The following is a 114,381-nucleotide window of genomic DNA, read 5'->3' on the forward strand; positions in this document are numbered from 1 at the left end:
GAGTTCGGAGCCGACGGCCGGTTCTCAGCGATCGCCCTACCGGATGAGTTGTTCACCATGGACTGGCAAGACTGGCGAGATGGTGGGGTGACAAGTACCTCCGGCACTTGGACGCTCAGCGCCGACAGGGGCTACGTGCGGCTAACGCCCGATCACCCGACGGTCGGCATGGCGGATGACGCCGGTCTGGGAGTTGTCGAAACTGGCCACGCCACTCGTCTGTGCGTGCTCTCAGGCGACCCGGGCGTGCTCTGTGACTCACTTCTGCAGCGGGTCGAGTCCAGCTGAAGGCGCGGTCGGCTGAGCGGAACCCCCACATGCCGCTCCGGATGGAGCGGTCGGCGTAGCGGTTTTGGGGTGCTACCCAATGGCGGTGAAGCTTTACGAGTGGTGAGAGGGGAGAGGGGTTTAGTCGAGGATGGTCAGACTTCCCAATCTAGGAGGCTCACTTGTATGCGTCCCCAATCACTTTTTCCCAGCGATCTACTATACCCTGCGCGTCTTCCAGGACGGAAGACTCGAGACGTCCGGCCCTAATTGCTTCGAGTAGGAGTAGCGAGGCTTCGCTTGCACGTTTCATTCCACTAACGAAAACCAGCGCTGCTCCAGTAATGATTGATGTCCCTACCGAGGGATCAACTTGCATGTAACAGGCGATTCCGGTGGCTAGCAGCGGGAGTGCTGATCCCGTTCGAAATTCCGCCTCCGCGTTTAGGCGATCGTAAGCGCCATAGAGCTCTTGGTCTCGCCCCAGTAGACGTGCGGGCATGAGATGCATGTCTTCTTGAAGTTCATGCAAGAAATAGAGAATAGCCCGAGTGCGCGGAGAACTCGAAGATGACAAAAACGCTTTTGCGGTGTAGAAGACGCGCGTGGGGAGGGTGCCGATAAGACCTAAGTCAATCGCATCTTTTGGTTTAAGAATATCTTTTCTACTTATGGCCTGCCGGAGAGCTGTGCGGGTTTTCATCTGAAAGAGCGGCGATTGGAAAACGTTGCGTATCCGCTTCGAGATGGATATGGATAGGATGCCGATCATGTATGCTGCAAAGCTAATTGCTATGCCGACGGCTGTCGGCCCAGCGGCGGACGCCAATTTATAGCTATCTGCGAGCAAACCCGAAGATTGACTGGGCTCTGGGAGATGGCGGGCCCAAACTAGCCATCCGAAGGCTATCCAGATATAGCCCGCCGCAAGTGGCGCCCTAATCTCACGAATACCTGGCAGGAGATTGGCTAGCATGCCAGCTTATCGCAGTTATCTGTGCCATTCGTTACGGCCCGAGTGTCTCGGACACCGCCGAGGAGGTCAGAGGCGATGACGCCATTGGCCTGGGCCGGGGGAAGACGGAACACGCAGGAGCGCGTGACATGAGCCGCGGGCACGTGCCCTGGGGGTTGGGGAAGGCGTAGGCCGGGCCAGTAAGGAAGGCCGACTGAGCGTAGGCAGCGTGCCCGTCGCGTGCCCGTCAGAGCGGTGACTCACGGCTAGTCACGGAGGCCGTGAGCGAGGCGATTAGGCGCGCGACCAGCATCGCAGCAGGCTACGGGATCATGTACGTGCTCCCATGTACTTCGGCCTGGTTGATCGCGTGTGTGAGGATCAGATTGTGGAGTGCGACGTGTGTGGACGTGCGATGCGGCAGTGGCCGATTCAACCGAACCAATTCCAAGAGCAAATCTGGTCCTGCACCTGGTGCTATGCGGCTACGCACGTGGGTGGCGAGTGGTTCGAAGTCTCGCGACCGCCATATATGCCCGTGGACATGCGATGGGAGAGGGCCGTCTCGGATTACCTGCCGCCCGACATTGCCCATGCCTTTGGCTTCTTCGATCGCACACTGTGCGGCATCGAGTCGGCAGGCATGTCTCCGTCTGATTACCTGTGGTTCCCGGAACGACCCAACGCCTGTCACGCCTGCCGAGAGGCAGCAGACCTTATCGATCAGCGCTGGCCGCAAAGTATGCGAGACATTGACGCAAGAGTCAGCGTGAGAAGGCGGCCTGCTGTCGGGTGAGCCCGACGCTTGCGTGCCACGAGCGTGCCAGACAGGGCGGTCATGGAGGGGGACTCGCGGGGACTTACGGGATAGCTCTCAGACCTCCGGAGCTGCACAGCAGCAGGTCACGCGAGGATGGACCGAAGTCTTCCAAACTGGTGCTCCCGTGAGGGATGCCAGCGACGACAGTGAGTGATTCCTGGCAGCGACCAGTCGGTTCACTCGATCCACTCCGGTTCGACGTCGTCGGGTATCCAGGGGAACGGGAGCCACGGGTGCCGTGCGGGACGGTGAGTGCGCGGGTCGAAGGCGAGTACAGCGTCGATGAAGACCTTGGGCGGCAAGTAGCCGTGATCAGCCACGTAGTGTCCGATGAGAGTCGGGGCGGCGAAGGCGTTTCCGGGGGTGCCGGGGACGCGGATCTCGCCCGTGCCCGAGCTAGCGCAGCGGTTACCGGGCCGCGGCGTGTACCACGGGTGCTTGTCGTCGAAGGGGTTCGCGCAGAAGTCGCAATCATGCAAGCCCAGCATCTGATTGACTGCCTGCGCCTCGATGACGGCGAGCAGCTTGTCGACGAAGCCCGCGGGGGCCGGTCCCGATGTCCAGGGTTCGGAGCCGCTCAACCAGCCGATGTTGAGGCGCTCGTATGGCGGCTGAAAGCAGACAAAGCGCAGGCTGTTGGGCTCGGAAAACGTGTCGCCGTCGTCGGTGTAGCCGTAGCGGCTGAGATCCTCGTAGAACACGGGTGCATCACACCACCGTAAGAGCCGCTGTGGCCAGGGAGGTCTCCACTGGCACCGGGGGCGTGCGGCAGCCCCAAGCCCCGGAGGAACGAGCTCAACGATCCGGAGGGCACAGCGAGGGCACATGAGACTGTGAGCAGCCGCGAAATAGTGAGAACCACCAAGACGACCAACGCCAGGTCATCCCGGTGGCTCGAGAGTTGTTCCAGGGGCTAATCAGAACTACGACATGTGATCGGTTACCGCGCAGGATGATCGCGGGGCGGTGAACGTCGGCACGCATATCCCGACAGCGGTGCTGAAGTCTTCTTTCCGCCATGATTGCGCCAGTCCACGAAAGGCATGCAATGCTGCATCGCTTAGGCCGACGCATCAAGGATTTCATGGTGGAGTTCATCGCGGAGCTCGTCTTCTGGGGGGTCTTGGCGATCATCGGAGCGGGTGTTGTCCTCGCGGTATCTGCACTAGTGCACCGCCCATGGCTAACCAGAGCGCTTGTGACGGGCGAGAACTCCAGTATCGACATTCTGGCGATCATCGGTCTGGTTGCCGTGGCTGGAGCAGTGGTCGCTATCACATGGCTAGTACGGAGGATCAGAAAGAAGGCTCCACCGTCAGACGCCCGGCATGCGGGTCAAGGTAAGGAAGTTACGACTGCCCGGCATCGCAAGGAACCCCGCTGACACCCTGTTCCGTCTCTGTTCCGCCGGAGCGCGAGCGATACCCAAAACTGTTGGCAACTGCTGGAACATGAAATCCCAGCTCAGGGCTGGTTTCGGAGATCTGCCGCAGTCAGAGACACGCTGCGAGCAGAACCCGGCCTACAGGCCGACTCGTCCGCTATCACTCCTCTGACCTGCCGCTATGCGGCTACATGGTGCTGCTGTTCCGCCAGCGTGGCGGCGATCATGGCTTCGACCGCGCCCCGACCGAGATCTTCGTCATCGGGGAACAGGTGCCCGTAAGTGTCCATCGTCGCGGCGATCGTGGCGTGCCCAAGGCGCGTCTGAATCACCTTCGGGTTCAGATTCGCCCGGATGAGGCTAGACGCGTAGAAGTGCCTCAGGTCGTGGAATCGGGTGCCTCTTGGCAGACCGGCTCCGGCAATTGCCGCGCGCCAGCATCTGCCAAATGGTGATCGCTGCACTGGTCGACCAGACCGGTTGGTGATCAGCACTTCGTCGGCACCTGTGCCGTACCGCTGCCGTCGCCTGGGTGGGCAGGGGTCAAACAGGGACGCTGAGAGGTCCTAGGAGGCCGCCCGACGCTATACAGACCGCTTGGACACCAGAATGCTCCACCTGGCGCCCTGCGGAGCGCTGACCTTAATGCGGTATGACCGTTCAGTCTCCGGAATGGGCTTGTGGAGGTAACCATCCGGCCCGTTCGAACGCAGCAGCCCGATTGGACACGCGAAGCTGACACCGGACGTCTGGCCCACGCGCTCACTGACCTCGATGGTTAAGTTGTCGGGGGATCCGACGCAGGCGACGACAACTTGGAAGGCTCCCCCGACTTTGAATTCCCCGCTCCAGGATTGCGCCGTTTCGCTGGCGTGCTGCAGAAGGATCGCGCCCTCGACATTCTTGGTGAGATCAGTAAGCGACGGTGTCTCGTCGGGAACGCCTGCTGTGGCGGGGATGTCTGGCGCGTTCATCGGCGCTGTGGAAGCCGGCGGCCTCGGGTTGTCGTTGAGATGTGACGAACATCCGGTAACGAACGCAGCGAACAGCGCGATTGTGCGCATGCCACCCCCCACGACGAGAAGCAACCAAGGCCCGAGGACGATTTACGACGAAGAATGGCATATTTCGGCGGACCGACAGCCTAACGTCGCGTGCGGCACTTGCGGATCGCTACTCCTGCGGCGACGCACTCAGAGCCCGCCAGCCTGAGGGCACTTAACTGGCGTCCGGGCGTGCAGGCCTGTTCCGTTTCTGTTCCGGCGCAGAGCGAGAGATTCCCGAAACTGTTGGCAACTGCTGGAACATGAAATCCCAGCTCAAGACCGTTTTCAGAGGCTGGCCGCAGGTCAGAGTAACGCTGGGACCAGAACCCGGCCTACAGGCCGACTCGTCCGCTCTTCCCCCGGCCTGAGCTGGGGCGGTTTCCCGCCTCATTCATGCTCGGGGTATATCGAACGCGAAACGGGACGCGTTGTTTAATGCCGTGTGCGCCCGCTCGGAGGCTTCCGGGACCAGGTGTCCGTAGAGATCAACCGTGGTGGTGATCGACTCGTGGCCGAGATCATTCAGGACGCATGGCCAAACGTTGTGCCTGCCGGTTCGCGTCTCCGCGGACATCATCATGAGTCGCCGGGCGGCTTGAGTCTCCGTCCGCGCCTGGGATCGCCACGAGAGCTCGGGGCCCGACCCGGATCGGGGGCACTTTCAGGGCGCATGGCGCCGGAAAGCATCTTGGTGCCCGCGGCTGCCCGGCTGATCGATCGTGCTGGCGGCCTGGACCCGCGCCGTCGTCCTTTCAGCCGAGTTGAGGACGTTGGCATGGGGTGCGCTATTTCGATTGACACCGGGGAGGGGTGGTCTGGAGGGTGGAGCGGTGTTCGACGATCTGCCGGCGGGTGTGCGCGCGGCCTTCGGGGTTTCGTCCGGGCCGACGCGGCGGATACCCGGAGGAGGTGGCGACTGCTGGCAGGCGGGTGGTCTGATCCTCAAGCCCGTCCAGCAGCCGGCGGTGGCGTCGTGGCTGGCGGAGGTGTTCGCCGACCTGCACGGTCCGGGTTTCCGGGTACCGCGGCCGGTGCGCGCGGCTGACTGCTCATGGGTCGTCGGCGGGTGGGCGGCATGGACCGCGGTCGAGGGAGCACAGGCTCCGGTGGCGCGGTGGCCGGAACTCGTCGCGGCCAGCCGGGCTTTCCACGCGGCCCTGGCCGGTGTCCCAGCGCCCGACTGGCTGGGACGCGGCCGAACCCGCTGGGAGGTCGCCGAGCGGGTGGCGTGGGATCAGGCCGAGGTCGAGCTGGCACCGGAGCTGTCGGATCTGGTGGACGGGTTGCGGGCCGCCATCCGGCCGGTGCGGTTGCCCAACCAGCTCGTGCACGGTGATATCGCGGGCAATGTGTTGTTCGCGGCTGGGCAGCCGCCGTCGGTCATTGACTTCTCACCGAGCTGGCGGCCCGCGGGGTACGCGTTGGCGGTCGCTGCTGTGGACCTGCTGGCCTGGTCCGGCGCACCGCCCAGCATCCTCGACGAACTCGCCTGCGAGGACGACATCGATCAACTGCTGCTGCGCGCCTTGATATGGCGCCTGGTCACCGAGTCGCTCGGGCGGCCCGACCCGGACAGCAGGCAGGCGGTCCGTCACGCCAACCTATCGGTGGTCGAACTGCTGCTGTCGCGCGTGTCCGGTCGGCCCGCGACCACCGTGCCGTCGACCGACGCTGAGATCTCCGAGTTGGCCGGCCACGTACTCGGCTGCAAGATCATCGGGTTGCGGCCGGTCACGGGCGGACACAGCAGGTCCGTGGCGCGGATCGCCGACCGTGCTGAGGGCGGTTCGGTGTTCGTCAAGGCCGCCGAGATCGCCGATGGCGCCGAATTCGGCACGGAGTTGGCGGTGTACGAGGCGCTGGGTGACCGGCCGTTCCTGCCGCGGCTGCTGGCGAGCACACGCGAACCGCTGCCGATGGTCGTACTGGAAATGCTGGAGCCGGAGTACTGGCTCTGCGAGTGGACCCCCAGCCTCGTCGCAGCCACCCGCAAGCTCCTCCACGACGTGCACATGCTGCCCGTGCCGCCCGGCGTGCCCGTGTTGCGGGCGAGGCCCAACCCCTGGGAGGCCATCGCCGCCGACCCGGCACGCCTGCTGCGTATGCACGTATGCTCCCAGCGATGGCTGGCCGGCCACCTGGACACGCTGCACGACGCGGCCGCCGAGGCACCCACTGAAGGGGACAGCCTGATCCACCGCGATGTACGCGCCGCGAACCTGTGGTGCCACGACAGCCGCCTGGTGCTGGCCGACTGGGCGTCGGCGGCGATCGGCGATCCCTGGCTCGACCACCACCTGTGGCTCGTTGCCCTGCACGCCGAAGGCGGCCCCGCGCCGGACACCGACCAGGGACCGCACGCCACCGGCCATGCCGCCCTGATCGCCGGACAACAACCCCTGCTCACCCCGGCGCGCGACACAGTCCCGTCCCTGTTCGACCAACGCCGGCGCCGCCTCACCGTCGCCCTGTCTTGGGCCAGCCGCCTCCTGGACATTCCGCCCCCGCAGCCAACCACCTGACACGCTTGCACACGCTTCGCTAGCGCGCCGCTTCAAGCGACTGATCAACTATGGTGACCGGCCATGAGATTCCTCATCGTCGGTGGCAGTGGTTTTCTCGGCGGCGAACTCGCTCGGCAGTGTCTGGCGGCCAAGCATGAGGTGGCTGCCACCTACCTGACACGATCAGGAGGAGCGGCGGATGTTGAGTGGTTGCCGCTCGACGTGCGCCGACGGGAGGACGTCGACGCGCTGATCGGCGCGGTTCGGCCAGAGGTGGTCATCAACGCTGCGTACCGGCAGGCGGATTGGGCGACCACGGCGATCGGAACCGTGAACGTGGCTCTCGCTGCCTCTGCGGCAGGTGGACGCCTGGTCCATGTGTCCAGCGACGCGGTCTTCTCTGGTGCCGCGATTCGCTACGACGAGACGTGCCTCCCTGACCCGATCAGTCCGTACGGGGCGGCCAAGGCCGCTGCAGAGACAGCAGTGAACGCGATCGCGCCGACCGCGGTCATAGCCCGGACATCCCTGATCATCGGTGACGGTGGTTCTCCGCACGAGGCGCTGGTGCATTCACTGGCCACCGGGAGGCGGAGAGCGATGCTGTTCACCGACGATGTGCGATGCCCCGTGTATGTCGTCGATCTCGCTGCGGCGCTTATCGAGCTTGCCGTATCCGAGTATCGCGGCATCCACCATGTCGCTGGAAGCGATGCGGTAAGCCGGTACGAGTTGGGGCTGCTCATCGCCCGACGTGATGGCCTCGACGCGGACCAATTGCCTTCAGGCCGGAGAGCAGACACCAACCTGCCCGGCCCGTTAGATGTGCGCTTGGAGTGCGGCATGACTCAGCGGCGGCTTCGGACCAGGCTGCGTGGCGCGCGGCAGTTTCTGGGGTGAGGTTCACGGCCTTTTCCTAAATGAAATTGACCCGTACGCAGATTGCCTTCGCCGTTCTGATTGGGCTGATCCGCCCCGCGCGAGTCATGGGGACTGAGTGCACATGGAGAGGGCATTGGGGGTGGGCCCACCTCCGAAGGGCGCGCCCCATGCGGCATTGAGCGCGCGCGGTATGGGAGGCGTGCATGACGTCGCGTCATAGTCGCCCTGGTACACCCAGGGCCCGTTGCCTTGCTGCTTCCAGAAATACAGCCGATCGATAGACGCAAGAACGTAGTAGACGTCGGTGTCCGGGGTTTTTCCGTAGATCTCGCCGAAATAAATTACTCCGCCCGTGGCCACCTCCACGGCCCTCTTCGCAGGACCTGAGGGATCGACGACCGCGCGTGCTGCGGCACTGAGTTGGTCACGGGTCTCTTGATCGACCGTCAACGGGAGCGCGGTGCCCGGAGGGAAACGCACTTCCTCCACCTGCTCGAAGGTGGCCGGCTGAGAATCCGACGGCGATGGCGCCGCCGCGGTGCTGAGATCAGCCTGGTCGCGGCTGGGCATCAGCAATTGCAGCGTCAACAAGAGGAGAACGGCGAGGGCGATGACGCAGCCCATGGTCGCCAGGAGGACTGCCGGGGAACGGCGCATAGAAGATACGTATCACGATCTTCGTTTCCGGTGCCTCCAGCCGAAAGGGGTTCAGGCCGCGGACGGCTGACGTCATCCGTGTGCGACAACCTGTGCCGCTAGCTACGGAACACCGTGTCGGAAAGCAGGGCCGGTGGGCATTCGTCCGTGTTTGGATATGGATGAGGAACTTGGTCCCGTCAAAGGGCCGAGAAAAGTCGGCTGGAGACGGTGGTCATGGATTCGCCTGTCGAAGACCGGAGAGACCGGGCGATGGCTCGAGCCCGTACCGAACTCGCGGCGTCGTACGGACACATGGTAGACAGCGTGTTCTCGTATGGCGCCGTCACCATCGACCCTGTTCACCTTGTCGTCTGGGTGCTGCTGAAAGGAGATCCGGAAAGCATTCCAGAGTGGTTCTTTCCTGCTCATGAACCGCACGCGGACGAGGCAGGAAGCATCATGGCCGCGATTCACGAGATGCGGAACGTCGTCGTGGGATGCTTCGCCGAGGAAGCGTGGCCGAACGCCAAAAATCTCGACGTCGGATTCGATTCCGCGACGAGGGTCGCCGAGGGCGGCGGTTGGTACTACTTCAAGTGAGCGCGTCACCGGCCGACGTGCATCGCTCCCACCCCAGTCCGCCCTGGGCCGTACGACAGGCGCCGGTCGGGATTCCGGTTGCCCCACTTCCGGCGCCGATGAAAGGCTTTTCGCCATGCCTTATTTCTCCGCACATGACGGGACCGTCCTCGCATATCACGTGTTCGGTGACGGGGCCCCGGTGGTCTGCCTTCCCGGTGGCCCGATGCAGGACGCCGGATACCTCGGCGAGCTCGGCGGCCTGTCGGCGCAGCGGCAGTTGATCATGTTGGATCCGCGGGGCACCGGCCGGTCCGCGATACCGGATGACGCGGCCTCCTACCGCTGTGACCGGCTTGTCGACGACGTCGAGGCTCTACGCGAGCACCTTGGCCTCGACCGGCTCGACGTGCTCGCGCACTGCGCCGGTGCGAACATCGCGACCCTGTACGCGGCCCGTCATCCCGAACGCGTCGGCAAGCTCGCGCTGATCACTCCGAGCACCAGGGCCGTCGGCATCGAGGCCACGGGGGAGGTGCGGCTGGAGACCGCGCGGCTCCGCAAGGACGAGCCCTGGTTCGGACCTGCCTTCGCGGCTCTCGAATCGATCGTGGCCGGCAACGCCACCGGCGACAGCTGGAAGGCCATCGACCCGTTCTTCTACGGTCGATGGGATGAGGCGGCGCAAGCCCACCATGCGGCACAGGACGGTCGTCGAAACGACGAGGCCGCAGCCGCCTTCGGCGCCGAGGGCGCATTCGACCCCGACGCGACGCGTGCGGCACTCGCCGAATTCGATGCCCCGGTGCTGGTACTCGCCGGAGGGGTCGACCTGAACTCGCCTCCGGGCGCCGTGGCCGGATTCGCCGAGCTGTTCCCGAACGCCGAGTTCGTCGTTCAACGAGAAGCCGGCCACTTTCCGTGGGTTCACGATGCGGACCGGTTCGTCGCGACGACCGCGGCGTACCTCAAGTGAAGGTCCCAGCATCTCGGCAGTGAAGAAGCCGCCGTCAAGAGGAGACAGACCTGTACGGCCGGTAGCCGTACAGGTCGGCAGTCGTCACCGAGCGGCGTCCAGGCGGGCGCGGTGTTCGTCGTCGAGCTTGAGGTCCAAAGCACCCAGAGCTTCGTCCAGTTGAGCGATTGAGCTCACCCCGACGATGGGGATCGTCGGGATGTCACCGCCGATCAGCCACGCGAGCACCACCTGGTTGACGGTCGCGCCCAGCTCGCCCGCGATCTCCCGCAGTACGGCCACGCCGCGCACGGTGCCGGGGTGGTCGTAGGAGTCCGGGATCGGCCGGTCCTCGCGGGTGTAGGCGCCGAACATGAGCGTGTTGTAAGCCCAAAGGGTCAGGCCGGGTTCGGTGCGCAGGTAGTCGAGCATGTCGTCCTGCGCCAGGACATGGCCGGACTCGGGCAGCCGCACGCCGGGCCGGGGCCGCAGATAGGTGTGGCGGAGTTGCACGTGGGTGTACAACGGCAGGCCGCCCGCCCGTGAGGTGGCGCGGGCGCGCTCAAGGCGCCAGGCCGGGATGTTGCTCGCGCCGATCTCACGGACCTTGCCCGCCTGCGCCAGTTCGCCGAAGGCGCCGAGGGTCTCCTCCAGCGGTACGGACCGGTCCTCGATGTGGGCCCAGTACACGTCGATGTGGTCGGTGCCGAACCGCCTCAGGCTGCCCTCGGCCGCCGTGGCGATCGCCGCGGCGGACAGGCCCTCAGCGGAGCCCATGGTCCGGTCGCCGGCGACGGTCGGCCGGGCACCGCATTTGGTGCTCAACACGATCTGGTCGCGGTTGCCGCGGGCGGCCAGCCAGCGGCCGATGGCCAGTTCGCTTTCATCGCCGGTGGCGCCCTCACTCCAGAACGGGTAGTTGTTCGCGGTGTCCAGCAGGGCGCCGCCGGCTTCGGTGAATCGGTCGAGGATCGCGAACACGTCCCTGTCGTCGACGACGGTGCCGAACGGGATGGTGCCCAGGGCGAGAGGGATATGCGTCATGGAGCTGATCCTGATATCTGGAGTGCACTCCAGGTCAAGGTAATGCCCGGAACATCCCCCGATGCTCGATTATCCGTCCATATGCTGTCCACCATGTTGAGGCTGGAGCGGCTCCGGGCTGACCACGCATCCGCCCTGCTGGTCTTCGAGCGAGACAACCGCGAGTACTTCGCGCGGTCCGTGCCGGATCGTGGCGACGCGTACTTCGCCGAGTTCGCCCACCGTCACCGTGCCCTGCTCGCGGAACAAGACGACGGCCTGGTTCACCTGCACGTCGTCATCGACGACCAGGAAGACCTGGTCGGCCGGGTCAATCTCGTGGACGTCAAGGACGGTACCGCCGAACTCGGCTACCGGTTCGCCGAACGCACCGCGGGCCGGGGCCTGGCGACGGCCGCGGTCGGGGAGATGTGCCTCCTCGCCGCCGCCGAATATGGGCTCCGCGAACTCACCGCGATCGCCACTCTGGACAACGCGGCCTCCATGACCGTGCTCAGGCGCAACGGGTTCAGCGCGGTCGACGACATCTTCATCGGGGCCCGCCGCGGCAGGCGCTACCGGCGTCGGCTTGTCGCCCCACGTTGATCAGCGGTACGGCACGCAACCCCGTACGGTATGCGTCCGACCTTGACTAGACGGATGCGGCGGCGACGCCGTCCACGCGAATGAGCAGTGCGGTGATGTTGTCGTGACCGCCTGCGTCCAGGGCGTGCTCGACCAGTGCCCGCGAATCCCTGAGAACCTCCTCCGAGACTCCGTCCGGACGCCGGGGGAGTGCGGCCCGTAGCTCGTCGGCATGGGGCAGATACCGCCACAACCCGTCGGTGCACAGCAGCAGGCGGCCCGGCCCGCGTGGACGGTAGCTGCGGACCCGCGGGCTGGGTTCGTCCGCGTCCGCTCCGAGCCAGGCGGCGAGCGCACCGTGCTTATTGGTGTCGTCCTCGGTCAGCGCCATGCCGGGTCCGTCGTCCGGCAGCCAGTAAGCCCGGCTGTCGCCGATCCAACAGGCCCAGATGCCGTCCGGGCCCGCGACGCCCGCGACGTACGTGCAGGCAGGGGCCGAGCGCACCGACCCGGCCAGGGCGGCGACCGCCCGGCCGGCATGGGCGGCAGCGTCGCTGAGCGCGGTCTCCGGGATGACGTTCGAACGAAGAGCCGCGGCCGTCGTCGCCGCCCCGACTTCGGCGGCGACCCAGGCCGCTCGTTCCGCCCGGGGCGACATGGACACGCCGTCGCAGACGACGCCGAGCGTCCATTCGCCGCTCACGGCCAGCGCCATCGCGTCGGCGTTGACGCCTCGCCGCAGGCCGCGATCGCTGACTCCGGCGGCGCCGCCGCCTGCGGTGATCTCCAGATGTGAACGGAAGGCCGGCTGTGCCTCACCGCAATGCCAGCAGTGGCCGTCCGGGGCGACGGTTCCGTCGCAGCAGACGCAGCCAGTCATGTCGGTCATCGGCCTTGAATCATTGCAGACACCACGGATCGACGCATGAGCCGACTTCTGCACGCGCCGAGCAATTATTCACTCGTGTTAGCAGTTTTCCGCCGATACCTTCGGCGTATGACGTCCCCAGGAACCCAGGGCTATCGCTATGTGGGTCCTGCGGACCTGGCCGCCTTGATACGGCCGGGTGGTGAGGGCCGGATCATCCGCTCGGCGGCCGACCTGGACCGGTGGATGTCGGAGCAGTCGCCGGAGGAGGCGGCCGAGCCGTACACCTTCGTCATCGGCGCCGACGGCGTGCTGCGACTGGCGCCGCGCCGTAGCGAGCACGTCGCGTGCGACGGCGATCTCCCAGGGTCGTGGAACGTGGATCGCGGCTCTCATGGGGATCCAGAGCGTTCTGAGGCCCCATCGGCGCCGGTTCAACCAGGCAAATCACGCACCCCACGGGAATGAGGAGGAAAGTGCAGCGGTTGGCGCTTCATGGGGTTGGTGCGCCCGCGCCGGCCCCGACGCGATTCGTGCACGATCCACAAGGAGAAGTCCCCCAACGTGGCAACAACGATCTCTAAGGGCGTCGGTCTCAGGTCGGAACGTGGTCCGGTGCTCGCCGCGATCATGCTATCCACCGGCCTGGTCGCCCTCGACAGCACGATCATCGCGACGGCGGTGCCGTCCATCGTTCGCGACCTGGGCGGCTTCTCGCAGTTCCCGTGGCTGTTTTCGATCTATCTCCTCACGCAGGCGGTGACCGTACCGCTATACGGCAAGTTCGCCGACATCGTGGGCCGCAAGCCGGTGATCCTTCTGGGCATCTTCTTGTTCCTGCTCGGATCGGTGTTGTGCGGCTTCGCCTGGAGCATGCCCGCGCTCATCGCCTTCCGCGCGATCCAGGGCATCGGCGCCGGAGCCGTCCAGCCGATCAGCATGACGATGGTCGGCGACCTCTACACGGTGGAGGAGCGAGCCCGGGTGCAGGGGTACGTCGCGAGCGTCTGGGGCATCGCATCGGTGATCGGCCCCACCCTCGGCGGCGTCTTCTCCGAATATGTGTCCTGGCGCTGGATCTTCTTCATCAACCTGCCACTCGGCGCCGTGGCCGTCTGGATGATTGCCCGGCGTTTCAAGGAGCGCGTGACGACCGGCACCCACCGGATCGACTACGCGGGCGCCGCCCTGCTGACCGGCGGGTCATCCCTGATCATTCTGGGCCTGCTCGAAGGCGGTGTGGCATGGGACTGGAACTCGGCTCCCAGCCTGATCATCTTCGTGGTCGGCGTGCTCATGCTGGCGGGCTTCGTCCTGGTCGAACGGCGGGCGGCCGAGCCGGTTCTGCCGCTGTGGGTCTTCCGCCACCGCACGCTCCTGGGCGGCAACCTCGTCGCCGTCGCCGTCGGCGCTCTCATGATCGGGCTCAGCTCCTACGTCCCCACGTACGCCGAAGGAGTTCTCGGCACGGGAGCCCTGATGGCGGGCTTCACCCTGGCCGCGCTCACCATCGGCTGGCCCATCGCCGCGACCCTGTCGGGCCGGGTCTACATGCGCATCGGCTTTCGTGACACGGCTCTGATCGGCGCCGTGCTGGTGGTCGCCGGCGCGGTGTTGTGCGCCCTGCTCGCCGAGAACGCCGCCTTGTGGCAGGTCGCCGTCGCGTGTTTCGTCGTCGGCGCCGGGCTCGGCCTCTCGTCGAGCCCCACGGTGGTGGCCGTCCAGTCGGTCGTCGGCTGGGAACGCCGGGGCGTGGTCACGGCGACCAACATGTTCTGCCGTTCCATCGGCAGTGCGGTCGGCGCGGCCGTGCTCGGGGCCATCTCCAACGCGACGCTGGCGAACCGCTTCTCCCACCCGACGCCCGCGGTGGCCGGGCGTCTGCCCGACAGCGTCGACGCGACGAGCCTGGTGCTCGGGGGGCACGCCTCGGACGTCTCACCCGTCGCCGCCTTCGTCCGCGGGGCGCTCTACGACGCGGCGCACCACATCTTCATCGCGCTCGTCATCGTGGCCGTGCTCGGCGTGGCGGCGTTGCTGCTCATGCCCAGGCGGGCCGACGCGGCCGCCGTGCCCGCCGACTGAGCGGAGCCCGGCTCCACGTCAGTGCTCGGGGTGCAGCGCGCCGCCGATGAACATGGCGGCGAGCATCGTGAACAGGAACGCCTGCAGGAACTGGATGAAGATCTCCAGCCCGGTGAGCGCGACGGCCATCGCCACGCTCAGGACACCCACCACCGAGCCGGGCACGGTCGGGTGCACGATCAGGAACCAGAACCCGGCGGCACTGAAGAACGCCAGCAGGAGATGCCCGGCGAACATGTTCGCGAACAGCCGTACGGCATGCGTGAAAGGCGCCGTGACGAACGTGTAGAGCAGTTCGAGTGGCGCGAACAACGCGATGGCCAGGGGCTTCGGCAGGCCGGGTGGGAACATCATGTTCTTGAAATAGCCGCCGAGCCCCTGGTGCCGGATGCCCAGATAGATCTTCAGCACATACACGACAAGCGCGAAGATCACCGGAAACGCGATGTGCGAGTTGATCGGGAACTGGACGAGGGGTACGACGCCCAGGAGGTTCCACAGCAGGATCAGCACGAACATGCTCAGCAGCAGCGGCATCCACCGCTCCGCGTCCCTGCCGAGGAACGGCCGCGCGATCTGGTCGCGGACGAACTCGTAGGCGTACTCCCCGGCGTTCTGAAGGCCCCGGGGCACCAGTTTGGGGCGGGCGAAGGCGGCCCAGGCGAGCCCGCACACCAGCATCACCCCCACGACGGCGAAGAGCACCGGCTTGGTCAGCCAGTACGGCGCGCCGTCCCAGAGCGGGGGGAAGTCGAACAGGCCGACACCGGGGGCCTGGAACTCGTCTGCGACCGGCACGTTGACGTTCACCACGGGCGTCCCTCCGCGAATTGAAACCACGTACGACGTACCCAGTTTCTAATGCGGCTTACGCTGTACGCAATATGGCAGTGGTTCGCCTCGGGTCGCCGGCGTGTGGTAGCAGTTCAGACCAGGCCGGACGAACGATGGGACGAGAATGACGGGTCGCGAGAACCTCTGGATGCGGCCGGACCGGCCGGCCCGGGGGCCGCGTCCCGCCTTCAGCCGTGCCCGCCTGACCGAGGTGGCCATCCGGATCGCCGATGCGGAAGGCCTCGACGCGATCTCCATGCGCAGGCTCGCGACCGAGATCGGGGCGGGGACGATGTCCCTCTACCGGTACGTCTCCAGCAAGGACGACGTCATCGAGCTCATGATCGACGCCGTGGTCGCCGACTACCTGCCGCCGGACGCCGTCATGACCGGCGACTGGAGGGCCGACCTTCGCGGCTTCGCCGTAGGGGTCAGGCAGACGATGCTCCGCCATCCGTGGGTCGCGCCGCTGGTCGGCACCCGGCAGCAGCCGAGCCCCAACCGGGTGCGGATGCTCGACGCGGCGCTGCGCATGGTCGACGACCTCGGCATGAGCTTCAACGAGATGCTGACCGTCATCGGCACGGTCTTCGCCTACGTCAACGGGTTCGTGGAGGCCGAACTGGCCGAGGCCGAGGCGCTGCGGCGCACCGGCCTCGACCTGATGGAATGGATGACCCTGCAGGTTCCCTATCTGCAGTCGGTCGTCGCGAGCGGGAGCTATCCCATGGTGGCCCGCATGCTGACCGAAGGCGGCCAGGACTACGTCGACGTGGGGGACCGGTTCGACTTCGGGCTCGACCGGCTTCTCGACGGCATCGCGGCCCGCCTCCCGCACGCGAGCGGCTGACCCGGCGGGCATCCGGCCCTCGCCGTCACCCGCCGAGCCGTCCGTCCCGGTGAACCGCGGGACAGGCCGCGCGCCGTCACAACCCCCTCTGGATCAGGTACGGGCGTCCCAGGCGGCCAGAATGGCGGCCTCCTTCCCGGGGTCGATGCCATGCCGCAACATCTGGTTGCCGAAGCTGCGCTCCGCTTCCGGAACGCCTTGCAGCCAGGCCCACGTGTCCCTGACGGACTGCGTGATCGGACGGCACGTCAGCCCCTCCGCGAGGGCCTTGGCCGACGAGTGCGTCCAGACGCCCGCCGCGTCGGGCCTGTCGGGCATCCACAGGGGAAGCTCGGTCCACGGAGACACCTCGTGGTCGAGGAGGAACCGGTCGTCGGCCCACACCAGTTCCGCGTCGGAGCCGGTGACCTCGACGCAGTCGGCAAGCCAGCTCCCGAACGTGGCGTTCCCGGGAACGCCGCCGGTGAGATAGCGCCCCGTCGTGCCCTTGACCGCCTGGGTGACCGTGAATGCCGCGATGTCGCGGGCGTCGATGAGCTGAATCGACCGCTGCGGGTCGCCGGGCGCGAGCACCCTGCCGCCCTTGGAGATCCGCGTGAGCCACCACGGCAGGCGGCCCACATTCTCGTGCGGGCCGATGATCAGGCCAGGATCGATGATCAGGCTCGGCCCGTCGAAGAACCGCTCCACCGCCCGCTCGCACCCCGCCTTCCTGATGCCGTAATCGCCGAAATCGGCTCCGGCGTCCGGCTCACACGGGTGCCGGGGGAAGGTCTCGTCGACATGAAACCTGGACGGGAAGTCGGGATAGGCCGAGATGCTGGAGATGAAGGTGTAGTGCCGGGCGTGCCCGGAAAGCCGCCGCACCGTGTCGAGGACGTTGGCGGGCGTGTACCCGCAGACGTCGATGGCGACGTCCCACTCACGCCCGTCCACGAGCCGGTCGAGGTCCGCGGGGACCTGCCTGTCGCCGTGTACGGCCTGCACGCCCGGCGCGGGCGTGCCGCTCATGCCGCGGTTGAACGTCGTGACGTCGTGCCCCTGAGACAGCGCCTCCGCAACGATCGCGCGGCCCAGGAAAACGGAACCGCCGATGACAAGAACTCTCATGACGCCATCCTTGGCGCCGCACCCGGGCCTGTCGCCGGTGTTTCTCGATCAGCGGACGCGCTGCGCTCACAGCGCAGGCTCACGACGGAGGCTCACAGCGGAGGCGGCGCGCACCGGCCCGGCACGGCCGCCGTCCTCAGCTGGGCCGCAGCTCGGGCACCGGGCTGTAATGCTGCGGGTCGAGGACGTGCACGCGGGCCGCGGCGATGTCGAAGTACAACCCGGTGAGCTCCAGCTTCCCGGCCCGCACGAGTTCGGCGACCGCCGGGTGAGTGCCCAGGTTGTCCAGCTGCTGGATCACGTTCGCGCGGCACAGCCGGTCGAGCGGCCCCTCGTCCTCCTCGGTGCCGGGGAACGCCACATACCTGGCCAGGCTCTGCCGGCCGTGCCTCAGCCAGTTCCGCAGCGCCGGCAGTTCGGGCGTCTCGCCCAGCAGGGCGGCCATCGCGCCGCAGCCCGAGTGCCCGCACACGGTGATGGTTCGCACCTCCAGCACCTTCAGCGCGTATTCGATCGCCGCGCTCACCGAGTCGTCGGGAGGTGCGCTCGACGCGCGCGGCACGAGGTTGCCGATGTTGCGCACCGTGAACAGGTCGCCCGGGCCACTGGCGGTGATGATGTTGGGCACGACCCGCGAGTCGGCGCACGTGATGAACAGGTGAGACGGCGTCTGCTTGCGTGCCATCCGGTGGAGCAGCGGCCGGACGAAGGGTGCTGTCCGCCGGTGGAACTCCCGCGTGCCTTCCAGCAGGTCCGGCATGGCCTTGCCGGCCTGCTCCGCGTGCTCCTCGCCGTTCGTGGCGGCCGCAGGAGCCTCCGGGCCATCCGCGGCCTCGTCGTAGGCGCACAGGCCGTTCGCCGCCTGTGCGGGGCCGCCGACGGGGTGGCGGTAGGCCCAGGGCAGCCACCAGCGCTCGTGCTTGGGAGGAGTCCTGGCGGCGCGCAGGCGGGCACCGCTGACAGCGGGGGCGTACCACTCGCCGTGCAGTTCGTCGACGTCGACAGTGCCGCCCGTGCGCTCGTGGTCGAGGCGCCAGGTGTGGAGCGCCTCGAAAGCGGCGTTGTCCATGAAGTCGAGGTTCAGGTCGAGATCGACGCTCGCGCCGGGCGGGATGGCCGCCAGCGAGTCGGTCAGGCGGGGCACGCCGATGAACGTGAGCGAACCGGTGACGACGACCCGCCAGCGCTCGCCCGCCTGCCGTACGGAGACCGACACCCAGGCGAGACGGCGCAGTGCGAGCAGGGCGGCGAGCCCGAGGCCCAGCGCCACGCCCTCGGCCAGCCCGACGACGACCACACCCACCATCGTCACGAAGTAGATGGGCATCTCGCGGTGGTTCCGCAGGTTGCGCGCGTGGGCGAGATTGACCATCTGGACGCCGATGAACAGCAGCAGGGCGGCCAGCGCCTCCAGCGGGATCAGCGCGATCATCCACGCGAAGAACGCCGTGAACACCAGCACCCACACGCCGTGGAGCACCGTCGACCAGCGGCTGCGCGCCCCGGCCCGCACGTTGGCGGTGGTGCGCACGACCACTCCGGACACCGGGAGGCCGCCGAGCGCTCCCGACACCACGTTGGCCACTCCCTGGGCCGCCAGCTCCCTGTCGAGGTCGGCGCGCGGCCCGTTGTGCAGCCGGTTGGAGGCGACGCACGTGAGCAGGGACTCGACTCCGGCAAGGAGGGCGACGAGCAGAACCGCTCCGGCGATCGCGTGCCAGTCGCCCTGCGGCAGCAGGGGCCCTTCCAGAGAGGAGAACCCGGCGGACAGGTCGACCTCGGTCAGGTCCCAGCCCAGCACGGCGGCCGTCGCCGCGGCGATGATGAGCGCCGCCAGAGGCGCGGGTACGGCACGCACCCGGGGCAGCCGCGTCCACACGACCAGGACGGCGATCGTGAGCACGCCCACCAGGACGGCGTGGCTGTGATTGTTGATGATCTGCGACGGCAGTTCGAGGATGTTCTCCAGCGCCGACTGCTGGGGTTTGCCGCCGAGGACGATGTGAAGCTGCGAGAGGGCGATCACCACGCCAACGCCGGCCAGCATGCCGTGCACGACGGCGGGGGAGACGGCCAGCGCCGCCTTCGCCACCCGGAACGCGCCCAGGAGCAGCTGGAGCAGCCCGGCGAGCAGGGTGATCATGCAGGTGGCCCGCCACCCGTAGGTCTGCACGAGCTGGACGACGACGAGTGACAGGCCCGCGGCCGGTCCGCTGACCTGGACGACCGAACCGCCGAGAGCGCCGGCGAGCACGCCGCCCACGACGGCCGCCACCAATCCCGCGGCGATCGGTGCTCCGGACGCCACGGCGATGCCGAGCGACAGCGGCACCGCCACGAGGAACACGACGAGAGAGGCTGGTACGTCGTGTTGGAGCACCGACTTGAAATAGCCCTTTGGAATTGCTCGACTACTCTGCGTCATGTGGCGACCCTATGACAAGGGTCGCCTGACCCTCAGGCAAGCCGGCGGAAAATCACCGGTAATAGTCGGGATAGTCGGTCTCGGCGTCCGGCTGGCGGTGGCTGCCCCGGCGCGCGCCCGTCGACTCGGAGGGGGTGCTGCCGTAGAGCTCGTTGTAGGACGGCCAGCTTCCCCCAGCGTTCTGCTGCGGGCCGGCGTCCTGCTGTGCCTGCGGCTGGTCGTGGCCGTAGGAGCTCTGTCCGGACGGGATGTCGTAACCGGCAGACTCGTACGGTGAGACCGGGCGCGACGGGCCTGTGGGGACGCCGATCGCGGAGCCCGCGTCGTCGATCGTCGCCCAGCCCGTGCTCACCTCGTAGGACGAGGAGGACGGCGCCGGGGTGGACGGGTAGGCGGGATCGGGCGTGTACGACGAACCCGTGTCGGTCGTGTAAGACGGGTAGCCCTCGTAGGACGACTGCTGGGGCGGCGGAGGCCGATAGCCGTCCGTGTTCGACCAGTTCGTCACGGTCCGTGGTGGCTCGGGGTCGTCAAGCACGTCATGGGTACCGGACCACGCGGCGGGGGCCGGCGGCTCCGCGGGTGCGGACCACGAAGGCTCGGACGGCGACGTCGGGATCGGGACGACCTTCCCCAGAGGCGGCGGGACGGTGTACGACGGACCCGTGTTGGCCGTGTTGACCAGTCCTGCAGTGCCGTCGGGCAGGCCGTAACTCCTGCCGCGGTCGTAGGAGTCGCTCTGCGGAGCCGGCGGGGTCTGCGCGGCCTGGCCGGAGTCATGGGCCTGCGGACCCTGCGCCGCCTCGTAGGCCGCCCACGTCTCGAACGATCCGGTGACGGGAGCCTGCGCGACGGGCGGCAGTGGCTCGGCGACGGGAGCGGGAGGCGCCTCGAACAGGTCGCCGGCGTAGGACCCGGGCGCGGGCGACGGCGCCGCGTCGAACCCTCCGCTGTAGGAGTCGGCGCTCGCGGCGGGAGCCTCGTACGGCGTGTTCGCCCGGCCGCCCCTGCGGGGCGTCTCGAAGGAACCGCTCGTACGGCCGGCCCCGTTGTCGGCCGACGCGGCCGCGGAACGGCGCGCCGACCTGCCGGCCCTGCCCGCGCGGCCGGATCGCCCGGAGCCCTGGCCGGAAGGCCTTGCCGGGGGTGTGAAGGAGTCGGAGATCGGGGGGACTTCGAACATCCCGGTGGCCGGGGCGTTGTCGAGCGGATCGGCGGACGCCGCCGCCCCGGCGGCGCTCAGGGCCTCCGGCGTCGGAGCGGAGAACGCCACGGTCTTCTGCTCGGCCGCGGCCGAGGCGGGGGTGGCACGCGGCGGCTTGGCCGCATCGGATTGGCGTGCGCCCATGGACCGCTGCGGCAGGGGGGCCTGAACGGTCGCGGCGTCGGGGTTCACCGAGCGCGGAGAGGGGCCGGCCGGCTCCGCGAGGGGGAAGTCGTCGGCGGCGGCGTCCGACGGCCTGCCCGCGGGGCGCGGGGCGGCCGGACGGGCTCCCGGGCCGCCGGTGAAACCGCCGTCGTCGCTGCGTACGCGGCTCCAGTAGTCGTCGTCGTAGTCGTCGGACTCGCCCCACTCGTCGACCCCGCGGCGGCCGCGTGCCTGGGCGGCCTGCTTGCCACCCTTGGCACCGGCGTCGGGGTCGTTGCCGGCGCCGCCACGCTGCGCGGGCCGGCTCGCCTGGCGGCTTCCGGGGCGGGAGGACGGGCGTCCGGCGCCCGGCCGCTGCTTGGGCGCGCGCTCGGAGGGGTCTTCGAACGCGTCGAAGCCCTTGGGGAAGCTCTCGAAGAACGTTTCCTCGGCCGGCCGGCGCGGCTTGGGGCCCTTGTTCTCGGCCATCGCCTTTAACCGCTCGGAAGACAGGGCACTTTCCCTGCGATTCATCGACCGCATGCCCAGAGCCACGACCATCAGCACGAGGAGCACGACGGCGACGAGGCCCATAATGACCGCAGTCATAGCACCACCCTCAAGGCCATGGCCTTCCAGCGGCGCCGGTGAGATCGCGCGGCCATCGACGCGACCTGCCCCCTCTGACCACCTGCGCTCAGCAATTGGATCCGATTCTGCTCGACCACGATGACCGTTGTCACACCCTAGGCGAAGATTGGTGTAGCACGACTACCTCCGGCGTTCAGCACGTCACTCGATGTTGTCCGCCGTGAGGCGTCCGCGCGCGATGGTGTGGTCGGCGATGTCCTCCAGGGTCTCCGCCAAGGGCGCACCCTGCTTGAGGTCGAGTTCCGTGTTGAGGGCGTAGACAGTGAAACGGTAACTGCCGTCGGCCTGGCATGGAGCCGTATAGCCGACTTTCCCGTTCGACCCCTCGCCCTGCTTCGCGCCTCGGGGGACGCCGTTCTCGCCCAGCTCGGTGGTGTTCGGGTCGATGTTGAACACCACCCAGTGCACCGCGCTGCTCCTCGCGTTGTTGTCGTCGACCACGATGGCCACCGACTTGGCGCCCGTCGTGCCCGACCAGCGGAGGGGAGGATTGCCCAGGCCGCCCTTGCAGGAGTAGACGTGCGGCAGGGGTGTCCCGTCACGGAAGCGCGGACTCGAAACGCTGATCACGTCGAGATTTCCGGACGGACCCCCGCCCAGAATCCCACAGCCGGAAGCGGCGAGTGTGACCGCCGTCATGACGACGGCACCTCGTACGCCCAGCGACTTCGTCGGCGACCCCATGCCCGATGATGCTACGCGGATTGGATGGGTGCGCCGACCGAATCGCACTGATCCGTGCCTGTCTTCGACCAGGAGCACGCCTCTCACCTGCTGCGTCCTGTCTCTTGATTTGTCCTGTTTCTTAACCGCCCAGTAGGGCCGGGCAGTCGGACGCGCGTCGGGGGCCCGTTTCCGCCACAATCAAGACATGCAGGGGGTGCCGCCGGACGCGGACGTGAGCTTCGCCGTCCTCGGCCCCCTGGAGGTCCGCCAGGACGGCCGGCGGGTCGAAATCGGCGGCCGCCGACTCCGTGCGCTGCTCACACTCCTGCTCCTCGACGCGGGCCGCACCGTGCCCACCGGCGCCCTCGTCGCCGGGGTGTGGGACGACAGCCCGCCGGGCGGCGTGGGCAACGCGCTGCAGGCCCTGCGCAACACGATCGACCGCGGCCTCGTGGCGGCTGACCCGTCCGGCTACCGCCTGCTCGTCGCGCCCGAGCAGGTGGACGTGCACCGATTCCTCCGCATGTCGCGCGAGGGCGCCCGCGCGCTCGAAGCCCGCGACCCCGGCCTGGCCGCGCGCACCCTGGGGGAGGCGCTCGCGTTGTGGCGCGGAGCCCCGCTCGCCGACCTGCCCGGGGGAGCGCTCGAGGTGGTGCGGCTGGAAGGGGCGAGGGTCTCGGCCACCGAGGACAGGATCGAGGCCGAACTGGCTCTGGCGCAGGACGTCGTCTCCGAGCTCACCCGGCTCGTGGCCGCCCATCCGCTGCGCGAGCGGCTGCGCGGCCTGCTCATGCGCGCCCTGTACGGCTCCGGCCGCCAGGTCGAGGCGCTGGCCGCCTACGAGGACGCCCGCGCCGTCTTCGCCGAGCGGTTAGGCGCCGACCCCTCCCCGTCGCTGGCCGAGCTGCATCTCGCCCTGCTGCGCGGCGACCTTCCGCGCACCGGCCTGCCGTACGGCGCCGCCACGGCGGCACCAGACGCGGCAGCGCACGACGGCGCGCCCGCCACGCGCAAGGGAAACCTGCGGGCCCGGCTGACCAGCTTCGTCGGCAGGGACGACGAAGTGCTGCAGGCACGGTCGCTGCTCGGGGAGAACCGGCTCGTCACCCTGCTCGGCCCGGGAGGCGCGGGCAAGACCAGGCTCGCGGTGGAGTCGGCCGAGGAGTTCGCCGTCGAGGTCCGCGACGGCGTCTGGCTGGTGGAGCTCGCCCCGGTGCTCGATCCGGAGGAGGTGTCGCGCGCCGTGCTCGCCGCGCTCGGGATGCGCGACACGGGGCTGGTGCGGGTGCGCCCCGCGGGGCAGGGCGTGGAGGCCGATGCGACGGCCCGGCTGATGGCGGCGCTGTCGGGACGCTCCACGCTGATCGTCCTGGACAACTGCGAGCACCTCGTCGGTGCGGCTGCCGCGCTGGCCGACCGGCTGCTCGCCGAATGCCCGGGGGTGCGGATCCTGGTAACCAGCCGCCGCTCTGCAGGCCCCGCACGACCCCCCCAAAGCTCCGTGCGGCTGCGCGGGTCCAGCCCGGTCGTCGGCTCGTCCAGGAAGAGCACCTGGGGGCGCCCGACGAGGCTCGCAGCCAGGTCGAGGCGGCGGCGCATGCCCCCGGAGTAGGTCTTCGCCGCCCGCCCGCCGGCGTCGGTCAGGTCGAAGCGCTCGAGCAGCTCGGCCGCGCGCCGCCAGGCGTGCGACCTGGTCATGTCGAGCAGCCTGCCGATCATCACGAGGTTCTCCACGCCGGTCAGGGTCTCGTCGACCGCCGCGTACTGCCCCGTCAGCCCGATCAGCGACCGGACCTGGTGGGCCTGCCGTACGACGTCGAAACCGCCCACCTGCGCCCGACCCCCGTCCGGGCGCAGCAGGGTGGCGAGCACGCGCACCGCCGTGGTCTTGCCCGCCCCGTTGGGTCCCAGCACGCCGAGCAGGCGCCCCTGCGGCACTTCGAGATCGACCCCGTCGAGCGCCTTGGTCTCGCCGTAACGCTTGGCCGGGCCCTGCGCCTGGATCTCATATGTCATGAGCGCGCCTCCTTTTGGTCGCCCTCACCATGCGGCACGCCACTGACAGAACACTGAGCGTCGCCGTCAGCCGCTGACAGATCACTGACGGCGCTTAGGGTGGGACTGTGAGAGCACCCCTACGGGACCCGGCCCACCGGGTCTCCCGGCGCGCGATCGCGCTGTGGTTCGTGGAGGCGATCATCGGGTTCGCCTTCCTGATGGGCGCCGCCCTCCTGATCGCCTACCTGCTCGACCGGAGCGGCTGGTCGGCCCTTCCCGGATGGATGGGCGACCGCCTCTGGCTGCTGCCGGTCGCCGTCGGCGTGGTGATGCTTCCCCTCGTGGTCCTGGAGCCGTTGCTGCGCTATGCCGTGCACCGGTGGGAGCTGTCGGGCGACGTCGTCTACGCCAGGTCCGGGTGGCTGAGCAGGCAGTGGGTGTTCGTGCCCGTCAGCCGCATCCAGACGGTGGACAAGGCGCAGGGCTGGTTCGAGCGTGCCCTCAGCCTGGCCACCGTCGAGATCCGTACGGCCTCGCACGCGGGGTCGTCCACGATCCAGGGGCTCGACTACGAGGTGGCCGCCGCCTTCGCGGAGGAACTCGCCCGGCGGGCACAGGAGCTCAGGGACGACGCGACATGACCGATTCGCCGTTCCGCGCGGAAATGGCCGACGTCCCTCGGCGGGTGAGCCCGCGCGTGCTGCTGATCCATCCGCTTCGGATGTTGCCGTCGCTGTTGCTGCCGTTCGGCGGGTTGCTGCTGGCCAGCGGCTTTTCGCCCACGTCGGTCGCGGTGGCCGCGCTCGGCGTGGCCCTGTCGGTGGCCGTCGCCGTCGTCCGGTGGGCGACGTTCACCTACCGTGTCTCCGGTGACCGGCTGGAGCTCACCCGCGCGCTGGTCAGCCGTTCGGTGCGGACCATCCCGCTCGAACGGGTCCGCGGCGTGGACATCACCGCCCGGCCGCTCCATCGCCTGCTGGGCCTGGCCGTACTGAAGATCGACACGGGCGCGGGAGGGGACAGCCAGGAGGGCGAGCTCGACGCGCTGCCCCTGCGGGAGGCCGAGGAACTCCGCGGCGTGCTGCTCGCGCGCCGCGCGATGGCGGTCTCGGCCACGCAGCCGGTGGAGGCCCCCGCGGAGGGGCAGCCGCCCCACGGCGCCGTCCCGGCCGGCACGAGCGCGGGCGGCACGAGCGCGGGCGGCGGCGTCGCACAGGGCGCTCCCCGGGGCGTCGCCCCTGACGGCGGGCGGGTCATCGCGCGCGTGCCCCGCTCCTGGCTCAGGTACGGCCCGCTGTCCGGCGCCTACCTGCTGACCCCGTTCGCGCTGATCGCCGGTGCCGTGGGCGTGGTCTACCAGTGGGTGGGCGAGGTCAGGGTCACCGCCGAGACGGCGGCGAGCACGCTGGAATGGGCGCGGGACCACATGATCCTGCTGGTCGCCGCCGGGGTGCTGCTGGTGCTGGCCATGCCGGTGGCGGGCGGCATCACCTACGCCGTGTTCAACTGGGACTTCACCGTCCGCTCGCGGGACGGCTACCTCGTCGCGGAACGCGGCCTCCTCACCCGCCGTGTGGTGTCGCTCGAGCGACGCAGGATCCGCGGTTACGAGCTGGTCGACGGGCTGCTGGAACGAGCCGCAGGAGTCGTGCGGGCGTGGGCGGTGGTCACCGGACTCGGGGACTCCGAGACGCGCGGGCAGCTGCTGCCGGTGACGCCCCGGGAGTGGGCCGTCGGGGTGGTCTCCGAGGCCATCGAACCCTTCGATGCCCCGTTGCGCCCGCACCCGCCGCAGGCGCGCCGCCGCAGGCTCTTCCGGGCGGTCGCGCCCTGGCTGGTGGTCGCCGCGGCGGCGCTCGCGCTCGGCTGGGCCGTGGTCGCCGTCGCCGCCCTGGCCCTCGCCGTGGCCGGCATCGCCCTCGGCCTGGACCGCTATCGCTCGCTGGGTCACGCCTACGACGGCATGCGGGTGTCGGTGCGCCAGGGATCGCTGCGCCGTAGGCAGGCGGTGGTCGAGCGCCGCGCGATCGTCGGCTGGAGGTTGCGCCAGACGGTCTTCCAGCGCATGTCGGGTGTGCTCACCGTGATCGCCGGCGTCGGTGCGGGCAGCGGCGGCTACCACGCGATCGACACCGGCGAGTCGCAGGGCGTCGAGTTCGCCGCCGAGGTCACCCCCGACTGGCTCCGTCTGTTCCTCGCCTCGCCCCGCCCCTGACCGGTACGGCGGGGCGGGGGTCAGTCCTGCTTGCGCGCCCCGAACATGATCTCGTCCCAGGTCGGGACGGACGCGCGGCGGCCTCGCGACTTGCGGGGCCGAGCCGGAGTGGGCTTGGGCACGGGCGGCGCCGGCGTCTCCGGCTTGGCGTCCTTCGGCGTTTCCTTGACGGCGGCCTTCACGGGCTCCTTGGCGGGCTCCTTGACCGGCTCCTTCTGCGGGGCCTTGGCCGCCTGGGCGACCGCCGCGGCGGCCGTGCGCGGGTCGGGACGCTTGCCGTTGGTGCCTGCGGCGTCCTGGTCGCCGGTACGGCCGGCCTCCCTGGCGGCGGGCCGGGCGGGCTCCTCGCGTCGTGCGGGCGGCGCGGGAGTCACTTCTGGGGCCGGCGGGACCGGCTGCGTGACTGTTTCCGCGGCGGGCGCCTTCGGCGGGGCCGGGCTGGTGTTCGCCAGAGCCTCGGCCGCCGGAGCCTCGCTCGCGGGGATCTCGGTCGCCGGAGTCGCGGTCGTCTCCTCGGCCACCGGATCGGCGGGCGAGGAGGCCGGAGCCGCATCCGGCACAGCCGGCTTCTCCTCGGCCGTCACCGGCTCGGTCGTGGCGCGCTCCGCCCCAGAAGAGTCAGCCCCAGAAGAGTCAGACGCAGACGAGCCCGCCGCGGGCGCGCTCTCCTGCACGGAATCGGTTTCGGGACGGCTCGCCTCGCCGGGCGACGCGGATTCGGGAGCCGGCGTCTCGGACGCGGTCTGCCCGGAAGTGGTCTGCTCGGGACCGGTCTGCTCGGAAACGGTCTGCTGAGCGGCGGCAGGGCCGTCGGTGCCGCGCTCCGCCGTCGCCTGGTCTGCGGCGGCCTGGTCTGTGGCGGCCTGGTCTGCGGCGAGGTGGGCGGGTGCCCGGTCGGCGGGGACCGCCGATGCGTCGGTGCGCTGCGGCGTCGGGTCGTGCGCGGTCTGCGGTGAGGCGTCCTGCCGAGACGGAGCCGGCTCGGCGGGCTCGTGAACGGGCGGGGCGGCCGGGATGGCCTCCTGGACCGGTGCCACCCGGTCCTCCACGCCGGACATGCCGGTGATCACGTCGGGTTCCGGAGACCGGGTCTCCGCGACCGGACGCAGCGGCGTCGGAGCCGCAGGGCTGTGGGACGGCGGGTTCTGTCCGAGCAACGTCGACGGAGGCAGCTTGAACGCGGGAAGCTCCTCCGGCGCGTCCGCCTCGATCACCGGTTCCGGCAGCCGGAACGGCTTTGGTGCGGGCTCAGGCCGGGCCGGGGGCTCCTCATGACGAGGCTCAGGCCAGGGAGCGGGCTCTCGCCGCACGGTGTCGTGCCGGGCGGCGGGCTCGTTCCACGCGGGCGGCTCCTGGCGCAGCGGCGGGTCCAGCCGGGCGGGCGGCTCGTGCCGTACGGCAGGGCGGTCGTAGTCGGACTCGACGCGCCCGTGGGCGGCGCCGGGAAGCGGGGCCACGGGGGCGAGCTTGGACGCCAGTCGCGGCACGAACGGGCGCACGGTCGTGTCGTCCCGCTCGGGCTCGACGTATTCGGCCGCCGACAGGCGCATGGCCTCGTCGTCGTTGGGGGTGATGTTGCGGCGGCGCGGGTCGAAGAGCCACTCGGCGTGCCGGGTGTGCCCGTTCCAGACGAAGCCCAGCTTCACCCGCCACAGGTTGTCGTCGCGCTTGGCGGCGTCCCAGTCGATCTCATCGGCGGGCACGCCGCGCCGGGTGAGACGCTCGGCCACGAGGTCGCCCAGCGTCGGCCCCGGAGCGCTCTCTCCGGGCATGCGCACCGAGACGCGCTGCGCCTGCTGGGCCATGTACTCGCGCTCCTGGAGAACGGGTCCCTCGAACCAGCGGACTCGTTCCACCGGGATGCCGGCGGTGGCCGCGATCTCCTCAGCCGACTCACCGGCGCGGATTCGAGCCTGGATCTCCTTGGGGCGCAACGGACTCTCCACTTCGATCTCGTACTGGCCGAGACGGGAGAAGTTGCCGCGGACCGCGGCACGGAGCCGATCGTCGACGGGAAGCGTGAACCGCGTGCCCCGCCCGGCCGTGGCCAGGACGAGATAAGTGCCGTCCTCACTTACCGCGACGAGACGGAGCTCCTGCATGCGAGTCCCTTCGTCATCGTGCTGCGTCTTCCCCCGGACCCTTGAGTTTCTCGCTTGAGCCGGTTGCCTTCCAGCACCGTACCCGGCATGTCCGAACATCGCCTCGCCCAGGGGTGTGGCAGATGTTGTGACCCCGGTCACATTTGTCGGGTTCACCCTGCTACAGCCTGCCTGTGTACGGCAAGCGGCAGCGTGTCCTCGACGGATTGTCCCGTACGGCGTCGCCTTGTGTGGCGAAGTCGGCTCATGACGCGAGAGAACGGAGGGTCGTTCTTCCTGAGATGGCGCGTGCCTTCCGGCCGTCCTTGCGCCGCCGGTGTGGCGGACGCGCCGGTGGACGGCGTCGTGGCCGCCGCGACGGTCGCGACGGCCCGGGAGGGGTTGATGTGCACTGGGTGTCCCCCGGGTTCTGGTGGCACGCCGGGCTCAGGCTGCCCGTGTCTCGCAATCTCCTCCCTAGCCGGGCGGGTGAGGCAACCCGACACGCCGGGGACGTGTCACAAGGGGCCGGCTCTTTACATCGCTGTGGGTCCGGGGCTCTTTCCGGAGGCGCCCGCGTGTGCGTCGCGCCCGAGGACCTGGTCGAGATAGTCGTTGGCGAACAGGCCCCGGGGGTCGAGCGTGTCGCGCAGCGCGACGAAGTCGGCGAACCGCGGATATACCGTGCTCAGGTAGGCGGCGTCTCGGGTGTGCAGCTTGCCCCAGTGCGGGCGCCCCCCGAGCCTGGTCATGATCTCCTCTACGCCTTCGAAGTAGGCCGGGTTCGGCGTGGGCCTGTAGATGTGGCAGGCGATGTAGGCCGAGGGCCTGCCGTACGCGGTGGACAGCCAGGCGTCCGACGGCGGCGTCACCCTGACCTCCACAGGGAAGGTGATCTTCCAGCCGGACCGTTCCACGAGGTCGCGCGTCTCGCGCAGGGCGTGGGCGAGGTGGTGGCGGGGGATGGCGTACTCCATCTCCAGGAAGCGGACCTCGCGCACCGACGTGAAGATCTTGTAGGAGGTGTCCACGCATTCGGACGCGCCGAGCACGGCCGCGGAGACCCGGTTGATTCGGGGGATCAGGCCGGGGAAGCAGGCCCCGGCCGCGCACATGACGCCGAAGAGGGTGTTCTCGAGGAAGACGTTGTCGAGCCAGCGCTTGAAGTCGCTCGGCGGCTGGGCGGGCCCGGGGGAGCGGTTGTTCCGTTTGACGAGGCACGTGTCGGTGTGCGGCAGCCAGAAGAAGTCGAGGTGCTCGTCGCGGCCGATGAGCTCGTCGATGGTGTCCAGGATCCGGCTGAACGGCACAGGCTCGCGGCAGGCGTGGAGGAGGAACGACGGCTCCACCCGCAGCGTCACGGCGGTCAGGATGCCGAGCGCGCCGAGGCCGACCCTGGCCGCGTCGAAGAGGTCGCCCTCCCGCACCGTGGTGATGGAGCCGTCGGCCAGCACGATCTCCAGCTCGGTGACCTGGTCGGCCAGGCCGCCGATCTCGCGTCCCGTGCCGTGGGTGCCGGTCTGGATCGCGCCCGCGACCGTCTGCGCCGTGATGTCGCCCATGTTGGCCAGGGCCAGGCCGTGCGCCCGCAACTCCTCGTTGAGGGCGCGCAGCGGCGTGCCGGCCGCGACCGTCACCTCGCCGTCGCCGAGCTTGAGAATCCCCGTCAGGCCGTCCGGCCTCAGCAGGATGCCGTCGCTCAGCGCGACCCCGGTGAAGGAGTGGCCGGTGCCCAGCATGCGGACCCGGCGGCCGCCGGCGGCGGCGTCCCGTACGGCGCGGGCCACGTCGGCGGCCGAGGTCGGAGTCCGGAACTCCACGGGGGTGACCGACTGATTGCGTGCCCAGTTGACGAAGGCGTCCATGTTCCTCCTCGCGCAGCGAACCGCACGCCCCCGTCGTGGAACATGAACACTACTCATAAATTGGGCGGCTGCCTATGGTCCGCCCGGTGTTCAGAAGGTGTTGTGCTCCACCCGGACGAGTGTGCTGCCGGCCATTCCGACGATCATGGCCGCCAGCGCGCAGGCGAAGGTGAATCCGAAGGCGTTGGACGCCCCGAACGTGTCGATCAGGTGGCCTCCCGCCCAGGCGCCGATCGCCACGCCGAACCCGATCGCCGTGGACGTCCACGACATGCCCTCGGTGAGCTGCGAGACGGGGACGAGCCGCTCGATGAGGGAGAAGCCTGTGATCAGGGTGGGGGAGATGGCGAGGCCCGCGAAGAACAGCGCCACGGCCATGGCGCGGATGTCGTTCAACAGCAGCACTGGCGTGAGCCCGGCGGCGAACACCGCCAGCGCCCTGACGAACCTGCTGCGCAGGCTGATCTTCCAGTGGCGGGAGCCGTACCAGAAGCCGGAGACCAGGCTCCCGCCCGACAGGGACGCGAGCAGGAGGCCCGCCGCCACCTTGCTGCCGTGCTCGTCGGCGAAGGCGACGGTGATGACGTCGACCGAGCCGAACACCGCGCCCATGGCGAGGAAGACGGCCGACAGCAGGGCCACTCCGGGGATGGCGATGGGCGAGTGGGCGTGGTCCGTGCGCCGTACGGCCGGCGGTTGCGTGGCGCGGAGCGCGGAGAACGCGACGGTGCCGCCGACCGTGAGCACGAGGGCGACCACGAGGCCCGCGTAGACGCTGACCGTCGTGGCGAGCGCGGTCACGAACGCGGGGCCGCCGACGAAGATGACCTCGTCGGCCACCGACTCGAACGAGAACGCGATGTGCAGCTTGTCAGGGTCTTTCAGCACGTGGGTCCAGCGGGCCCGGACCATCGCTCCCAGGGAGGTGGCGCTGGCCCCGGCCGCGACTCCGGTGGCGAAAAGGGTCCAGGTCGGCTGGCCGGTGTGCGCGCACAACATGAGCCCGGAGAGGGAGACCCCGTGGAGGAGGGCGAACGGGACGAGCACCGTGGCCTGCCCGAACCTGTCGACGAGCCGGCCGGACAGCGGCGCGGAGACGGCGTAGGCCAGGGACACCACCGCCGACACTGCGCCCGCTGTGGCGTAGGACCCGGTCAGCGCGGAGATGAGCAGCACGACCCCGATGCCGAGCATCGACATCGGGATCCGCCCGATGAAGCCCGTGATGACGAAGCCCTTGACGCCAGGCGTGCCGAACAGGCCTCGGTATGGCCCAACCATGTCGCGGATCCCTTCGGCACAGTGACGTCACGTGATCACAGGGGGCGCTGAGATCACGGTGTGCGTCCGGGCACGCCGGTCGGGCGGCGGCGGCCCCGGGGCGTCTTATCCCGTGGCACGCGGACGGCGGTTTACGCTGCTCGACCCTAAACGCACAACCGTGCCGAATGGCAAGTGATTTTTACGTCTATGGGGCAAAGGGTTTAACCTGGGCCAGGTGCGGCTTCTTCCCCGGTTCTCGCATCTTCGTGCCTCCGTGGCCGGGCTGGCCGTGGTGATCACCCTTGTCATCGTCGGAGGGTTCGTGGCCCTCGGCTCGATGGACGGCTCATCCGACGCCTCATCCAGCGCCTCATCCAGCGCCTCATCGCCGCCGCCGGGCGGCGGGTCGGCGATCGCGGCCGAGCGGCCGGACACGCTGGACACCCCGGTCGCAGTCCCCGGCCCCGCGCTCCCGGAGGGCTCGCCCGCCACGAGCGGCCCCGGCGTCACGGCCACCCCGCCGACCCTGCTGGCCATCTCGCGGTCGCCCGTCTCGGCGGACACGCTCCGCGAGATCGGCGCGCTCAAACACGTGCAGAAGGTCGCCGGAGCCGACGGCGGCACGGTGCAGGTTTCCGGCAAGACCCTGCAGTTGCTGGGCGTCGACCCGGCGGGGTTCCGCTCGTGGACGCCGCAACCCGTGGCCGACCACCCCGAGGTGTGGAGCGCGCTGGCGAGGAACGAGGTCGTGGCCGACGGCGCGACCGTCGCCAAGTCGGGCATGGTCCTCGGGGACGACTACCAGGTCGAGGACGGCCCGTCGCTGCGGCTCGCCGCCTCCGCCACCCTCGGCCTGCCCGGGATCGACGGCCTGGTCAGCCGCGACCTCGGGCGGCGGCTGGGATTCGCCGCCGACGTCGTCGTCCTCATCCACGCAAAGGGCGGCACTCCCGACCGCGACGCGCTCACGCGCCTGCTCGGCCGCGACGCGCAGTTCGTGCCCGTCGGGACGACCCAGGAGAAGCCGGCCAAGCCCACGTCGGGCTCAGGGCCCGGGCTGGTCGGCCGGCCCGCCAGCTATCTGGACCTCTACCGGCGCTCCGCCGGCGTCTGCCCCGGCCTGTCCTGGACCGTGCTGGCCGCCATCGGGCAGGTCGAAAGCAGCCACGGCCGCAACAACGGGCCCTCGTCGGCGGGCGCGCTCGGGCCCATGCAGTTCATGCCGGCCACGTGGAAGGTCTACGGAGTGGACGGCGACGGCGACGGCGAGGCCGACATCTGGAGCCCCTACGACGCCGTCCCGTCGGCCGCCAAATACCTGTGCGCCAACGGCGCGGGACAGGGTGGCGACAAACTCAGGAAGGCCGTGTGGTTCTACAACCACTCGTGGGACTACGTTGACAAGGTCCTCGGGCTCGCCTCCGCCTACGCCCGCGCGTACGGCTGAGACGCCGCGGCGTCTATCTAGGAGGCGTCGGGGGTGGGCCTGCGCCGGGGAGCCGGGCAGCACAACGCCGCGCACCGCGCCGGGACGGGTTCGGCGAGCAGTTCACTCACCATCGAGACGAACCGGGGATGCGTGCCCGCGGTGGACGCCCGGGTGAAGGCCATCCCGAGCTTCTCGGCCATGGCCGCCGCCTCCACGTCGAGGTCGTAGATGACCTCCATGTGGTCGGACACGAACCCGATCGGCACCGTGACGACCGCCCGCACGCCGTCGTCGTGCAGCCGCTCCAGGTGGTCGCAGATGTCCGGCTCCAGCCACGGGACGCTCGGCGGGCCGCTGCGGCTCTGCCAGGCGAGGTCCCACGAGCGGGCGGGGTCCACCTGCTCGGTGACCAGCGCGGCGGCCTTCCTCAGCTGCGCCTCGTACGCGCCGCCCTGCGGGCCCGCGGTCTGCGCCATCGACACCGGGATGCTGTGCGCGGTGAAGACCAGGCGAGCCGCGCCCCGTTCGGAGGCGGGGAGCGCGTCGAGGGCGGCCCGCGTGTGGTCGGCCATCGCCGCGATGAACCCCGGGTGGTCGTAGTAGTGCCGCAGCTTGACGATCTCCGGCGCACCCGGGACGGCCGCGCGGGCCCGGTCGATGTCGTCGAGGTACTGCCGGCAGCTGGAATAGGAGCTGTAGGCGGCCGTGACGAACGCCGCGGCCCGGGTCACCCCGTCGGCGGCCATCTGGCGGACGGTGTCCTCCAGGAAGGGTTGCCAATTACGGTTGCCCCAATACACGGGCAGATCGACGTCGAGGGCGTCGATCAGGTCGCGGCACTGCTGGTTGATGGGACTGACGCCGCCGAAGCCCTGGTAGTGCGCCTCCACCGCGAGCAGCCGCTCCCGGGGCACCCCGCGCCCGCGGACCACGTTCTCCAGAAACGGCATGACGTCTTCGGGCTTTTCCGGTCCCCCGAACGAGACGATCAGCAAAGCGTCATAAGCCGATGTGCTCCCCATGACCATTCAGCCTACGCAGGTCTGGGGACAGTCGCTTCCGTAGGTGCGCATCCTCTCGATCGCGCGGTGTGTTCGGCGGGCGAAAGCCCTTGGGCTCACGCCAAGATCCCGGGTAGGTTCGAGCGGTGAGCCAATTTCCGGACATCCATGAATACGTAGCCGTGCCGCGCGTGGTGTCGTTGCGGCTCTCGCCCGACGGGACCCGGCTGGTCGCCGTGGTCCAGTCCCTGAACCCCGACCGCTCGTCGTACGGCACGGCCCTCTGGGAGATCCCTGTCGAGGCCGGCGACGCCGAGCCGTACCGGCTGACCCGGTCGGCGAAGGGGGAGGCGGGTGCCGAGTTCACCCCGGACGGCGAGGTGCTGTTTGTCTCCCGGCGCCCCGACGAGACCGTCAAGGACAACGACGAGAACGTGCCCGCCCTGTGGCTGCTGCCGGAGCGGGGCGAGCCGCGCAGGCTGGCGACCCGGCCCGGTGGGATCAGCGGGGTCCGGGCCGCCGGAGGGACGGTCGTCTACGCCGCCGGCGTGCTGCCCGGTCACGCCGCCACCGAGGAGGAGCGCCGCAAGGCCCGCAAGGATGCCGGAATCAGCGCGATCCTGCACGAGAGCTACCCCGTGCGTTTCTGGGACCACGATCTCGGCCCCGCGCAGACGCGCCTGCTGGCCGGTGCCGTACGGGGAGACGTGCTCGCGGGCCCGGCCGGTGCGGACGACGTGGCCGACCTGACGCCGGAGCCTGGGCGGGCGCTGGACAACGCCTCGTTCGCCGTCACACCGGACGGCGCCACGGTGATCACCACCTGGATGGTTCCCGCCGGCGACGGAGAGGTGCGCTTCGAGCTGGTCGCGTTCGACGTCGCGGCTGGGGCGGCGTCACGGCGCACGCTGGCCGCCTCCGACGGCCACGACTTCGGCGGCCCGGTGACGGTGTCGCCCGACGGTCGGTACGTCGCGTGCTCCCGGGAACGGCTCGGCGACCAGGAGTTGTCGACCGCCCTGGAGTTGTGGGTCGTCGACCTGGAGACGGGCGAGGGCAGGGCCCTCGGCGGGGAGCTGTTCCCGTCGGCGATCGCGTGGGCGCAGTCGTCGGACGCCCTGTACATCGCGGCCGACCACCAGGGCCGCAGGCCCGTGTTCCGCGTCTCCCTTGACGGCGACGTGGCCCGGCTGACCACGGACGACGGCGCCTACCAGGAGCTGTGCCCGGCTCCCGACGGCTCGCTCTACGCGCTGCGCAGCGCCGTCGACGCGGCGGCGCGGCCCGTGCGGATCGCCCCGGACGGCTCACTCACCCACCTGCCCTCGCCGGCGCCGACGCTGGACCTGCCGGGCACGCTGACCGAGGTCACCGCCCTCGCCGACGACGGAACGGAGATCAGGGGCTGGCTCGTGCTGCCCGCGGAGGCGTCGGCGGAGAACCCCGCGCCGTTCCTGCTGTGGATCCACGGCGGGCCGGTGGCCAGCTGGAACGACTGGTCCTGGCGATGGAACCCGTGGATCATGGCCAAGAACGGCTACGCCGTGCTGCTGCCGGACCCCTGCCTGTCCACAGGGTACGGCCAGGCCATGATCGACCGGGGCTGGGGCGACTGGGGGCCGGTCACGCACGCCGACCTCATGGCGATCACCGACGAGTGTCTCAAGCGGCCGGAGGTCGACGAGCAGCGGATCGCCGCCATGGGCGGATCGTTCGGCGGCTACATGGCCAACTGGGTCGCCGGTCACACCGACAGGTTCAAGGCCATCGTCACCCACGCGTCCCTCTGGAACCTCGACCAGTTCGCCGGGACCACGGATGCCTCGATGTACTGGCAGCGGGAGTTCGGGGTGCCTGGCTCGGCGCGGTACACGCGCCTGTCACCGCACCACTCGCTCGACAAGATCACCACGCCGATGCTGGTGATCCACGGGGACAAGGACTACCGGGTGCCGATCGGGGAGGGGCTGCGGCTCTGGTGGGACCTCCAGCGTTCGGGGGTCGAGTCCAAGTTCCTCTACTTCCCGGACGAGAACCACTGGGTCCTCAAGCCCGGCAACGCCGTCGTGTGGTACGAGACCGTGCTGGCCTTCCTGTCCCAGCACGTCCTCGGCACCCCCTGGACCCGCCCGTCATCCCTCGCCTGACCCCGCCAGGGGGATTTCTGGGGTGAGGGCTTGGTGGTGAGGGATGTGGTGGTGATCCTTGGAGGAACCCTGGGAGGAACCCTGGGCGTGATCATGCAGAAGTTCGCGGCCGTGCCGTACGACCTGCGCCTTTCGTAGTGGTGATCATGCAGAAGTTCGGAGGAGGCATGCGCGACCTGCGGATTCGCAGTTCGTGATCATGCACCTCTTCGGGCCCGCCTACGCCCGTCTGGGAAGATGGCGTTCGTGACCATGCAGTCCGGAAATTTCCGGACTGCATGATCGCGTTATGGATTTTCGCAGGCAGAAGGCCATGATCTCGAAGTTCTGCATGATCACCGGGGATGGGAAAGCAGGTCACAGTGGGTGCGAGCGAAGTTCTGCATGATCACGCCCAAGGTGGGGGGGATCTCCAGGGGGTGGTGGGGGAGTTGCTCGAGCTGGCCCTCGACATCGCCCGCGAGACGGGGGAGATGCTGCTCGCCGAACGGCCCGCGAGGCCCGAGGTCCTGGCCACCAAATCCAGCCCCACCGACATCGTGACCTCCCTCGACCGCGCCGCCGAGCAACTGATCCGCGCCCGCATCGGCGAGGCCCGTCCGGGCGACGCCATCCTGGGCGAGGAGGGCGGCGACACGCCCGGCGAGGGGCGGGTGCGCTGGGTGGTCGACCCGATCGACGGCACGGTCAACTTCCTGTACGGCCTGCCGGCCTGGGCGGTCAGCATCGCCGCCGAACTCGACGGGGAGATCGTCGCCGGGGTCGTGTACAACGTGCCCCTCGGTGAGCTGTTCAGCGCCTCGAAGGGCGGCGGAGCCTGGCTGGCGGGCGAGCGTCTGCACTGCACCACCGGCGTCCCCGTCGAGGCGGCACTGGTCGCCACCGGGTTCGCCTACGGCGCGGAACGCCGGCGCGTCCAGGCCGAGGTGCTCACCACGCTGCTGCCGACGGTCCGCGACATCCGGCGGTCCGGATCGTGCGCGATCGACCTGTGCTCGGTCGCCGCCGGGCGCGTCGACGCCTACTACGAGCGGGGCGTCAACTACTGGGACTACGCCGCCGGCGGCCTGGTCGCGACCGAGGCGGGCGCGCGGTTCGGCAGCCTGAACGGCAGGCCGAGCGACGCCGACGTGACCATCTGCGCAGATCCGGGCCTGTACGGCGAACTGCATGAGCTTCTGACGTCGATCGGCCTCGACCGAGCCTGATCAGGCCCAAAAAGGCGGGGGCCCGCCGTACAGGCGAGCCCCCAGGGGTTCGGTGCCGTCTTACTTATCGCTGGATCGAAATGCCGTGATCGTCGGCCAGGCGGCGGAGGTCTTCGATCTCGGCGGTGAGGGCGTCGGCGAGGAATGCGTCTCCGCTCGACCTGGCCTCCTCGAGACCCTTGTAGGCCTGGTCGAGCCGGGATTCGATCGTTGTCGTGAACTCGCCCATCTCACCTTCTTTCTCGGGGGCGAAAAGTTGTCATGCGCGGACCCCGCAGCGGATCCTGGGGAGGAAGCCCTTCCCCGGCACACGACAATTGGGGTGTAGCCCCCCATTACCCACTGGCGGGCTTGCCTCAAACCACCCAAATCCTGTGCTCTGCATCACGTGATCGCGGGAGACCGCTTACCACAGGCTTACGGCGGGTGTTGCGAGAATGTGAGCGTCATTCCAGCTGAGGAGGACCTTGATGCGCGTGCTTGTGGTGGAGGACGAGCGAGTGCTCGCGGACGCCATCGCGACCGGGCTCCGCCGCGAGGCGATGGCCGTGGACGTGGCCTACGACGGCGCGGCCGCGCTGGAGAAGACCGCCTACATCGACTACGACGTGATCGTGCTCGACCGTGACCTGCCCAAGGTGCACGGCGACCAGGTGGCGCGTCACCTCGTCACCCAGCGGTCGGCGTCGCGGATCATCATGCTGACGGCGTCCGGCGAGGTCGACGACAAGGTGGAGGGCCTGGAGCTCGGCGCCGACGACTATCTCGCCAAGCCGTTCGCGTTCATGGAGCTCGTCGCGCGGGTGCGGGCGCTGGGCCGCAGGTCGGCCCCGCCGTTGCCGCCCGTGCTCGAGCGCGCCGGAATCCGGCTCGACCCGGGCAAACGGCTGGTCACCCGGGACGACAAGGAGATCCCGCTGACCAAGAAGGAGTTCGCCGTCCTGGAGGAGCTGATGCGCGCAGAAGGCGCCGTCGTCAGCCAGGAGGATCTCCTCGACAAGGCGTGGGACGAGCACATCGACCCGTTCACCAACGTTGTCCGGGTGACCATGATGACCCTGCGCAAGAAGCTCGGTGAGCCGCAGGCCATCGAGACCGTGCCCGGTGTCGGATACCGCCTGTGACCGAGCCGGCCCAGGGGGGCGTCCAGGAGCGAGGTGACGTCGTGAGCGGACCGGATGCGCCGGAGAACCACGGCGGCGACTCGGCGCGCGCCCCGCAGATGCTTCCCGCTCCGGCCGCCGGAGCGGCGCAGGTGCACGGCCAGCATGGCCAGCACGGCCAGCACGGCCAGCACGGCCAGCACGGCCAGGTGCCGCCGCCTCCGAGCGGGCCGCCTGCCTGGGACGGCCCGCCGCCGGTGACCGCCAATCCCGCACGGCGGCGCCTGCTCGACGAGATCAAGGCGATGTCCAACCGCGTGAGCATCCGCTGGCGGCTGACATTGACCTATGCGGCGCTGGTGTTCGTCGCCGGCGTGTTCCTGCTCATGCTCATGTACGTCCTGGCGGGGCAGGCCATCGACGCGGCCTGGCCCGGCAACATCCTGGTGCCCAACATCAACCTGCCGCAGAGCACCGAGGACACGATCAAGGAGTACTACCTCCAGACCTTGGCCGACGCCATCGCCACCGCGCGGGGCGAGCTGCTGAGGAGGTCGCTGCCCGCCCTGCTGGGCGTGGCCATCCTCGCGCTCATGATCGGCTATCTCGTGGCCGACCGCGCGCTGCGGCCGATCAAGAAGATGACGGCGACGGCCCGCAAGCTGTCGGAGACCTCGCTCGCCCACGAGCGCATCGACCTGACCGGGCCCGACGACGAGCTGAAGGAGCTCGCCGACACTTTCGACGCGATGCTCACCCGCCTAAACGCGGCGTTCGACGCCCAGCGCAGGTTCGTCGACAACGCCTCGCACGAGCTGCGCACCCCGCTCGCGATCAACAGGACCGTCCTGGAGGTGGCCCTCGCCGATCCCGAGGCGTCCGAGGATCTCAAGGTGCTCGGCCGTACGCTGCTGGGCACGACCGCCCGCAACGAGCGCCTGATCGAGGGGCTGCTGCTTCTGGCCCGCAGCGACAGAGAGCTTTCCGTCCGCAAACCCGTGGACATTCAGGAGGTCGCCAAGACGGCGATCGAGCAGCTGACCGCGTTCGCGGCGGAGGAAGAGATCGCGGTCGAATATGACCTCCATCCGGCCCCGGTGACGGGAGATCCGGTTCTTCTCGAGCGGTGCGTTTCCAACCTGATCGAGAACGGCATCAAGCACAACATGGGCCCCACCGGAAAAGTCTGGGTCCGAACGGGAATTGTCGGCGGGGGTGCCGTTGTTCAGATCGCGAACACGGGGCCACATGTGCCCGCGTACGAGGTGGACAGCCTGTTCGAGCCTTTCAGGCGACTGAACGCCGATCGGGTGCAATCCGCCAAAGGCGCGGGTCTCGGCCTGTCCATCGTGCGTGCGATCGTCCGGGCGCATGACGGATCGGTGAGCGCCGTCCCTCGTGACGGCGGCGGCCTCGTGATGACGGTCCGTCTTTCGGTGACCGGGGGAACCACCGGCGCCACGCAGTCGGCGCGCTGAGGGAGCGAGCGCGCCGTACATGTGGTTGGATGTGCCGTCGAAACGCGGTGGGTCATACCGTCGATACTGTGGTTTTCGCCATATTTGGCTAACCACAGCCTAGTGCGGGATGCCCCTCTCGTGTCGGGAGGTTCAGTGTTCGTCCATCCGGGTACCGATTGCAAAATCTCCCGGCCGCGACGGGCACAATTTCCGCCTCCCGTGCGTTGAAGACGCGCGACGTAGGCGCAGACAGATAGATGAGGGGGATGGAGTACGCAAATGGCTACCGACTACGACAGCCCGCGCAAGACTGATGACGACCTGAATGAGGACAGCCTTCAGGAACTTCAGGCGCGGCGCAGCGACAAGTCGTCGGGCAGCATCGACATCGACGAGACCGACCTTGCCGAGTCGTTGGAGCTGCCGGGGGCTGATCTTTCCAACGAGGAGCTGTCTCTTCGGGTGATCCCACGCCAGGCTGACGAGTTCACCTGCTCGCGTTGCTTCCTGGTGCACCACCGCAGCCAGTTGGCCTCCGAGCGGAACGGTCAGCAGGTCTGCCGCGAGTGCGCAGCTTAGGAGACTCATGAGGAGGGTCCGTTGACTCCCGAAACGGATCGATCGCACGACGGCAACGACAAGCACGAAGAGCACGACGAGGTAGCCGATCTTGTCGGCAGGCTCGTGGCCCCTCAAGAGGCGGACGGGGCCGAGCGGCGAAGGCTGCTCGGCCGCCTCAGCAAGGCGCTCGCGGTGTCGGCCAAGGAGGCCCGGAGGTCGGGCACGGCCCGCGGCCGATGGCTGGCCGACGTTTTCGTCAACATCGCCCAGCGTCTGCCGGTCAGGGACTACGCGACGCTTCAGGAGCACCATTACGGCCTCACGGGAGAGGCCTTGGCCGACGACCTGGTCCGTACGGCGGCGAAGGCGACCATGGCCATCGGCGCGGTGGGAGGAGCCCTGGCCGCTGCAGAGTTCGCGGCCCCACCCCTGCTCCTTTCCGCCCCGGCGCAGCTGGTTGCGGAGACGCTGGTCGTCGCGGCGGTCGAGGTCAAACTCGTCGCCGAGCTGCACGAGGTGTACGGCGTGCATATCCCCGGCAACGGCTCCCAGCGCGCGGCCGCCTATGCCCTGGCCTGGTCGAAACAGCGCGGCGTGAACCCCCTCGCACCCGGCTCGGCCACCCTCGCCCTCGGGGCGGCGGCGAAGACGGCCCTGCGCAACCGGCTGATGCGCACTCTGGGCCGGCACCTCACGACCCTCGGACCCTTCCTCACCGGCGCGGTCGCCGGCGGGGCGCTCAACCGGGTGGCGACCAGGAGGCTGGCCGAGGCCGTGCGCGCCGATCTGCGCCGTCAGCAGACGCTGCCTCCCGGCCAGAGCGGCTGAATTACGGACCGTATCCAGGCCGGTCTCCGCCCGGCCCGTTGATCTCGGTAGCGAAACTGTGACCGATTGGTCTAAACCTCTTCCGTACGCCCAGTGAGCTGCGTGAGATCATCCTCACGTTCTCCTTCGCGAATTGTGCAAGTCGATACGGGTATGGGCGACTGGAGATGCCTCTCTTATGGTGGGCACAGACGACCCTGGAGGGGCTTCATGCGTAGTACCAGCTCGTTTCTGATCGTCGCGAACCGGCTTCCGGTGGACCGCGTGGGCGAGAAGGAATGGCGGCGCAGCCCCGGAGGACTCGTCACCGCGCTCGCCCCGGTCATGCAGCAGCGCGACGGCGCCTGGCTCGGATGGACGGGCGCCGCCGAGGAGGAGCTCAAACCCTTCGACGACGACGGCATGCACCTGATCCCCGTACCGCTGTCGGCCCTCGAGGTCGAGCTCTACTACGAGGGGTTCTCCAACGCGACCTTGTGGCCGCTCTACCACGACGTCGTCGCCACGCCCGTCTACTCACGTGTTCTGTGGGACGCCTACCGGGCCGTCAACGACCGGTTCGCCCGGGCCGCGGCCGACGCGGCGGCGCCCGGCGCGGTCGTGTGGGTGCAGGACTACCAGCTCCAGCTGGTGCCCGCCATGCTGCGCAAGCTCCGCCCCGACCTCAAGATCGGCTTCTTCCTGCACATCCCGTTCCCGCCCGCCGAGCTGTTCTGGCAGCTGCCCTGGCGCAACGAGATCGTGGAAGGCCTTCTCGGCGCCGACCTCGTCGGCTTCCAGCGGCCCGGCGGCGCCTCGAACTTCATCCGCCTCTGCCGGCGCCTGCTCGGCCTGCCCAACCACCGCAACGAGGTCCAGGTGGACGGCCGCACCGTCAGGGCCGAGGCGTTCCCGATCTCCGTCGACTTCGGCGAGCTCGACCAGATGGTCCGCGATCCCCGGATCCAGGTGAGGGCCAGGGAGATCCGCGCGGAGCTGGGCGACCCGGAGCACGTGCTGCTCGGCGTGGACCGCCTCGACTACACCAAGGGCATCGGCCAGCGGCTCAAGGCGTTCGGCGAGCTGCTCGACGACGGCACGCTCAAGCCCGGGGAGGCGGCGTTCGTCCAGGTCGCCACGCCCACGCGGGAACGGGTCGAGGAGTACATCCGGCTGCGCAACGACATCGAGCTGATGGTGGGCCGGATCAACGGCGAGCACGGCATGCTGGGCCGCCAGCCGATCAACTACCTCCACCAGTCGTACAGCAAGGCGGAGCTGGCGGCGCTCTACTGCGCGGCCGACGTCATGGTCGTCACCCCGTTGCGCGACGGCATGAACCTGGTCGCCAAGGAGTACGTCTCCTGCCGGCACGACCTGCGGGGCGCTCTGGTGCTCAGCGAGTTCGCCGGGGCCGCCGACGAACTCAGGCAGGCGTTCCTGGTCAATCCGTACGACATAGACGGAATGAAGCGGGCGATGCTGGCGGCGATGCGGGCGACGCCGCACGAGCTGGGCCGCAGGATGCGGTCGCTGCGCCGCCGGGTCGCCACGCACAACGTCGACAAGTGGGCCAGCGACTTCCTCACGGCGCTCGAGACCGGGTGACCGCACCCCCGCCGGCGCAGTTCGGAGGCGCTGGTCAGACGTCCTTGGCGGCGGCCTTCCACGACCGGTACCTCTTGGCGGCCGCGCGGGTGGCGATGATCCTCGCCACCTCCATGCCGAGCCCCATGACGACGGCGTAGGCGAGGGCCTCGCGCAGGCTGATCTCCGGTGAGTCGACGTTGGCCGGGGGCTTCTTGCCGGTGGACTTCTCCCAGGCGTACGAGAGCACCTTCCGGGAGGCGAACCCCACGGCGAGCCCCACGAGACCGCCAACGATCCGCCACTGGATGTCGGGTTTGTCTTCGTCGGCCCGTGAAATGTCTGGCATGGTTCCTCCTCGGTGACGACCTTAGTGTCTACCCGTGGCCGCCCCTGCCACGCCATGCCCTGCGCGCGATCACGCCGATCTCCGCTCGCAGCTGAAGTGTCCGTGCAGATGTGATGAGTACGGCAAAAGCGGGACGCGCGCAAAAGTCGTGCGCGTTTGCGTGGGGAACATGCCAGGCTGGACGGGTGATCTCGCATAACGAGCATGAAGAGCCCGCGGTCCCGCGCGTTCTCGTGACGCTTGCCGCATGGAGTTGGCGGGTCCTGTTGCTCGGCGCGATGATTTACGTCGTCGCGTTGGCCATCGGGCGGCTGAGTTTCGTCGTGCTGCCGGTGGCCATCGCCTTCCTGCTCGCCGCACTCCTTTACCCGCTCACCCGGCGGCTCCGCAACGCCGGCCTGCGGCCGATCTACGCCACGTGGATCACCATCCTGTTCGGCCTGGCGATCATCGTCGGCGTCGGTTTCATGATCGGATTCCGGGCGAACGAGGAGTTCCCCAAGCTGGTGGCACAGATCCAGCTCACTGCGCGCAATGTGCAGGACTGGCTGCTGCACGGACCGCTCCAGCTCAAGGAGTCGCAGCTGGCCGACATGGTCGACCAGCTCACCAGGCAGGTCAACGAACAGCGCAGCCAGATCACCGAGACCCTGCTGACCGGGGCCACCGCGGTCGTCGAGGTGCTCACGTCGATCGTGCTGATGCTGTTCGTGACCTTCTTCCTGCTCAAGGACGGCGACCGCATCTGGGCGTGGTTCCTGCGCGCCTTCGGCCGCAATGCGCCGCGTGTCGACCGCGCCGGGCGCGCCGCCTGGGTCACGATCTCCCACTACGTGCACGGCACCGTCGCCGTCGCCGCCATCCACGGCGTAGTGATCGGAGTGGTGCTCGCGGGCATGCAGGTGCCCCTGTGGGCGCCGCTGGCGGTGCTGGTGTTCCTGGCGAGCTTCATCCCGATCGTCGGCATCTTCATCGCGGGCACCATCGCCACGCTGGTGACGTTCGGCGCACAGGGCTGGGTCTACGCGCTGATCTTCGTCGGGGTGCTCGTCGTCGAGCAGCAGCTGGAGAACCACGTGCTCCAGCCGCTGATCGTCGGCCGCGCCCTCGCGTTCCACCCCCTCGCGATCATCCTGGTGCTCGCGGTGGGCGGCGTACTCGGGGGAATCGCAGGCGCCGCCGTCGCCGTACCGGTGACCGCGGTGATCTACCGGGCGCTGCCCGAATTGCGGCGCGACGGGCCCCGGCCGGACCCCGAAGCCGTCGAGGTGCCGCCGCAGGCGTCCGAGCCTCCGGCCCACGTCGAAACCCCGGTCCCCGAGCAGGACGGCGGGAAGCCCGCGTCCGGTGCGGGAGAGGCGGTGTCTCCGCAGCACAACGGGTAGGGTCTTGCCTCATGAGCGTTGAGGTGCTGATCCACCGGCTCGACACGGGGCTTCCGCTGCCGTCGTACGCCCATCCGGGAGACGCGGGCGCCGACCTGTACGCCGTGGAGGACGTCGAGTTGCTGCCCGGAGAGCGGGCCGTGGTCGGGACCGGGGTGGCCATCGCGCTCCCGGACGGCTACGCGGCATTCATCCATCCCCGGTCGGGGCTGGCGGCCAAGTTCGGCGTGACGCTGGTCAACGCGCCCGGCACCGTCGACGCCGGATATCGGGGCGAGATCAAGGTAACGTTGATCAACACCGACTCCAAGAACGCGGTACGGCTCAAGCGCGGCGACAGGGTCGCGCAGATGGTCGTCCAGCGTGTGGAGAAGGCGGCGTTCCATGAGGTGGACCGCCTGCCCGGCTCGGTGCGCGGCGCCGACGGATTCGGTTCCACCGGCAGTTGACGGCGATTTGCGAAGCCGCCCCCTGTGGTGCCTAGCCTTGAACTCTCGGACAGTGGAAAGAGGAGCGTGAAAGAAGTGTTCCGACGCAGGCGAAGCGCGGAGGTGGAGGCGGTGCCGGCCGTCTCGGAGGACCAGTCCGCCACTCCCGCGCGGACATCCGGTCCCTGGGACGCCGAGGACGGTTACCCGGAGGCCGAGCGGGTCGATCTCGGCGGGCTCCGCCTGCCCATCGGCCCGGGATTCGAGGTGCAGCTCAGCCTCGCGGGTGATCACATCGACGGGGCACTCGTCTTCGTGAACGAGAGCGCCCTGCAGGTGCACGCGTTCGCCGCGCCCAAGCGGAGCGGCGTCTGGGACGAGATCCGCGCCGAGTTGTCCCGCGAGGTGGAGGCGGTCGGCGGCACCGTCGAGGAGCGCGAGGGCCCGTTCGGCGTCGAGCTGGCGGCGAAGGTCCCCACGCAGGATCAGGGGCCGCAGCCCGCCCGCTACATCGGGATCGACGGCCCCCGGTGGTTCCTCCGCGCGGTCATCAGCGGCCGGGCGGCGATCGACGACGAGGCGGCCGAGACCCTCGAGAACGTCGTCCGCGACATCGTGGTGGTCAGGGGAGACGAACCCATGGCGCCCAAGGACGCGATCCACCTGCGGCTGCCGGCCGAGGCCAGGCAGGCGATGGAGGAGCAGGACCAGAAGCCGAAGCTCAACCCGTTCGCGCCGCGCGGCCCGGAGATCACCGAAACTCGCTGACCTGGATTCGCTGACCTGGGGCGCGGCATCGCGATGCGCTCGCGGTGGGACGACGCCGCGCCTCGGGGCATGAATGGAGTACGGACCGCCATTTTCTGGTCTTCAGGCGAAGGATGTCCTCAAGTAGTGTGCGATGAGAGCGTCCCCTACGCTTGAGAGTCACGAGGACCGGTCTGAACTGCGAGCGTGGAAACTGGTGAGCGACCGATGAGCACGCCGGAGCCTGCCAAACGAGGCGGACTGCGGGGCTTCTTCCAGCGGCTGGCCAGCAGTCAGGCCGACCTGGAGGCCGCTGAGCTGCAAGAGGACCTGGACAGGCAGGGCGCCACGCCCATCGCCGCGTGTGGTGAACGGCGCAGGTTCTGCGTGGCGGGTACGCTGCGTACCGTGACATTGCGTCCTCGAGGGGGCGCGCCCGCTCTCGAGGCCGAGCTGTACGACGGTTCGGACGTGATCGATCTTGTATGGCTAGGCCGCCGGAAGATCGTCGGCATTGAGCCGGGCCGGGCCGTACGGGCGGAGGGCCTGGTTAGCCTCCAGGACGGTCGCAAGGTCATGTTCAATCCCCGCTACGAGCTGCGTCCGGCTGGTGGCCCTTGATCTCCAGGAGACCGTATGAGCACAGCGGACACGACGGCCGCGCCGGAGGCGCACGCAACCGTTGAGTCGGCCGTTCGTGCCCAGCTGGCCAAGGCGCTGGGCGGGAAGCGGGGCATCGTCGAGGCGGCGGTCCCCACGATCGCCTTCACGGGGATGTGGCTGGCGACCAAGGACCTGAAGACGTCGCTGATCGTCAGCATCGCCTCGGCCGTGGTCCTCCTGATCATCCGGCTCGTCCAGCGGAGCACACCGCAGTTCGTGCTCAACAGCCTGGTCGGCATCGGCATCGGCGCGATCTTCGCCGCGCGCACCGGTGAGGCCAAAGACGTCTTCCTGCCGGGCATCTACTACAACGCCGCGTACGCCGCCGGGATGCTCCTGTCGGTCGTCGTGCGCTGGCCGATCGTCGGCTTCCTTGTCGGATCGGTGACGGGCGACCCGACGGCCTGGCACAAGGACCCCGGCCTGGTGCGCCTGTGCACGCGGCTGACCTGGTTCCTGTTGCTGCCCTGCCTGATCCGTGTGGTGGTGCAACTGCCGCTCTACTGGGCCGACCAGGTGGCCACCCTCGGCATCATGAAGATCGCTCTGGGCTGGCCGCTCCAGGTCGCGGGCCTGGGCGCCATGTTGTGGCTGCTCGCCCGGGGCCGCACGCCCATCCAGCCCGGTACGGCTCAGCCCGCCGGATGAGCACGGCCGCCGCCCGAAGGCGGCGGCCGCACAGAAAGAACCGTCAGTGTGACGACAGCAGGTGGGCGAGCTCGTGCTCGACCTCCTGGTTGGCGACGAAGAGCAACTCGTCGCCCGCCTCCAGCGGGTCGTCGGCCGACGGCACCAGCACCCGGCCCTCGCGCAGGATGGCCACCAGGGCGGCGTCCTCCGGCCACGGCACGGAACCGGCCCGCTGCCCGACGACGGGGGCGTCCTCGGCCAGGGTGAGCTCGACGAGGTTGGCCTGGCCCTGCCGGAAGGTCATCAGCCTGACCAGGTCGCCGACGCTGACGGCCTCCTCGACCAGGGCCGACAGCAGCCGCGGCGTCGAGACCGCGACGTCCACGCCCCACGACTCGTTGAACAGCCACTCGTTCTTCGGGTGGTTGATCCGCGCGACCACGCGGGGCACGCCGTACTCGGTCTTGGCGAGCAGCGAGACCACCAGGTTGACCTTGTCGTCGCCCGACGCCGCGATCACGACCTGGCAGCCGTTGAGCCCGGCCTCGTCGAGCGAGGAGATCTCGCAGGCGTCGGCCAGGAGCCATTCGGCCCGGGGCACGCTGTCGATCTTGATGGCTCTGGGGTCGATGTCGATGAGCAGGACCTCGTGGCCGTTCTCCAGGAGTTCGACCGCGATGGACCGGCCGACGGCGCCGGCGCCCGCGATGGTGACGCGCATCAGTGCTCCTCGTCGGACGGCGGGGCTGACAGCACCTTGTTGATCCGATCCATGTCGTTCTCCGCCGCCATCAGGTGGAGGATGTCCCCCTCCTGGATCACGGTGTCGTCCTTGGGTACCAGCGCCTCGCCCATGCGGTTGATGAACGCCAGGCGCACCCCGGCCGCGGTCTCGAGGCCCGTGCTCCGCACGCCGATCCAGCCGGGGTGGAAGGGCACCTCCGCCAGGATCACCGTGCCCGTGGGGTCACGCCAGAGTGGTTCCGCGCCCTCGGGGAGGACCCGGCGCAGGATCTGGTCGGCCGTCCAGCGGACGGTCGCGACGGTGGGGATGCCGAGCCGCTGGTAGACCTCGGCTCGGCGGGGATCGTAGATGCGGGCGACGACGTTGTCCACCCCGAACATCTCCCGCGCCACACGCGCGGAGATGATGTTGGAGTTGTCGCCGCTGCTGACGGCGACGAAGGCGGCGGCCGACTCGATGCCGGCCTCACCCAGCACATCTTGGTCGAAACCCATCCCGGTTATCCGGCGCCCGCGAAAGCCCGCGCGAAGCCTGCGGAAGGCCTGCGGGTCGCGGTCGATGATGGCGACCGAATGGCCGTTGTCCTCCAGAATATGAGCTAGGGTCGAGCCGACCCGCCCACATCCCATGATCACGATATGCATACTCTCCCGCCGTGGGTTTGTGGCGGACTCCTATTGAAATCAGTATGTCGCGCTTGGTCTGAACCATGTGCGCCGGGCGCGCCGCCGAGGACTAGGCTCAGCAGACGTGTCAAAGGTGACGGATCTTGTCAAACGGCTTGTCGTGGGGCGCGCTCTTCGAAGCACGCAGCTCCACGATCAGCTGCTGCCCAAGCGCGTAGCCCTCCCGGTCTTCGCGAGTGACGCCCTGTCGTCGGTGGCCTACGCGCCGCAGGAGATCCTGGTCATCCTGTCACTGGCCGGAGCCACCTTCTACAGCTACAGCCCCTGGGTGGCGGCCGCCGTCGTCCTCGTCATGCTGGTCGTCGTCGCGTCCTACCGGCAGAACGTGCACGCCTATCCCAGCGGCGGCGGCGACTACGAGGTCGCGACCACGAACCTCGGGCCCAACGCCGGGCTGACGGTCGCGAGCGCGCTGCTCGTCGACTACGTGCTCACCGTCGCCGTCTCCGTGGCCAACGGCGCCGACTACGTGGGGGCCACCATCCCGTTCGTGGCCCAGCACCGGCCGCTCATCGCGATCGGGATCGTCGTCCTGCTGACCGTGATCAACCTGAGGGGCATCCGCGAGTCGGGTGTGGCGTTCGCCATCCCCACCTACGCGTTCATGGCGGCGGTCATCGGCATGGTCCTGTGGGGCATGTTCCGCTTACTCGTGCTCCACGACGATCTGCGCGCCCCCACCGCCGACTACAAGATCGTCTCGGAGCAAGCCGACCTCGGCGGCTTCGCGCTGGCCTTCCTGGTGCTGCGCGCCTTCTCCTCCGGATGTGCGGCGCTGACCGGGGTCGAGGCGATCAGCAACGGCGTCCCCGCCTTTCGCAAGCCCAAGAGCCGCAACGCCGCGACCACGCTGCTGCTGATGGGCGGCATCGCCGTCACGATGTTCAGCGGCATCATCTTCCTCGGCCTGCGGGCGGGCGTGAAGGTGACCGACCCGACCAACGCGGCCAGGGACATCCTGATCAACGGCCATCCGGCAGGCCCCGGCTACTACCAGCAGCCGATCATCGCCCAGGTCGCCTCCGCCGTCTTCGGCGACGGCTCGGCGTTGTTCATCGTCATATCGGCGGTGACCGCACTCATCCTGTTCCTGGCCGCCAACACCGCGTTCAACGGCTTCCCCGTGCTCGGCTCGATCCTCGCCCAGGACCGGTACCTGCCGCGCCAGCTCCACACCCGCGGCGACCGGCTCGCGTTCAGCAACGGCATCATCCTCCTCGCCGGTGGGGCGGGCCTGCTGATCTGGGCCTTCAACGCCGACGTGAGCAAGCTGCTCAACCTCTACATCCTCGGCGTGTTCGTCTCCTTCACCCTCAGCCAGCTCGGCATGGTGCGCCACTGGACCCGTCATCTGAAGACCGAGCCCGATCCCCGGACCCGGTTCCGCATGATGCGCGCCCGGATCATCAACGGCTTCGGCGGCATCATGACCGGCGTCGTCCTGATCGTCGTGCTGCTCACCAAATTCACCCACGGCGCCTACATCGTCTGCATCGCGATGCCTGTGCTGTTCCTGATGATGAAGGGTATCCGCCACCACTACGACCGCGTCGCCGAGGAGCTGGCCGCCCCCGAGGAGGGCGAGACCGACGTGTCGATCCTTCCCGCGCGCAACCACGCGATCGTGCTCATATCCAAGATCCACAAGCCGACGTTGCGCGCCCTCGCGTACGCCAAGGCGACCCGGCCCTCCACCCTGGAGGCGGTCACGGTGAGCGTCGACGCCGACGAGGCGGCGAAGCTGCAGGGGGAATGGGACCGCCGCGGCATACCGGTGCCGCTGAAGATCCTCGACTCGCCCTACCGAGAGATCACCGGCCCCGTGCTCGAATACGTGAAGTCGCTGCGCCGTCGCTCGCCGCGCGACGTCGTCAGCGTCTACATCCCGGAGTACGTCGTCGGCCACTGGTGGGAGCACCTGCTCCACAACCAGAGCGCGCTGCGCCTCAAGGGGCGCCTGCTGTTCAAGCCCGGCGTGATGGTGATCAGCGTGCCGTGGCAGCTGGCCTCCTCCGACCGGCTCAAGGGACGCAGGGACGGCGTCGCGCCCGGCGCGGCCCGTCGCTCCTACCAGCCGCCCGTGCAGAAGGACGATCAGGTCAAGGCATGATTGACCTCATGACATACATCCCCGCGCCGTCCGCACGGACGGGAGACCACCGTGCCCGTTGAGCTGACCGTCACAGGCGTCGCCAACGGCGGCTGGTGCGTGGCCAGGCACGACGGCCGGGTCGTGTTCGTACGGCACGCCCTGCCGGGGGAGCGGGTGCTCGCCGAGATCACCGAGGAGACCTCGCGGTTCCTGCGGGCCGACGCCGTCGAAATCCTCGAGCCGTCCCCCGACCGGGTGACGCCCCCGTGCCCGTTCAGCGGCCCCGGCCGCTGCGGCGGCTGCGACTGGCAGCACGCCTCCCTCGACGCGCAGCGGCGGATGAAGGCCGACGTCGTCGCCGAGCAGCTCAGGCGGCTGGCGGGGATCGACTGGAAGGTCGTGGTCGAGGAGGTGCCGGGGGCGCCCGACGGCCTCGGATGGCGCACGCGCGTGCAGTTCGCCGTCGACCGGGACGGCTCGGCCGGGCTGCGCCGGCACCGGTCCCACGACGTCGAGCACATCGACCGCTGCCTGATCGCCCACCCCGCCGTCGAGGAGATCGGGGCCGAGACCCGCGACTGGCGTGGCGCCGCGGCCGTGGAGGTGGTGGCCGCGTCCGGCGGCGACCGCGCGGTCATCGTCGAACCGCTGCCCCACCGGCGCGCGGCCGTACCCGACGTGGACGCGTCGGTCCTGCTCGACGAGGGCAGGCGCGGGACGCGGGCGCTCAGCGGGCAGGCGTCGCTGGTGGAGCGGGTCGGCGGGCGTGACTTCCGGGTGACCGCGAGCGGGTTCTGGCAGGTCCACCCCGGCGCCGCGGAGACGCTGCTCGACGCCGTGCTCGGCTTCGGCGAGCCGAAGGAAGGGGAGTGGGCGCTCGACCTCTACTGCGGGGCCGGGCTGTTCGCCGCCGGCCTCGCCTCCGCCGTCGGCTCCAGCGGGGCCGTGCTCGGCATCGAGTCGGAGCCGCAGGCCGTGCAGGACGCCCGGCTGAACCTGCGTGACCTGCCGCAGGCCCAGGTCGAGCGGGGCAGGGTCGAAGAGGCGCTCGACCGGCTCGACATCCAGACCGCCGACCTCGTCGTGGCAGACCCGCCCCGGGCCGGGCTGGGCCGTCCCGTCGTCGACCGGGTCGCCGGCCTCGACGCGTCAAGGATCGTCTACGTCTCCTGCGACCCCGCGACGCTGGCACGGGACATCTCCTGGTTCGCCGGGCACGGCTACCGGATGACGGCGCTGCGCGCCTTCGACCAGTACCCCATGACCCACCACGTGGAGTGCGTGGCCCTGCTGGTCAAGGAGTAGCCCGGGGAGTCAGGACCCGTCTGAGGTGTTGAGCACGTGGATGACGGCGTCGGCGGGGGAGGCGCCGCGGGCCGACAGCCACGCCAGGTCGGTCTTCGCGCGGAAGGCCGCGAGCCGTTGCGCCTCGGACAGGCCGAGGTCGTCGGCGCTCGCCAGGATCGGGGTCAGGCCGATCCGATGCCACAGGGGCCGCCCGCCGACGCCGAGCGCCTCGGCGAGCTGCGTGTGCGCCGACCTGGCCCCGATCGACAACCTGCGCAGATTGTCAGGCGAGCCTGGAACGAACCGCATGAGCAGGTTGACCGTGTCGATCTCGGCTCCGGCGTCGTGGGCGGCGCGGAGCATGGTCACGTCGTCGGGATCGAGGCCGTCTTCCGCCACGGGAAGGGTGAAGGTGACGCCGAGCGGGCGCCCGGCGGTTCCGGCCTCATCCTGCAGCAGGGCGATCGCCGCGGCACGGCGCTCCACGGCCGCGGTGTCGCTCGAGTCGTTCACCTCGAAGTCGATCGAGGCGGGCTGAAAGGCGTCAAGCACCTCGCGGTAGGCCGCCAGGAGCCGCGCCGGGTCCTCACACGTGGCCGACAGCTCGGGACCGGAGGGTCCGCCGAACGACAACGCGGCGTCGCCGCCCTGCGCCCTGAGCTCGCCGAGGCGTTCGGCGACCATGTCGCCGCGCCGGGCCGTGCCGTCCCAGGTGGGCGAGCATCCGTCGGGCCCAGCCGTGAGATGGCCGATCGTGTACCACAACACGCCGGTGTTCCTGGCCCCGGCCGACAGGTCGAACCGGGGGTTGCGCGCCACGTCGGCGAATCCCATGTAACCGGAAGGGCGGGCGACTCGGACCCGCGCGGGGCTCACCGGGGGCGGCGGGCGCCGGGTCGCGACCGGGTCGGGAGCGGGCTGCGACGGCTTGGCCGTACCGGGTTCGGGGGTGGGGTGGGCGGCGGCCAGCGACCTGGTGGGCGGGGACGACGGCGAACCCCAGTCGGCCCGGGTCTGCGCCGGAAGCAGCCACAACGCGAAACCTGTGGCGATCACCAGGACGGTCCCCGCCAGCAGCACCACCGATCGAGGCGGGGTGCCCGCCTCGCGGTTGTGCCGTGCCGAGTCCACCGGTCGCCACCCTCAGTCGTCTTATGACTACGTTGCGCACAGGAGGCTTGAACTTTAGCAATCCCCACCGACAGTGGAGGGGATAATGAATAGATGAAATTGAGGATCTTCACTGAACCCCAGCAGGGCGCGACATACGATGACCTGCTCGCGGTGGCCCAGGCGGCTGAGCGGCTGGGATTCGACGCGTTCTTCCGGTCCGACCATTACCAGCGGATGGGGGCGGGCGACCCCGGGGCGGGGCCGACGGACGCGTGGGTGACTCTGGCGGGTCTTGCCAGGGAGACCTCGCGCATCCGGCTCGGCACGCTGGTGTCGGCCGCGACCTTCCGGCTGCCCGGCCCGCTGGCGATCACTGTCGCCGGTGTCGACCAGATGAGCGGCGGCAGGATCGAGCTCGGCCTCGGAACCGGGTGGTTCGACGACGAGCACCGCTCGTACGGCATCCCGTTCCCGCCGCTCGGGGAGCGGTTCGAGCGCCTGGAAGAGCAGCTGGAGATCATCACCGGCCTGTGGGAGGCGGTCAAGCCCTTCTCGTACGAGGGGCGTCACTACAGCGTGGTGGACTCGCCGGCGTTGCCGAAGCCGGTGCAGCGGCCCCGTCCGCCGATCATCCTCGGCGGAGGCGGCGCGAAGAGGACGCCGCGGCTCGCCGCCAGATTCGCCGACGAGTTCAACGTGCCGTTCCACATGCCCGCCGACACCGGTGCGGCCTACGACCGCGTGAGGGAGGCGTGTGAGAAAGCCGGACGTGCGCCCATGCTCCTGTCGGCCGCCCAGGTCGTCTGCGTCGGGTCCGACGAGGCCGAGATCGCGCGCCGCGCCCAGGCCATCGGCCGGGATGTCGACGAACTGCGGGAACACGGCCTGACCGGCACGCCGCAGGAGGTCGTGGACAAGATCGGTGTGTTCCGCGATTTGGGCGCCGAGCGGCTCTACCTTCAGGTCCTCGACCTCGCCGACCTCGACCACCTGGAGCTGATCGCGGCCGAGGTCCTCCCACACGTTTGATCGGGCTTCTTAATCGGGTCGCGGGAGAAATGGGGCATCCGGCACACTTTGCCGGGTGCTCCTCACTATTTCCACCACGCTTCACCCGGCCACGGATCTCGGGTTCCTGCTGCACAAACACCCGGATCGGGTCCAGGAGTTCGAGCAGTCCTTCGGCACGGCGCGCGTCCTCTACCCGGAGGCGAGTGAAGAGCGCTGCACGGCCGCGCTGCTCCTGGAGGTCGACCCCATCAGGCTCGTGCGCTCAAGCGGGAAGTCGTCGCCCGACTTCTCACTGGGCCAGTACGTCAACGACCGGCCCTACGCCGCCTCGTCTCTGCTGGCCGTCGCCATCGCGGACGTCTTCCGTACGGCCAGGGCGGGACGGTGCAAGGCGCGGCAGGATCTCGCCGACCGGCCTATCCCGCTCGAGCTCATGCTGCCCGCGCTGCCGTGCCGGGGCGGAGCCGAGCTCGCGCACCGGCTGTTCGAGCCGCTCGGCTGGCAGGTGGACGCCCAGGCCGTACAACTGGACGAGGGCTTTCCCGACTGGGGCGACTCGCGCTATGTGCGCCTGACGCTGCGGGGGGAGGTGCGCCTGTCCGACGCGCTCAACCACCTCTATGTGCTGCTCCCGGTGCTGGACGACGCCAAGCACTACTGGATCGCGGGAGACGAGGTCGACAAGCTGATCGGGGCCGGGAGCGGATGGCTGGCCGGTCACCCGGACCGGGCGCTGATCACCCGGCGTTATCTCGGCCGCCGCGGAGCGCTAACGCGTACGGCTTTCGCCCGCCTCGCCGAACTCGGGGACGACGTGGAGGAGTCGCTTGAGCCGCCGGCCGAGGAAGAGGTGACGGAGGCGGCAGGCCGTCCGGACTCGGCGTCGGACACGTCGGATGCCGGCGTGTCCGACGAGGGCCTGCGGAGGACGCCGCTGAACACCCTGCGCAGGGACGCGGTCGTGGCGGCGCTGGAGGAGGTGGGCGCAAGATCGGTGATCGACCTCGGATGCGGGTCCGGGCAGCTGCTGACCGCCCTTCTCGGCCGGCCGGCGTTCGCCAAGGTCGCGGGGACGGACGTGTCGGCGCGCACGCTCTCCATCGCCGCACGCAAGCTGCGGCTCGACCGCATGCCGGATGCCAAGCGGGCGCGGCTGGAGCTGTTTCAGGGTTCCCTGACGTACACCGATGCGCGTTTTGCCGGCTATGACGCCGCGGTGCTGATGGAGGTGGTCGAGCATGTCGACCCGCCGCGGCTTCCCGCGCTCGAACGGGTCGTCTTCGGCGTGGCCCGGCCTCGGCACGTGATCGTGACCACGCCCAACGTCGAGTACAACGTCAGATACGAGGGCCTGGCTGGGGAAGGGGGGCCTGTTCGGCGCCGGCATCCGGACCATCGGTTCGAGTGGACCCGGGCCGAGTTCGCCGCCTGGGCGGGCGGAGTGTGCCAGGCCTACGGCTACGAGGTGGCCGTCAGGCCCGTGGGTGAAGACGACCCCGAGGTCGGTCCCCCCACCCAGATGGCCGTCTTCACCCTCCCCGCCGCCCCACCCCCTTTGGCGTGATCATGCAGAAGTTCGTGCACATGCGTGCTGAGCTGGCTCTATGCATTTCGTGATCATGCAGAAGTTCGGAGAAAGCGCGTTCTAGCTGCGGCGATGGAGCTCGTGATCATGCAATAGAAGTTCGATTGCATGATCACGAGCGGGGTTTGCCCAGGTGGGACCGTACGGCAGCGAACTTCTGCATGATCACGAAAGGTATCGCCCCAGGTCAGGGCCAGGGGCTCCGAACTTCTGCATGATCACGTCCGGGGTTTGGGCAGGTGGGCACGGGTGTTGCCGAAGTTCTGCATGATCACCACCAAGGTGGGCGGTGTGATCACCGCCAAGGCGGCGCGATGGGTCAGGGGTTTTGGGTGACTTTGTTAGGGGTTGTCTGTGGTTGAAGTAAGAGTTCCCCGGATGGGGCTGGTCGTGCTGGTCGGGATCTCGGGCAGCGGCAAATCGACGTTCGCCGCCAAGCATTTCGCGCCGACCCAGGTCATCTCCTCCGACTACTGCCGCGGCCTGGTCGCCGACGACGAGAACGACCAGTCGGCCACGCCCGACGCGTTCGACGTGCTTCATTACATCGTCGGCACCCGGCTGCGGCGTGGCCTGTTCACGGTGGTCGACGCCACCAATGTTCAGTGGGATGCGCGCAAGCAGCTGATCGAGCTGGCCAAGAGCCATGACGTGATGGCGGACGCGATCGTGCTCGACGTCCCCGAAGAGGTGGCGCTCGCCCGTAACGCCGCCAGGCCCGACCGGACGTTCGGCCCCCACGTGATCACCCGCCAGCGCAAGGACCTGCGCCGCTCGCTCGGCAAGATCGCCAGGGACGGCTTCCGGCGCATCCACGTCCTGCGCGGCGACGACATCGACGAGGCCGTCATCACCTATGAGAAGTCGTGGTCGGACCGCACCGAGCTCACGGGGCCCTTCGACATCATCGGCGACGTCCACGGCTGCCGGTTGGAGCTGGAGACCCTGCTGCGGACCCTCGGCTGGACGGTCACGCCGACCGGCGCCACCCATCCCGAGGGCAGGACGGCGGTGTTCGTGGGTGACCTGGTCGACCGGGGCCCCGACACTCCGGGCGTGCTGCGCCTGGTCATGGGCATGGTCGCGGCCGGCACGGCGCTGTGCGTGTCCGGCAACCACGAGCAGAAGCTCGTCCGCGCGCTCAACGGGCGCAAGGTCAGGGTCGCCCACGGGCTGGAGGAGTCGCTGACGCAGCTCGCCGCGGAGCCGGAGGAGTTCCGCGAGGCCGCGCGCACCTTCATGGACGGGCTGATCAGCCACTACCGGCTCGACGGCGGAGCTCTCGTCGTCGCCCACGCGGGGCTCAAGGAGGCCTACCACGGCAGGGCGTCCGGCCGCGTCCGGGCCTTCGCCCTTTACGGTGACACCACGGGCGAGACCGACGAGTACGGCCTGCCGGTCCGTTACCCGTGGGCCAACGAGTACCGCGGGCGGGCGATGGTGGTCTACGGGCACACGCCGACCACCGAACCCGAATGGGTGAACAACACGATCTGCCTCGACACGGGGGCGGTGTTCGGCGGCAGCCTGACCGCGCTGCGCTACCCCGAGCGGCAGCTCGTCTCAGTGCCGGCCGAGAAGGTCTGGTACGAGCCGGTCCGGCCGCTGACGTCGCAGTTCGCCCGCGACCCCGGCGTGCTCGACATCGGCGACGTGACCGGCACCCGCCACGTGGAGACCCGGCACGGCGGCCGCGTCAAGATCGTCCAGGAGAACTCGGCGGCGGCGCTGGAGATCATGAGCCGGTTCTCGGTGGACCCGCGCTGGCTGGTCTACCTTCCGCCGACGATGTCCCCGCCGGAGACCTCGGCGCTCGACGGCTTCCTGGAGCACCCGGACCAGGCGTTCGCGGAATACGCCAAGGCCGGCGTGTCCCGGGTGGTCTGCGAGGAGAAGCACATGGGCTCGCGGGCGATAGCCGTACTGGCCAGGACCCCCGAGGCGGCGGCCAGGCGGTTCGGCGTCACGGACGGCACCACCGGCAGCGTCTACACCCGCACCGGGCGGCCCTTCTTCGCCGACCTCACCGGTGAGCTCGTCGACCGGCTGCGTGACGCGGTGAGTCCGCTCTGGGACGAGCTGCGCACCGACTGGGTCGTGCTCGACGGCGAGCTGCTGCCCTGGTCGGCCAAGGCCGGGGGGCTGATCCGCGACCAGTACGCCTCGGTCGGCGCCGCGGCGCGGGCCGCCCTGCCGGAAGCGGTGGGGGTCCTGGAAGCGGCGGCCGGGCGCGGCCTGGATGTAGGCGGCCTGCTGGACCGCACCCAGCGCCGTGCCGGCAACGCTGCCCTGTTCCGGGACGCCTATGCGCGCTACTGCTGGCCGGTTTCGGGCCTCGACGGGGTACGGCTCGCGCCGTTCCAGGTGCTCGCGTGCGAGGGCCGGGCGACCGCGGTGACGGAGCCGCACTCGTGGCATCTTGAGGTGCTCGGACGGCTGAGCTCCCCGATCCTCACCCCCACCAGGCACGTGTACGTCTCGCTCGACTCGGAGGAGGAGCGTGCCGCAGCCGTCGAGTGGTGGTCGGAGCTGACCGCCGCCGGGGGAGAGGGCATGGTGGTCAAGCCAGTCGACCACGCGCCCGGCCGCGTGCAGCCAGGCATCAAGGTGCGCGGGCGGGAATACCTCCGGATCATCTACGGGCCCGACTACACCGAGTCGCTCGACCTGCTGCGCCGGCGGTTCCTCGGCAAGAAGCGCTCGCTGGCGTCGCGCGAGCACGCCCTCGGCGTGGAGGCGCTGAGCCGCCTGGCCGACGGCGACCCCCTCTGGCGGGTCCACGAGGCGGTGTTCGCCGTGCTCGCGCTCGAGTCGGAGCCGGTCGACCCGCGCCTGTGACGGCGCCAGGGCCCAGGCGCCCGGGAGCAGGGCCCACGTCACAGGCGCGGGCCTCGCCGGGAAGACGGCGAGGCCTACGATCTGGACATGCCTCCAACCAGAGCCGAGATCGAGGCCGCCAGGAACGCGACGATCCCCGACGTGCTCGGGCCGGGCCTGGACGTGTTGTTCTGCGGCATCAACCCGGGCCTGTACTCCGCGGCGACCGGGCACCACTTCGCCCGGCCCGGCAACAGGTTCTGGCCGGCGCTGCACCTGTCGGGGCTCGTGCCGCGCCGGCTGGAGCCGTACGAGCAGTCGCTGCTGCCCTCGTACGGCCTCGGCATCACCAACATCGTGGCCCGGGCGACCGCGCGTGCCGACGAGCTGACGCCGGAGGAGATCCGCCAGGGCGGCCTTCTGCTCGCCGACCTGGTGCGCGACACGGCACCCCGCGTGCTCGCCGTCGCCGGGGTCTCCGCCTACCGGGTCGCCTTCGGCCGCCCGCGGGCGCGGATCGGCCCGCAGGACGACGTGATCGGCGGCGCGGCCGTGTATGTGCTGCCCAACCCCAGCGGGCTCAACGCCCACTGGCGGCTGGAGGACATCGCCGCGGAGATGGCCCGGCTGCGCCCCGGCACGCCCACCGAGCGGGACGGGGAGCAGCAGGCCGACGCGCGCGCCGGTCAGGAGGAGACGGGGCTGATCTTCGGCGGAGGGAGCGGGACGACCTCGCGCTCGTAGTAGTCGAGCAGATCCTCGGCCTTGCCGTACAGGTCGGCCATGGTCCGCACGCACGCCTCGACGACATGCGCGTCGGTGATGCGCCGGCCTCCCACGTGGGCGCCCGCCTCGTCGTACAGCACCTCGTACATGAGGCCGCCGTGCAGGGCGACCAGTTCGGGCAGCGGGGCCGTGCGCTCCAGGTGCCGCACCGCCGACGCGGGCAGCACGCGGGCCCGCTCACCCGCGCGGGTGCGCGCGGCGAGCAGCACGAGCTCCCACTGCATGTACGGCGTGAGCGGCGTCTCGACCACCCGCAGCCGTCGCAGCTCGACCCGGGGCGGCAGGTCGTGGGCGAAATTCATCTCGTCGATGAGCGCGAGCGCGCGGTCCCAGTCGCCGTCCATGAGCGCGACCCAGCTGGGCACGTCCGGCTCGTGGAAATGCTGGGCGCGTTCCAGCTTCCACACGACCCCGTGGATGTCCTGAAAACGTTCGTAGAACTCGGCTCGGTAGTCGGTGACGGACAGGACCTGTCCCGCCGTCCGTCGCACGTGTTCGATGGTCTCTCCGGGCATGGGGCCTCCTCCGGCGTATGCCGAGATCGAGTTGTGGGACCCGCGCCGAGGCCCCAGCCCGGACCGTGGAACCTCGCCGCGGTTCGTCGTGACGAACGTGGTGGTGTTCAGTTCCCCGTGGAGTTGCTGCACACGGTCGTCTCCGTCGTGTCCAGCCTTCTGATCAGGATCGTCCCCGCGGCCGGCCGCTCGTGCCGGTCCTCAGGCTCGGGCTCTGCCTCGGTCGGGTCCATCTCGCCCCCCTCCGTCGTCGGCGCCGTTGTCCGGCTCCGTTGATTGGGCCGCCGCACCCACTCCCCCCGAAAGCGACAGGTTGATGGTTCGCCGCGGGCCACCTCCGGTCAAGACCCAATTCCGCCGGGCCCGCACACCGGGCATCCGGGGCGCGGGGAGTGACGGACCAGCACGTGATGGTCGGGGGCGATGAGGTTTATTCCCACGAAGGATCCGCTGGCCGGCCGGGGAACGCCGGTGATCAGGGAGGTGACGGCGTGCGCCACCAGGAGGCCGGAGACGCCCGCCGACACGGCCACCACGCCGGGCCCTCCGAGGTCGACGGGAAGGTCGCGTCCGCGCCTGCGCGTCTCCCCGTCGATGAGGCACTCGTAGCAGGCTCCGCGCCCGCGTTCGAACGTTCCCACGGTGACCAGCGGCCCGTCGTAGCCGCCGCCCACCCAGGGCACGCCCGATCCGGCGCAGACCCGGTTGGCCCAGATCCTGATGCCGTCGCCCACACCGTGGCCGCGCGGCTCGTCCGCGCACAGCGCGAGCACGTCACATCCGTCGAGGAGGGAACGCAGCGCGGCCACGCCGTCCACCCTGCGCCGCTCGCCGGTGACCTCGATGTCGGAATTGACCCGTCTGAGCCTGGCCACGGCGACGTCGACCTTCGCGCGGCCGACGTCGCCCTCGTCGTAGAGGACCTGCCGGTTGAGGTTGGACGTCTCCACCACGTCGGCGTCGACGCAGTGGATGCGGCCGACGCCGGTGGCCGCGAGCGCCCACGCCGCGTGGCTGCCGGTGCCGCCCAGGCCGAGGACGACCACGCGGGCCCGTTTCAGGCGCACCTGCGCCTCCCAGGAATGCGGGCGCGGCGTCAGGTCGACGAAGTGGAAGAACGCCTGACCCCTGCCGTACCGCTCCCTTTCCCGCTCGCTCAGCTCATCGGGCATGCCGGCCGCGGCGTCCTCGACGTGACCCGACGCGATCAGCGCGCCGATGAGCTCCTGCGCAGCGGCCGCCGAGACGCCCGGGACGGTTCCGCACACGGTCGCGGCGATCTGCTCGGGGGTCCGCGTGCCGTCCATGAGCGTGAGCGCGGCCCAGGCGCCGCCGAGCGGGTCGGCGATCTCGCCGGCCAGGCCGTAGATCTCGCCACCGATTCGCACCGTGCCGTCGTCGAGCCTGAACGGCTCGTGCATGCGTTTGACCCGTGGCAGCAGCACCTGACCGGTTCCCCTCGCGAAACGGAGGGCGGGACGCCGCCCGCCCTCCGTGTGCTCGTGTGGTCGCCGGGTCAGGACCGTGTCGTGACTGTCATGATTCGCCGGCGGCTGACCGTGACCGGTCCTGATCGACAAATCATCATCTGCCGCCGTGTTGTTCAAGTCCCAATTTCAGTGGTGGTGGCGACGGCCGTACGCGCGGCGGTGGTGGAACAGGCCGGCGACGGCGGCGATCAGCCACACGATCAGCACGATCTTGATGGCGGCGAAGAGCGGCCAGGCCACGCCCGTGACGAGGGCGAGGACGATCAGCGCGCCTACGGCGAGGATCGGCACCGGGGGGCCGCCCCGCCTCCTCCAGGGCCCGCCCGGGCGCCTCGCGGCCGCCCGCGAACCCCAGGGGGCGAGGTGCCCGGGGCCCCAGAATGGCCCGTGAACCCTGAAAGCCTCGTGACCCCTGAAAGCCCCGGGTCCGCGCAAGGGCCCGTGAGCGAGAGGTCCGCGGCCCGGCCACGGCATGCCGTACGGCAGGTCGTGTTCGAGCGGATCCTGTGTCTCGTCCGGCAGGTCGGCGGTGATCCGCCGCAGGTCGCCCGCCGTGCGGGCGGACAAGGTGGCGTCGAGGCGCTCGTCGAGCTCGTCGCGGGTGATCCGGCCCTGCGCGAACGCGTCGTGCAGGGCCTGGGTCACCTCGTCACGCTCTTTGTCGCCGATCCGGATCTCGTCCCTGGAGGCCATGTGCCGTCACTCCTCGGCGGGGTCGCCGTCTGCGAGGATCTGGTACAGCTTGCGCCGGGTCTCCGTCATCACCTGCTTGGCCTCCCTGATCTGGCCGTCGGTGCCGCTGTGCGCGAGCTGGAACAGGGCGGAGGCCGCCTGGCGGGACAGGTCGAACAGCTCGTGGACGTTCTCCCCGATGTCGGGCGTCATGTCCTCCCACGGCGCCCGGACCTCGTCCTGGTGGGCGTCGATGTAGCCGAGACCGGCCTCGGTGAGGCGGAAGGTCTTGCGGCCGTCGCTCTCCTCGGCGCGGACCAGGCCCTCGTCGGTGAGCTGCTGGAGCGCCGGGTAGACGGCGCCGGGGCTGGGCTTCCAGCCGCCCTCGCTGCGCTCGGCGATCTCCTGGATGATCTGGTAGCCGTTGCGGGGCTCCTCGGCCAGCAGCGCGAGGATGGCGGCGCGGACGTCGCCGCGCTTGGCCTTGCGCGCCCGGCCGAAGCCGCGGCCGCCGAACGGGAAACCGGGTCCGAACGGACCGCCGGGCCCGCCCGGTCCGAAGCCGCCCCACGGCCCGCGCCCCCGGTGGCCGGCCCTGTGGCGGTGCTCGTGCGAGTCGGCGTTGTGGTGTTCGTCATGCCACATGGCTGCTCCCTTCATGGCGGCGGCACGGAGCACGTGCCGCATGTGACGGCGGAACTCCTCTCGACGGGCCCATGGCCCGTCCATGGCGAATGCGGATGTCATGAATCCCCCTAGGAACTGTCTCGACTATCTCTTGATGCTTCGACGATATATCGAGACAGTTCTTAGAACAACCCCCTTTGTCCCGTGGGGCGGCGATCAGGGTTCCCGCGCCGCCTTGCGACGGTCGGCGTACGCCCGCGACTTGGCCCGGTTGCCGCAGACGCGCATCGTGCACCACCGCCGGGTGCGGCTCCTGGTGGAGTCCCAGAACACCCACTCACACGAATGGTCCGGGCACTGCTTGAGCCGCAGCCACTCCCCGCCGGCCACCACCAGGGCCCATGCCGTGCCGATGGCGGCGAGCGGGCCCGATCCGTCCAGCGGTTCCCCCGGCTCGCCTCCCGCCCGGAGCACCACCCGCAGGGGCAGTGCGTCCAGTACGGCCTGGGCCTCCTCGATCGCGCGCACGTCGGGGCCGCCCCCGTTGGTGGCCAGCAGCCGGGCCCGCAGGCCGGTCCGCAGGGTGATCGCCCGCCGATGCGTGGCCGCGTCGACCCCGTCGTGGGGCAGCCCCTGCTCGCGTAGCCAGTCCGTCAGCTCGGAGGGTGACGTGATGATGTCCGTGCCCTCCTCGGCGTCCACCGTGTTGGCGAAGTCGCGTATCAGCGCCGCGTGGCGGGACGGCTCACTCATGGTCACTCCTCTGCCTGGCTCTCTTCCATCAAATCACTTAGCCGGTTACGGTCGAGCCGACTAACTCGATAGACGGTTGGAGTGCCGTGAGCGAGACGAACGAGGCCCTGCAGGCGTCGCCGGACGCCCTCGAGCGGATCGCGCGCCGCAACGAGGTCGTGCTGGTCGCCTTCACCGCGACGACCAACCTGGCCGACGGAGTCCTGAAGATCGCGCTGCCGCTGCTCGCCGTCGGACTCGGCGGCTCACCGGGGCAGGTCGCCGTGGTCGGGCTCACGCTCACGCTGCCCTGGCTGCTCGTGTCGCTCCCGGTGGGCGTGCTGGCCGACCGGGCCGACCGCCGCAGGCTCGTCATCCTGGCCGACCTCGTACGGCTCGCCGCGGCCGGGGCGCTGCTCGTCGCCGGTGCAGGGGACGGGATCTCCCTGGCCGCCCTCTACGCGGCCGGAGTGGTCATCGGCACCGCCGAGGTCGTGGCCAACACGGCCACCGGCGCCATGGTGCCCGCCGCCGTGCCCCGAAGCCGCAGGGCCAGGGCGAACGCGTGGATCGCGGGCGCGGAGACCCTGGCCAACGAGTTCTGCGGGCCCGCGGTCGGCGGGTTGCTCGTCGGCGTCGGCGCCTCACTCGCCCTGGGGTTCTCGGCGGGCGCCTTCGCCGCGGGAGCCGTACTGATCGTGCTTCTCGCCGGCTCGTTCCGGCCCGCGCGCGCAGACCGGCCGGCGCATCACGGCCCCGCCGATTCCGCCTCTGGAGACCGGGGGAGCGCGGCGGCCCTGTTCGGCGAGATCGTGGAGGGACTGCGCTTCCTGTGGCGCGACCGGTTGCTGCGCACCCTGACCCTGACCATCACCGTCCTGGCGGGGGCGTGGAGCGCGTGGCTGGCGCTCATGCCGTCCTACGCGACCGCCGTGCTGGAGGCCGATCCGAAGGCGTACGGATTGCTGATCAGCGCCATCGGCCTGGGCGGGCTCGCAGGAGCGGCGCTCACCTCCGTGGTCAACCGGCTGCTCGGGGTGCGCTGGGCGTTGTTCGCCGACCTGATCGGCACGTTCCTCATGATGGCCGTACCCGCGTCGTTCCCGTCCGCGTGGGCCGTCGGCGCGGCGGCGTTCGCCGGGGGCATGGGCGGCACGCTCTGGACGGTGAACTCCCGCACGATCGCTCAGGCGCTCGTGCCCGACCGCCTGCTCGGCAGGTACGGCTCGGCCGCGCGCCTGCTCGGATGGGGCACCCTTCCCCTCGGCGCGGGCCTGGCCGGTGGGCTGGCCGAAGCATTCGGACTGCGAGCGGGGTTCGCCGTGTTCGCGGCGGCGGTGGCGGTGCTGGTCGTGCCGTTCCTGTGGGCGGTCACCCCGTCTGAGCTGCGACGGGCCGCCGATTCCGAGTCCGCGACAGCAGAGTGATACAGATCACGAATTTATCTCGGGAATCGGGAACAGGATCCGGGACGGGTGCGTTGGACCCAGCAGACGGGATTGTTCTGCTCTGAGAGGGCTGGGGGGTGCTCTCGGAGAGGAACAATCCCGTCTGCCGTTTCCGCGGTCTGACGCTCCCTGCACGACACGCGGCAAATGCCGGGTTCGCTGATTTTGTCGGCTGCTTGCCGTACAGTCTCGGCCGTGATCTTGTCATGATGGGGCATTCGCATGCCCTCAGTGGGGCTGTCGCCTGGCTGGCGGTCTCGCCGGCACTTGTAGCACTTCCCGGTGTCATCTCGCCGGAACTCGCCACGGTCACGGGCACCGTGATGAACCCGCCGGAGCTGATCGCGGGCGCGGTCATCTGTGCGGGCGCCGCCATGCTGCCCGACCTCGACCACCCGAGCGCCACCATCGCCCAGACCTTCGGGCCGGCGACATGGCTGCTCAGCAAGGGGGTCAACTTCGCCAGCGGCGGCCACAGGCATGCCACCCACTCGTTGTTGTTCGCGGCAGTGACCGGGGTGGGCGCCCACTTCCTGGGGCACTACACGACGGTCGGGCGGGACATCCTGGTCGTACTGATGATCGGCCTGGCGTTACGCGCCCTCGGCATCGGCATCCCGAACAAGACGATCACTTCGGCGGTGCTCAACATCGCGCTGACGGCGGGTCTGTTCACCGCGTTCTACTTCATGGACGTCACGTATTCCTGGCTGGGGTTCGCGATCGGGGTCGGCTGCCTCGCCCACGTGGTCGGCGACTGCCTGACCGAGCGCGGCTGCCCGGTGCTGTGGCCGATCAAGGCCCGCTGGCTGCTGCCGTGGGACATCGGCTTCAAGACGGGCAAGAAGTTCGAGAACCAGATCGTCGGCCCCGTCCTGTCGATCGCCGTGGTCGCGCTTCTCTGCCTGCGTCTCATGCCCGCCTGAGCCCTTCCTCCGGGCCCTGAGTTGCGGGCCTTCGACGTCGTACGGCACGGCCATGGAGCCGTGCCGTACCCGTATGCTTGCCGACCGGCTAGTAACTTGATGTCGAGATATCTTCCGAGATATCTTGATGTCGAGACATCCGCCGCGCGGCACCTCGTTGCCTGACGCGTCCCGCTGGTGCGGCAGGATGCATTACGAACCGTGAGACATAGCCAGGAACCCTTGGGGAGGCGACTTTCGTGTCCGCGAACAGCTTCGGCAGCCGTGACACGCTGCGCGTCGGTGACGCGTCGTACGAGATCTACCGGCTGGACGCCGTCGAGGGGTCGGCGCGCCTCCCGTACAGCCTGAAGATCCTGCTGGAGAACCTTCTCCGCACCGAGGACGGCGCCAACATCACCGGCGACCACATCCGCGCCATCGCGGGCTGGGACCCCACCGCCACGCCGAGCGTGGAGATCCAGTTCACCCCCGCGCGTGTGATCATGCAGGACTTCACCGGAGTCCCGTGTGTCGTGGACCTCGCGACGATGCGGGAAGCCGTGCGCGACCTGGGCGGCGACCCGGCGCGGATCAACCCGCTCGCCCCGGCCGAGATGGTCATCGACCACTCCGTCATCGTCGACTTCTTCGGCCACCCCGACTCCTTCGCCCGCAACGTCGAGCGGGAGTACGAGCGCAACCGCGAGCGCTACCAGTTCCTGCGCTGGGGGCAGACCGCCTTCGACGAGTTCAAGGTCGTGCCGCCGGGCACCGGCATCGTCCACCAGGTCAACATCGAGCACCTGGCCCGCGTCGTCATGACCCGGGACGGCAAGGCCTACCCCGACACCTGTGTCGGCACCGACTCCCACACGACCATGGAGAACGGCATCGGCGTGCTCGGCTGGGGCGTCGGCGGCATCGAGGCCGAGGCCGCGATGCTCGGCCAGCCGATCTCGATGCTGATCCCGCGCGTGGTCGGCTTCAAGCTGACCGGCAAGCTCCCGGCCGGCGCCACCGCGACCGACCTGGTGCTGACCATCACCGAGATGCTGCGCAAGCACGGCGTCGTCGGCAAGTTCGTCGAGTTCTACGGCGAGGGCGTCTCCAGCGTGCCGCTGGCCAACCGGGCCACGATCGGCAACATGAGCCCCGAGTTCGGCTCCACCTGCGCGATCTTCCCGATCGACGAGCAGACGACCGACTACCTCAGGCTCACCGGCCGCTCGGCCGAGCAGGTCGCGCTCGTCGAGGCGTACGCCAAGGAGCAGGGCCTCTGGCTCGACCCGTCGGCGCCCGAGCCCGTCTTCTCGGAGTACATCGAGCTCGACCTGGCGACCGTGGTCCCGTCGATCGCCGGTCCCAAGCGGCCGCAGGACCGCATCGCCCTGTCGGAGTCGAAGTCGGCCTGGCGCGCGGCCGTGCGCGACTTCGCCCCCGGCGACAGCGTCCAGGGCCCGGCGGACGAGGCTTCGGCGGAGTCGTTCCCCGCCTCGGACTCCCCGGCGATCTCCCACTCCGGCAACGGGGACGCGCCGCACGCGGCCCACCTCAACGGCGACCGGCCGTACCGGCCGACCCCGGTCACGCTGGCGGACGGTACGACGTTCGAGATCGACCACGGCGTCGTCACCATCGCGGCGATCACCTCGTGCACCAACACGTCCAACCCCTACGTCATGCTCGGCGCGGCCCTGCTCGCCAAGAACGCCGTGGACAAGGGCCTGGCCCGCAAGCCGTGGGTCAAGACGTCGCTGGCCCCCGGCTCCCAGGTCGTCACCGGCTACTTCGAGCGGTCCGGGCTCACCCCGTACCTCGACAAGCTGGGCTTCAACCTCGTCGGCTACGGCTGCACCACGTGCATCGGCAACTCCGGTCCGCTGGAGCCGGAGATCTCCGCGGCCATCCAGGAGTCCGACCTCGCGGTGACCGCGGTCCTGTCCGGCAACCGCAACTTCGAGGGCCGGATCAACCCGGACGTCAAGATGAACTACCTGGCCTCGCCGCCGCTGGTCGTCGCCTACGCCCTGGCCGGCACGATGGACATCGACCTCAACAACGAGCCGCTCGGCACGGGCGCCGACGGCAAGCCGGTGTTCCTCGCCGACATCTGGCCCTCGCCGGATGAGGTCGCCGCGGTCGTGTCGGAGTCGATCGGCCAGGACATGTTCCTGCGCGACTACGCCGACGTCTTCAAGGGCGACGAGAACTGGCAGTCGCTGCCCGTCCCGACCGGGAACACCTTCGACTGGGACCCGTCCTCGACGTACGTGCGCAAGGCGCCGTACTTCGACGGGATGCCGGCCTCGCCGGAACCGGTGACGGACATCGCCGGCGCGCGGGTGCTGGCGCGGCTCGGCGACTCGGTCACGACCGACCACATCTCGCCGGCGGGCTCGATCAAGCCGGACTCTCCGGCCGGACGCTACCTGCGTGAGCACGGCGTCGAGGTCAAGGACTTCAACTCCTACGGTTCCCGCCGCGGCAACCACGAGGTGATGATCCGGGGCACCTTCGCCAACATCCGGCTGAAGAACCTGCTGCTCGACGGTGTGGAGGGCGGCTTCACCCGCGACTTCACCAAGGGCGGCGAGCAGGCGTTCATCTACGACGCCTCCAGCAACTACCAGGCCGCCGGCATCCCGCTGGTCGTCCTGGCGGGCAAGGAGTACGGCTCGGGCTCCTCACGTGACTGGGCGGCCAAGGGGACCGCGCTGCTCGGCGTCCGCGCCGTCATCGCGGAGTCCTACGAGCGCATCCACCGGTCGAACCTGATCGGCATGGGTGTGCTGCCTCTCCAGTTCCCCGAGGGTGAGAGCGCGGCGTCGCTGGGGCTGACCGGTGAGGAGACCTTCGACATCGTCGGGGTCGAGGAGCTCAACTCCGGGACGACCCCGGCGACCGTCACGGTGAAGGCGGGCGACGTCGAGTTCCAGGCGGTCGTGCGCATCGACACGCCCGGAGAGGCGGACTACTACCGCCACGGCGGCATCATGCAGTACGTGCTGCGGTCGCTGCTCGCCAAGAGCTGAGCTAGACGGCAGTGAGCCGCCCGGGATGGATTTCTCCGCCCCGGGCGGCCTGTATTAGAACATCCGCTCGAGCAGATCGAGCACCTCATGGACGACCGTCCGTGGAGCTCGCCCTAACCGGCATTCCATCCGGAGGGGGGATATGGCACGCGCCTGCTGTGGCATCACCCAACTCGTCTTGTGCAGACCGGTGCTCTGGGGCGGAACCTCGACATGGTGGCTCCATCCCCGATCTCGGGTCGTCAACGGAGCGACGATGACGAGTTTGAAGCCCGCCGCGTTGTAGCGGCCGTTGCTGAGGACCAGAGCAGGGCGCGGAAAGCCCTGTTCTGCGCCGACCGGCTCACCGAAGTCGGCGAACCAGATGTCACCTTGAGAAAGCCTCATCCGCGTTTCTCGGGGAAGTCGATGAGGCCCTCCCATTCAGGGGCGATGCGGCGAGTGCGGGAGGGGGGCCCTTGAAGCTCATCGCTCTCCGCGAGGTACTCGGCCCAGCCTTCCGGGTCCTCTCGTTGCGTTCGCTCGATCTGCTCGCGCACGGTCTGCCAGAACCGTTTCGTCTCGTAGTCGTCGACGGCGTCGTCGATCACTGCGGTCATGGGTCTGCCTTCCTGTTCGGCGATTCGCGCGATCTTGTCGCGAGTAACGGTGCCGACCCGGATCGTGGTGTGCTTCTGCTCGCCGCCCATGTGAAGAGGCTACGGCGATGTCACGGATCGGTCTTTGACGACGTCGTCGAGATACAACCATACAAGCGAGCTGATTACTCTCGCAATGACTTTCGATTACTGACGGTGATTGGCTGATATTCGGTTGCCGACGGCGCGAGCGGGCGGCAGGGTGGCCCGGCATGTGGTTCGAGTGGTTTCCGCTGATAGCGGGGGGTTTGGCGGTCTTCGTCGGCGCGATCGTCCAGGGCGGCGTGGGTTTCGGGATGGGACTGATCGCCTCGCCCCTGATCACGTTGATCGATCCGGGTGTGATGCCGGGCGCCGTCCAGGTCGTCAACGCCGTGCTGCCGTTGTTCACGCTCGCGCTGGAGTGGCGACGAATCGACTGGCCGGGCCTGGGCTTCGCGCTGCTCGGCAGGCTCCCCGGCAGTGCTCTGGGGGCCCTCGTCGTGGTCTACGTGAGCACCCGCACCCTCGGGGTTCTGGTCGGGCTGATGGTGGTGGCCGCGGCGGTGGCGACGGCGCGCGCGGTGGCGGTTCGGCGCAACGGGTTCACGTTGACGGCGGCGGGATTCCTGTCCGGGATCACCGGCACTGCCACGGGCATCGGCGGTCCGCCGATGGGGCTGGTCTACCAGAGCGCCCGAGGTCCGCAGATCAGGGCCACGCTGGCGATGTTCTTCTTCCTGAGCGCGACGCAGTCCCTCGCCTTGCTCGCACTCGTCGGCAGGCTGCCGGCCCACGCCCTGAGCACGGGGCTGGCGCTCGTTCCGTTCGTGGTCGTCGGGTTCGTCGTGTCGGCGCCCCTGAGGCGTTATCTGGACGGCGGAAGGGTCCGTACCGCACTGCTCGGACTCGCGATCATTTCCGCGTGTGCGCTTATTGGCGAGAGTCTTGCGGGCTGACGAGAGCCGGGTGAACCTTCTGTTTCTCCATTGTTACCGCGGACAACAAAAGTTACCTTCCTGTGTCTTACGCCCGTTTGTGTTCTGGCTTACGTTGTCCCAAACAACATTCCCTGGATCGGTGAGTGTCGTGACCCGGCCCCGCCGTACCGGGCGGTCGGTTTGCGCAATCTCAGTGCCGGCTTCTGAGATCGCCGCATGCCGGCCGCATTTCTCATAGACCCCCAGCCAGAGAAAGGACCCACGCCCATGCGCAAGGGGATCCTCACGCTTGGCGCCGCAGCGGCGGCGCTGTCCCTCGGTCTCACCGCCTGTGGGGGCGACAACGGTGGCTCCAGTGCCTCGGGCAGCGGCGCTCCGTCGGCGTCCGGCGCCTCGATCGGCAAGATCGGTGTCATCCTCCCCGACAGCAAGTCCTCGGCCCGGTGGGAGACCGCCGACCGGAAGTTCCTCAAGGCGGCCTTCGACGCGGCCGGTGTCCAGTCGGACATCCAGAACGCGCAGGGCGACAAGACGGCGTTCCAGACCATCGCCGACCAGATGATCACGAACGGCGCCAAGGTTCTCGTGATCGTGAACCTGGACAGCGGCACCGGCAAGGCCGTGCTCGACAAGGCGGCTTCGCAGGGCGTCGCGACGATCGACTACGACCGCCTCACCCTCGGCGGCAGCGCCTCCTACTACGTGTCGTTCGACAACGAGAAGGTCGGTCAGCTGCAGGGCGAGGGCCTGGTCAAGTGCCTGACCGACAACAAGGCGCAGAAGCCGATCGTGGCCGAGCTGAACGGCTCGCCGACCGACAACAACGCCACGCTGTTCAAGAACGGCTACGACTCCGTGCTCAAGCCGAAGTACGACTCCGGTGAGTACGTGAAGGGCCCGGACGACTCGGTTCCGGACTGGGACAACGCGCAGGCCGGGACGATCTTCGAGCAGCAGCTGACCCAGCAGCCCAAGATCGCCGGTGTCCTCGCGGCGAACGACGGCCTCGGCAACGCGGCCATCGCGGTGCTGAAGAAGGAGAAGCTGAACGGCAAGGTCCCGGTCACCGGCCAGGACGCGACCGTGCAGGGCCTGCAGAACATCCTCGTCGGCGACCAGTGCATGACGGTCTACAAGGCGATCAAGAAGGAGGCCGACGCGGCCTCGCAGCTGGCCATCGCCCTCGCCAAGGGCGAGAAGCCCTCCGCCCCGGCGACCGTCAAGGACCCGGAATCCGGCCGTGACGTTCCCTCGGTTCTTCTCGACCCCCAGGCGATTTACTTCGACAACGTCAAGGACGTCGTCAACGACGGTTACGTCACGAAGGAAGAGCTGTGCACCGGCGAGTTCGCCGCCAAGTGCACCGAGGCCGGAATCAGCTGACAAACGAAATCGGGCCGGTACGGCATTCGCCGTACCGGCCCCTTGAAGTACGGAGTCCTCCATCGTGTCCCAGGGACCGGTCCTGGAACTGCGCGGCATCAACAAAAGCTTCGGTGCCGTTCAGGTCCTTCACGACGTCGCCTTCTCAGCCTATTCAGGAGAGGTGACCGCACTTGTCGGCGACAACGGCGCCGGTAAGTCCACGCTGGTGAAATGCATCGGTGGGATCCACCCGATCGACACCGGCGAATACTTCTTTGACGGCGAGAAGGTCCACGTGAGCGGGCCCAGGGACGCGGCCGCACTGGGCGTCGAAATCGTTTATCAGGACCTCGCCCTGTGCGACAACCTGGACATCGTCCAGAACATGTTCCTCGGCAGGGAGAAGACGAGCGGACTGGTCCTCGACGAGGCGACGATGGAGGAGATGGCCGCCAAGACCCTCGACGGTCTCTCGGTCCGCACCGTCAAGTCCATCCGCCAGCTCGTCTCCAGCCTGTCCGGTGGACAGCGGCAGACCGTGGCGATCGCCAAGGCCGTGTTGTGGAACAGCAAGGTCGTCGTCCTCGACGAGCCGACCGCCGCGCTCGGCGTCGCGCAGACCGCCCAGGTGCTGGAGCTGGTCCGCCGCCTCGCGGACAACGGGCTCGCCGTCGTGCTGATCTCCCACAACATGAACGACGTCTTCGCCGTGTCCGACCGGGTCGCGGCGCTCTATCTGGGGCGGATGGCCGCCCAGGTCAAGACCTCCGAGGTGACGCACTCGCAGGTCGTGGAACTCATCACGGCCGGACGCAGCGGCGAGCTCGGCATCAAGAACGGCAACGGAGCGGCATCATGACGACGGAAACGCTCCCCGAGCAGCAGCACAAAAACGACTCGTCGCTCGCGAGCTACGCGAAGGGCTACGTCGACCGTGTCCGCGGCGGCGAGCTCGGCGCCCTGCCCGCGGTCTTCGGTCTCATCGTGCTCTGCGTGGTGTTCTCAAGTCTGAGGCCCGCCTTCCTGTCGCCGGTGAACTTCGCGAACCTCTTCACGCAGGGTGCCGCGGTCACCGTCATCGCGATGGGCCTGATCTTCGTCCTGCTCCTCGGTGAGATCGACCTGTCGGCGGGCTTCGCCAGCGGCGTGTGCGCGGCCGTGCTCGCCGTGCTCCTCACCAACCACGGCTTCCCCTGGTACGTGGCGGTCGCCGGCGCGATGGTGACCGGCGTCGTCATCGGCCTCGTGCTGGGCGTTCTGGTCGCCAAGCTCGGCGTGCCCTCCTTCGTCGTCACGCTGGCCGCGTTCCTGGGCTTCCAGGGTGTGCTGCTCCTGCTGGTCCAGGGCGGCACCAACATCTCGATCCGCGACAACGTGATCCTGGCGATCGCCAACAAGAACGTTCCGCCCGCGGTGAGCTGGATCGTGCTGGTCGTCGGGGTGCTCGCCTACGCGGCCATCCAGCTCTTCCGGGCCCGCCGCCGCATCGGCCGCGGACTGGCGGCCGACCCGCTCACGCTCATCGCGTTCCGCGTGCTGGCGCTCGCCGTCATCTCCGGCGTCGCCGTCTACGTCCTGAACCTGGAGCGCAGCCGCAACGCCCTGATCGTGTCGCTCAAGGGCGTGCCGATCGTGGTGCCGGTCATCGTCGTGCTGCTGATCGTGTGGACGTTCGTCCTGCGCCGCACCGCCTACGGACGGCACATCTACGCGGTGGGCGGCAACGCCGAGGCCTCGCGCCGGGCGGGCATCAACGTCGACCGGATCCGCATCTCGGCGTTCGTCATCTGCTCGTTCATGGCGTCCATCGGCGGCATCATCGCCGCGTCCCGCGCCAACTCGGTCGACCCCAACACGGGCGGCAGCGACGTGCTCCTGTTCGCGGTGGGCGCGGCCGTCATCGGCGGGACCAGCCTGTTCGGCGGCAAGGGCCGCGCGCTCGACGCCGTGCTCGGCGGCGCGGTCGTGGCCGTCATCCAGAACGGCATGGGCCTGATGGGCTACAGCGCGGGTGTGAAGTACGTCGTCACCGGCTCGGTGCTGCTGCTCGCCGCCGGCGTGGACGCCCTGTCCAGGAAGCGGGCCGCCTCGTCCGGACGACGATGACCACTGCGATCATGTCGAGGTGATGGCCGTCCAGCGATGATCATCGTTTCCCGCCCCCGAGGAGAACCGAGGCTGTCCCGATGATGCGCGCAGGTCCCTCACAGGAGGAGATCCGCAAGCACAATCTCGGCACACTGCTCCGCCACGTCCACCTGGGAGGGCCCACCTCCCGGGCGGAGCTGACCAGCTTGATGGGGCTCAACCGCAGCACCATCATGGCGCTGACCGCCGACCTGACGGCGGCCGGGCTGGTCAGGGAGGAGCTTCCGAAGGACACCGGCAGGGCGGGCCGGCCGTCGCTGGTGGTCCGCCCGGAGTCGTCGCGGGTCTACGTCCTCGCCTTCGACGTGGGCGTGGACCGGCTTGCCGCCGCCCGCGTCGGTCTCGGCGGCGTGATCCTGGACCGGCGGGTGGCCCTGCGGCAACGCGGATCGTTCGACCTCGCCCAGGTCATCGCCATCCTCGCCGGGTTCGCCCGGCAGATGCTCCGCAAGACTCGCCCCGACACGGTCTGCGTCGGGGCGGCGGCGGCGTTCTGCGGTGCCGTACGGAAGTCGGACGGAGTCGTCAGGACAGGGCCGAACATCGGCCTGGAGGAGACGCCCTTCGGCGAGCAGTTGTCGGGCAAGCTGGCGCTCGGGCTGCCCGTGGTCGTCGGCAACGACGCCAACCTCGGCGCGCTTGCCGAGCATACGAGGGGGGTCGGCCTCGGCTGCCGCGATCTGATCTACCTGCACGGTGACGTGGGGATCGGCGGCGGCATCATCGCGGGCGGCCAGTTGCTGGGCGGCTTCGCCGGCTACGGAGGCGAGGTCGGCCACATCGTCGTCAACCCCGGCGGGCGGCCGTGCGGCTGCGGCTCCCGCGGCTGCCTGGAGGCCGAGGTGGGGGAGCGGGCGCTGATGGAGCACGCCGGACGGGGCGCCGGCGAGATCGTCGGCCGTGACGGCGTGCGCGCCGTGGTCGACGCGGCCGACCGGGGCGACGTGGTCGCCCAGGAGGCGTTGCACGGGGTCGGGAGCTGGCTCGGCCTGGGAGTGGCCAACCTCGTCAACGTGTTCAACCCCGAGATGGTGATCTTCGGGGGCACGCTCAGGGAGATGTACCTTGGCTCGGCGGCCCAGGTGCGCAGCCAGATCAACGTCGCGACGCTGGCCGCGACCAGGGAAGGCCTGCGGCTTCGCACCTCCGGGCTGGGCGACGACGCGCCCCTCATGGGAGCCGCCGAACTGGCCTTCGGGCAGGTGCTCGCCGACCCCCTCGACGCGCTCGCCCGTCGTACGTCGTGACACCCGCGGCAGGGGGCGGCGGGGTCTGAGGGCGTTCCCAGGGGGAATCCCAAGGCGTAGGACCCTTATCGGGCCCCCTCGGCGCCAAGTCGAAAGGCCGGTAAAGCAGAATCAAAGGGAATTCGCACACGAGACGCGAAGGTTCAGTACGGTTCCACAAGGTGGACTGGCTTGCGGGAACTACACTCGGCCTGTTCGAAGATGAGCGGAAAGGGATGACTCGGTGGGGATTCTGGAGACGATCAAGGACCCGCTCGATCTGAAGAATGTGGCCGCCGGCGATCTGCCGGGGCTTGCCGCAGAGATCCGGGACCTGCTGGTCTCCACCGTGGCGCGCACGGGCGGCCACCTCGGCCCCAACCTCGGCGTCGTCGAGTTGACCATCGCCATGCACCGGGTCTTCGACTCTCCGCGCGACCGGTTGCTGTTCGACACCGGCCACCAGGCGTACGTGCACAAGCTGCTGACCGGCCGCGCGGGCGACTTCGCCACGCTGCGCCAGGAGGGCGGCCTGTCCGGCTATCCCAGCAGAGCCGAGTCCGAGCACGACGTCATCGAGAACTCCCACGCCTCCACCGCCCTCTCCTACGCCGACGGCCTGGCCAAGGCGTTCGCCCTCCGCGGCGAGACCGACAGGACGGCGGTGGCCGTCATCGGCGACGGCGCGCTGACGGGCGGCATGGCCTGGGAGGCGCTGAACAACATCGCGGGCCGCAAGGACCTGCCGCTGATCATCATCGTCAACGACAACGGCCGCTCCTATTCGCCGACCATCGGCGGCCTGGCCTCCCACCTGTCCACGCTGCGGATGACCCAGCGCTATGAGCAGGCGCTGGAGCTCGTCAAGGACAACCTCGGCCGGGTGCCGGTCATCGGACCGCCCCTCTACGAGACCCTGCACGGCGTCAAGAAGGGCCTGAAGGACATCTTCGCCCCGCAGGTCATGTTCGAGGACCTGGGCCTCAAATACGTCGGCCCGATCGACGGCCACGACGAGCCCGCGGTCGAGGCGGCGCTGCGCCGGGCCAAGGCCTACAGGGGCCCGGTGATCGTGCACGTCATCACGCACAAGGGCCACGGGTACGCCCACGCGGAGAACCACGACGAGGACTGTTTCCACAGCCCCCAGCCGTTCGACATCGTGACGGGTGAGGAGCGGGCGCGGCCGCACAGCTGGACCAACGTGTTCAGCGAGGAGATGGTCAAGATCGGTGCGCAGCGGGAGGACGTCGTCGCGATCACCGCCGCGATGCTCCACCCCACCGGGCTCGCCGCCTTCGCCGAGGCCTACCCGAGCCGGATCTACGACGTGGGCATCGCCGAGCAGCACGCCCTGACCAGCGCCGCCGGGCTGGCCCTCGGCGGGCTCCACCCGGTGGTCGCCGTGTACGCGACCTTCCTCAACCGCGCCTTCGACCAGCTCCTGATGGACGTGGCCCTGCATCGGCTGCCCGTGACGGTCGTGCTCGACCGGGCGGGCGTGACCGGTGACGACGGGCCCAGCCACAACGGCATGTGGGACCTGTCGATCCTCCAGCTGATCCCCGGCCTGTCGCTGGCAGTGCCCCGCGACGCCGTACGGCTGCGCGAGCTGCTGGCCGAGTCGGTCGCCATCGAGGACGGCCCGTCGGTCGTGCGCTTCCCCAAGGGCGCGCTGCCCCGCGAGATCGAGGCCGTCGGGCGGCTCGGGGAGATGGACCTGCTCCGGGCGGGCGACCCCGACGTCCTGCTGGTGGCGGTCGGCCCCATGGCGGAGATCTGCATGGACGCGGCCGCTCTCCTCGACGCGCAGGGCATCTCGGCGACGGTGGTCGACCCCCGCTGGGTCAAGCCGCTCGACGAGGCCCTCGTGCTGGCCGCCTCCGCGCACAAGCTGGTCGCGGTCGTGGAGGACGGCGGCCGGGTGGGCGGAGTCGGCGACGCCGTGGCCCGCATGCTGCGCGACGCCGACGTGGACGTCCCGGTGCGGACCTTCGGCATTCCGCAGCGGTTCCTCGACCACGCCAAGCGTCAGAAGATCCTCACCGACATCGGCCTCACCGGCCAGGACCTCGCGCGGCAGATCACCGAGGCGGTCGCCCGGCGTTCCCCCGTGCTGGAGCGGCATCCCGCCCGCCAGACGCAGTGAGCACGTGCGGGCCGGTCCGCGCCGGCCGGACCGGCTACCGGGCGTAACGACCACGATTCCGGGAAGTCTGCAGATCACCGGCCCGATGAGGGAGTCTGCGGATGAGTGTTTTCCGGACGAAGACGGTTGAGCAGTCGATAAGAGACGCCGAGGGCGGCGAACACCGCCTGAAGCGAAGCCTGGGCGCTCTCGACCTCACCGTGTTCGGCATCGGCGTCATCGTGGGCACCGGGATCTTCGTGCTGACCGGGGTGGCGGCCCGCAACACCGCGGGCCCCGCGGTCGCGTTGTCGTTCGTCGTCGCGGGCATCGCCTGCGGGCTGGCGGCGCTCTGCTACGCCGAGTTCGCCGCCACGGTGCCGGTGGCCGGGTCCGCCTACACCTTCGCCTACGCCACGATCGGGGAGTTCCCCGCCTGGATCATCGGCTGGGACCTCATGCTGGAGCTGGCCCTCGGCGCGGCAGTGGTCGCCTCCGGCTGGTCGGGTTATCTGACCTCGTTGCTGAAGAACTTCGGGATCTACGTGCCCGGCTCGCTGGCCGGCGAGGACCCCGTCTTCAACCTGCCCGCCGCGGCGATCGTCCTGGCGCTGACGGCCGTGCTGGTGGCGGGCATCAAACTGTCGGCCCGCTTCAACGCGACCATGGTCGCGATCAAGCTGGCGGTGGTGCTGCTCGTCATCGTCGCCGGGCTGTTCTTCATCAAGGGCTCCAACTACCAGCCGTTCATCCCTCCGTCGCACATCGTGGAGAGCAAGGGCGGCCTCACCGCGCCGCTCATCCAGGTGCTCTTCGGCGTGCAGCCCGTGGTCTTCGGCGTGTTCGGGATCTTCACCGGCGCGGCGCTGGTGTTCTTCGCCTACATCGGGTTCGACGTGGTCGCCACCGCCGCCGAGGAGACCCGCAGGCCCCAGCGCGACCTGCCGATCGGGATCATCGCCTCGCTGGCCGTCTGCACGATCCTCTACGTCGCGGTCTCGCTCGTCGTCGTCGGCATGCAGCACTACTCCGAGCTCAGCGTGTCGGCTCCGCTCGCCGACGCCTTCCGCGAGGCGGGCCAGACGTGGCTGGCCACGCTCATCAGCCTGGGCGGCATCGCCGGGCTCACCACGGTCGTGATGATCCTCATGCTCGGGCAGAGCCGGGTGTTGTTCGCGATGTGCCGCGACAACCTGCTGCCCCGCCGGCTCGCCCGCGTCCACCCCAGATATCGCACGCCGTACCTGATCACGATCGTCATCGGGGGCGTCACCGCGCTGCTCGCCGGGTTCATCCCGTTGGCCGCGATCGCGGAGCTGGTCAACATCGGCACGCTCTTCGCGTTCGTGGTGGTCTCGATCGCCGTCGTCGTCCTGCGCCGGACACGGCCCGACCTGCCGCGCGCCTTCCGCACGCCGTGGGTGCCGGTGGTGCCGGTGCTGTCGGTGCTGGCCTGCGCCTACCTGATGCTCAACCTGCCGGTCGAGACGTGGCTGCGCTTCGCGATCTGGATGCTGATCGGAGCCGGGGTCTATTTCGGGTACGGCAGGCGCAGGAGCCGGGTCACAGTCCCTGAGGAGAGAGTCCTCGAAAACTGAGGACGGCTCCCGCGACGGCCAGCAGGAGCCCTGCGGTTCCCAGAATGAGCCGGTAGCCCCGCGGGGTCAGTTTGTGCCTTCCTGCCCCCACGGCCCCCGCCAGGGCCACCTTGGAGCCGCACAGGACCAGATAGAAGCCGACGGCGAAGGCCACCGCCGCTCCCGGCGCGTGGTGCCAGGCGGTGACGAACGCCGGGGCGCCGACGGCGATCCAGAAAAGCCAGGGATGGGGGTTGAGCAGGTTGACCGCCACCGCGCGCAGGATCTCCCCGGCCGACGACGGGGCGGCGGCCCCGGGCTGGGGCGGCTGTGCCGTACGGGCCTCGCGGACGGTCATGACGCCCAGGTAGATGACGTAGAGGCCGCCGGCGGCAGACAAGACGCGCAGGACGAGCGCGGGCATCGCCTCGGCGACGGTGAGGCTCAGCACGACGGCGGGCAGGTCCGACATGAGTGGCACGCAGGCCAGCCGGGCTCCCGCCCGGAATCCGCCGCGCAGGCTGGCGGTGATCACCAGGCTCAGCAGCGCGCCGGGAGTGACTCCGGCCCCCAACCCGAGGCTGAGCCCGAGAAGCAAGTCCTGCACGGGCGGTTCCTCCCGATCTGTCCCGCGTGAGGGTACCGGGTAAGCCGCTGTAGGGGAATCGGCGTGATCAGTTCTCCGCTAGCGGGATCCTCATCACGAACCGGGCACCGCCGATGTCCGAGCTCCCGGCCGTCAACGTGCCCTGGTGGGCATGGGCGATGTCGCGGGCGATCGCGAGGCCGAGACCGCTGCCTCCCTGGTCGCGGCTGCGCGCGGCGTCCAGCCGGACGAACCGCTCGAAAATCCGTTCCCTGTCGGCGTCGGCGATCCCCGTCCCGTCGTCGGAGACCGCGAGCACGGCGACGGAGCCCTCGCGGCGCACCTCCACCTGCACGACATGGGCCGCGTGCCGCTGGGCGTTGTCCAGCAGATTGGTCAACACGCGGCCCATCTGAATTCGGCAGGCCTTGACGGTTGCCCCGGTCTCGAGCTGAAGCCGCACCGGAAGGCGGTCCGAGCGCCGCAAGGTTTCCTCTTTGACCAAATCGGACAGGTCTATCGGTCTCCGGGGCGACGTTCCCCCCTCCACATGCGCGAGCAGCAGCAGATCACTGATGATCGTCTGCAGCCTGTCGACGTCGCTCAACGCGTCGCGAAGCAGCTGGGGAAGTTGTGTCGTCCGAGGATGCAGCTGTGCCTCCTCCAAGAGAGTGCGCAGCCCAGTGAGGGGGGTGCGCAGTTCGTGAGAGGTGTCACTGGTGAATCTGCGCTGCTGGGTGAGCGCCTGCTCGGAACACTCCCTCGCCTCCTCCAGACGATCCAGGGTGCCGTTGATCGTCCTGGCGAGCTGAACGATCTCATCGTTCCCGGGTGGCTCGGGTACGCGGCCGCCGAGGTTGGTGCTGTCGATGGTGGACAAGGTGGTGCGGATGGCCTCGATCGGGCGCAGAGCGTTGCCGGTGACTTTCCATGCGGTCCAGGCGGCCAGCATGATCAAGGCGGCCGCCTCGGCGGCGAGCAGCCACCCCATCCCTGCCCCGTCCGGCTCATGTTCGGCCGCGTAGACGACGGCGGAGTCGGGAGTGGGGCCGACCCTGAGAGCGGAGACGTAAACGCAGCCCAGGGGCTGCGGCGCGCAGGTGCGGAGGTTCTGCAGCGGAGCACGGGCCGACGGCCACACGTCCGTCGTCGGCGCGAGCCCATGGGCCGCGATCGTCGACGCGAGGATGCGCCTGTCAGATCCGACGATCTGAACGAAGTCGACTCCGCCGACGTCGGTTCCGAGTGGATCCTTCAGGCGTCCGGTACGGACGGCGGCCGCGGTGAGTCCGGCCTGCCGTTGGACATGCAGCCAGGCGGTGTCGTACTGCTCCTGACGCGACAACGCCTCTCCTTGGGCATAGGCGGGCACGGCGAAAAGCGCCACCAATACCGTGATCAAGAGTGTCGTGCGTGGCCGTATCGGGTGCGGGAACAGCCGGGCGTAACGGCCGGACAGCGTCATGGCGCGCAAGGAGACCTCCTCCCGAGATGATCGGTGCTCTGCAGTGGGCCCGCGCGCCCGTTGGACGCCGAGGTGATGGGCCCCGCCGCCTTCGCCCGACACGAGCGACGGCATGAGCATCGTGACCGGCAGCAGGGCCCCGCACATCACACGTCCAGACGATGTCGCATACGGGCAGGTCAGGGGAGGTTGGCACGAGCTCCGGATGCGCCCGAGTCATAAACTCGATGTGTGCTGGGCGGATGGTCGCATGAATGGGCGGCCGCGGGCGGGCTCGACTCCGGATGGTCGTCCTGGCGGAACTGGCGCGGCCGTACGCGTGAGTGGAACCAGGTGGTCGACGCGCTGCGGGCGGCTCGCAGCGGTCGGGGTTCCGTCCTGCTGGTCGAGGGCCGGGCGGGGATGGGAAAGAGTCGCCTGCTCGCGGAGGCGGTCGGCGCGGCGGCATGGGCCGGGTTCACGGTCGGTCAGGGTGCCGCGGACGAGCTCGATTTCACTCCTCTCGTCCCGCTGAGATCCGCGCTGTGGGAGATCGCCGGCGTTTCCTCGATCGGCTGCACGCCGGACCCCGCCCCCGCTGATATGCGGCTCATCCTGGTGAAGCAGGTGTCGGAACCGCTGGAGAGGCAGGTGGCGCGCGGGCCGGTGCTGGTGGCACTCGACGACCTGCACTGGGCCGATCCGCTGACGCTGTTGGCCCTCCGGTGCGTGTCCCGGGATCTGGCCTCCTATCCGCTCGTGTGGGTGTTGTCGCGCACCCCGGACAGCGGTCCGTCGTCCCCTCTGGACCATCTGTACGACAGTCTGGAGCGCGACGGCGCCGCCCGGATCGCGTTGGAGTCGCTGGACGAGCATGCGGTGGCCGAGATCGCCTCGGACGCCCTGGACGCCGAGCCGTGCCCGGACGTGCTCGCGCTGTCGGCCCTGGCGGAGGGGAACCCCTTCCAGCTCCTCGAGACGCTCGACAAGCTGAACGCGGAGGGCGTGATCGAGGTGATCGACGGCCATGCGCGGCTGGCGTCAGAACAACTGCCGCGCGTCCAGACGATCACGCGCAAGCGCATAGACGATCTCTCTCCGCGAGCCCGCGACCTGGTCCAGGTGGCCGGGATCCTGGGCCATACCTTCACCGTGCACGATCTGGCCGCGATGCTCGGCAAACCGACCGGCGACCTCATGCGGATGCTCGATGAGGCGATGACGGCGGGCATCCTGGTGGCCGTTTCGGACCAGCTGGCCTTCCGGCACGAGCTGCTGCGGCGCGCCGTGATCGAGACGCTGGCCCCGCCGATCCGGTTGGCGCTGCACCGGGAGGCGGCGCAGATGTTACTCGACAGCCGTGGCTCCGCCGTACCGGCCGCCTCGCACCTCATCAAGAGCGCGCTGCCCGGCGATGCCTCCGCCATCCGCGGCCTGGACCGCGCGGCGCTGGAGGTGCTCGCGTTCTCCCCGCAGACCGCTCTCGATCTGTCCATGCGGGCACTTGAGATCAGTGATCCCACCGACCCTGATCGGTTCGACCGTGTCGCGACGGCGGTTCACGCTCTGACGGCCACCGGACAGTTGTCGGAGGCAGCCCGGCTCGCCCGTGAAGCGCTCGGCACGGCTCCGCCCGGCACGGCCCTGCGTGTGCGGTGCGCGCTGGCGTACACGCTGCTGCTGAGCGGCCGGCCTGCCGAGGCGGTGACCGAGGCCGAAGGCGTCCTCGCCCAGCGAGAACTCTCCGACGAGCTTCGCGGCGCCGCCGAGTCGGCCCTTTTCTCGGGACTTCTGTCGCACAGCGACTTTCGGAAGGGACGTCGACGCGCGGAAGCCGTTCTGACCGACCGAGAGCAGCGCGACGACACCGCCCTGGTCGGGGCCCACATGCTGCTCGCGCAGTCCGCCCTGGTGGACGGGAAGGTCGCCGATTCGTTCGGCCACCTTCAGGAGGCGGTGCGGATCGCGAGCACGGGCTCGGTGGAGGCCATCGAGCGGCCGTACCCTCGCATGCTGCTGACCATGAACCACAAGTTCCTGCGACAGTTCGAGGCGGCCGAAAGCACCATTCGGGCCCTCGCAGAGGAAATCGAGGGGCTCGGGCAGACCGTGCAGGCCGCACAACCCGCGTTCTTCCGCAGCTGTCTGAGCCTGACCGCCGGTCGGCTCGATGACGCCGCGGCTGAGGCCCAGGAAGGGCTGATGATCGCGGAGGAGTTGGGCAGTCACGGATTCGACCTCACGGGGCTCTGCGTGCTCGCGATCGTCTCCGTGAGGCGTGGGGACCTCGAATCCGCGGCCAGGCACATCGAGCGCTACAGCTCCAAGCACGGCTGCGACGAGCGAGGGATGATGTACGGCGCGGCATGGGGGAGATGGGTGAGGGCGATGGTCGAGGAGGCCCAGGGAGAGCCCGATCGGGCCATGGACGTGCTAAGCGTCGCCTACACCGACGTGCGTGAAAGGCGCTGGACGCTCGTCGTCCAGCCCAACGCCGCCGGCTGGATGACCAGGTTGGCGCTGGCCACCGCGAACCGGTCCTGTGCCGAAGGGGTCGTCGACACGGCGGAATCACTGGCACGTGACAACCCCGATTTCCCCGTGCTCGGCGCGGCGGCCGCTCATGCTCGCGGCGTGCTTCATCGCGACACGACGGCCCTGGCCCGTGCCGCCGCCGATCACCTGGACCCCTGGGGCCGGGCCTCGGCCGCCGAGGACCTCGGTGTTGTCCTGCTCGACGATTCCGGCCAGACGTCTTGTGCCGTCGACAGCCTCGAGCGGGCACTCGACGGGTACGAGACCATGGGTGCCCTGCGCGACGTGGCCCGTGTCCGGGCCCGGCTCCGGGAGCTGGGCGTCCGCCACCGGCACTGGACGCGTGCCGAGCGGCCGGCTTCAGGGTGGGACAGCCTGACCGACACCGAACGCGCCGTCGTGGCACTGATCGCCAAGGGACTGACGAACCGGCAGGCGGCGGCGCAGATGTTCCTCTCGCCCCACACGGTGTCCGCCCATCTGCGCCATATCTTCAGCAAGCTCGGCATCGCGTCCCGCGTCGAGCTCGCCCGGCTCGCCGCAGAAAGGCACCTGGTCGAATCGCCGGACGACGGCGACGCGTAGTGCCGCGACCAGGCGGCCGCGGCACTACGCATGATCAGACGGCGGGAACGGACGCGACCCCGGGGGCCAGGAAACGCCGGCCGGTGACCTCCTCCGAGATGCCGGTCCTGTCCAGGTACGGCGTGACGCCGCCGGTGTGGAACGGCCAGCCGGCTCCGAGGATCATGCAGAGGTCGATGTCCTCGGCCGCCGACACGACGCCCTCGGCCAGCATGAGGTCGATCTCCTGCGCGAGGGCGCGAAGGGCGCGCAGACGCACCTCGTCGCCCGTGGACGGCGTGGAGCCGCCCTCGAACAGCGCCCGGGCCTGCGGGTCGATCTGGAAGTCGGCCCCGTAGAGGCCCGGCTTGCCCGCCGCGACCAGCTTGGCCAGGTTCTCCGACACGCCGTAGCGGTCGGGGAAGGCGGCGTGCATGGTCTCCGCCACGTGCAGGGCGACGGCGGGGCCGACGAGCTGCAGCAGGGCGAACGGCGTCATCGGCAGGCCGAGGCCGTCGAGCGCGTGGTCGGCCGTCTCCACCGGGGTGCCCTCGTCGACGGCGGCGATCACCTCGCCCATGAAACGGGTGAGCAGCCGGTTGACGACGAACGCCGGAGCATCCTTGACCAGCACCGACGACTTCTTGAGCGACTTGGCGACCGCGAAGGCGGTGGCCAGCGTCGCGTCGTCGGTGGCCGCGCCGCGCACGATCTCCAGCAGCGGCAGCACGGCGACCGGGTTGAAGAAGTGGAAGCCGACCACACGCTCCGGGTGGCGGAGCCCGGCGGCCATCTCGGTGATCGACAGCGAGGAGGTGTTGGTGGCCAGCACGCACGTCTCGGAGACGACCGCCTCGACCTCGGCGAACACCTGCTGCTTGACCTTGAGGTCCTCGAAGACGGCCTCGATGACGAAGTCGGCGTCGGCGAACGCGTCCTTGGTGAGCGAGCCGGTGACCAGGGCCTTCAGCCGGTTGGCCCGGTCACTGGAGATCCTGCCCTTGGCCTGCAGCTTGCCGATCTCGGCGTGCACGTAGCCGACGCCCTTGTCGAGGCGTTCCTGGTCGAGATCGGTCAGCACGACCGGCACCTCGAGCCGGCGCGCGAACAGCAGCGCGAGCTGCGAGGCCATCAGCCCGGCCCCCACGACGCCGACCTTGGTGACCTTGTGCGCGAGCGCCTTGTCGGGCGCCCCGGCCGGCCGCTTGGCCCGGCGCTGCACCAGATCGAACGAGTAGAGCCCGGCCCGCAGTTCGTCGCCCATGAGGAGGTCGGCCAGGGCCTCGTCCTCGGCGGCGAAGCCCTCGTCGCGCGTGGCCGTACGGGCCTGGGCGACCAGGTCGAGCGCGCGGTAGGGGGCGGGGGAGGCGCCGCGCAGCTTGAGGTCGACGAGAGTGCGCGCCTGGTCGATGACGGGCGTCCAGTCGGCGTCGGTGTGCGAGACCCGCTCCACGGTCACCTCGGCGCGCAGCACCTGGGCGGCCCAGCGCAGCGACTCCTCCAGGAAGTCCGCCGGCTCGAACATCGCGTCGGCGATGCCCAGCTCGAACGCGTCCCGCCCCTTGATCATGCGGTTCTGCGAGAGCGGGTTCTCGATGATCAGCTTGAGAGCCTTCTCGGGGCCGATCAGGCGGGGGAGCAGCTGGGTGCCGCCCCACCCGGGCACCAGGCCGAGGAAGCACTCGGGGAGCGCGACGGCGGGAACCCCGGAGGAGATCGTCCGGTAGACGCAGTGCAGCGCGATCTCCAGGCCGCCGCCCATGGCCGCGCCGTTCACGAAGGCGAACGAGGGCACGCCCAGCTCGCCGAGACGGCGGAAGACGTGGTGGCCGAGCGCGCCGATCGCGAGGGCCTCCTCGCGCGAGGTCACCGCGGCGGCCCCCTTGAGGTCGGCTCCGACGGCGAAGATGAACGGCTTGCCCACCAGACCCACGGCGACGATGTCCGTGCGCGCCGCGATGCCGTCCAGGGCCTCGTCGAGCGCGAGCAGGCCCTGCGGGCCGAAGGTGTTGGGCTTGGTGTGGTCGAAGCCGTTGTCCAGCGTGATCAGCGCCATGGTGCCCGCGCCGTACGGCAGGTCGACGTCGCGCACGAGAGCCTTGGTGACGACCTCGTCGGCGTTCTTCCCCTCAAGGAGGGACTTCCAGTTCTCGACGTTGCTCATGCCAGGTTCTCCCAGATGACCGTGCCGCCCATGCCCATGCCGACGCACATCGTCGTGATGCCGTACCTGACGTCGGGGCGCTCGGCGAACTCCCGCGCCAGCTGCGTCATCAGCCGCACGCCCGACGAGGCGAGCGGGTGGCCGAACGCGATGGCCCCGCCGTACGGGTTGACCCGGGGGTCGTCGTCGGCGATGCCGAAGTGCTCCAGGAACGCGAGGACCTGTACGGCGAACGCCTCGTTGATCTCGAACAGGCCGATGTCGCCGATGGACAGGCCGGCCAGACGCAGCGCCCGCTCGGTCGACGGGATCGGGCCGACGCCCATGACCTCGGGGTCGACCCCGGCGAAGGCGTAGGAGACCAGCCGCATCTTCGGGGTGAGGCCGAGCTCGGCCGCCACCTCCTCGGCGGCGACGACGCAGCCCGTCGCGCCGTCGTTGATGCCGGAGGCGTTGCCCGCGGTAACCCTGCCGTGGGCGCGGAACGGGGTCTTCAGGGCTCGCAGCCCCTCCATGCTGGTGCCGGGCCGGGGCGCCTCGTCCACGGTGGCCAGGCCCCAGCCCTCGGCGGCCTTGCGGGTCGCCATCGGGACGAGGTCGGGCTGGATCCTGCCGTCGGCGTAAGCCTTGGCGACCTTCTCCTGCGAGGCCACGGCGAAGGCGTCGGCGCGGTCCTTGGTGATGGTGGGGTAGCGGTCGTGCAGGTTCTCCGCGGTCATGCCCATGATCAGGGCGGACCCGTCGACGAGCTGCTCGGACAGGAACCGCGGGTTGGGGTCGACGCCCTCGCCCATCGGGTGGCGGCCCATGTGCTCGACGCCTCCGGCGATCGCCACGTCGTAGGCGCCGAAGGAGATGCCGCCCGCCACCGTGGTGACGGCGGTCATCGCGCCCGCGCACATGCGGTCGATGGCGTAGCCGGGGACCGACTTGGGCAGGCCGGCCAGCACGGCGGCCGAGCGGCCGATGGTCAGGCCCTGGTCGCCGATCTGGGTGGTGGCCGCGATGGCGACCTCGTCCACCCGGTCGGGCGGGAGGTTCGGATTGCGGCGCATCAGCTCGCGGATGACACGGACGACCAGGTCGTCGGCGCGCGTCTCGGCGTACAGGCCCTTGGGGCCCGACTTGCCGAAAGGCGTGCGAACGCCGTCGACGAAGACGACTTCACGGGATGCGGGCACGGGGTTTCGCTCCTACTCTCCGGCGGCTTCCGACCCTAATGCTACTGGCGAGTAACAGATGCCCCGATCGGCGGGGTCGGTGGTTTGGGATACTGGAAATCGCTTTCCGATCACGGCTGGAGGTGGCGTGGTCACTCTCGAGGAGGTCGCACGGCACGCGGGGGTGTCGCTCGCGACGGCGTCCCGCGTGCTCAACGGAAGCTCTCGCCAGGTCGGGCGCACGATGCGGGAGCGTGTCGAGAAGGCGGCGGCCGAGCTCGGCTACCGGACCAACGTGGCCGCCCAGACCCTGGCCCGCGGGGCGAGCGACGTCATCGGGCTGGTCGTCCACGACCTCGTTGACCCCTATTTCGCGGCCCTGGCCGACGGCGCCATGCGGGCGGCGAGCGCCCGGGGCCACATGGTCATGGTCGGCACCACTTACCGCGACCCCGAACGTGAGATCGCCTACGTCTCGACTCTGCACGCGCAGCGGGTGCGCGCCGTGCTGATAGCGGGCTCGCGCGTCACCGACGCCGGCCTGACCGAGCGGCTGCGCGCCGAACTCGACCGCTACCGCGAATCCGGCGGCAGGGCCGCCTGCGTCGGGCAGGACCTCCTCGGGGTCGGCACCATCGCCCCGGCCAACCGCCAAGGCGCCGCGGACCTGGCCAGGGCGCTCGCCACCCTCGGGCACACGCGCTTCGCCGTGCTGGCCGGGCCGCCCCACCTGATCACGGCGGCCGACCGGGCCGCCGGGTTCGCCGGCGCGCTCGCGGAGCTGGGACTGCCCGAACCCCAGATCGTCCACGGGGCGTTCGACCGTGCGGGCGGATACGCCTCCGTCCAGGAGGTCGCGGGGGCGACCTGCGTGTTCGCCGTCAACGACGTGATGGCCGTCGGAGCGCTTGCCGCGCTGCGCGAACGCGGCGTGCGCGTGCCGGACGACGTCTCGCTCGCCGGGTTCGACGACATCGCCACCCTGCGCGACGTCACGCCGTCCCTGTCGACCGTACGGCTGCCGCTGGCCGACATGGGGGCACGCGCGGTCGAGTTGGCCCTGTCCGAGGCTCCTGCGGCGGTGGTTCACGTCGAGGGCCAGGTCGTGCTGCGCGAGAGCGTCACGAGCGTGTGACGACGAGACGCGCGAAGCGGTCCTTCATCGTGGCGACGACCTCGTCGGGATCGGCGGCCCATATGTCGGCGTTGAAGATCTCCACCTCGACGTCTCCCGCGTAACCGGCCGCGGCGACGGCCTCGGTCAGCGGCCCGAAGTCGATCACGCCGTCGCCCATCATGCCGCGGCCGAGCAGCGCGTCGGCCGGCAGCGGGCTGAGGAAGTCGCACACCTGGTAGGACGCGATGCGCCCCTCCCGTCCTGCCCGCTCGATCTGCTCGAAGACCTGCGGGTCCCACCAGACGTGGAAGGTGTCCACCACCACCCCCACCGTCTCCGGCGGATACGGCGCCGCCAGGTCGAGGGCCTGGCCGAGGGTCGACAGGACCGCCCTGTCGGCGCAGTACATGGGGTGGAGCGGTTCCAGGGCCAGCCGTACGCCGCGCTGGGCGGCATAGGGGGCGAGCAGTGCGAGGGCGTCCGCCACCTGGTTTCTGGCGCTTCTCAGGTCGCGCGAGATCTCACCGAGGGGCTCGCCCGGCACCACCCCCGGCAGCCCGCCGACCACCATGACGAGGCAGGCCGCGTTGAGCGCGGCGGCCTCGTCGACGGCCCGCCGGTTGTCCTCCTCGAATCCGGGCGAGGTGAGAAACCCGCCGCGGCAGAGGGACGACACCCGGAGTCCCGCGTGCTTCACCAATGGGACGGTCTCGTCCAGCCCCTGTTCGGCGACGTTCTGCCGCCACAGGCCGATGGCCGGCAGGCCGTGCCGTACGCATCCGGCGACGGCCTCCTTCACCGACCACCGCTTTGTGGTCCATTGGTTCAACGCCAACCGATCCACCTTTTCAAGCCCCCTCTCCTCTTAGGCGTGATCACGTCCCCTTGGCCCGTGATCATGTTCCCTTGGCCCGTGATCACGACCCCTTGGGTGTGATCATGCAGAAGTTCGTCAAGATGTGCTCTCACCAGCCCCTTCCCCTGGGCGTGATCATGCAGAAGTTCGGGATCAAGCCGTCCGACCTGGGCCGACGCGTATCGTGATCATGCAGAAGTTCGCGAACATGACGTGTGACCTGGGTGGATGTCGAGCGTGATCATGCAGTGCGGCTGAGCGCTTCGCCAAGGAATGTCCGTCGACGGCTGCCTTCTGCATGATCACGCTCTGAGAATCCGCAGGTCGGGCCCATTGATCTCGAACTTCTGCATGATCACGGTCGGTGAATTCGCACGTCGGACGCATTGATCGCGAAGTTCTGCATGATCACGCCAAAGAGGGGGTGGCTCAGTTGTGGGCATGGCCGTACGTGGTCAGGAAGGCCTTCATCCGATGGACGGCCAGATCGGGATCGGGCAACAGCCCGGCCTTGTCCGCGAGCCGGAACACCTCGGCCAGGTGCGGAACGGACCGGGCGGACTGGGCGCCGTTCACCATGACGAAGCCATCCTGATGTCCCGCCAGCCACGCCAGAAAGACGATTCCCGTCTTGTAGTGATATGTCGGGGCCTCGAAGATCTTCCTGGACAACGCCATCGTCGGCCCCAATATCTCGTCATAAAGCGCGATATTCCGCCGGCGCGTCTCCTCGTCCTCGGCCTGCTCCGCCCGGTCCAGGGCAGCCAACGCGGTCGCGGCCGCCGGAGCGATGGCGTCGAAGACGCCCAGCAACGCGTGCGATCCCGACTTGATCAGCGACGGATAGTTGAAGTCGTCACCGGTGTACAGCCGGACGCCCGAAGGAAGGGCGGCCCTCAGGCGCACCTCGTGGTCCTCGTCGAGCAGCGAGACCTTGACGCCCTCCACCTTGGACGTGTGGTCGCGGATGAGGGCCAGGAACGACGCGGTCGCCTCCTCCACGTCGCGGGAGCCCCAATAGCCGGCGAGGTGCGGGTCGAACATCTCGCCCAGCCAGTGCAGGATGACCGGACGGTCGGCCTGTTCCAGCAGCGTGCCGTACACCTTGTGGTAGTCCTCCGAGCCCCGCGCGGTCCGGGCAAGCTGGCGGCTGGCCATGAGGATCACCCCAGCGCCCGCATCCCGCACGGTCTCCACCTGCTCGGCGTACGCCGCGATGATCGCGCCGAGCGTGCCGGCGTCCGGCGCGTGGTCGGTGCCCGCGCCGCAGGCCACCAGGTCGGCGGGATCGCCGATGGTCCGCGCCTCGGCGGCGCTGCGCCTGATCAGCTCGCTCGTCGCCGGCCAGTCGAGACCCATGTTGCGCTGCGCCGTGTCCATGGCGTCGGCGACGCGGAAGCCGTACGACCACAGATGCCGCCGGAAACGCAGCGTCGCCTCCCAGTCGACCACGGCGGGGCGGCCCGGGCCGTTGTCCCCGCGCGGATCGGCTACCACGTGCGCGGCCGCGTAGGCGACGCGCGTGGCCGGCGGTCCGTCCGGGCGCGCCCACGCGCCCGGTTCACCCAGTTCGTACGGCTCTCGCCTCCCGGGCAGCGAGATGACGGGACCGGTCACAACGCCTCCACTGGCAGACGACGGCCTTCGGCGTGCGAGCGCAGCCCGAGCTCGGCGATCTGCACTCCACGAGCGCCGGCGGCGAACGAGTAGGGGAAGGGCGCGTCCTCCAGCACGTGCCGTACGAACATCTCCCACTGGACCTTGAAACCGTTGTCGAAGTCCGTGTTGTCCGGCACCCGCTGCCACTGGTCGCGGAACGACTCGGTGACGGGCAGGTCGGGGTTCCACACCGGCCGCGGCGTGCCCGCCCGGTGCTGGATGCGGCATTCGCGGAGTCCGGCGACCGCACTGCCATGGGTTCCGTCCACCTGAAACTCCACCAGTTCGTCCCGGTTCACCCGTACCGCCCAGGACGAGTTGATCTGAGCGACCACGCCGCCCTCGATCTCGAAGACGCCGTAGGCCGCGTCGTCGGCCGTGGCCTTGTACGCCTGGCCGTGCTCGTCCCAGCGCTCGTTGATGTGGGTGCTGACGTGCGCGTACACCGACTCGACCCGGCCGAACAGGTTCTCCAGCACGTAGGTCCAATGGGGGAACATATCGAGCACGATGCCCCCGCCGTCCTCGGCACGGTAGTTCCACGAGGGCCGCTGCCCCGGCTGCCAGTCGCCCTCGAACACCCAGTAGCCGAACTCGCCGCGAACCGACAGGATCCGGCCGAAAAACCCGCCGTCTATGAGCCGCCTGAGCTTGAGCAGCCCAGGCAGGAACAGCTTGTCCTGGACGACGCCGTTCTTCACCCCGGCCTCCCGGGCGGCCTCGGCCAGCCGTACGGCGTCGGCCACGGTCTCCGCGGTCGGCTTCTCGGTGTAGACGTGCTTGCCGAGGCCGATGGCCTTGAGGGTGGAGGCCACCCGCGCCTGCGTCACCTGGGCGTCGAAATAGATCGTGTTCGCCGGGTCGGCCAGCGCGGCGTCGAGGTCGGTGGTGTAGTCGGGGATCGCGTGCCTGCCGGCGATGTCGGCCAGCTTGCCGAGGCTGCGGCCGACGAGCACGGGCCGCAGGCGCACGCGGTCGCCGTTGGAAAGGCTCACGCCGCCCTGCTCGTTGATCGCCAGGACGGACCGGACCAGGTGCTGGCGGTAACCCATCCGGCCGGTGACGCCGCTCATCACGACGCCGAGGACTCGGTCGCGCATCCCAGACCCTCCTCAGATGGAAAGCGCTTTCCCGGCCGAGAATAACACCCGATGTCCCGGTTCGGGGTCGATCCCGGGTGCCAGGCCGGGCCGGGGTGCAGGCTTCAGGCAGGCCGTACGGCTGCGCGCCGAGATTGCATGATCACGTTCGGGGTTCCCGCAGGTCGTACGGCATGGGCCGAACCCGTGCATGATCACGGTCGGTGTTTTCCCAGGTCAGACGGCAGGGCGCCGAACTTCTGCATGATCACGACGCGGGCCGGCGCACGTCGGCAGGCCCGCCGGCGAACTTCTGCATGATCACGCCCAAGGGTCGGGCCAGGTCACGCGGCATGCGCCCGAACTTCTGCATGATCACGGGGAGGGGGTCAGGCTTCGCCTTTCATTTCGAGGCGTTCGAGGGCCTTGGCCATCGGGTGGGCGGTCAGGGAGATCTGCCACTCCCGGGCGCCCAGCTCGCGCAGCCGCGCGCCGACAGCGTCTTCCGACAGGTCCGCCGGGGGTTCCCACGCCAGCCTGCGCACCGAGTCGGGCTGGAGCAGGTTCTCGATGGGCATGCGGTGCTCGTCGGCGAGCGCGGCGACGGCCGTGCGCACGGCGGCGAGGCGGCGGGCGGCCGCGGGGTCGCGGTCGGCCCACCGGTTGGCCGGGGGAGGCCCGTCGCCCGGCCCGACGGGCTGGGGAAGGTCCGACTCGGCCATGCCGCGGGCCTGCGTCACCGCGGCGAGCCAGTCCCTCAGGTAGCGGCGGGCGCTGCGGCCGGTGAAGGGCGCGATCTCGGTCAGGGCCTTGGTCGTGCGCGGCTGGTCGAGCGCGGCCTGGACGATCGCGGAGTCGGGCAGCACGCGGCCGGGCGCGAGGTCGGACTCACGGGCGATCTCGTCCCGCAACGTCCACAACTCCCGCACGACGGCGAGGCCGCGCAGCGTCCGGACGCGGTGGATGCCGGAGGTCCGCCGCCACGGGTCGCTGCGCGGCGGGTGGCCGGGCGCGGCCGCGATCGAGGCGAACTCCTCCAGGGCCCAGTCCAGCTTTCCGGTGGAGTTGAGCTCGTCGTGGAGGGCGTCGCGCAGCTCGACCAGCACTTCGACGTCGAGCGCGGCGTACCGCAGCCAGGCCTCGGGCAGCGGGCGGGTCGACCAGTCGGCCGCCGAGTGGCCCTTCTCCAGCCGCAATCCCAGCACGACCTCCACCATGGTTCCGAGCCCGACCCGCTCGTATCCGAGCAGCCGGCCCGCCAGTTCGGTGTCGAAGAGCCGTTTCGGGCGGAAGCCCAGCTCGGCCAGGCACGGCAGGTCCTGGGTGGCCGCGTGCAGGACGATCTCGGCGCCGTCGAGGGCGGAGTCGAGCTCGCTCAGATCGGGGCAGGCGATCGGGTCGATGAGCGCGCTGCCCGCGCCCGCACGGCGAAGCTGCACGAGATAGGCCCGGCCGCTGTAGCGGTAGCCGGACGCCCGCTCGGCGTCGACGGCCACGGGCCCCGTTCCCTCGGCGAAGGCGTGCACGGCAGCCGCCAGCGCTTCCGGGTCTTCGATGACGGGCGGAATTCCCTCTTTCGGCTCCAACAGGGGCTGGACTTCGGGTTCTGTCACAGGTTAAGGAACTTTCGGATCTTCTCGGCGGGCCGGGCGCGGGTGAAGCGCCGCGACGTCGGGGGGCAGCGGTGGTATTCCGGCGGCCAGGCACATCAGGTCGCACCAGGCGGCGACGTGTGCGGACAGGTCTTCGTCCAGCGGTGACCAGGACGCCCGCAGCTCCAGCTCGGTGGTGACGGGATCTTCGGCCTTGTTGCCGAAGCCCTCCGACACCGCCCGGGTCACCGTGCCGCCCGCGGCGGCGTACATCGCACCGTGGGAGTCGAGAGCCTCTGTGAGCCAGCTCCATGCGACGGGGCCGAGCAGCGGATCAGAGGTGATCTCGGGCTCCATGTCGGCCCGGACGTAGGCCACCAGGCGGAACGGTCCTTCCCAGCCTCGCTGGCCGTCCGGGTCGAACAACATGATGAGGCGTCCCACGGCGAGCTCGTCGTCGTCGCGGTACACCGAGGCTCCGACCGCACCGGAATAGGGGGCGAGGCGCTGGGGCGCCGGGATGTCCTCCAGCTCGATCTCGGGCCTCACCTGGGCGGGGCGCAGCGTCTCCAGAGCACGCCGGAAGGCGGCTGGAGGCGCTGGCGGCTCACCGAGGCTCATGACCGAAGAGTAGGTCGGATTCGGAAGAGCGCGAAGCGAGGGGGTGGCGATGGGGGGCATGGATGGTCGTCAAGCCGTGGCCATCGCAAGCAACAGGGCACCCCTGCGCGAGGGCTGCTCGAACTGGCTTTCGCAGCCGGCACAGTGCTCAGTGCGGCGTTCGGGGGAACTCCACATCGAAGTCATCGCTCCGGGCCTCTCGTCGGATCCGCCGGTCGTGTCGGTCGCTCAGGACTGATCCGACGTTGGCACGTCCCGCCGACATTTCCCCGCAACGCGCTCGGCGTGTCTCGAAAGTGGCATTGGAATCGATGCCGGATGGTCGATTGACGAACACTTTGCCGAGCCCTGGAAAGATCCTTAAGCCCGGGAGATCAAGAATACCGATCATTGGCGCCGGGTGTGCCGCGCCGTGCCGGGCGTTACGAAGATCGTTATTGGCCTCCGTCCAGGTGAGAGGTTGGCGCACCGGGTGGTGCCCCGGCGTGGGACGCTGGAGGGGTGAATCCCCAGCTCGACGACTCCGCTTTCCTTCGCGCCTGCCGGCGCGAGTCCGTGCCGCACACCCCTGTCTGGTTCATGCGCCAGGCCGGCCGGTCGCTGCCCGAATACCATCGTGTCCGCGAGGGCGTCCCGATACTCACCGCGTGCGCGACCCCCGATCTCGTGGTCGAGATCACGATGCAGCCGGTCCGCAGGTACGGCACGGACGCGGCGATCTTCTTCAGCGACATCGTGGTGCCGCTCAAGGCCATCGGGGTCGACCTGGACATCAAGCCGGGCGTGGGCCCCGTCGTCGAGTCGCCGATCAGGGACCACGACGGTCTCGCGGCGTTGCGCCCGCTGGAGCCCGGCGACGTGCCCTACGTCACCGAGGCCGTCCAGTCGCTCGTCAAGGAGCTCGGCGGCACGCCGCTGATCGGCTTCGCCGGCGGCCCCTTCACCCTCGCGTCCTATCTGATCGAGGGCGGCCCCTCCAAGAACCACGACCGCACCAAGGCCATGATGTACGGCGAGCCGGAGCTGTGGCACGAGCTGATGGACCGGCTCACCACGATCACCCTCGGCTTCCTCCGTGTCCAGGCCGACGCGGGGGCCTCGGCCCTCCAGCTGTTCGACTCGTGGGTCGGGACGGTCGCGCCTCAGGACTACCGGACGTTCGTGCTGCCGCACACCAGCAGGATCTTCGGCGAGCTGGCCGGGCTCGGCGTGCCGCGCATCCACTTCGGGGTCGGCACGGGCGAGCTGCTGGGCCTCATGGGCGAGGCGGGAGCCGACGTGGTCGGGGTCGACTGGCGGGTCCCGCTCGACGAGGCCGCGCTGCGCGTCGGCGCGGGCAAGGCCCTGCAGGGCAACCTCGACCCGGCGGTCCTGCTCGCGCCGTGGAAGGTGGTCGAGGAGCGGGCCCGTGACGTGCTGGAGCGCGGCCGGGTGGCGGAGGGGCACGTGTTCAACCTCGGACACGGCGTGCTGCCCTCCACCGACCCCGGCCAGCTGGCTCGGCTCGCCAGCCTGGTTCAGGAGCTTTCTGCGTCCTGAGCCTCGCGGGGAACCGGCGCAGGCTCCTGTGACACGGCGGGCGTCTCCGGCCGGGGCGCGGCCGCCGCAGGTCCAGGCAGGAACCGCCGGCGTACGGCGACGACGGCCACCCAGATCACGGCGCCCACGACCAGCCAGGGAAGCAGCGCGCCGAGCACGGCCAGGGCCACCGTGGTCGAGGAGGCCAGGGCGTCCCATCCGGTTTTGAGCCCGGACAGGAAGCTCGGGTCCGGCTCGGCGGGCATGGCGGTCTTCGGGACGCGAGGCGGCGTGGTCACGGTGAGTGTGATCGTCGCCATCGCGGTCTGGCCCGCCAGACTCCGCTGCCGGGCCTGCAGCGACTCCAGGTCGGCCTCCCTGCTGGAGATCTCCTGCTCGACCGCCATGATCTCGCTGATTTTTGTGGCCTTTGACAGGAGCAGGCGGAACTGGGCGAGGCTGGCCTCGGCCGACTTCACCCGGCTGTCGACGTCGGCTACCTCCTCGGTGACGTCCTCCTCCGACTGGTGCTGCGCCGCCCGCTTGCCGAGGTCGCGGCCGAGTTGGGCGAGCACGTCGGTGTAGCGCTCCGGCGGCACCTTGAAGGTGACGACCGCGATGTCTCCGCCCGGCTCCGAGGTGGTCTTCTCCTCCGACACGTGGCCTCCGACGCCCGCCACGATCTGCCTGGCCTTGTCGGCCGCGCCCGCGACATCCTTGGCGTGGACGGTCAGCTGGGCTGTCCGGATGACGGTCCGCGGCTCGGCCGAGACACCCTGACCTGAGCCGCCCTGGCCCGCCGCCGGAGCCGAGGCACCGGTGCCCCCGGTGCCCGCGTCGCCGACGGCCGGGACGGGCGCCGCCTTCTCCGGAAGATCGGCCGGCGCGGTCGCGTAGACGCCGGCGGAGGTCGAAACGCCGTCCCCGCTGCCGCACCCCGAGATGAGAAATGCCGTCGCGGCGATGCACGCGACGCCGTACCGGATTCGTCTCATGCCCTTGAAGACGGACCGCGGCGTCGGCTGGTTTGGCGGCGGGAGTCACGATGGGGTTGCGGTGTGATCTCGCCGCGTGACCATGTCGTTGACCGGTACGGCGGTGCCGGGGCCGCCAGGGCGAGACGATAACTTTTCCAGACATGGACGGGACTTCTGGTCGTCATGTGGTCGTCGTGGGGGCGGGCATCGCGGGCCTGGCCGCCGCGTGGCACCTGAGCCGCGCCGATCCCGGCGTGGAGATCACTGTGCTGGACGGCGCGTCGCGCATCGGCGGCAAGCTGTACGCCTCGGAGGTGGGCGGCGTCCAGGTGGACGCCGGAGCCGAGGCCATGCTGGCCCGCCGGCCCGAGGGCAAGGAGCTGGCGCGGCAGGCGGGGCTGGGGGAGGCGCTCGTGCACCCCGGCACCACCCAGGCGGGCATCCTGTCCCGGGGATCGGTGCGCCCTCTGCCCAAGGGGCACGTCATGGGCGTGCCGTCCGACGTCATGGCTCTCGCCCGGACGGGCATCCTGTCGCCCGGCGGCCTCGCGCGGGTGTCGCTCGACGAGGTGCTGCCCCCGACCACGGTGCCCACCGACGTGTCGGTGGGCGCCTACGTCGGGGCGCGGGTCGGGGGAGAGGTGGTCGACCGGCTGATCGAGCCGCTGCTGGGCGGGGTCTACGCGGGCCGGGCCGACATGTTGTCCCTCGACGCGACGATGCCGGCCGTCGCGGCCGCCGCCCGCACGGAACGGTCGCTGCTGCGGGCCGCCAGAGACCTCGCGGCCAAGACGCCCAAGGACGCCGGCCCCGTCTTCACCACCCTCAGGCAAGGCCTGGGCGGCCTTCCCGAGGCCGTCGCCCGCGCCTCGGGAGCGCGGATCCGCACCGGCGTGATGGTCCGCGGGCTGACGCGCACCCCGGACGGATGGCGGCTGGTCACCGGCCCCACCAGGGACGAGGAGGTCGTCGACGCCGACGCCGTCATCGTGGCGGTGCCCGCGACGCCCGCGGCCCGGCTGCTGGAGCGCGAGGTGCCGAAGGCGGCGGCCGAGCTGGCGAGGATCGAATACGCGAGCATGGCCATCGTCACCCTCGCCTACCCGAGATCGGCCTTCCCCGAGCCGCCGGCGGGCAGCGGATATCTCGTGCCCTCCGTCGAGGGCAGGCCCGTCAAGGCGGTGACGTTCGCCACGACGAAGTGGCCCCACCTCGCCGAGGCCGACCCCAACCTCGTCATCGTCCGCTGCTCGATCGGCCGCCTGGGCGAGGAGGCGGTGCTGCAGCGCGACGACGCCGAACTGGTGGCCTTCGCGATGAACGAGATGACCGAGATCATGGGGGTTCGCGGGCTGCCGATCGACTCCCGCGTCACCCGGTGGGGTGGCGGACTCCCGCAATACGACGTGGGCCACCTCGACCGGATCGCCCGCGTGCGTGCCGCCGTGGCCGCGCAGCCGGGGCTCGCCGTCTGCGGGGCCGCCTACGACGGGGTGGGCATCCCCGCCTGCGCCGCCTCGGGCCGCACCGCCGCGACGCGCGTCCTGGAGTACCTGAACGCGCGGGCCGCGGCCGGGGCCCGTCAGGAGCCGGGCGACTGAGACGGCAGAATGGGCGATATGACGGACGGCACCGCGCGGCCCAAGGCGCGTGATCTCAACCAGGTAATCCGCTACACGATGTGGTCGGTCTTCCGGCTGCGCGACCAGCTTCCGGCCGAGCGCGAGGCGATCTCCGGTGAGCTGAGCGAGCTGCTGGAGCAGGCGGCCGGCAAAGACGTCGTGACTCGCGGGTGCTACGACGTCTCCGGGTTCCGCGCCGACGCCGACTTCATGTTCTGGTGGCACGCGCCGGCGGCCGAGGACCTCCAGGAGATCTACACGCGCTTCCGCCGCACCGCGCTCGGCCGGGCCAGCGAGCCCGTCTGGTCCGCGATGGCGCTGCACCGCCCTGCCGAGTTCAACAAGTCGCACATCCCGGCGTTCCTGGCCGAGGAGGAGCCGAGGGGCTTCGTCTGCGTCTACCCGTTCGTCAGATCCCTGGAGTGGTACCTGCTCGACGACGCCGACCGCAGGCGCATGCTCGCCGAGCACGGCAAGATGGCGCGTGACTACCCGGATGTGCGGGCCAACACCGTGGCCTGCTTCGCGCTGAACGACTTCGAGTGGATGCTCGCCTTCGAGGCCGACGAGCTGCACCGCATCGTCGACCTGATGCGGCACCTGCGGGGAGCCGAGGCGAGGCGGCACACGAGGGTCGAGATCCCCTTCTACACAGGCACCCGCAAGCCGGTGAGCGAGCTCGTCGCCGCGCTGCCCTGAGCTGACTCAAGGGCCACCGCCAAGGGCCCGGACGGTTCGTACGGCGTGGCGCACGATGCGGCACGCCGTACGCGTGGGTCACTCCTGCGGCTGCAGGGTCAGCGACACCGAGTTGATGCAGTAACGGTCGTCGGTGGGGGTCGGGTAACCCTCACCGTGGAAGACGTGACCGAGGTGGGAGTCGCAGCGGGCGCACCGCACCTCCACCCTCCTCATGCCGAGCGAGTCGTCCTCCAGGAGGACCACGGACTCCGACTTGGACGGCTCGTAGAACGACGGCCATCCGCAGTGGGAGTCGAACTTGGTCTCCGACCTGAACAGCTCCACGCCGCACGCGCGGCAGGAGTAGACGCCGACGGTCTTGGTGTCGACGTACTCGCCTGTCCAGGGACGTTCCGTCCCGGCCTGCCGGAGCACGTGGAACTCCTCGGGCGACAACTGCACGCGCCACTCGGCGTCGCTCTTGACCACCTTGTCCATGTTCACCAGCCTAAGCACGACGCCCCTGTCGGGGATTACGTACTCAGAACCACATGGACCCGGGAGATCTTCCCGCACGAGTTCTTTCTGGCGAAGCATCCTTTCACCGCACTTCTTGCGTCTTCACTGATGAGGGGACCGACCGTCCTCCCTCACGGGGGGAGGTCTGCCCGTCCTGCCGTCAAGGCGGCGAAGCGCCCTACCCGTGCTGGGCGTCGCCGGACGGCGAGAGAGGACGCCGCCCGCAGGGCGGCCCGTCGAGTCCGTCCCGTCGCGGGCGCAGCGATCGTTGTGCCGAGCGCTGTGGGCCTCGCGACCACGAGCTCCCTGCCGGGGAGGCAGGGTGGCTTGTGGGAGCTCCCGGTCCGGCCGCCGTTGGCAGCCCGGGACGGACCCTCTCATCCCGGGTAGTGTCCGAGCCATGGCTTCGCCGTACATAGAACTCGACGTCGAGGGTCGGACCGTCAAGGTCACCAACCCGGACAAGATCTACTTCCCCGGCATCGGGGCCACCAAGCGCGAGCTGGTGGAGTACTACGTGAGCGTCGGCGACGGCGTGCTGCGCGCGCTCAGAGACCGGCCGACCTATCTCAAGCGCCACCCGGACGGCGTCGAATCGGATGCGATCTATCAGAAGCGCATGCCCAAGCATCCCGACTGGATCGAGACCGTCACCGTGCGGTTCCCGAGCGGGCGCACCGCCGACGCGTTCTGCCCGACCGAGGTGGCGGCGATCGCCTGGTGCGCCAACCTCGGCACGATCGACTTCCACCCATGGGCCGCCCGCCGGCCCGACCTCGACCACCCCGACGAGCTGCGCATCGACGTCGACCCGCAGCCGGGAACGGGATTCGAGGAGGCCAGGAAGGTCGCCTTCGCCGCCAGGGAGGTGCTCGGCGAGCTGGGCATGGAGGGCTTCCCGAAGACCTCGGGCAACCGCGGCATCCACGTCAACGTGCCCATCGAGGCCCGCTGGTCGTATGTCGACGTACGGCACGCCGGCATCGCCCTGGCTCGCGAGGTGGAGCGCAGGCGGCCCGACCTGGCCACGACGGCCTGGTGGAAGGAGGAGCGGGGGGAGAAGGTCTTCATCGACTTCAACCAGAACGCCCTCGACCGCACCGTGGTGGGCGCCTACTCGGTGAGGGCCCGGCCGGACGGCAGGGTCTCGGCCCCGGTGACCTGGGACGAGCTGGCCGACTGCGATCCCGGCGACTTCGACCTGCGGACCATGCCGGAGCGGTTCGCCAAGCTGGGCGACGTGCAGCGGGAGATCGGCGACCGGGCGTTCCCGATCGACACGCTGCTCGAGTGGTACGCCGACGATCCACGCGGCGACATGCCGTACCCCCCGAACTACCCGAAGATGCCCGGTGAGCCCAAGCGCGTCCAGCCCTCCAAGGCCCGCGACTAAGCCGCTATCAGCGGATCGTGGTGGCGATCAGCATGATCAGGACGAACGTCGACAGCCCGGTCGTCGCGTGGAGGAGGATGGCGGTCAACGGGCGGCCGCGTGACGCGCCTCGCGCGTGACGGCCGCCGCCCAGCCAGCGGGTCAGCATCGCGAAGCCGAGCAGCGCCGCGGTCGTGATGACGGCCAGCGCACCCCAGGCGTACCGGTCCTCCTGGGTGAGGATGAAGCCGATCCACAGGCCCAGCCCGGCGACGGCGAGTGCGGGGTGGCCGACGATCAGCATGCCGGGAAACCGGGTGACCTTGGCGACCCGACGGCGCGCGCCTCCGTCGGCCAGCCACCTGACCATCAGGGGGACCCCGGCCAGGGCCGATACCGTCCACGCTGCGAGCACGGCGAGATGCACACGCCCTCCGACTGGTTCATCGACTCTTCTTTGCCGTTCTTTGTCGATTCCGTGGAGATTCACACGTGGCGACATCGAACCGTTATCGGCACGTCCCGGACCGCTCGTCTGTCGCAGGCGTGTGCCACTGTAGAGACCGTGCGTCGCATTCATCCCGATGTCGAGGAAGATCCCGATCTTGTCGCCGCGTACACCTATCCGCGTGACCGGTGGCTGAGACTCAACATGGTGACCAGCGCCGACGGCGCGGCATGGATGAAGGGCCTGTCGGCCGGCCTGTCCGGCCAGGGAGATCGCCGGATCTTCGGTGTGCTGCGCGGACTGGCCGACGTCGTGCTGGCCGGCGCGTCCACCGTGCGCACCGAGGGGTACGGCCCGGCCCGCCCCCGCGAGTCGTGGACGGCCCTGCGCGAGGGCAGGCCGCCCGCTCCGCCGATCGCGGTCGTCACCCGGCGGCTCGACCTCGACCTCGGCGGACCGCTGTTCACCGAGGCCGAGCCCTACGCGCGGCCCATCATCATCACGACGGAGTCGGCCCCGCAGGACCGCCTCGACGAGGCCGCCAAGAACGCCGACGTGATCATCGCGGGTGAGGAGCGGGTCGACATGCTCGCCGCCGTGCGCGACCTGCGCGGCCGCGGGCTGGGGCGGATCCTCTGCGAAGGAGGCCCCCGGCTCAACGCGCAGCTCGCCGCCGCCGGGCTGGTCGACGAGGTGTCGCTCACGATCAGCCCGCTGCTCCTCGGCGGTGACGCCGCGCGCATCCTCAACGGCGTGGCTTCGCAGACATCGCTCGTGCTCGCCCAGGTCCTGGAAGAGGATGGGTTCCTCTTCTGCAGATACGTCAGGGAGGCCCAGGATGGCCCTGCCGGTTGAACCACCCGTCGCGCCGATGCTCGCCAAGGCGGTCAAGGGCATGCCGCCCCAGGACGGCTCGCTCTTCTACGAGCCCAAATGGGACGGCTTCCGCTGCATCGTCTTCCGCGACGGCGACGAGATCTACCTCGGCAGCAGGAACGAGCGGCCGTTCACCCGCTACTTCCCCGAACTGGTGGAGGCGGTCAAGAAGGAACTGCCGGAGCGCTGCGTCGTGGACGGCGAGATCGTCATCGTCCAGGGCGACGCCCTCGACTTCGACAGCCTCCAGCAGCGCATCCATCCAGCCGCCTCGCGGGTGAAACTGCTGTCGGAGCAGATCCCCGCGTCCTTCGTGGCCTTCGACCTGCTCGCCCTCGGCTCGGACAACCTCATGGACCAGCCGTTCGCGGCACGCAGGGCCCGGCTTGAGGAGGTTCTCGGCGACGCGTCCGGGTCGGTGCGGCTCACGCCCGTCACCCGCGACGACAAGGTCGCCGGCGAGTGGTTCGACATGTTCGAGGGCGCCGGGCTCGACGGCATCGTGGTCAAGCCGGGCGACCTTCCGTACGCGCCGGACAAGCGGGTGATGTTCAAGGTCAAGCACGAGCGCACGGCCGACTGCGTCGTCGCCGGCTACCGCGAGCACAAGAGCGGCCCGGTGGTCGGCTCCTTGCTGCTCGGGCTCTACTCCGCCGACGGACGACTGCACCATGTGGGCGTGGCCGCCTCGTTCCCCATGAAGCGCAGGGCCGAGCTCGTCGAGGAGCTCGCGCCGTACCGGATGGACGACCTGAGCGAGCACCCGTGGGGCGCGTGGGCGGAGTTCGCGGCGGGCGGGTCGGACGGCCAGCGGCTGCCGGGCGCGGTCTCCCGGTGGAACGCCAAGAAGGACCTGTCGTTCATCCCGCTGCGGCCCGAGCTGGTGATCGAGGTGGCCTACGACCACATGGAGGGCGACCGGTTCCGGCACACCGCCCAGTTCCGCCGGTGGCGGGAGGACCGCACGCCGTCGTCGTGCACGTACGAGCAGCTGGAACGGCCGGTCCGCTACGACCTCGGCGAGATCCTTGCCCCCGGCCGGTGAGGCCCCGGACCGGTGAGGCCCCGGACCGGTGAGGCGGCGCGCCCAGACGATCGGGTCGGCGCGCGCCGCGGAGCGTTTCCGGTGCCGCGGGTCACCCGGTGAGGGCGCGGACGGCCGCGGTGACGACGACGGCCGCCGCGACGACTACGAGGAACGGCGCCCTCAGGAGCAGTGCGACCGCCGCCGCGGCCAGGCCCGCCGCCCGCGCGTCCACCACGAGCGTGCGGCCCTCCGCGAAAGTCTGAAGGGCGATGAGGGCGCTCAGCGTCGCGATAGGGACGAGAGCCGCCAGCTTGCGCACCAGCGGTCGTTCCAGGGCGGCCGCGGGCACGGACAGGCCGAGCAGCTTGACGGCGTAGCAGCCGGCGGCGAGAAGCAGGACGGCGGCCCAGATCATGCGGAGCCTCCCCGCGCGCCCGCGCCGATCCTGCCGGCGGCGAGGACCGCCGGCGCCGCCAGCGCAGCCACCAGGATGGGCACCCCGGCTGGTACGTACGGCAGGCAGCCCAGCGCGAGGACGACGGCCGCCGCGGCCACCAGAGGCTCCTGACGTTCCCGGATGTGCCCCCAGGAGATACGGGGGCGCGAGCCGCGAAGCCGGGCGCGTGCCGCCCTCTTCGGCCGGTCGTGCCGCTCGTGAGACCTGTCCGGCCGGGGCCTCCCCGGGCGCAGCATGGGCACCAGAAGGGCCAGGAACACCGCCGGACCGGCCGCGTCCAGCCCCCAGCCCGAGGGATCCCCGAGCGTCGCCGCGCCCACCGCTCCCAGGAGGGTCGTCAGGTTCCATCCCAGGTAGAGGCTCAGGCCGGTGACCGTGAAGCCCAGGCGGGCGCCGGCGCGGTCCGGCTGGGCGAGGGCCACCGCCGACGTCTCGTCGATGACCCACTGCGCGGCCAGAGGCCGCACGGCCGCGGGAAGGCCGAGCAACTGCGACAGGCGCAGTCCGTAGAAGGCGTTGCGCACGCCGAGGAACAGCGCCCCCGTCACGGCCGCCAGCGGGTTGCCGCCCGCGCCCAGCGCGCCGACCAGGGCGAACTGGGAGGCGCCGGTGAAGACGAGCAGGGACAACACGCATGTCTGGGCGACGCTCAGGCCCGACCCGGCCGAGGTCACCCCGAACGCGAATCCGGACAGGCCCACCGTCACGCCGACGCCGAGCGCGTCGCGGACGACCGCGGCCCGTGCGCGCGGCGGTTGGCTGAGCGGTTGGCTGCTCTGCGCGGGTGTGGTGGTCACCCGGATGAGAGTAAGGCGAGCCCTTTCGGGCGTCTTGGACGTTATTGCGCTCTATTGCGCTCTTGTCGGTAGGCGCCGGGCGGCACACCGACGATTCGGGTGAAATGCCGGTTCAGATGCGGCTGGTCGGTGAAGCCCACGGCGACGGCGGCCTGTGCCGGGGCCACTCCCGCATCCAGCAGCCGCCGGGCGTGCCTCACCCTGGCGTCGGTGAGCCAGGTGTGGGGAGGCATGCCGTACGCCTGCCGGAAGGCGCGGAGCAGCGCGAACGGGCTCGTGCCCAGCTCCGCGGCGAGCTCGCGCAGAGAAGGCGGCTCGGTCAACCGGCTCTCCAGGATCTCCCGGGCCCGCGCGGCCTCCCGCGTCGCCGGACCCCGGGGAACACGCGCGGGCATGGCCGTACCGCTGGAGCGCAGCAGCCGGGCCACCGCGAGGCGCAGCATCGTGTCCGCCGCGAGCGCGTTGTGCTGGTCGGCGGCCCGCAGCACCTGGGCGATCAGGTGTACGGCCTGCGGATCGTGGGCCACGGCGACGGCGAAGCCCGGGGTGCCGCGGATCGAGGTCGTCTCGGCGGCGATCTCGGCGACCACGGCTTGGGAGGGGTAGACGACGCTGTAGGTCCATCCTTCCGGCACGCCGGCCTGGCCCGTGTGCACGGTGTCGGGATTGACCAGCGCGACGTGGCCGGGCCCCGCGCGCTCGATCGCGTCGCGGTGGTGGAACTCCTCGACGCCCGAGGTGATCGCCGCCATCACGAACGACTCGTGCGTGTGCCGCGCGAAAGTCTTGCTGACGTAGCGGGCGTGCAGGAGATCGACGTCCGGCAGGCCGGGATGACGCCAGTGGCGGGCCTTCTCGGGGCTCATCGCGGTGACCGGCGGGGCTCGGTCATCCGGCGGCGGAGGCCTGGCGGAGGATCTGCAGCGACCGGGCCGTGACGGCCACGTCGGCGCCCGCCTGCCGGGGTTCCTCGGCGGACGGGTCCTCCTTGGGCCGCTCGTCGGCTGTGTCGAGCACGACGTGCCAGCCCGGGCCGAACTCGCCGCCGGGCAGGGTGAACGTCATCTCGTCGTGGTGGGCGTTGATCAGCAGCAGGAAAGAGTCGTCGGTGATCTTCTCGCCGCGTGTGCCGGGCTCGCTGATCGCCTCGCCGTTCAGGAACACCGCGAGCGCCTTGGCGTAGCCCGCGTGCCAGTCGGAATCGGCCATCTCCTTGCCCGAAGGCGTCAGCCACACGATGTCGCGCGTGCCGTCCTGCACCCGGCCGCGGAAGAACCTGCGGCGGCGGAACACCGGATGGTCGCGGCGCAGGGCCGCCAGCGCCCGGACGAACTCGAGCAGGTCGGCTTCCGGCTTGACCAGCGACCAGTCGGTCCAGGAGGTCTCGTTGTCCTGGCAGTAGGCGTTGTTGTTGCCGCCCTGCGTGCGCCCGAACTCGTCGCCCGCCAGCACCATCGGGACGCCCTGGGAGACGAACAGGGTGGCCAGGAAGTTGCGCCGCTGGCGCCTGCGCAGCCGTACGATCGCGGGATCCTCGACCGGGCCCTCCGCCCCGCAGTTCCAGGACCGGTTGTCGTCCGTGCCGTCGCGGTTGCCCTCGCCGTTGGCCTCGTTGTGCTTGCGGTTGTAGGACACCAGGTCGGTGAGCGTGAACCCGTCATGGCAGGTCACGAAGTTGATCGACGCCACCGGCCGGCGGCCGCTCGTGGCGTAGAGGTCGCTCGACCCGGTCAGCCGGGAGGCGAACTCGGGCATCGTGCGGGAGCCACCCCGCCAGAAGTCGCGCACCGAGTCACGATATTTCCCGTTCCATTCGGTCCATAAGGGCGGGAAGTTGCCGACCTGGTAGCCGCCGGGACCCACGTCCCACGGCTCGGCGATCAGCTTGACCTGGGAGATCACCGGGTCCTGCTGGATGAGGTCGAAGAACGCGCTCAATCGGTCCACGTCGTGCAGTTCCCGGGCGAGCGCGGCGGCCAGGTCGAAGCGGAATCCGTCCACGTGCATGTCGAGCACCCAGTAGCGCAGCGAGTCCATGATCAGCTGCAGCGCGTGGGGTGAACGGACGTTGAGCGAGTTGCCGCAGCCCGTGTAGTCGAGGTAGTAGCGGCGGTCCTCGTCGCGCAGCCGGTAGTAGGCGACGTTGTCCAGGCCGCGGAACCCGAGCGTCGGACCCATGTGGTCGCCCTCGGCGGTGTGGTTGTAGACCACGTCGAGGATGACCTCGATGCCCGCCTCGTGCAGGGCGCGGACCATCGCCTTGAACTCCTGCACCTGCTCGCCGCGCTGCCCGGCGCTGGAGTAGGCGTTGTGCGGGGCGAGATAGGCGATCGTGTTGTAGCCCCAGTAGTTGGTCAGGCCGCGGGCCACCATCGCGTGCTCCGGAATGAACTGGTGCACCGGCATCAGCTCGACCGCCGTGACCCCGATCGACTGGAGGTGCTCGATCACCGCCGGGTGGGCCAGCCCCGCATACGTGCCGCGCTGCTCCTCCGGCACCTTCGGATGCCGGATCGTCAGGCCGCGCACATGCGCCTCGTAGATCACCGTCTCGTGGTACGGCGTGCGGGGAGGCCGGTCGTTGCCCCACTCGAAGAACGGATTGACCACCACGTTCTTCGGCATGTACGGCGCCGAGTCGCCGGTGTTCAGCTGCCCCGGGTCGGCGAAGTGGTAGGAGAAGAGGGCCTCGTTCCACTTGACCGAGCCCTCGATGGCCTTGCCGTACGGGTCGAGGAGCAGTTTGGCCGGGTTGTTGCGGTGGCCGTACGACGGCTGGTAGGCCCCGTGCACGCGAAAGCCGTACCGCTGGCCGGGCATGATCCCCGGCAGGTAACCGTGCCACACGAACCCGTCGACCTCGGGCAGGTCGACGCGGGTCTCCCCGCCGTCGTCGTCGAACAGGCACAGCTCCACCCGCTGGGCCACCTCGGAGAACACCGAGAAACTGGTGCCCACACCGTCCCAGGTGGCGCCGAGCGGGTACGGCTCTCCAGGCCAAACCTCGCGCATGTGACCTCATTCTCCACTGCCGCGGTCGATCGTGCACCTGGGTGATTGTCAGGACTATGGGGCGGTGCGGATCTCGAGCGTATGCGTGGTCGCACACAAAAGCCCCCGCCGAATGACGGCGGGGGCTCCGTTGTGGTGTTACTAGTCGACCAGCTCGGCGTTCAGCGTGATCGTCGTGCCGGTCAGGGCCTTGCTGACCGGGCAGTTGGCCTTGGCCGTCTCGGCCGCCTGCTGGAAGTCCTCGGCGGACAGGCCGGGAACCTGGGCGCGGACCGACAGGACGATGCCGGTGATGCCCTCACCCGGCTGGAAGGTGACGTCGGCCTTGGTCTCCAGCGACTGCGGCGGCGTGCCCGCGCCGGCAAGCCCGTGGGACAGGGCCATCGAGAAGCAGGCGGAGTGGGCTGCCGCGATGAGCTCCTCCGGGCTGGTCTTGCCGTTGGCCTCCTGGGACCGAGAGGCCCAGGTGACGTCGAAGGTGCCGACGCCGGACGTGTCCAGCGATACGACGCCCGAGCCGTCGAGAAGCGCGCCCTTCCACTGCGTGGTCGCGGTACGGGTTGTCGCCATGGCGGATGATCCCTTCATTCGTGAGTCATATCCATGAGCGAGCTTAAAGGCGAGCGCTGCCTGATCCCTCGCTCCCCCCACCTTCACCCATAGCGGCGCCACCCCACCCACCCCCTTGACCGTGATCACCCCACTCCCTTGGGCGTGATCACCGCACTCTTGGGGTGATCATGCAGAAGTTCGGGCGAACGTGGTCCGACCTGCGCCCCCCTGGGGCGTGATCATGCAGAAGTTCGGTAGGGCGGGGCCTGACCTGCGCATACGCGGTTCGTGATCATGCAGAAGTTCGACACCGCCCCGATTGACCTGCTGCTTTGCCGTACGTGATCATGCAGTTTCGTATGCTCGGCGCGGCTCGCGGAGGCTGCCGGACGCTGCTGTCGATGTCGTCGAGCGCGCGGCGGTGCATGATCACGACTAGGTAAGTGCCAGGCCGGACGTGATGGCGGCGAACTTCTGCATGATCACGTACTGCAAAGCAGCAGGTCGAGCCGCCTATACACGAACTTCTGCATGATCACGGCGCGGGTTCGCGCAGGTCAGAGTGCCTGCGAACGAGCTTCTGCATGATCACGCCCAGGTGGGTGACGTCTATCCACTCGACGCGGACGTCTGTCCGCCCAGCGCATTCCGGGCCGAGGGGCGGCTGGCGTCCAGCTAGCGTGGCGCGGGCAACGCCAACCCTTCTGACCTGCGTCGATCCCCACGTGGAGACTGCCTTGACGAATGATGCCGAGCCGTACTTCGACGGCCGCGAAATGTACATGGTGCACAACATGCTCCGGCGCGAATTCGGGCTCACGCCGGAAGCGGTCCGCGGCGTCGCCGCCGGCGACCTGGACCGGGCCCGAGTGGTCGGCGCTCACATCACGGGCTTGACGACCGTCCTTCACCACCACCATCACGGAGAGGACGAATTCGTCTGGCCCGCTTTGCTTGAGCGCGCCGCCGGCGAGGTGAAGGCGATCGTCCAGGTGATGGAGAGCCAACACCAGGGGATCGAGAAGGCCGTCTCCGAGGTCGACGCGGCGGTCGAGTCCTGGAGAGGCGGAGCCGCCGCCGAGTCCCGCGAAGCGCTGGCCGTCGCCGTCGCCCGGCTGCTGCCCCTGCTCAAGGAGCATCTGGCGGTGGAGGAGGAGCATGTCGTCCCCCTCATGGAGAAGCACATCACCGCGGCCGAGTGGAACCGCATCATCCAGACCGCCGCGGCCGGCGTCGACCCGGAAAGCCTTCCGTTGTCGTTCGGCATGATGATGTACGAGGGCGACCCCGAGATCATCGACCTCGTCATCTCCAACATGCCGCCGGAAGCCCGCCCGGTCATCAGGGATCTGGCCGGGCAGGCCTTCGCGGCCCACTCCGAGCTGATCCACGGAACCGCGACGCCGCGGCGCAGCACCGAGCTGTGATCACAGCCCCTCGGTCCGGCATTGCCTGGGCGGGATGACAAGGAACGGAGGCCGCCCTGGTCAGGGCGGCCTCCGCATCGTCGTCGCATCAGCCAGATGGGGAGCGCCGACGTCGTACGGATCACCAGCAAAGGTGAAATATCGCACATTGTGATTATTTGACTGTTTAATCCTAGTTATCTGTTTATGTTTACGTGTGGCACGCTGCATGTACTGAAGATCAGGTAGCTGGCGCATGAAACAGATCCCATCGTCGTCCCGGCCGAGCTACGTCACCGTTCCCTCATACGAGCCGGGAGACGATTGCCGTACGGCGTTGCAGCAGTTGCGGGTCACCGTGCTCGACAAGTCGATCAGGAGCACCCCCGTCGAGCGGTACGGGGGGATCGGGCCGATCACGTTCGGCGACGCCGTGCACGGGGTCGACCTCCGGGTGGAGGGCAGCGAACTGCGCAGGTCGTACCACATCAGTGTGCCGATGACCAGCCATATGGAGGTACGGCATCGCGGGATCAGTACCGTCGGCACGCGCTCACGCGCCGTGATCTTCGTGCCCGAGGGTGAGGTCACCCTGAACAGATGGGCCGGGGACTGCCGCCTCGTCTGTGTGGGGTTCGAACGACGCGCCCTCGAGCGGGCGCTCGAAGCCCTGCTGGGTGATTCCGTGACGTCGCAGGTCGCCTTCGCGCCGACGATGGACACCACATCAGGCCGCGCGCTGAGCCTGATCCAGATGCTTCTGATGCTCAACGGGCAACTCGGTCGTCCCGACAGCATCGCGCGGCAGTCGCTCGTCGCGCCCCCGTTGGTGGACGGACTGATCCGCGGTTTCCTGCTGGCGACGGATCATCCGTACCGCGAGAGACTCGAGGCGCCCGCCGAGGCGGGCCGTCCCGTCGCGATCCGCACCGCGATCGACATCATGGAGGCGGATCCGCGGGCGCCGCTCACGACGTCCGTGCTCGCCGCGCAATGCCACGTCAGCGTCCGGACGCTGCAGGAGGGCTTCCGGCGCCATGTCGGGATGTCGCCCATGGCCTACCTCCGCACGGTACGGCTACGCCGCGCACACGCCGATCTGCGCGCCGCCGACCCGTCGGTTCAGACCGTGGCGTCGATCGCCCGTCATTGGGGGTTCACCCACCTCGGCCGGTTCGCCGCCGCGCACGAAGCCGAATTCGGCACGTCGCCGGTTCAGGTCCTGCGCACCCCGCGTTGATCGCCTCAGCGCAGACCGGCCGACCCACTGCCGAGGCGTCTACGCGGCCCCCGGGGCTGCTCTGTCGATGATCGGCGTGAGGTCGAGCCCGGAGGGAAGGGCGCCGAAGGCGTAGCCGCGGTCATCGCCGAGCCGGGAGGCGCAGAAGGCGTCGGCGACAGCGGCATCGCCATGCCTGACCAGCAGAGACGCCTGGAGGACGATGGCGAGGTGCTCGACCACACGGCGGGCGCCGAGCTCGGCCGAGGAGGCGCCGGCAAGGAAGTCCTTGGCGCGGTAGATACCGGAGTCGAGACGCCCGTCAGAGCCCTTGGCCAGCTCGACCTCCTCGAAGAAGGCGTCGAGGGTCTCGGGCTCCTTGACGATGGCCCGGAACACGTCGAGTGCGGCGATGTTGCCCGACCCCTCCCAGATGCCGTTCAAGGGCGAATCCCGGAAGAGCCGGGGCATCTGCGACTCCTCCACGTATCCGTTGCCTCCGAGGCATTCCAGTGACTCGGCGGCGTGAACGGGCGCCCGCTTGCAGATCCAGTACTTCGCGGCGGCCAGTGCTGTACGGCGGAACATGCCTTCGGCGGCGTCGCCGCGAACCGCGCGATCGGTCGCACCGGCGAGTCGCATCATCAGCGTGGTGGCGGCTTCGGACTCCAGCGCCAGGTCGGCCAGAACGTTGCGCATGAGCGGCTGCTCGACGAGGGGCTTCCCGAAAGCCCTGCGGTGGCGGGCGTGGTGGATCGCCTGGGCCACGCCGTACCGCATGCCGGCCGCCGAGCCGATCACGCAGTCGAGCCTGGTCATGTTGACCATCTCGATGATCGTGCGGACGCCGCGTCCCTCTTCGCCGACGAGGAAGGCGATCGCCCCCTCGTACTCCACCTCCGCCGAGGCGTTGGACTTGTTCCCCAGCTTGTCCTTGAGGCGCATGAGCCGCATCGCGTTGCGGGAGCCGTCCGGCAGCACGCGCGGCAGAAGGAAGCAGGAAAGGCCGCCGGGCGCCTGCGCGAGCACCAGGAACACGTCGCACATCGGGGCGGAGTTGAACCATTTGTGGCCCGTGATGGCGAACGTGCCGTCGCCCAGCCGTTCCGCCTGGGTGGTGTTCGCACGGACGTCGGAGCCGCCCTGCTTCTCCGTCATCGCCATCCCGGCGAGCACGCCCCGCTTTTCCCGCGCCGGGCGCAGGCCGAAGTCGTACGTCCGGGAGGCGAGCAGGGGCTCCCATTCGGCCCTGAGCTCGGGGGAGTGCCTGAGGGCCGCGACGGCGGCGTACGTCATGGAGATCGGGCACCCGTGGCCGGCCTCGACCTGCGACCACGTGAAGAACTTGGCGGCCCGCGCCACGTGGGCACCCGGCCGCGCGGACGTCCACGGCGAGGCGTGCAGGCCGCCCGCGACCGCGACCGCCATGAGCTCGTGCCAGGCCGGGTGGAACTCCACCTCGTCGATACGGTGGCCGTACCGGTCGTGCGTCCGGAGGACGGGCGGATTCTCGTTGGCCAGCCGACCCCACTCCTGGGCCTTCGCGCCGCCGGCCAGGAGGCCGAGCTGGCGGAGCTCCCCGGTCGCCCAGTCGGCGCCTTCGCGGGTCAGCCCGTCGAGCAGCGCGCGGTCGCTCGAGACGTCGTACCCGGTCAGTGGCGGCGGCTGGTTGGTCACGTCGTGGGTCATGCGGCCTCCTGTCGGCTTTCCATCACCATCTCAACATTTCAATTCGAATGGTGAAATGCGCAGGTCGCGGGAGCGAACTTCACGATCACGGAACCTGTCCTTCTCGAGGAGAGGTGATTCGTTCCCAAGGAGGATGGGGAGATCGCGCTCCTCCGCGTAGCCTGGAAAACGTGAGCGATCCAGGTGAAATGCGGGCTTCCGACGCCGAGCGGGAATCAGTGGTGGAGCGGCTTCGTGAGGCGTCGGTCGAGGGCCGTCTGACGCTCGCCGAGCTCACCGAACGCACCGAGGCGGCCTACCTGGCGCGAACCCACGCCGAGCTCGCGCAGCTCACCGTCGACCTCCCCGGAGGAGCGCCGGCCGCCCGCCGGCAGCAGCCACCGGCCGCGCCGCAGACGCCGGGCAGGGTCAGGAAGTGGATCGTCGCCGTCATGGGCGACACCAAGCGCAACGGCACGTGGAAGATCGATCAGGAGATCGGCGCGGTCTGCGTGATGGGCGACGTGACGCTCGACCTTCGCCAGGCCGAGGTGCGCACGCCCGAGGTGGACATCGTCGCCACCTGTGTCATGGGAGACATCAAGATCATCGTTCCGGACGGGGTGGACGTCGAACTGTCGGGCGTGACCATCATGGGCGACAAGAAGGTCCAGGTGGTGGAGGCACCGAGCGGGCAGAGCGCTCCCGTCGTGCGGGTCAAGGCCTACGTCCTCATGGGCGATGTGAAGATCATCGGCGACTCGCGGGCCGAGCCGATCAAGCGCGGCTGGTTCGCCTGGAGCGAGTGGTGGTGGGACCGCCGCAAGGAGATGCGCCAGCACCTGCTCACGGGGCTGCACGACTCCATCGAGGACGGCAGGCACGCTTACGAGCAGATGAGACGGGACGAGCGCGACGCCGAAAGGGAGTATCGCCGGGAGGAGGGCGACGCCCGTCGTGAGCTCCATCGCCGGAACCGGGAGACGCTCCGGGACGATCTCCAGGCCCACCGGGACATGATTCGCGAGGAAAGGCAGGCGCGCCGGGATTATCGCCGGGAGTCCCGTGACTCGTGGCACCAGCCCCGCCACGACGACTGACCACTGAGTATCCCAGGCCCCCTCCGCCGCCCCTCGCCGTGATCATGCAGAAGTTCGGTGATGTGTGCCCTGAACTGGGGTTTCATCATTCGTGATCATGCAGAAGTTCGGGTGAACCCTCGCCCACCAGGCGAGACGTCATTCGTGATCATGCAGAAGTTCGCGCGATCCCGCGCCGACCAGGCGAGACGTCATCCGTGACCATGCACAAGCGGCCTCACGTCCGGAAGCGCGCAGGCCGATCTCAGGCCGTCGCGACCGCCGTCGAGCGCCGTACGGCCTGGCCGTACCTCTCCTGGACGATGGCCACCAGCTCGGGAGCGGGCCCGAGCACGCCGGCCACGACACTCGCCCCCGCCTCCAGCGTGTCGCGCTCCACCTTGTCGGAGAAATGCCCCGGAGCCAGCAGATAGGGGGCGACCACCACCTTGGGCGCTCCTGTGCGGATGAGCCGTACCACTTCCTGGGCGGGAGTGGGGGAGGCGGCCGAGGCGAAGGCGGCGGTGACCGACCACCAGGGACGCGCCCGCGCCCATTCGCGGGCCATGCGGGTGATGACGGCGTTCGCGCGGGCGTCGCTTGATCCGGCGGACACGAGCACCACGGCGGTCTCCGGGTCGCCCGGGGTCACACCGGCCTCGGTCAGGCGCCGTTCGAGCGCGGCGATGAGGAGCGGATGGGGGCCGAGGGTGTCGCCGTACGCGATGTGGAGCCGCGGCCGCCTGGCGGACGTCTCGCGGAGTGCGGCGGGGATGTCCACGCGGCTGTGATACGCCGCGGTCAGCAGCAGAGGAAGGACGAC

At 69.6% G+C, this 114,381-nt stretch carries 98 protein-coding genes and 3 pseudogenes (1 of these 101 only partly in view); 52 read left to right on the forward strand and 49 right to left on the reverse strand.

The window, feature by feature from the left end; all coding sequences use genetic code 11:
• The coding region (locus Pth03_RS14090) for a hypothetical protein (protein ID WP_203944695.1) at nt 1-288 on the forward strand (288 nt) is incomplete at its 5' end.
• A 157-nt stretch (nt 289-445) separates the two neighbouring features.
• Here Pth03_RS14090 and Pth03_RS14095 read toward each other — a convergent pair.
• The 4 genes from Pth03_RS14095 to Pth03_RS14110 form a co-directional block, all read right to left on the reverse strand.
• Nucleotides 446-1,039: a hypothetical protein gene (locus tag Pth03_RS14095; protein WP_203944696.1), complete on the reverse strand. Its 594-nt coding sequence runs from the start codon at nt 1,037-1,039 to the stop codon at nt 446-448.
• Between the two features lie 1,179 nt (nt 1,040-2,218).
• Nucleotides 2,219-2,743, reverse strand: a complete 525-nt coding sequence (locus Pth03_RS14100) for a DUF7919 family protein (RefSeq protein ID WP_203944697.1) — start codon at nt 2,741-2,743, stop codon at nt 2,219-2,221.
• An 862-nt stretch (nt 2,744-3,605) separates the two neighbouring features.
• Nucleotides 3,606-3,920, reverse strand: a complete 315-nt coding sequence (locus Pth03_RS14105) for a tyrosine-type recombinase/integrase (RefSeq protein WP_203944698.1) — start codon at nt 3,918-3,920, stop codon at nt 3,606-3,608.
• 90 nt (nt 3,921-4,010) lie between these two features.
• Complete coding sequence (locus Pth03_RS14110; RefSeq protein WP_203944699.1) at nt 4,011-4,490, reverse strand: hypothetical protein; 480 nt, start codon at nt 4,488-4,490, stop codon at nt 4,011-4,013.
• 812 nt (nt 4,491-5,302) lie between these two features.
• Between Pth03_RS14110 and Pth03_RS14115 the strand changes: the two genes are divergently transcribed.
• Nucleotides 5,303-6,994 (forward strand): hypothetical protein, encoded by a 1,692-nt coding sequence (locus Pth03_RS14115; protein WP_203944700.1) that lies wholly within the window; start codon nt 5,303-5,305, stop codon nt 6,992-6,994.
• A gap of 63 nt (nt 6,995-7,057) precedes the next feature.
• A complete protein-coding gene (locus tag Pth03_RS14120; RefSeq protein ID WP_203944701.1) occupies nt 7,058-7,876 on the forward strand; it encodes an SDR family oxidoreductase in 819 nt (272 codons plus the stop codon).
• Nucleotides 7,877-7,960: 84 nt separating this feature from the next.
• Here the strand turns inward: Pth03_RS14120 and Pth03_RS14125 are convergent, their stop codons facing one another.
• Nucleotides 7,961-8,482: a hypothetical protein gene (locus Pth03_RS14125; RefSeq protein WP_203944702.1), complete on the reverse strand. Its 522-nt coding sequence runs from the start codon at nt 8,480-8,482 to the stop codon at nt 7,961-7,963.
• Nucleotides 8,483-8,731: 249 nt separating this feature from the next.
• On the opposite strand from Pth03_RS14125, the gene Pth03_RS14130 reads away from it, so the two are divergent.
• Together Pth03_RS14130 and Pth03_RS14135 are read left to right on the forward strand one after the other, a co-directional pair.
• A complete protein-coding gene (locus Pth03_RS14130) occupies nt 8,732-9,097 on the forward strand; it encodes a hypothetical protein (protein ID WP_203944703.1) in 366 nt (121 codons plus the stop codon).
• A gap of 115 nt (nt 9,098-9,212) precedes the next feature.
• Nucleotides 9,213-10,052 (forward strand): alpha/beta fold hydrolase, encoded by an 840-nt coding sequence (locus Pth03_RS14135; RefSeq protein ID WP_203944704.1) that lies wholly within the window; start codon nt 9,213-9,215, stop codon nt 10,050-10,052.
• 84 nt (nt 10,053-10,136) lie between these two features.
• Here Pth03_RS14135 and Pth03_RS14140 read toward each other — a convergent pair whose 3' ends face one another.
• Entirely contained in the window at nt 10,137-11,075 is a 939-nt protein-coding gene (locus Pth03_RS14140; protein ID WP_203944705.1) for an aldo/keto reductase, read from the reverse strand.
• A 93-nt stretch (nt 11,076-11,168) separates the two neighbouring features.
• On the opposite strand from Pth03_RS14140, the gene Pth03_RS14145 reads away from it, so the two are divergent.
• A complete protein-coding gene (locus Pth03_RS14145) occupies nt 11,169-11,660 on the forward strand; it encodes a GNAT family N-acetyltransferase (protein WP_203944706.1) in 492 nt (163 codons plus the stop codon).
• Between the two features lie 46 nt (nt 11,661-11,706).
• Here the strand turns inward: Pth03_RS14145 and Pth03_RS14150 are convergent, their stop codons facing one another.
• Nucleotides 11,707-12,528, reverse strand: coding sequence for a PP2C family protein-serine/threonine phosphatase (locus tag Pth03_RS14150; protein WP_203944707.1), 822 nt, complete (start codon nt 12,526-12,528; stop codon nt 11,707-11,709).
• Between the two features lie 108 nt (nt 12,529-12,636).
• Between Pth03_RS14150 and Pth03_RS14155 the strand changes: the two genes are divergently transcribed.
• Entirely contained in the window at nt 12,637-12,975 is a 339-nt protein-coding gene (locus tag Pth03_RS14155; RefSeq protein ID WP_203944708.1) for a hypothetical protein, read from the forward strand.
• Nucleotides 12,976-13,071: 96 nt separating this feature from the next.
• Nucleotides 13,072-14,592, forward strand: coding sequence for an MFS transporter (locus Pth03_RS14160; protein WP_239119021.1), 1,521 nt, complete (start codon nt 13,072-13,074; stop codon nt 14,590-14,592).
• A gap of 18 nt (nt 14,593-14,610) precedes the next feature.
• Here Pth03_RS14160 and atpB read toward each other — a convergent pair whose 3' ends face one another.
• The gene (gene atpB / locus Pth03_RS14165) at nt 14,611-15,402 is read right to left on the reverse strand and encodes a F0F1 ATP synthase subunit A (RefSeq protein WP_203944710.1); all 792 of its coding nucleotides are present in this window, start codon (nt 15,400-15,402) and stop codon (nt 14,611-14,613) included.
• Between the two features lie 148 nt (nt 15,403-15,550).
• Here atpB and Pth03_RS14170 point away from each other — a divergent pair, with 148 nt between their 5' ends.
• Nucleotides 15,551-16,276 (forward strand): TetR/AcrR family transcriptional regulator, encoded by a 726-nt coding sequence (locus Pth03_RS14170; protein WP_203944711.1) that lies wholly within the window; start codon nt 15,551-15,553, stop codon nt 16,274-16,276.
• A 93-nt stretch (nt 16,277-16,369) separates the two neighbouring features.
• On the opposite strand, the gene Pth03_RS14175 is transcribed toward Pth03_RS14170, so the two are convergent.
• The 4 genes from Pth03_RS14175 to Pth03_RS14190 form a co-directional block, all read right to left on the reverse strand.
• Nucleotides 16,370-17,386, reverse strand: a complete 1,017-nt coding sequence (locus tag Pth03_RS14175) for an NAD-dependent epimerase/dehydratase family protein (RefSeq protein ID WP_203944712.1) — start codon at nt 17,384-17,386, stop codon at nt 16,370-16,372.
• Nucleotides 17,387-17,522: 136 nt separating this feature from the next.
• Complete coding sequence (locus Pth03_RS14180) at nt 17,523-19,811, reverse strand: SulP family inorganic anion transporter (protein WP_203944713.1); 2,289 nt, start codon at nt 19,809-19,811, stop codon at nt 17,523-17,525.
• Between the two features lie 52 nt (nt 19,812-19,863).
• Nucleotides 19,864-21,768, reverse strand: coding sequence for a hypothetical protein (locus Pth03_RS14185; protein ID WP_203944714.1), 1,905 nt, complete (start codon nt 21,766-21,768; stop codon nt 19,864-19,866).
• Nucleotides 21,769-21,951: 183 nt separating this feature from the next.
• Complete coding sequence (locus tag Pth03_RS14190) at nt 21,952-22,494, reverse strand: YbhB/YbcL family Raf kinase inhibitor-like protein (protein WP_239119023.1); 543 nt, start codon at nt 22,492-22,494, stop codon at nt 21,952-21,954.
• A gap of 187 nt (nt 22,495-22,681) precedes the next feature.
• Between Pth03_RS14190 and Pth03_RS42505 the strand changes: the two are divergent.
• Nucleotides 22,682-23,878, forward strand: a pseudogene (locus Pth03_RS42505) (AfsR/SARP family transcriptional regulator); the annotation flags it as partial.
• 89 nt (nt 23,879-23,967) lie between these two features.
• Here the strand turns inward: Pth03_RS42505 and Pth03_RS14195 are convergent.
• A pseudogene (locus Pth03_RS14195) lies at nt 23,968-24,492 on the reverse strand (ATP-binding cassette domain-containing protein); the annotation flags it as partial.
• Between the two features lie 107 nt (nt 24,493-24,599).
• On the opposite strand from Pth03_RS14195, the gene Pth03_RS14200 reads away from it, so the two are divergent.
• Both Pth03_RS14200 and Pth03_RS14205 read left to right on the forward strand, forming a co-directional pair.
• On the forward strand, nt 24,600-25,115 hold the full coding sequence (locus Pth03_RS14200; protein ID WP_239119024.1) for a PH domain-containing protein: 516 nt from the start codon (nt 24,600-24,602) through the stop codon (nt 25,113-25,115).
• Nucleotides 25,112-26,689: a PH domain-containing protein gene (locus tag Pth03_RS14205; protein WP_239119025.1), complete on the forward strand. Its 1,578-nt coding sequence runs from the start codon at nt 25,112-25,114 to the stop codon at nt 26,687-26,689. Before Pth03_RS14200 ends, Pth03_RS14205 begins: the two co-directional genes overlap by 4 nt.
• A 1,100-nt stretch (nt 26,690-27,789) precedes the next feature.
• On the opposite strand, the pseudogene sepH reads toward Pth03_RS14205, so the two are convergent.
• From sepH to Pth03_RS14220, 3 genes and pseudogenes are all read right to left on the reverse strand, one after another.
• A pseudogene (gene sepH / locus Pth03_RS42755) lies at nt 27,790-28,791 on the reverse strand (septation protein SepH); the annotation flags it as partial.
• Between the two features lie 515 nt (nt 28,792-29,306).
• Nucleotides 29,307-30,635: a D-arabinono-1,4-lactone oxidase gene (locus Pth03_RS14215; protein ID WP_203944716.1), complete on the reverse strand. Its 1,329-nt coding sequence runs from the start codon at nt 30,633-30,635 to the stop codon at nt 29,307-29,309.
• Nucleotides 30,636-30,725: 90 nt separating this feature from the next.
• Nucleotides 30,726-31,916 carry an MFS transporter gene (locus tag Pth03_RS14220; RefSeq protein ID WP_203944717.1) on the reverse strand — a complete coding sequence of 397 codons (1,191 nt, stop codon included), beginning with the start codon at nt 31,914-31,916 and terminating at the stop codon, nt 30,726-30,728.
• Between the two features lie 217 nt (nt 31,917-32,133).
• Here Pth03_RS14220 and Pth03_RS42085 point away from each other — a divergent pair, with 217 nt between their 5' ends.
• A complete protein-coding gene (locus tag Pth03_RS42085) occupies nt 32,134-33,345 on the forward strand; it encodes a lytic transglycosylase domain-containing protein (RefSeq protein ID WP_275413104.1) in 1,212 nt (403 codons plus the stop codon).
• 17 nt (nt 33,346-33,362) lie between these two features.
• Here the strand turns inward: Pth03_RS42085 and Pth03_RS14230 are convergent, their stop codons facing one another.
• Nucleotides 33,363-34,349 (reverse strand): ferrochelatase, encoded by a 987-nt coding sequence (locus Pth03_RS14230; RefSeq protein ID WP_203944718.1) that lies wholly within the window; start codon nt 34,347-34,349, stop codon nt 33,363-33,365.
• Nucleotides 34,350-34,474: 125 nt separating this feature from the next.
• Between Pth03_RS14230 and Pth03_RS14235 the strand changes: the two genes are divergently transcribed.
• Nucleotides 34,475-36,475 (forward strand): alpha/beta hydrolase family protein, encoded by a 2,001-nt coding sequence (locus Pth03_RS14235; RefSeq protein ID WP_203944719.1) that lies wholly within the window; start codon nt 34,475-34,477, stop codon nt 36,473-36,475.
• Nucleotides 36,476-36,819: 344 nt separating this feature from the next.
• Nucleotides 36,820-37,683 (forward strand): inositol monophosphatase family protein, encoded by an 864-nt coding sequence (locus Pth03_RS14240; protein WP_203944720.1) that lies wholly within the window; start codon nt 36,820-36,822, stop codon nt 37,681-37,683.
• Between the two features lie 64 nt (nt 37,684-37,747).
• Here the strand turns inward: Pth03_RS14240 and Pth03_RS14245 are convergent, their stop codons facing one another.
• A complete protein-coding gene (locus Pth03_RS14245) occupies nt 37,748-37,912 on the reverse strand; it encodes a hypothetical protein (RefSeq protein WP_203944721.1) in 165 nt (54 codons plus the stop codon).
• A 241-nt stretch (nt 37,913-38,153) separates the two neighbouring features.
• On the opposite strand from Pth03_RS14245, the gene Pth03_RS14250 reads away from it, so the two are divergent.
• The 5 genes from Pth03_RS14250 (at nt 38,154) to Pth03_RS14270 (ending at nt 43,222) form a co-directional block, all read left to right on the forward strand.
• Nucleotides 38,154-38,807: a response regulator transcription factor gene (locus Pth03_RS14250; protein ID WP_203944722.1), complete on the forward strand. Its 654-nt coding sequence runs from the start codon at nt 38,154-38,156 to the stop codon at nt 38,805-38,807.
• 41 nt (nt 38,808-38,848) lie between these two features.
• Nucleotides 38,849-40,264 (forward strand): sensor histidine kinase, encoded by a 1,416-nt coding sequence (locus Pth03_RS14255; protein WP_239119026.1) that lies wholly within the window; start codon nt 38,849-38,851, stop codon nt 40,262-40,264.
• Nucleotides 40,265-40,525: 261 nt separating this feature from the next.
• Nucleotides 40,526-40,825: a DUF4193 domain-containing protein gene (locus Pth03_RS14260; RefSeq protein ID WP_182901403.1), complete on the forward strand. Its 300-nt coding sequence runs from the start codon at nt 40,526-40,528 to the stop codon at nt 40,823-40,825.
• 21 nt (nt 40,826-40,846) lie between these two features.
• Nucleotides 40,847-41,635 carry a hypothetical protein gene (locus Pth03_RS14265; RefSeq protein ID WP_239119027.1) on the forward strand — a complete coding sequence of 263 codons (789 nt, stop codon included), beginning with the start codon at nt 40,847-40,849 and terminating at the stop codon, nt 41,633-41,635.
• 210 nt (nt 41,636-41,845) lie between these two features.
• Nucleotides 41,846-43,222 carry an alpha,alpha-trehalose-phosphate synthase (UDP-forming) gene (locus Pth03_RS14270; RefSeq protein ID WP_203944723.1) on the forward strand — a complete coding sequence of 459 codons (1,377 nt, stop codon included), beginning with the start codon at nt 41,846-41,848 and terminating at the stop codon, nt 43,220-43,222.
• Between the two features lie 34 nt (nt 43,223-43,256).
• On the opposite strand, the gene Pth03_RS14275 is transcribed toward Pth03_RS14270, so the two are convergent.
• Nucleotides 43,257-43,550, reverse strand: coding sequence for a DUF4235 domain-containing protein (locus Pth03_RS14275; RefSeq protein WP_203944724.1), 294 nt, complete (start codon nt 43,548-43,550; stop codon nt 43,257-43,259).
• 185 nt (nt 43,551-43,735) lie between these two features.
• On the opposite strand from Pth03_RS14275, the gene Pth03_RS14280 reads away from it, so the two are divergent.
• The 5 genes from Pth03_RS14280 to Pth03_RS14300 all read left to right on the forward strand — a co-directional run bounded on the left by Pth03_RS14280 (nt 43,736) and on the right by Pth03_RS14300 (nt 47,421).
• Nucleotides 43,736-44,935, forward strand: a complete 1,200-nt coding sequence (locus tag Pth03_RS14280; RefSeq protein WP_239119028.1) for an AI-2E family transporter — start codon at nt 43,736-43,738, stop codon at nt 44,933-44,935.
• A gap of 11 nt (nt 44,936-44,946) precedes the next feature.
• Nucleotides 44,947-45,384: a dUTP diphosphatase gene (gene dut / locus Pth03_RS14285; RefSeq protein ID WP_203944726.1), complete on the forward strand. Its 438-nt coding sequence runs from the start codon at nt 44,947-44,949 to the stop codon at nt 45,382-45,384.
• Between the two features lie 66 nt (nt 45,385-45,450).
• Nucleotides 45,451-46,131: a DUF3710 domain-containing protein gene (locus tag Pth03_RS14290; RefSeq protein WP_239119029.1), complete on the forward strand. Its 681-nt coding sequence runs from the start codon at nt 45,451-45,453 to the stop codon at nt 46,129-46,131.
• 207 nt (nt 46,132-46,338) lie between these two features.
• Complete coding sequence (locus Pth03_RS14295) at nt 46,339-46,731, forward strand: OB-fold nucleic acid binding domain-containing protein (RefSeq protein WP_203944727.1); 393 nt, start codon at nt 46,339-46,341, stop codon at nt 46,729-46,731.
• A 15-nt stretch (nt 46,732-46,746) separates the two neighbouring features.
• A complete protein-coding gene (locus Pth03_RS14300; RefSeq protein ID WP_203944728.1) occupies nt 46,747-47,421 on the forward strand; it encodes a DUF3159 domain-containing protein in 675 nt (224 codons plus the stop codon).
• A gap of 43 nt (nt 47,422-47,464) precedes the next feature.
• On the opposite strand, the gene Pth03_RS14305 is transcribed toward Pth03_RS14300, so the two are convergent.
• Together Pth03_RS14305 and Pth03_RS14310 are read right to left on the reverse strand one after the other, a co-directional pair.
• Entirely contained in the window at nt 47,465-48,124 is a 660-nt protein-coding gene (locus Pth03_RS14305; protein WP_203944729.1) for a potassium channel family protein, read from the reverse strand.
• Nucleotides 48,124-48,792 (reverse strand): potassium channel family protein, encoded by a 669-nt coding sequence (locus tag Pth03_RS14310; RefSeq protein WP_203944730.1) that lies wholly within the window; start codon nt 48,790-48,792, stop codon nt 48,124-48,126. The genes Pth03_RS14305 and Pth03_RS14310 overlap by 1 nt, the downstream gene beginning before the upstream one ends.
• Before the next feature lie 106 nt (nt 48,793-48,898).
• Between Pth03_RS14310 and Pth03_RS14315 the strand changes: the two genes are divergently transcribed.
• Nucleotides 48,899-50,944 (forward strand): APC family permease, encoded by a 2,046-nt coding sequence (locus Pth03_RS14315; protein ID WP_203944731.1) that lies wholly within the window; start codon nt 48,899-48,901, stop codon nt 50,942-50,944.
• Between the two features lie 51 nt (nt 50,945-50,995).
• Complete coding sequence (locus tag Pth03_RS14320; protein WP_203944732.1) at nt 50,996-52,231, forward strand: class I SAM-dependent RNA methyltransferase; 1,236 nt, start codon at nt 50,996-50,998, stop codon at nt 52,229-52,231.
• A gap of 9 nt (nt 52,232-52,240) precedes the next feature.
• Here Pth03_RS14320 and Pth03_RS14325 read toward each other — a convergent pair whose 3' ends face one another.
• Complete coding sequence (locus Pth03_RS14325) at nt 52,241-53,344, reverse strand: glycoside hydrolase family 18 protein (RefSeq protein WP_203944733.1); 1,104 nt, start codon at nt 53,342-53,344, stop codon at nt 52,241-52,243.
• 93 nt (nt 53,345-53,437) lie between these two features.
• On the opposite strand from Pth03_RS14325, the gene Pth03_RS14330 reads away from it, so the two are divergent.
• The 4 genes from Pth03_RS14330 (at nt 53,438) to mug (ending at nt 59,483) form a co-directional block, all read left to right on the forward strand.
• On the forward strand, nt 53,438-54,355 hold the full coding sequence (locus Pth03_RS14330) for an LLM class F420-dependent oxidoreductase (protein WP_203944734.1): 918 nt from the start codon (nt 53,438-53,440) through the stop codon (nt 54,353-54,355).
• 55 nt (nt 54,356-54,410) lie between these two features.
• Nucleotides 54,411-55,901, forward strand: a complete 1,491-nt coding sequence (locus tag Pth03_RS14335; protein ID WP_203944735.1) for a 3' terminal RNA ribose 2'-O-methyltransferase Hen1 — start codon at nt 54,411-54,413, stop codon at nt 55,899-55,901.
• A 375-nt stretch (nt 55,902-56,276) separates the two neighbouring features.
• Complete coding sequence (locus Pth03_RS14340; RefSeq protein ID WP_203944736.1) at nt 56,277-58,760, forward strand: polynucleotide kinase-phosphatase; 2,484 nt, start codon at nt 56,277-56,279, stop codon at nt 58,758-58,760.
• A gap of 87 nt (nt 58,761-58,847) precedes the next feature.
• Nucleotides 58,848-59,483: a G/U mismatch-specific DNA glycosylase gene (gene mug / locus Pth03_RS14345; protein WP_203944737.1), complete on the forward strand. Its 636-nt coding sequence runs from the start codon at nt 58,848-58,850 to the stop codon at nt 59,481-59,483.
• On the opposite strand, the gene Pth03_RS14350 is transcribed toward mug, so the two are convergent.
• From Pth03_RS14350 to Pth03_RS14370, 6 genes are all read right to left on the reverse strand, one after another.
• Entirely contained in the window at nt 59,426-60,040 is a 615-nt protein-coding gene (locus Pth03_RS14350; protein ID WP_203944738.1) for a DUF6879 family protein, read from the reverse strand. The two genes, mug and Pth03_RS14350, sit on opposite strands and share 58 nt — an antisense overlap.
• Nucleotides 60,041-60,147: 107 nt before the next feature.
• Nucleotides 60,148-60,273: a hypothetical protein gene (locus Pth03_RS42090; protein WP_275413105.1), complete on the reverse strand. Its 126-nt coding sequence runs from the start codon at nt 60,271-60,273 to the stop codon at nt 60,148-60,150.
• Nucleotides 60,274-60,381: 108 nt separating this feature from the next.
• Nucleotides 60,382-61,461: a HesA/MoeB/ThiF family protein gene (locus Pth03_RS14355; RefSeq protein WP_203944739.1), complete on the reverse strand. Its 1,080-nt coding sequence runs from the start codon at nt 61,459-61,461 to the stop codon at nt 60,382-60,384.
• A gap of 195 nt (nt 61,462-61,656) precedes the next feature.
• On the reverse strand, nt 61,657-62,223 hold the full coding sequence (locus Pth03_RS14360; protein ID WP_203944740.1) for a DUF1707 SHOCT-like domain-containing protein: 567 nt from the start codon (nt 62,221-62,223) through the stop codon (nt 61,657-61,659).
• A gap of 6 nt (nt 62,224-62,229) precedes the next feature.
• Nucleotides 62,230-62,949, reverse strand: a complete 720-nt coding sequence (locus tag Pth03_RS14365; RefSeq protein WP_203944741.1) for a PadR family transcriptional regulator — start codon at nt 62,947-62,949, stop codon at nt 62,230-62,232.
• A gap of 96 nt (nt 62,950-63,045) precedes the next feature.
• Nucleotides 63,046-63,582, reverse strand: coding sequence for a CGNR zinc finger domain-containing protein (locus Pth03_RS14370; protein WP_203944742.1), 537 nt, complete (start codon nt 63,580-63,582; stop codon nt 63,046-63,048).
• Nucleotides 63,583-63,668: 86 nt separating this feature from the next.
• On the opposite strand from Pth03_RS14370, the gene Pth03_RS14375 reads away from it, so the two are divergent.
• From Pth03_RS14375 to Pth03_RS14385, 3 genes are all read left to right on the forward strand, one after another.
• Nucleotides 63,669-64,988: an MFS transporter gene (locus Pth03_RS14375; protein WP_239119031.1), complete on the forward strand. Its 1,320-nt coding sequence runs from the start codon at nt 63,669-63,671 to the stop codon at nt 64,986-64,988.
• Between the two features lie 227 nt (nt 64,989-65,215).
• Nucleotides 65,216-65,935 carry a metal-dependent hydrolase gene (locus tag Pth03_RS14380; RefSeq protein WP_203944743.1) on the forward strand — a complete coding sequence of 240 codons (720 nt, stop codon included), beginning with the start codon at nt 65,216-65,218 and terminating at the stop codon, nt 65,933-65,935.
• A gap of 239 nt (nt 65,936-66,174) precedes the next feature.
• The gene (locus Pth03_RS14385; RefSeq protein ID WP_203944744.1) at nt 66,175-68,949 is read left to right on the forward strand and encodes an aconitate hydratase; all 2,775 of its coding nucleotides are present in this window, start codon (nt 66,175-66,177) and stop codon (nt 68,947-68,949) included.
• 54 nt (nt 68,950-69,003) lie between these two features.
• Here Pth03_RS14385 and Pth03_RS14390 read toward each other — a convergent pair whose 3' ends face one another.
• Both Pth03_RS14390 and Pth03_RS14395 read right to left on the reverse strand, forming a co-directional pair.
• Entirely contained in the window at nt 69,004-69,336 is a 333-nt protein-coding gene (locus Pth03_RS14390; protein WP_203944745.1) for a type II toxin-antitoxin system PemK/MazF family toxin, read from the reverse strand.
• Complete coding sequence (locus tag Pth03_RS14395) at nt 69,333-69,638, reverse strand: hypothetical protein (protein WP_203944746.1); 306 nt, start codon at nt 69,636-69,638, stop codon at nt 69,333-69,335. The genes Pth03_RS14390 and Pth03_RS14395 overlap by 4 nt, the downstream gene beginning before the upstream one ends.
• A gap of 161 nt (nt 69,639-69,799) precedes the next feature.
• On the opposite strand from Pth03_RS14395, the gene Pth03_RS14400 reads away from it, so the two are divergent.
• From Pth03_RS14400 to Pth03_RS14430, 7 genes are all read left to right on the forward strand, one after another.
• Nucleotides 69,800-70,525, forward strand: coding sequence for a sulfite exporter TauE/SafE family protein (locus Pth03_RS14400; protein WP_203944747.1), 726 nt, complete (start codon nt 69,800-69,802; stop codon nt 70,523-70,525).
• Between the two features lie 249 nt (nt 70,526-70,774).
• Entirely contained in the window at nt 70,775-71,890 is a 1,116-nt protein-coding gene (locus Pth03_RS14405; protein ID WP_203944748.1) for a sugar ABC transporter substrate-binding protein, read from the forward strand.
• A 64-nt stretch (nt 71,891-71,954) separates the two neighbouring features.
• Complete coding sequence (locus tag Pth03_RS14410; RefSeq protein WP_203944749.1) at nt 71,955-72,731, forward strand: ATP-binding cassette domain-containing protein; 777 nt, start codon at nt 71,955-71,957, stop codon at nt 72,729-72,731.
• Nucleotides 72,728-73,978, forward strand: coding sequence for a sugar ABC transporter permease (locus tag Pth03_RS14415; protein ID WP_203944750.1), 1,251 nt, complete (start codon nt 72,728-72,730; stop codon nt 73,976-73,978). Before Pth03_RS14410 ends, Pth03_RS14415 begins: the two co-directional genes overlap by 4 nt.
• An 83-nt stretch (nt 73,979-74,061) precedes the next feature.
• The gene (locus tag Pth03_RS14420) at nt 74,062-75,267 is read left to right on the forward strand and encodes an ROK family transcriptional regulator (protein ID WP_203944855.1); all 1,206 of its coding nucleotides are present in this window, start codon (nt 74,062-74,064) and stop codon (nt 75,265-75,267) included.
• A gap of 223 nt (nt 75,268-75,490) precedes the next feature.
• Nucleotides 75,491-77,395, forward strand: a complete 1,905-nt coding sequence (dxs, locus tag Pth03_RS14425) for a 1-deoxy-D-xylulose-5-phosphate synthase (RefSeq protein ID WP_203944751.1) — start codon at nt 75,491-75,493, stop codon at nt 77,393-77,395.
• A gap of 101 nt (nt 77,396-77,496) precedes the next feature.
• Nucleotides 77,497-78,972: an amino acid permease gene (locus Pth03_RS14430; protein ID WP_275413106.1), complete on the forward strand. Its 1,476-nt coding sequence runs from the start codon at nt 77,497-77,499 to the stop codon at nt 78,970-78,972.
• Here Pth03_RS14430 and Pth03_RS14435 read toward each other — a convergent pair.
• Both Pth03_RS14435 and Pth03_RS14440 read right to left on the reverse strand, forming a co-directional pair.
• Nucleotides 78,938-79,558 carry a LysE family translocator gene (locus Pth03_RS14435; RefSeq protein ID WP_203944752.1) on the reverse strand — a complete coding sequence of 207 codons (621 nt, stop codon included), beginning with the start codon at nt 79,556-79,558 and terminating at the stop codon, nt 78,938-78,940. The two genes, Pth03_RS14430 and Pth03_RS14435, sit on opposite strands and share 35 nt — an antisense overlap.
• A gap of 67 nt (nt 79,559-79,625) precedes the next feature.
• On the reverse strand, nt 79,626-81,002 hold the full coding sequence (locus tag Pth03_RS14440) for a HAMP domain-containing sensor histidine kinase (RefSeq protein ID WP_239119046.1): 1,377 nt from the start codon (nt 81,000-81,002) through the stop codon (nt 79,626-79,628).
• A gap of 231 nt (nt 81,003-81,233) precedes the next feature.
• On the opposite strand from Pth03_RS14440, the gene Pth03_RS14445 reads away from it, so the two are divergent.
• On the forward strand, nt 81,234-84,101 hold the full coding sequence (locus Pth03_RS14445; protein ID WP_203944754.1) for a helix-turn-helix transcriptional regulator: 2,868 nt from the start codon (nt 81,234-81,236) through the stop codon (nt 84,099-84,101).
• 34 nt (nt 84,102-84,135) lie between these two features.
• Here Pth03_RS14445 and Pth03_RS14450 read toward each other — a convergent pair whose 3' ends face one another.
• The gene (locus Pth03_RS14450) at nt 84,136-86,244 is read right to left on the reverse strand and encodes a 3-hydroxyacyl-CoA dehydrogenase NAD-binding domain-containing protein (RefSeq protein ID WP_203944755.1); all 2,109 of its coding nucleotides are present in this window, start codon (nt 86,242-86,244) and stop codon (nt 84,136-84,138) included.
• A complete protein-coding gene (locus Pth03_RS14455) occupies nt 86,241-87,425 on the reverse strand; it encodes a thiolase family protein (RefSeq protein WP_203944756.1) in 1,185 nt (394 codons plus the stop codon). The genes Pth03_RS14450 and Pth03_RS14455 overlap by 4 nt, the downstream gene beginning before the upstream one ends.
• A gap of 127 nt (nt 87,426-87,552) precedes the next feature.
• On the opposite strand from Pth03_RS14455, the gene Pth03_RS14460 reads away from it, so the two are divergent.
• On the forward strand, nt 87,553-88,539 hold the full coding sequence (locus Pth03_RS14460) for a LacI family DNA-binding transcriptional regulator (RefSeq protein WP_239119032.1): 987 nt from the start codon (nt 87,553-87,555) through the stop codon (nt 88,537-88,539).
• On the opposite strand, the gene Pth03_RS14465 is transcribed toward Pth03_RS14460, so the two are convergent.
• The 5 genes from Pth03_RS14465 to Pth03_RS14485 form a co-directional block, all read right to left on the reverse strand.
• Nucleotides 88,526-89,365 (reverse strand): sugar phosphate isomerase/epimerase family protein, encoded by an 840-nt coding sequence (locus Pth03_RS14465; RefSeq protein WP_203944758.1) that lies wholly within the window; start codon nt 89,363-89,365, stop codon nt 88,526-88,528. The genes Pth03_RS14460 and Pth03_RS14465 overlap by 14 nt on opposite strands.
• A gap of 441 nt (nt 89,366-89,806) precedes the next feature.
• Entirely contained in the window at nt 89,807-90,994 is a 1,188-nt protein-coding gene (locus tag Pth03_RS14470; protein ID WP_275413107.1) for a dihydrodipicolinate synthase family protein, read from the reverse strand.
• Entirely contained in the window at nt 90,991-92,136 is a 1,146-nt protein-coding gene (locus Pth03_RS14475; protein ID WP_203944759.1) for a Gfo/Idh/MocA family protein, read from the reverse strand. The genes Pth03_RS14470 and Pth03_RS14475 overlap by 4 nt, the downstream gene beginning before the upstream one ends.
• Before the next feature lie 368 nt (nt 92,137-92,504).
• Nucleotides 92,505-93,728: an HRDC domain-containing protein gene (locus Pth03_RS14480; RefSeq protein WP_203944760.1), complete on the reverse strand. Its 1,224-nt coding sequence runs from the start codon at nt 93,726-93,728 to the stop codon at nt 92,505-92,507.
• 3 nt (nt 93,729-93,731) lie between these two features.
• On the reverse strand, nt 93,732-94,328 hold the full coding sequence (locus Pth03_RS14485) for a DUF3000 domain-containing protein (RefSeq protein ID WP_203944761.1): 597 nt from the start codon (nt 94,326-94,328) through the stop codon (nt 93,732-93,734).
• Nucleotides 94,329-94,829: 501 nt separating this feature from the next.
• Here Pth03_RS14485 and hemE point away from each other — a divergent pair.
• Nucleotides 94,830-95,867, forward strand: a complete 1,038-nt coding sequence (hemE, locus tag Pth03_RS14490) for a uroporphyrinogen decarboxylase (RefSeq protein ID WP_203944762.1) — start codon at nt 94,830-94,832, stop codon at nt 95,865-95,867.
• Here hemE and Pth03_RS14495 read toward each other — a convergent pair.
• On the reverse strand, nt 95,846-96,841 hold the full coding sequence (locus Pth03_RS14495; protein WP_203944763.1) for a DUF4349 domain-containing protein: 996 nt from the start codon (nt 96,839-96,841) through the stop codon (nt 95,846-95,848). The genes hemE and Pth03_RS14495 overlap by 22 nt on opposite strands.
• Nucleotides 96,842-96,984: 143 nt before the next feature.
• Here Pth03_RS14495 and hemG point away from each other — a divergent pair, with 143 nt between their 5' ends.
• Both hemG and hemQ read left to right on the forward strand, forming a co-directional pair.
• The gene (gene hemG, locus Pth03_RS14500) at nt 96,985-98,424 is read left to right on the forward strand and encodes a protoporphyrinogen oxidase (RefSeq protein ID WP_203944764.1); all 1,440 of its coding nucleotides are present in this window, start codon (nt 96,985-96,987) and stop codon (nt 98,422-98,424) included.
• A gap of 18 nt (nt 98,425-98,442) precedes the next feature.
• The gene (gene hemQ, locus Pth03_RS14505; RefSeq protein WP_203944765.1) at nt 98,443-99,144 is read left to right on the forward strand and encodes a hydrogen peroxide-dependent heme synthase; all 702 of its coding nucleotides are present in this window, start codon (nt 98,443-98,445) and stop codon (nt 99,142-99,144) included.
• A 78-nt stretch (nt 99,145-99,222) separates the two neighbouring features.
• Here the strand turns inward: hemQ and msrB are convergent, their stop codons facing one another.
• A complete protein-coding gene (msrB, locus tag Pth03_RS14510; protein WP_203944766.1) occupies nt 99,223-99,624 on the reverse strand; it encodes a peptide-methionine (R)-S-oxide reductase MsrB in 402 nt (133 codons plus the stop codon).
• Between the two features lie 421 nt (nt 99,625-100,045).
• On the opposite strand from msrB, the gene ligD reads away from it, so the two are divergent.
• On the forward strand, nt 100,046-101,038 hold the full coding sequence (gene ligD, locus Pth03_RS14515) for a non-homologous end-joining DNA ligase (RefSeq protein WP_203944767.1): 993 nt from the start codon (nt 100,046-100,048) through the stop codon (nt 101,036-101,038).
• Between the two features lie 7 nt (nt 101,039-101,045).
• Here the strand turns inward: ligD and Pth03_RS14520 are convergent, their stop codons facing one another.
• Nucleotides 101,046-101,444, reverse strand: coding sequence for a hypothetical protein (locus Pth03_RS14520; protein WP_239119033.1), 399 nt, complete (start codon nt 101,442-101,444; stop codon nt 101,046-101,048).
• Nucleotides 101,445-101,582: 138 nt separating this feature from the next.
• Between Pth03_RS14520 and Pth03_RS14525 the strand changes: the two genes are divergently transcribed.
• Both Pth03_RS14525 and Pth03_RS14530 read left to right on the forward strand, forming a co-directional pair.
• Complete coding sequence (locus Pth03_RS14525; RefSeq protein ID WP_239119034.1) at nt 101,583-102,320, forward strand: pyrimidine reductase family protein; 738 nt, start codon at nt 101,583-101,585, stop codon at nt 102,318-102,320.
• Entirely contained in the window at nt 102,304-103,386 is a 1,083-nt protein-coding gene (locus Pth03_RS14530; RefSeq protein ID WP_203944769.1) for an ATP-dependent DNA ligase, read from the forward strand. Before Pth03_RS14525 ends, Pth03_RS14530 begins: the two co-directional genes overlap by 17 nt.
• Before the next feature lie 91 nt (nt 103,387-103,477).
• On the opposite strand, the gene Pth03_RS14535 is transcribed toward Pth03_RS14530, so the two are convergent.
• The 5 genes from Pth03_RS14535 to Pth03_RS14555 form a co-directional block, all read right to left on the reverse strand.
• Nucleotides 103,478-103,783, reverse strand: a complete 306-nt coding sequence (locus tag Pth03_RS14535; protein WP_203944770.1) for an AzlD domain-containing protein — start codon at nt 103,781-103,783, stop codon at nt 103,478-103,480.
• Nucleotides 103,780-104,622, reverse strand: a complete 843-nt coding sequence (locus Pth03_RS14540) for an AzlC family ABC transporter permease (protein WP_239119035.1) — start codon at nt 104,620-104,622, stop codon at nt 103,780-103,782. Before Pth03_RS14540 ends, Pth03_RS14535 begins: the two co-directional genes overlap by 4 nt.
• Before the next feature lie 41 nt (nt 104,623-104,663).
• Entirely contained in the window at nt 104,664-105,488 is an 825-nt protein-coding gene (locus Pth03_RS14545; RefSeq protein WP_203944771.1) for an AraC family transcriptional regulator, read from the reverse strand.
• Between the two features lie 22 nt (nt 105,489-105,510).
• Entirely contained in the window at nt 105,511-107,634 is a 2,124-nt protein-coding gene (glgX, locus tag Pth03_RS14550; RefSeq protein ID WP_203944772.1) for a glycogen debranching protein GlgX, read from the reverse strand.
• Between the two features lie 141 nt (nt 107,635-107,775).
• Nucleotides 107,776-108,204 carry an OsmC family protein gene (locus Pth03_RS14555; RefSeq protein WP_203944773.1) on the reverse strand — a complete coding sequence of 143 codons (429 nt, stop codon included), beginning with the start codon at nt 108,202-108,204 and terminating at the stop codon, nt 107,776-107,778.
• 719 nt (nt 108,205-108,923) lie between these two features.
• On the opposite strand from Pth03_RS14555, the gene Pth03_RS14560 reads away from it, so the two are divergent.
• Both Pth03_RS14560 and Pth03_RS14565 read left to right on the forward strand, forming a co-directional pair.
• Nucleotides 108,924-109,613 carry a hemerythrin domain-containing protein gene (locus Pth03_RS14560; RefSeq protein WP_203944774.1) on the forward strand — a complete coding sequence of 230 codons (690 nt, stop codon included), beginning with the start codon at nt 108,924-108,926 and terminating at the stop codon, nt 109,611-109,613.
• 235 nt (nt 109,614-109,848) lie between these two features.
• Nucleotides 109,849-110,832, forward strand: a complete 984-nt coding sequence (locus Pth03_RS14565) for a helix-turn-helix transcriptional regulator (RefSeq protein ID WP_203944775.1) — start codon at nt 109,849-109,851, stop codon at nt 110,830-110,832.
• A gap of 39 nt (nt 110,833-110,871) precedes the next feature.
• Here Pth03_RS14565 and Pth03_RS14570 read toward each other — a convergent pair whose 3' ends face one another.
• Nucleotides 110,872-112,500 (reverse strand): isovaleryl-CoA dehydrogenase, encoded by a 1,629-nt coding sequence (locus tag Pth03_RS14570; RefSeq protein WP_203944776.1) that lies wholly within the window; start codon nt 112,498-112,500, stop codon nt 110,872-110,874.
• Between the two features lie 170 nt (nt 112,501-112,670).
• Here Pth03_RS14570 and Pth03_RS14575 point away from each other — a divergent pair, with 170 nt between their 5' ends.
• Entirely contained in the window at nt 112,671-113,579 is a 909-nt protein-coding gene (locus tag Pth03_RS14575; protein ID WP_203944777.1) for a DUF1707 SHOCT-like domain-containing protein, read from the forward strand.
• Between the two features lie 244 nt (nt 113,580-113,823).
• Here the strand turns inward: Pth03_RS14575 and Pth03_RS14580 are convergent, their stop codons facing one another.
• Nucleotides 113,824-114,381: the 3' portion of a sirohydrochlorin chelatase gene (locus tag Pth03_RS14580; protein WP_203944778.1), read on the reverse strand. 195 nt of this gene lie beyond the right edge of the window; the window shows 558 of its 753 coding nt (coding positions 196-753); its start codon lies beyond the right edge, outside the window; it ends in the stop codon at nt 113,824-113,826.

It is taken from the genome of Planotetraspora thailandica (genome assembly GCF_016863335.1).
Lineage (GTDB): Bacteria > Actinomycetota > Actinomycetes > Streptosporangiales > Streptosporangiaceae > Planotetraspora > Planotetraspora thailandica.

What these genes read in the sequence shown, in the direction of transcription:
- Pth03_RS14270 (WP_203944723.1), top strand. Translation starts at nt 41,846, where the DNA reads ATGCGTAGTACCAGCTCGTTTCTGATCGTCGCGAACCGGCTTCCGGTG.
- Pth03_RS14440 (WP_239119046.1), bottom strand. Translation starts at nt 81,002, where the DNA reads ATGACGCTGTCCGGCCGTTACGCCCGGCTGTTCCCGCACCCGATACGG.
- Pth03_RS14420 (WP_203944855.1), top strand. Translation starts at nt 74,062, where the DNA reads ATGCGCGCAGGTCCCTCACAGGAGGAGATCCGCAAGCACAATCTCGGC.
- hemG (WP_203944764.1), top strand. Translation starts at nt 96,985, where the DNA reads ATGGACGGGACTTCTGGTCGTCATGTGGTCGTCGTGGGGGCGGGCATC.
- Pth03_RS14555 (WP_203944773.1), bottom strand. Translation starts at nt 108,204, where the DNA reads ATGGCGACAACCCGTACCGCGACCACGCAGTGGAAGGGCGCGCTTCTC.
- Pth03_RS14130 (WP_203944703.1), top strand. Translation starts at nt 8,732, where the DNA reads ATGGATTCGCCTGTCGAAGACCGGAGAGACCGGGCGATGGCTCGAGCC.
- Pth03_RS14180 (WP_203944713.1), bottom strand. Translation starts at nt 19,811, where the DNA reads ATGACGCAGAGTAGTCGAGCAATTCCAAAGGGCTATTTCAAGTCGGTG.
- mug (WP_203944737.1), top strand. Translation starts at nt 58,848, where the DNA reads ATGCCTCCAACCAGAGCCGAGATCGAGGCCGCCAGGAACGCGACGATC.
- Pth03_RS14120 (WP_203944701.1), top strand. Translation starts at nt 7,058, where the DNA reads ATGAGATTCCTCATCGTCGGTGGCAGTGGTTTTCTCGGCGGCGAACTC.
- Pth03_RS14310 (WP_203944730.1), bottom strand. Translation starts at nt 48,792, where the DNA reads ATGCATATCGTGATCATGGGATGTGGGCGGGTCGGCTCGACCCTAGCT.
- Pth03_RS14450 (WP_203944755.1), bottom strand. Translation starts at nt 86,244, where the DNA reads ATGAGCAACGTCGAGAACTGGAAGTCCCTCCTTGAGGGGAAGAACGCC.
- Pth03_RS14250 (WP_203944722.1), top strand. Translation starts at nt 38,154, where the DNA reads ATGCGCGTGCTTGTGGTGGAGGACGAGCGAGTGCTCGCGGACGCCATC.
- Pth03_RS14140 (WP_203944705.1), bottom strand. Translation starts at nt 11,075, where the DNA reads ATGACGCATATCCCTCTCGCCCTGGGCACCATCCCGTTCGGCACCGTC.
- Pth03_RS42090 (WP_275413105.1), bottom strand. Translation starts at nt 60,273, where the DNA reads ATGGACCCGACCGAGGCAGAGCCCGAGCCTGAGGACCGGCACGAGCGG.
- Pth03_RS14205 (WP_239119025.1), top strand. Translation starts at nt 25,112, where the DNA reads ATGACCGATTCGCCGTTCCGCGCGGAAATGGCCGACGTCCCTCGGCGG.
- Pth03_RS14415 (WP_203944750.1), top strand. Translation starts at nt 72,728, where the DNA reads ATGACGACGGAAACGCTCCCCGAGCAGCAGCACAAAAACGACTCGTCG.
- Pth03_RS14295 (WP_203944727.1), top strand. Translation starts at nt 46,339, where the DNA reads ATGAGCACGCCGGAGCCTGCCAAACGAGGCGGACTGCGGGGCTTCTTC.
- Pth03_RS14365 (WP_203944741.1), bottom strand. Translation starts at nt 62,949, where the DNA reads ATGACATCCGCATTCGCCATGGACGGGCCATGGGCCCGTCGAGAGGAG.
- Pth03_RS14405 (WP_203944748.1), top strand. Translation starts at nt 70,775, where the DNA reads ATGCGCAAGGGGATCCTCACGCTTGGCGCCGCAGCGGCGGCGCTGTCC.
- Pth03_RS14565 (WP_203944775.1), top strand. Translation starts at nt 109,849, where the DNA reads ATGAAACAGATCCCATCGTCGTCCCGGCCGAGCTACGTCACCGTTCCC.
- Pth03_RS14395 (WP_203944746.1), bottom strand. Translation starts at nt 69,638, where the DNA reads ATGGGCGGCGAGCAGAAGCACACCACGATCCGGGTCGGCACCGTTACT.
- Pth03_RS14530 (WP_203944769.1), top strand. Translation starts at nt 102,304, where the DNA reads ATGGCCCTGCCGGTTGAACCACCCGTCGCGCCGATGCTCGCCAAGGCG.
- Pth03_RS14545 (WP_203944771.1), bottom strand. Translation starts at nt 105,488, where the DNA reads ATGAGCCCCGAGAAGGCCCGCCACTGGCGTCATCCCGGCCTGCCGGAC.
- Pth03_RS14170 (WP_203944711.1), top strand. Translation starts at nt 15,551, where the DNA reads ATGACGGGTCGCGAGAACCTCTGGATGCGGCCGGACCGGCCGGCCCGG.
- Pth03_RS14125 (WP_203944702.1), bottom strand. Translation starts at nt 8,482, where the DNA reads ATGGGCTGCGTCATCGCCCTCGCCGTTCTCCTCTTGTTGACGCTGCAA.
- Pth03_RS14145 (WP_203944706.1), top strand. Translation starts at nt 11,169, where the DNA reads ATGTTGAGGCTGGAGCGGCTCCGGGCTGACCACGCATCCGCCCTGCTG.
- Pth03_RS14570 (WP_203944776.1), bottom strand. Translation starts at nt 112,500, where the DNA reads ATGACCCACGACGTGACCAACCAGCCGCCGCCACTGACCGGGTACGAC.
- msrB (WP_203944766.1), bottom strand. Translation starts at nt 99,624, where the DNA reads ATGGACAAGGTGGTCAAGAGCGACGCCGAGTGGCGCGTGCAGTTGTCG.
- Pth03_RS14370 (WP_203944742.1), bottom strand. Translation starts at nt 63,582, where the DNA reads ATGAGTGAGCCGTCCCGCCACGCGGCGCTGATACGCGACTTCGCCAAC.
- Pth03_RS14110 (WP_203944699.1), bottom strand. Translation starts at nt 4,490, where the DNA reads ATGCGCACAATCGCGCTGTTCGCTGCGTTCGTTACCGGATGTTCGTCA.
- hemQ (WP_203944765.1), top strand. Translation starts at nt 98,443, where the DNA reads ATGACGGACGGCACCGCGCGGCCCAAGGCGCGTGATCTCAACCAGGTA.
- Pth03_RS14240 (WP_203944720.1), top strand. Translation starts at nt 36,820, where the DNA reads ATGGGAAAGCAGGTCACAGTGGGTGCGAGCGAAGTTCTGCATGATCAC.
- Pth03_RS14300 (WP_203944728.1), top strand. Translation starts at nt 46,747, where the DNA reads ATGAGCACAGCGGACACGACGGCCGCGCCGGAGGCGCACGCAACCGTT.
- Pth03_RS14190 (WP_239119023.1), bottom strand. Translation starts at nt 22,494, where the DNA reads ATGGGGTCGCCGACGAAGTCGCTGGGCGTACGAGGTGCCGTCGTCATG.
- Pth03_RS14230 (WP_203944718.1), bottom strand. Translation starts at nt 34,349, where the DNA reads ATGGGGAGCACATCGGCTTATGACGCTTTGCTGATCGTCTCGTTCGGG.
- glgX (WP_203944772.1), bottom strand. Translation starts at nt 107,634, where the DNA reads ATGCGCGAGGTTTGGCCTGGAGAGCCGTACCCGCTCGGCGCCACCTGG.
- Pth03_RS14275 (WP_203944724.1), bottom strand. Translation starts at nt 43,550, where the DNA reads ATGCCAGACATTTCACGGGCCGACGAAGACAAACCCGACATCCAGTGG.
- Pth03_RS14475 (WP_203944759.1), bottom strand. Translation starts at nt 92,136, where the DNA reads ATGCGCGACCGAGTCCTCGGCGTCGTGATGAGCGGCGTCACCGGCCGG.
- Pth03_RS14430 (WP_275413106.1), top strand. Translation starts at nt 77,497, where the DNA reads ATGAGTGTTTTCCGGACGAAGACGGTTGAGCAGTCGATAAGAGACGCC.
- Pth03_RS14155 (WP_203944708.1), top strand. Translation starts at nt 12,637, where the DNA reads ATGACGTCCCCAGGAACCCAGGGCTATCGCTATGTGGGTCCTGCGGAC.
- Pth03_RS14095 (WP_203944696.1), bottom strand. Translation starts at nt 1,039, where the DNA reads ATGATCGGCATCCTATCCATATCCATCTCGAAGCGGATACGCAACGTT.
- Pth03_RS14175 (WP_203944712.1), bottom strand. Translation starts at nt 17,386, where the DNA reads ATGAGAGTTCTTGTCATCGGCGGTTCCGTTTTCCTGGGCCGCGCGATC.
- Pth03_RS14390 (WP_203944745.1), bottom strand. Translation starts at nt 69,336, where the DNA reads ATGAGGCTTTCTCAAGGTGACATCTGGTTCGCCGACTTCGGTGAGCCG.
- Pth03_RS14305 (WP_203944729.1), bottom strand. Translation starts at nt 48,124, where the DNA reads ATGCGCGTCACCATCGCGGGCGCCGGCGCCGTCGGCCGGTCCATCGCG.
- Pth03_RS14330 (WP_203944734.1), top strand. Translation starts at nt 53,438, where the DNA reads ATGAAATTGAGGATCTTCACTGAACCCCAGCAGGGCGCGACATACGAT.
- Pth03_RS14150 (WP_203944707.1), bottom strand. Translation starts at nt 12,528, where the DNA reads ATGACCGACATGACTGGCTGCGTCTGCTGCGACGGAACCGTCGCCCCG.
- Pth03_RS14535 (WP_203944770.1), bottom strand. Translation starts at nt 103,783, where the DNA reads ATGATCTGGGCCGCCGTCCTGCTTCTCGCCGCCGGCTGCTACGCCGTC.
- Pth03_RS14135 (WP_203944704.1), top strand. Translation starts at nt 9,213, where the DNA reads ATGCCTTATTTCTCCGCACATGACGGGACCGTCCTCGCATATCACGTG.
- Pth03_RS14215 (WP_203944716.1), bottom strand. Translation starts at nt 30,635, where the DNA reads ATGGACGCCTTCGTCAACTGGGCACGCAATCAGTCGGTCACCCCCGTG.
- Pth03_RS14220 (WP_203944717.1), bottom strand. Translation starts at nt 31,916, where the DNA reads ATGGTTGGGCCATACCGAGGCCTGTTCGGCACGCCTGGCGTCAAGGGC.
- ligD (WP_203944767.1), top strand. Translation starts at nt 100,046, where the DNA reads ATGGCTTCGCCGTACATAGAACTCGACGTCGAGGGTCGGACCGTCAAG.
- Pth03_RS14355 (WP_203944739.1), bottom strand. Translation starts at nt 61,461, where the DNA reads ATGCACGAGCCGTTCAGGCTCGACGACGGCACGGTGCGAATCGGTGGC.
- Pth03_RS14185 (WP_203944714.1), bottom strand. Translation starts at nt 21,768, where the DNA reads ATGACTGCGGTCATTATGGGCCTCGTCGCCGTCGTGCTCCTCGTGCTG.
- Pth03_RS14260 (WP_182901403.1), top strand. Translation starts at nt 40,526, where the DNA reads ATGGCTACCGACTACGACAGCCCGCGCAAGACTGATGACGACCTGAAT.
- Pth03_RS14400 (WP_203944747.1), top strand. Translation starts at nt 69,800, where the DNA reads ATGTGGTTCGAGTGGTTTCCGCTGATAGCGGGGGGTTTGGCGGTCTTC.
- Pth03_RS14350 (WP_203944738.1), bottom strand. Translation starts at nt 60,040, where the DNA reads ATGCCCGGAGAGACCATCGAACACGTGCGACGGACGGCGGGACAGGTC.
- Pth03_RS14495 (WP_203944763.1), bottom strand. Translation starts at nt 96,841, where the DNA reads ATGAGACGAATCCGGTACGGCGTCGCGTGCATCGCCGCGACGGCATTT.
- Pth03_RS14380 (WP_203944743.1), top strand. Translation starts at nt 65,216, where the DNA reads ATGATGGGGCATTCGCATGCCCTCAGTGGGGCTGTCGCCTGGCTGGCG.
- Pth03_RS14360 (WP_203944740.1), bottom strand. Translation starts at nt 62,223, where the DNA reads ATGGCCTCCAGGGACGAGATCCGGATCGGCGACAAAGAGCGTGACGAG.
- Pth03_RS14245 (WP_203944721.1), bottom strand. Translation starts at nt 37,912, where the DNA reads ATGGGCGAGTTCACGACAACGATCGAATCCCGGCTCGACCAGGCCTAC.
- Pth03_RS14485 (WP_203944761.1), bottom strand. Translation starts at nt 94,328, where the DNA reads ATGAGCCTCGGTGAGCCGCCAGCGCCTCCAGCCGCCTTCCGGCGTGCT.
- dut (WP_203944726.1), top strand. Translation starts at nt 44,947, where the DNA reads ATGAGCGTTGAGGTGCTGATCCACCGGCTCGACACGGGGCTTCCGCTG.